Consider the following 115,343-nt stretch of genomic DNA (forward strand, 5'->3'; position numbering starts at 1 on the left):
CGATATGGCACCGTGGGGACACATGTATGTCAATCCTGGTCTAACAGAGCCATAGAAAATCAAGTTTTACTGTTGCCGAGCATCAAGGTCCAAGACTAGCAGCCCGCGACACCCAAATTAGCTACTTAACGCCAGGGGTCAGCTTCGAAGAGAGGTTCGCGCTCGGGGCGGCGATCGCTGTAGGGATCGTAGCCGTCGTCGTCCTCGTTCTCGGCACGGATGTAGGGGTCGCGCGGCTTGGGTGCCGGCTTAGGCGCAGGCTTGGGTGCGGCGGGTGCGGCATCGGTCGCCGGCGCGCTTGTCTTGATCTCGTCTTTCATCTGCATAGCTCCTTGCATCGCATCCGTTCAGCATCATCGATTGTCGCACGAAAAAGGGCGGCGGACCCCATTGGATCCGCCGCCCTTGGCGTTCGGCTCAAAAGGTAGATTATAAGGCATGCGCCAAAAACCTACTGCGCGTCGGGCACCTCGTAGGTAGCAGACGGCGTGTTATCGCACACGACGGTAAAGCCGCCGTCCTTGTCGGCATCGACCGTCACCTGATCGCCCTCGCGCACCGTACCGTCGATGATGGCGGCGGCGATGGCGTCCACGACCTCGCGCTGGACCAGGCGCTTGAGCGGACGGGCACCGAACACGGGGTCCAGGCCACCCACGGCGAGCATCTGCTTGGCCGCCGGGGTGATGGCAAGCGTCATGCGCTCCTTGGCAAGACGTGCGCGGACATCGGCAAGCTGGATATCGACGATCTTTTCGATTTGCGCCATGCCGAGCGGATGGAACACCACGATATCGTCGATGCGGTTGAGGAACTCGGGGCGGAAGGTCTGAGCCATGGCCGCATCGACCTGGTGGCGCATCTCTTCCTCGTCCTTGCCCGAAAGATCGGCGATGGCCTTAGAGCCCACGTTGCTCGTCATGATGATAATCGTGTTCTTGAAGGACACTTGGCGACCCTGGCCATCGGTTAGACGGCCATCGTCGAGCACCTGCAGCAGCACGTTAAAGACATCCGGGTGAGCTTTCTCCATCTCGTCGAGCAAGATCACGGAGTACGGACGACGGCGCACGGCCTCGGTGAGCTGGCCGCCCTCGTCGTAGCCCACGTATCCCGGAGGCGCACCGATCAGACGCTGGACGCTGAACTTCTCCATGTACTCGGACATGTCGATACGCACGAGCGCGCGCTCGTCATCGAACAGGCACTCGGCCAGCGCCTTGGCGAGCTCGGTCTTGCCCACGCCGGTGGGGCCCAGGAAGAAGAAGCTGCCGATGGGCTTGTCCGGATCGGAGAGGCCCGCACGGCTGCGGCGCACAGCTGCGGCGACGGCGGAGACGGCTTCGTCCTGGCCGATGACGCGCTTATGCAGCTCGCCCTCCAGACCTTTCAGCTTGTCGAGCTCGCCCTGCATCATCTTGGACACGGGCACGCCGGTCCAGGCGCTCACGACCTCGGCGATCTCATCGGAGGTCACCTGTTCGTTGAGGCCCTCGCCGTCCTGCTGCTTTTGCGCCTCGAGCGCGGCCTCGGAATCCTGAATCTGCTGCTGCAGGCCCGGAATCACGGAGTAGCGCAGCTCGGACGCACGGCCCAGGTCGCCGCTGCGCGTCGCGCGCTCCTCTTCGCTCTTGGCCTCGTCGAGCTGACCCTTGAGCTCCTGCACGTGGTCGATGGCGTTCTTCTGGTTGAGCCAGCCGGCCTTTTGCACGTTGAGCTTTTCTTGGACCTCGGCAATCTCCTGGCGCAGGGCTTCCAGACGCTCCTTGGAGGCGTCGTCGGTCTCCTTCATGAGCGCCTGCTCCTCGATCTGCAGCTGGGTGAGCTGGCGCGTGGTGGCGTCAATCTCGACCGGCATGCTGTCGAGCTCCATGCGCAGGCGACTTGCGGCCTCATCGACCAGGTCGATGGCCTTGTCGGGCAGGAAGCGGTCGGCGATGTAGCGATCGGAGAGGTCGGCGGCGGCCACGAGCGCGCTGTCGGTGATGTGCACGCCGTGGAAGATCTCGTACTTCTCCTTGAGGCCACGCAGGATCGAGATGGTGTCCTCGACGGTAGGCTCGCTCACCATAACGGTCTGGAAACGACGGGCGAGCGCCGCGTCCTTCTCGATGTACTTACGGTACTCGTCGAGCGTGGTCGCGCCGATCGCGTGCAGGTCGCCGCGGGCGAGCGCCGGCTTGAGGATGTTACCGGCGTCCATGGAGCCCTCGGTAGCGCCCGCGCCCACGATGGTGTGGAGCTCATCGATGAACAGGATGACCTTACCCTCGGACTTCTGCACCTCCTTGAGCACGGCCTTCAAGCGGTCCTCGAACTCGCCGCGGTACTTGGCGCCGGCGACCAGCGCGCTCATGTCGAGCTCGATGAGGTCGCGGTCGCGCAGGGTGCTCGGCACGTCGCCGGCCACGATACGCTGGGCGATGCCCTCGACGATGGCCGTCTTGCCGACGCCCGGCTCGCCGATGAGCACGGGGTTGTTCTTGGTGCGGCGGGACAGAACCTGGATGGTACGGCGAATCTCGTCGGTGCGACCGATGACCGGGTCGAGCTTGCCGGCACGGGCGAGGTCGCAGATGTTGCGGCCGTACTGCTCCAGCGCTTCAAACTGGGTCTTGTCCTCGGCAGACGTCACGCGGTCATCGCCGCGCAGCTCCTCGTAGACCTGCTCGATACGCTCCTTGGTAACGCCGGCGTCGCGCAGCACGCGGCCCGCCTCGCCCTTGTCCTCGGCAAGTGCCATCAGCAGATGCTCGGTCACCACAAAGCTGTCGCCCATCTTGGTGGCCTTCTTCTCGGCCTTTTCGATGACGCGGACGAGCTCGTTGGACAGGCCCATCTGCTGGCCTTCGCCCGAAACCTTGGGCGCGCGGTCGATGGCGTCCTGGGTGGAGCGCGCAAGCTGGGCCGGGTCGGCACCGATGCGTTCGATGATCACGGAGATATTGCGCTCGCCGGTACCGAGCAAGGCAGACAGCAGGTGAATCGGCTCCACCGCGCCGGCCTGCGCGTCGGCAGCCGTGCCCATGGCGGTCTGCAGCACCTCGCGCGACGTCATTGCTAGCTTATCGATTCTCATGGAATCACCTCTCTTGGGGCGGCCGCCCTACGGGGCGGCTTCACGTTGTTCGAGAAGTATTGTTGCCAGCTTTGCGCGATCTTATACATAAATCTAAGTCTCTATATATAAGATTTTCTGAGTGATTGAAAGATAGGGAGCAGGTGCGCTCACCCGCTGCGGCCTCATCCCCTTACTATCTCAATCTGTAGCATCTAGCGACTGTTTATGGCTCCAGATGTTACAGATCGAGATGAAATGACCAGCGGCACCCGTTTGTCTCAATCTGTAACATCTACTCGGCAAATAGAGCTCTACCTGTTACAGATTGAGACAAACAAAAGACACCCGAATCGAAAATCTAAATCTGTAACACCAGGCCCACTTTTAGCGGCCAAGATGTTACAGATCGAGACAAACAGAAACCACCACAAAGGTTCCCCAATGTGGTGGTTCTTGTGCGCTAGATTGCGCCGTACTCCTTGAGGAGTTTGGCGATGTCGGTTCCCTCGACCTTCTTGAGCACTTCTTTGAGAGCAATCCGCTCAACCATAGGCAGCTTCATGCTGGTGATGGGCTCACCGTCGCGTAGTTTAACGCTGCTCATAAGGAGGTCACGCACGTCAAAGACCGAACCCCAGACCTCGGGTACGCCGCGGTCGACATCGCAGAGCGTGTAGACGGCTTCCATACCGGTGCGCATGGAGTACTCAGTCGTAAAGATCGTGTCACGCGGCGTCTCGGCAAACTGGCCCAGGAACGCGAAGTTCACGGCGCCATCGGGCACCACGTCGGGGCGGTCGCCTGCTTCACGCGGCATAAAGAAGGCGGTGATGTAGGGCATCATGACGGGCACGGTGTTGGCGTGATTTGCCGCCAGCTCAACAATCTTATCCTCGGGAACGCCCAGGTGATACAGCCATTCCTGGCAAATCTCCTCGCCGGTGCAGTCGCGCATGGCCTTCTTGACGTAGTTGCCGGGCTTGTCGGTAAACAGGCCATACACCCACACGCAAAGCTGGTCTTTGGGCTGATCGCGGAACTGCTGTTGGCGGTTGATCGTCCAGCTCATAAGCCAGCCCGAATCCTCGCAGGTCACAATGCCACCGGTCACGACGTGCCCGGTAAAGGGATCGCGATGGCAGATCTTTTGGATATAGGGCACAATCTCGCCGTCGAGCGTGGTGACCGTGGCGCTCATCCAGTTGCTCTTCTCGGGGTCACCGCAGAACTTATCGGGATGACCAAAGCTCGGATCTTGCGCTGCGATACGACGCCACATGTCCCAACCGCCACCGGGGCGAATCGTCGGATCCCATGCGGCGGGCTTATCCTGCGCGCCGATCGTCGAGTTTTCCACACAGCCGCCGTTGGTGATAAAGACCAGGTCATCCTCAGTGAGGTCGATGTTCGAAATCTCGCCTGCATGCGTCACGGTGATGCGACGCGCGACCTTCTTGGTGCTCGTACTGTAGGGGTTGCGCGCAAAGGCGGCCTGCTGGATGCGCTGAATCGTGTCCTGGCCGGTGCCAGTGACGGCGCAGCGCGGACCCTCGCCGCCGCCCACCTCAAACACCACGTTTTCGACCTTGGTGTCAAAGTGGAACTGCACGCCGTGCGCCTCGAGATAGCGCTGCATGGGCAGAATCATCGACTCGTACTGGTTGTAGCGGGTGAAGCGCAGGGCGCTAAAGTCGGGCAGACCCGCGATGTGGTGGATGTAGCGGCGGATATAGAGCTTCATCTCGAGCGCCGAGTGCCAGTTCTCAAAGGCGAACATGGTGCGCCAGTACATCCAGAAATTCGAGTTGAGCACCTCGTCGTCAAAGAAATCGGTGATGGGACGGTTCGCCAGCTCCTCGTCGGGCGTAAAGAACAGATCCATGATCTCGGTCGCTGCCTTGTCCGACAGGCCGAACTTGCCATCGGTGCCGCCGTCTTGGCCACGGTTCTTAGTCGAGCGGCACAGCGAGTAGTTGGGATCCTCCTTATTGAGCCAGTAGTACTCGTCGAGCACGGAGATGTCCGGATCTTCAATCGAGGGAATGGAGCGGAAAAGATCCCACATGACCTCAAAGTGGTTGTCCATCTCGCGGCCGCCGCGCATGACATAGCCCACGCCGGGGATGTCGGCACCATCGCAGGCGCCGCCCGCAACGGGGTCCTTTTCGAGGATATGGATGTGGCTTCCGGGCATTTGCGCATCGCGCACCAGATAGCAGGCTGCGGTAAGCGCGCCCAGGCCGGTGCCGATGATGTAGGCGCTCTTGTGGTCGATGCCCGCAGGCTTCTTGGGACGAGCAAAGGCTTCGTAGTTTCCACTTGAATAGTACATGGTTCCTCCTTGCTAACGAAGTTCGTTAACAAGCTTTTGCCCTGATCAACGCAGCCTAGCCGATACAAGATCGTCACCTTGTACGATTTTTAATCAACGGGGGCGGATTGTACAAATCTGCTTGGCTTTGGTCTCCCAAGGTCATGCCGGGCCGGGTTTCGGTTTGGGAAGTGGGCTTCGCTAACTTCCCAAACCGAAACCCGGCCCGGCATGACGCACTTGGTCGCTTTGCGCTCCAACGTGAAATAGTCAAAATCTCGCCAGCGCTGCGTCAATCTGGCCTTCGCATATTTTGGAAACGCGCTCGGCTACTGTGCTCGGGTCCTCGGCCATGCCTGCGGCAATCCAGTCGAGCATTACACCTATAAATGCATGTGCGAAAAAGCGGGACAGAAAGTCCTTGTCGCCTTGTGAGATGTTCTTGCCCGCGGCGTGCTCTTCGACCACGCCTTCGATCAGGTCGAATGTCACGGGCTGCAGAAAACGCTGGATGCGCTCGGCGCTCACACAGTGATAGACGTTCATGATAAAGGGCTTGTTGTCGCGCACCGCGAGCATGATGTTTTCCAGGCCCACCTGCCAGGTATCGGCCGTCTTGTTGTTGGCGAGCGCGCGGCCGGCGTCTTCCTCACATGCCCATTCAACCAGGTCGTAGATGTCCTGAAAGTGATAGTAGAACGTCATGCGGCTGACCCCGCAGTCCTCAGTGAGGTCCGCGATGGTGATCTTAGTCAGTGGCTTTTGAAGCAGTAGTCGCTTAAGAGAATCTTCCAACGCGCGCTTTGTCAGTTGTCCAGCCATTGCTCTCCCGCCATCAAAGTTGAATCATGAAATATTCCCATGGTACCCCGCATGCAATCACCATCCACGAAGGGAACAGACACCTTTGTGGTGGTCGCGCTCTCTACTCTTTCGTCGAACCCGTGCTTCCCGATTCGGCGTTCCAGGGCATCTCATCCTCGAACAGCCATGTACGGGCAGATCCACTATCGCGTGCAGTCTGCGGGTCGGGTAAGCAGGTCTGTTTATAGGCATCTTGGATACACTTGCCCATAAAATCGTTGAGCTCGGTCTGGTCGCCCTCCATGACATAGGCGACATCGCCGTCCATGATGTAGATGCTCGGACCCTCATTGCCCTCGTAGCCCGGATCGTACGAAACATCACATAACTTGGCGCCATTCGTGGTGTCCAACTCGATGGACGAGCGGTATCCGCCAACCATGTCGTTCGCCTTTGCTCGATAGGACGCATATCCATACCAACGCTTGAAGGTTTTACCCTTGAGTAGCTCGGACGCCCTATCGATCAGGCTTGTATCCGTGGTATAGCGCATGGCCCCAAGCTGAATGCGCGGATAATTGCTAATTCCCAGCGCAGCCGGTTGCTCATCAAAATCAACAGTAATGGTCTCGGGCTTGTCGTCGCCGGTCAGAAGTTCGATAGATTGAATCACAGGCTTAACCACCGGTTCCGTCACCGCAGCAGGTAGCAATGCCATGCCGACAACGCCCGCGCCAACCACGGCAATCGCAAGCGCCAAAACAATCAATCCAATACGGGTTGAACGGCTCACGGCAAAACACCTCACAATACAAACCTGCGACGTGCGCTAATGATACCGCCAGCTAACACTATCACCAAAAGAAACCGTCCACTCCCCACCACCACGAAAGGGACAGGCCCTTTTGTGGTGGTTTTCGACTCTGGCGCTCAACTGTCTCGATCCATAACATCTAGCTGCCGTTTTGGACCTCAGATGTTACAGATTGAGATGAAATGTTCAGCAGCTCCCGTTTATCTAAATCTGTAACAACTACTCGGCAAATAGAGGTCCACCTGTTACAGATTGAGATAAACCTCGGACACCACCAAGGCGCCCGTCCCCAATGCGGTGCTTCGACAAAAAGAAGCCGCCCCGATAACAGGGGCGGCATCAAGCAAGTCTATTTATTAGCGTCCCTCAAGACCCAACGAGAGCGTCGCGGTAGCCCCGGACACACCTTTCCCTCGGGCGGCCCTCGCGAAGCGCGTGAGCACGAGGGAAAGGTGTGTCCGGGGCGCACAGCAACGTTACTCGGCAGCGGCCTTGAACTTGTTGTAGTTGATCAGACAGCCGGCCTTGACGATGGCACGCTCCTCCGTCGTCATATCGGCAATGTAGAGCTCAATCTGCTCGACCGCACCATCGGCGCGCACTACGTACGCGGCGATGTTCTTCAGGTCGCCATCGAGCGCGGCGCGGATACCCGGCACAAAGACGTAGTCGCCCACCTCAAAGTTGGGCTCCGTCTCCATCTGGAAGGGCACCATGCCCCAGTTCATCACGTTGGAGCGATAGCGCTTGGTGGCGTACTCGTGGACGATGTTGGCCAGACCGCCGATCACGCGCTGGCAGCTCGCGGCCTGCTCGCGGGCGCTGCCGTCGCCGGGCTTCTTGGCGTAAATCATGGAACCGAACTCGGTCGCCTTGGAATCGGCCGCGACACCCGCGCCGGCCAGCGCCTCAAACACACCGGCAAGCTCGACATCGAGCACCGACAGGTCACCCGCGGACTCGCCGGCAACGCGACGCTTCTCCACAGCGTCAACCTCCTTGGAGCGGCCCACGTAGGCAGGGTCGCGGCGGCTGAGCGTAAACTCGGCCAGGCCCAGCGGGTTGGAGCGGAAGGAGCTCGTCTCGCCCGAGGGAATGAGCTCGTCGGTCGTGGTGACCGGGTCCATGATCTTGGAGCACACCTTGAGCAGAATGTCGTCGCCGAGCGGCTCCATCGCAGGCCACGGCTTGATATTGGGACCTTCGACCAGCTCATCTGCAGGCTCGGCCTTGCCAAAGCCCCAGTATACGCGCTTCTTGTAGGGAGCGTCGTCGAAGGTGTACTCGCAAGCCTCGTCCCAGGTGTCCTCGGGCAGGTCGGTCGCCGGCGTCAGGATGCCGCCGTTGGCAGCCGTCGCCGCAATGGAACGGGCGTCCATCAGAGCCACGGCGCTCAGCTGGCCATTGCCCGGCTTGGAGCCCTCGCGGTTGGGGAAGTTGCGCGTAGTGTGGCGGATCGACAGGCCGTTGTTGGCGGGCGTGTCGCCGGCACCGAAGCACGGGCCGCAGAATGCCGTGCGCACGATCGCGCCGGCCTCCATAAGGTCGTAGATATAGCCGCGGCGTGTAAGCTCGAGTGCCACGGGCTGGCTCGTGGGATAGACCGACAGCGAGAACTCGCCGCAGCCGGTGTTGGCGCCCTTGAGCACGCGGGCAGCCTGGACCACGGAGTCGTAGTTGCCGCCCGAGCAGCCGGCGATAACGCCCTGCTGCACGTGCAGCTTGCCGTCGACGATCTTGTCGAGCAGGCTAAAGTGCGTCTTGCCCTCGCCGATCTTAGCGGCCTCGAGCTCCACCTCGTGAAGGATGTCCTCGAGGTTCTCGTTGAGCTCGTCAATCTCAAAGCCGTTGGAAGGATGGAACGGCAGCGCAATCATGGGCTTGATGCTCGACAGATCGACCTCGACGCAGCCGTCGTAGTAGGCAACATCGGCAGGCTTGAGCTCACGGTAGTCGTCGCCGCGGCCGTGCATGGCCAGGAATGCGTGCGTGTCCTCGTCGGTGGCCCAGATGCTCGACAGACAGGTGGTCTCGGTGGTCATGACGTCGACGCCGTTGCGGTAGTCGGTCGTCATGCTCGCGATGCCGGGGCCCACAAACTCCATGACCTTGTTCTTGACGTAGCCCTTGGCAAAGACAGCGCGGATGATGGCGAGCGCCACATCGTGCGGGCCGACGCCGGGGCGCGGGGCACCCGTGAGGTAGATGGCGACGACGCCGGGATAGGCGACGTCGTAGGTGTCGCGCAGCAGTTGCTTTGCCAGCTCGCCGCCGCCCTCGCCCACGGCCATAGTGCCCAGAGCGCCGTAGCGGGTGTGCGAGTCCGAACCCAGAATCATCTTGCCACAACCGGCGAAGTTCTCGCGCATAAAGGAGTGGATGACCGCGATGTGCGGCGGGACGAAGATGCCGCCGTACTTCTTGGCCGCAGAGAGGCCAAAGACGTGATCGTCCTCGTTGATGGTGCCGCCCACAGCGCACAGCGAGTTATGGCAGTTGGTAAGCACGTAGGGCAGCGGGAACTGCTCCATGCCCGAGGCACGCGCCGTCTGGATGATGCCGACGAAGGTGATGTCGTGGCTCGCCATGGCGTCGAAGCGAATCTTGAGCGCCTCGGGGTCGCCGGACGTATTGTGTGCCTGAAGAATCGAATACGCGATGGTGCCACGCTTGGCATCCTCGGGCGTCTGCGTAATACCGCGCTCAGCAGCCTCGGCCGCAGGCACAACCTCGCTGCCACGGCGCAGGTAGATGCCGTCCTCGTACAGCTTGACCATACTGTCTCCCACTCTGCCCAAAAGATTTGGGCGCATAGCATACATTCGTTCAATATCGTGCCATAGAACGGTTGCGAGTGGGTTACGAATCTGCGCGTTCACTTTATCTCAGTAAAGCATAAGGCGAGCCGGGGGCGGGAAGACGGGTTTGGCGCACGGAATGTCCCCAAGTGCCGGCAGAAAAGGAACGTCCCCAAGTGCCGAAATGACGAGAGTGGATAATCTCCCACTTTGAGCCTGCACATAGGCCAAAAACGGGAGATTATCCACTCTCATTCTGTGGGCACTCATTTAAGTACGTCCCCAATGAGTGCCCGGCGGCGCCGGCGGAACTACAGGTCGCCGCCCGTGCCCAGTAACTTGCGCATGACTTGCTCGGGGTTGACCGAGCCATCGCGCGGGGCCAGTGCGGTGATCTTCTTCTGCATCTTGTACTCGTGCAGCTCGTCCTCGAGCTGGCGCACGCGGGCGCGGAGCTTCTCGTTTTCGCGCTCGCGCTCCTCGGCACGCTCCTTCATATCGAGAATGCGCACCACGCCGGCAAGGTTGATGCCCTCATCGGTCAGCTGGTTGATGAGCTCCAGGCGCTCGATATCGGCACGCGAATACAGGCGCGTGTTGCCGCCCGAGCGCTGGGGGTTCACCAGGCCCTTGGACTCGTAGACGCGCAGAGTCTGCGGGTGCATGCCGGTCAGCTCAGCCGCCACGCTGATCATGTACAGCGGTTTGTTCCTATTGTCCTCGGCCATGCTACCTGACCCCTTTCCGTTTCGCACGTCTACATCATAAGCCCGCGGACGCGGGCGGGCACACAGGCGCCCTAGTACGTCGCCTTGTAACGGTTGACCTTCTCGCGATAGTCGCGCGTGTCGGCCTCGCGCAGTTTGGTCATCGCGTCGCGCTCGTCATCGGATAGGTTCGTGGGAACCTGCACCCTGATCTCGACGAGCAGCGCACCCGTGCGGCCGCGGTGCTTAACGTCGGGCGCGCCCATTTCCTTAAAGCGAAACTTCTTGCCCGTCTGGGTACCCGCGGGCACCTTCAGACGAACCGTCGCGCCACCGGGCGTGGGCACGTCCACCGTGCAGCCGAGTGCCGCCTCGTAGACCGAAATCGGCACCTCCATGGTCACATCGGCGCCCTTGCGCTTAAACAGCGGGTGCTCCTCCACGTGCGTGGTCACGACCAGGTCGCCGCGCTCGCCGCCGGCGACGCCGTACTCGCCGCGACGCTTGTAGCGCAGCTTGCCGCCATCCACGGCGCCCGCAGGCACCGAGACCGTGATGGTCTGCTGCTCGCCCGTCGAGGGAATGCGGTAGGTGACCTTGTGCGTCACGCCGCGGAATGCGTCCTCGGCCGTTACGTCGACAGTCAGCGACAGGTCGCCGCCCTTGCGCGCGCGACTGCGGCCCGCGCCGGCACCGGCATTACCCGCGGCCCCGGCAAAGCCCGAGCCCCAATCGCTGCCCCAGGCGCCGTTGCCGCTAAAGATGCTGTCGAAGATATCACCCCAGCCGCTCGCACCGGCGCCGGCACCGTAGCCGCCGCCGTACGCGCCGCCCGCGCCCGGCATGCCGCCGAACATGAGCATCTGGTCGTACTCTTTGCGCTTCTTCTCGTCCGAAAGCGTCTCGTAGGCCTCGCTGATCTCCTTGAACTTGGCCTCGTCGCCGCCGGCATCGGGGTGATATTTTTGCGCGAGCTTGCGAAACGCGCTCTTGATCTCTTTGTCGGAGGCGCTCTTGGATACGCCCAGGATGTCATAGAAGGTTTTGCCTGCAGCCATCGTAGCTCCTCTCCTGTTTCATCCACCGTCCAACGGGCGGCGGCTCATACTGTCATATGGCACTAGGCCAGAAAGGGCCCCGGGTGTTGCCCCGGGGCCCTTCTCAATTACTCCTCGGTGCTCTCGGCCGTGTCGGCCGCAGCATCCTCGGGCGCCGCTTCGGGCTCCGGTGCGGGGCGCTTCTCGCCACCGTAGGTCACCGTCACCATCGCGGAACGCAGGATGCGGTCCGCCATGCGGTAGCCCTTCTGGTACACGTCGTTGACGGTCTCGTCGTACTGCGACGCGTCCTCGACGCGACCCACGGCCTGGTGCTCGAGCGGATCGAACGCCTCGCCCTTGGGGTCGATGGGCTCAACGCCCTCGTGCGCAAACACATCGAGCAGCTTGGCATGCACCGCATCGACGCCGTCGACGAACTGCTTAAAGTCGTCGGCAAGCTCCTGGCTGCGGGCATGGTCGATCGCACGCTCGATATCGTCGACCACCGGCAGCAGCGCGGTGACGAGCTTCTCGGTCGCGCGCTCGCGCTCGGCGATGCGCTCGTTGGCGGTGCGACGACGGAAGTTCTCCCAGTCGGCCTGCAGACGGGCGGTGCGCTCGGTGGCGTCCTTTGCCTTGTCCTCGGCGGCCTTCTGAGCCTCTGCCGCAGCATCGAGCTCATGACGAACGTCGGCAAGCTCCTTCTGGGCCTGCTCGAACTTGAACTTAAAGTCGTTGTCGGCGGCTTCCTCACCGGCGCGGATAGCGGCTTCCACCATCTCGTCCTCGGTCATCGTCGCCTCCTTGTTGGAATCCTCTACCTGGTTCTCGGCAGCCTCGGCGGCCGGGGCCTCGTTGGCCTCGGTATCGTCTACGGCCTCTACGGGAATCTTCACGTCCTTCTCCTCAGAGTCAACGGGGGCGGCGCTGGGGGCAGCCGCCTCCGTGCGAGCTTTACAGTCGGACATGATTACTTGTCCTCGTCGTCTACAACCTCGTAGTCGGCGTCGACCACATCGTCGTCGGTCTGGGCGCCGGCGGCACCGTCGGTCTGCTGCTGAGCGTCGGCGTAGACAACCTGAGCCAGCTCGTAGGCCACGGACTGCAGGGACTCGCCAGCGGCCTTGATGGCCTCGACGTCAGAGCCCTCGAGCGCCTTCTTGGCGTCGGCGATAGCGGCCTCGGCCTTGGACTTCACATCGGCGGAAACCTTGTCGCCCAGCTCGTTGAGGGTCTGCTCGGTGGAGTAGCACAGGCTGTCGGTCTGGTTGCGGACCTCGACCTCTTCCTTCTGCTTCTTGTCCTCCTCGGCATGAGCCTCGGCGTCCTTGACCATACGATCGACTTCGTCGTCGGAAAGCGCGGTAGAGCCGGAGATGGTGATCTGCTGCTCCTTGCCGGTGCCCTTGTCCTTAGCGGAGACCTTGACGATGCCGTTGGCGTCGATGTCGAAGGTGACCTCGATCTGCGGCACGCCGCGGCGGGCGGCCGGGATACCGGTCAGCTGGAACTTACCAAGCGACTTGTTGTCGCGGGCAAGCTCGCGCTCGCCCTGGAGCACGTTGATCTCGACGCTGGTCTGGTTGTCGGCAGCGGTGGAGTAGACCTCGGTCTTGGAGGTCGGGATCGTGGTGTTGCGGTCGATCATCTTGGTCATGATGCCGCCCATGGTCTCGACACCCAGCGACAGCGGGGTAACGTCGAGCAGCAGGATGCCCTCGACGTCGCCGGTGAGCACGCCACCCTGGACGGCAGCGCCGTCGGCAACGACCTCGTCGGGGTTCACGGACATGTTGGGCTGCTTGCCGGTCATGGTCTTGACGAGCTCCTGGACGGCGGGCATACGGGTGGAGCCGCCGACGAGGATGACCTCGGTCAGATCAGAGAGCTTGAGCTTAGCGTCGCGCAGGGCGTTGGTGACAGGCTGCTTGCAGCGCTCGAGCAGGTCGCGGGTGATCTTCTCGAACTCGGCGCGGGTCAGCGTGTAGTTGAGGTGCAGCGGGCCGGACTGGTTCATGGTGATGAACGGCAGGTTGATGGTAGACTGCTGGGCGGCGGAGAGCTCCTTCTTGGCGTTCTCGGCGGCCTCCTTCAGACGCTGCAGGGCCATGGGGTCCTGACGCAGGTCGATACCGTTCTCCTGCTGGAACTTGTCGGCCATCCAGTCGATGACGCGCTGATCCCAGTCGTCGCCGCCCAGGTGGTTGTCACCCGAGGTGGACAGAACCTCAAACACGCCGTCGGCGAGGTCGAGGATGGAGACGTCGAAGGTGCCGCCGCCCAGGTCGAAGACCAGGATGCGCTGGTCGGAGCCCTGCTTGTCCAGGCCATAGGCCAGAGCGGCAGCAGTCGGCTCGTTAACGATACGCTTGACGTTGAGGCCGGCGATCTTACCGGCGTCCTTGGTGGCCTGACGCTGGGCGTCGTTGAAGTAGGCCGGGACGGTGATGACGGCGTCGGTGACGGTCTCGCCCAGATACTTCTCGGCGTCGGCCTTCATCTTTGCGAGCACCATGGCGCTCACCTGCTCGGCGGTGTAATCCTTGCCCTCGATGTCGACGACGGCACGGCCGCCCTGGCCCTCCTTAACCTCATACGGCACGGTCTTGAGCTCGGAGGTGCACTCGGAGTACTTACGGCCCATGAAGCGCTTGATGGAGAACACGGTGTTCTTGGGGTTGGTGACAGCCTGGTTCTTAGCGGCCTTACCCACGACGCGGTCGCCGTCGGCACGGAAGCCCACGACGGACGGGGTGGTGCGGTCGCCCTCGGCGTTCACGATGATGGTCGGAGAACCGCCCTCGAGGACGGCCATAGCGGAGTTAGTAGTACCAAGGTCGATACCAAGAATCTTGCCCATTAGAAATTCCCTCTCTCTTGTGCGTTTGCGCCGCCTCGGCGGTCTGTCGCGCGGTGCTTCGGCTTGTCTTTCAGGATGTAGTGTATCCCCTTATGGGCCGGAATATACAAAATCTAAGTCAATTCATATAAGATTTCTTATTGCTCAGAGTTTAGGTTCGCAAAATCGCAGGTAGAAGCGCTATTTGAGTTCTCGGCAAATCTATTGAGATCTATGTAGAGATGGCTGAGGTTTGGGTCCCGGAGCTCTGCATGTCATTTCTAGCCCGTCCACAAATGGCAGGATACTTGCTCAATCGCTCAATATTTTGAGTCACCTTTAGCTAACATTTGCGCAGCTCGGCGACCCCACCTGCGTGTTTTTTAGTAAGCCGCGGCATACTCGGCGAACGGTATGAAGATGCCGGCCAGAGGGTATTGCAAACGGTCGCTCCCGTGGTATGTTTTTGCCCGAATCAAACCGACGCGCATCGCCTGTAGCGTCGGTCAACAGAGAGGAAACTACCATGGCTCATCCCGTAATTGATGCCGACGAGTGCATCGCTTGTGGCGTTTGCGTCGACTCCTGCCCCGCTGGCGTTCTGGAGCTCCAGGACGTCGCTACCGTCGCTGACGAGGACTCCTGCGTCGCCTGTGGCGCTTGCCAGGACGCTTGCCCCGCTGGCGCGATCACCGAGATCGTCGAGGAGTAACAACTCCCCCACTTGCACACTCAAAAGTACACCGTGCACAAAAAGGAGGCCTCCGCATCGCCGCGGAGGCCTCCTTATTTTGTTTGTGCGGATAACTAATTTGGCACCGCCGCAGGTTGAGCATAAGTCAGCGAAAACGCCCCTAAGCGAGCAAGGTGACGTGAAAGAGGAGGGAAGCGTACTTCGGTACGCGACCGACGATTGAACGTCAGATTGCCGCTTAGGGGCGTTTGCAGCGTCGGCTACGATAGGTCGCCCTCGTAGGGCATAAGGTCTGCGAGGTAGCCTTTCTCCTTGAGCATAGTCTCGATCTCGTCGAGGGTCCGCTCGTCTTCCGCCGCGATGCGATGGAAGTGGTAGCCGCTCGTCACCGTCAGCAGCGGGAAACTCTTGCCGCTGGCAATACCCTCCAGATAGCGCTCGATATCGCGACGGTTGCGAATGTCCAGGTCGGCCGTGATCTTGCCATACACGCGGTGGTTGACAATCACGTTGAGCACGGCGCCGCCCGCGTCGACGATGCTCGTGAGCTCGTCACCCGCCTGCTCCACGCCATGGTGCACCTTGACCAGGCGCGTGGGCACCGCTGGGCTGCTCGGAGCCTCCTGCAGTACGTAGCCGCGATTGGTGGCAACGATGTCGTGCCCATCGGCACGCAGCAGGGCGATGTCCTGCACGACAACCTGGCGGCTCACACCCACCTCGCGAGCAAGCGCACCGCCCGAAACGGGACCTTTGGCTCCCTCGAGCACGCCCATAATGGCACGGCGACGCTCGCGGGCATCCATTATTTACCGTCCAGCAGACGCAGGTGCTTAAGCGAGAGGTCGAGGATCGGCGCAGAGTGCGTCAGCGCTCCCGAGCTAATAAAGTCGACGCCCAGGTCGGCAAGCGCGCGAATATTGCTCGCGTCCACGTTGCCCGAGCACTCGGTCTTGGCGCGGCCGGCGATAAGCTCGATGGCGGCAGCCATGTCATCGTGGGTCATGTTGTCGAGCATGATGATATCGGCACCGGCCTCCACGGCCTCACGTACCATGTCCAGGTTCTCGCACTCAATCTCGACCGTCGTGGTAAACGACGCATGGGCGCGCGCCATCTCGATCGCGCGTGCCACGCCGCCGGCGGCATCGATATGGTTGTCCTTGAGCATGACGGCCGTCGACAGGTTGTAGCGGTGGTTGCTGCCGCCGCCGATCTCAACCGCCGCCTTCTCAAACACGCGCATGCCCGGCGTGGTCTTGCGCGTGTCGACGAGCACGGTCTTGGTTCCCTCGAGCGCTGCGGCCATGCTGTGCGTGTAGGTAGCGATGCCGCTCATGCGCTGCAGGTAGTTGAGTGCCACGCGCTCGCCCGAAAGCAGCACGCGCGCGTCACCGCGCACTTGGCCCACGTGGTCGCCGGCATGCACCTCGTCACCGTCGGCAACATCAAACAGCACCGAGCTCTGCGAATCCAGCAGTTCAAAGGTACGAGCAAACACATCCAAGCCGGCGATGATGCCGTCGGCCTTGGCGATAAGCTCAACGGTAGCGGGACGCGCTGTGGGGCACACGCTCGCCGTGCTCACGTCCTCAAACGTAATGTCCTCGCGCAGAGCCTGCAGAATCAGATCATCGACGACGAGCTTCATGGTAATGGGATTCATGGTCTACTCCTCCACGGCCTGCGTGCCGGCGGCACGGGCCAAATCATCGATTGCCAGGGTGTCGGCGCTCAGAGCGCGATGGCGGCCATCGAGCGCGGGTTCGCCCGCCTGCTCCACGGCCAGCGACTTGCCGGTGCGCATGTACCACGCAGCGCGGCGACCCCAGACCAGCGCCTCGAGCAGGCTGTTGGAAGCCAGGCGATTCTTGCCGTGAACGCCGTTGCAGGCTGTCTCGCCCGCGGCATAGAGCTCGGGCATCGAGGTGCGGCCGTCCTTATCGACCCACACGCCGCCCATAAAGTAGTGCTGCGTGGGCGTGACGGGAATGGGCTCGTCCAAGATGTCGCGGCCGTCCTCCAGACAACGCGCGCGGATGTTGGCAAAGTGCCCGGTCACCACGTCGCGCTCGACGGGGGCAAAGCTCAGCCACTCGTGCTCGGTACCGTCGAGCTTCATCTGCTCGCGAATAGCGGCGGCGACCACATCGCGCGGCTGCAACTCGTCGGTAAAGCGCTCGCCGGCGGCGTTGAGCAAAATCGCGCCCTCGCCACGGCAGCTCTCGCTGATCAGGAAGGTGCGACCCGGCTGCGGCGAGAACAGCCCCGTGGGGTGGATCTGCACGTAGTCCAGGTGCTCCATCTTAATACCATGCTCCTGAGCGATATAGCAAGCATCGCCCGTGAGCTGTGGATAGTTGGTCGAGTGATCGTATACGCCGCCGATACCGCCCGTCGCCCACAGCGTATGGCGGGCATGGATCTTAAACGGCTCGCCGGCATGCGCGCCCTCGGCGGCATTTGTCAACTCGTCGGCGGGACGAACCGAATTGTCCTCGTCCACGGGAACGGCGATGACGCCGGTGCACACCGTGGCGCCGTCACGATCGGCAGTCAGGATGTCGGTCATGGCCACGTGTTCCAGAATCTGCACGTTGTCCAGCTTGCGAACGGCCTGAAGCAGCTTGGTCGTGATCTCCTTACCGGTGATATCGGCATGGAAGGCGATGCGCGGGCGGCTGTGCGCACCCTCGCGGGTAAAGTCGAGGCTGCCGTCGGCCTTGCGCTCAAAGTCCACGCCCATGGCCAGCAAATCGTTGATGACCGAGCGGCTCGAGCGGATCATGATGTCTACGCTCTCGCGGCGGTTCTCGTAGTGGCCGGCGTGCATGGTGTCCTCAAAGAAGGCATCGTAGTCCGAGCCTTCGGGCAGCACGCAGATGCCACCCTGCGCGAGCATCGAATCGCACTCGTCGACCGCGCCCTTGGAGAGCATGATCACGCGCGTGCTCATCGGCAGGTTGAGGGCCGCATACAGGCCCGCCACGCCACAGCCGGCAATAACGACGTCGCACTCCATATCGGGGTATTGCTTGGTTCCCACAGGAATCCTCTCCCTTGAATGTGACATAAGGGACCGTCCCTCATGCCGCATTGTTCTAGCGCGCTGCGTACTCGAGCATGCGGTCGAGCGTGAGCTTGGCCTGTTCGGCGGCCTCGTCCGACACGCCGATCTGCACCTCGCCCTCGCCCGTCTCCAGGCAGCGCACGAGCTTTTCGAGCGTGATGAGATCCATGTTGACGCAGGTGGGCTGCACCGCGGGGAAGTAGAACTTCTTGCCGGTGCCCTGGCAGCGGCGCTCGAGCTCGTAGAGCACGCCACGGACCGTCACGATAATGAATTCGCTCGCGTCCGACTCCTCGGCATACTTGATGATGCCGGCGGTGGAGCCAATGTAGTCGGCCTCGGCAAGGACATCGGCCTTGCACTCAGGGTGCGCCAGCACGAGCGCGTCGGGATGCGCCTCTTGCGCATCGACGATCTGCTCGACGGTGATGATATGGTGGCGCGGGCAGTAGCCATTGTTGAGGATGACGTGCTTTTGCGGCACCTGCTCGGCTACAAAGCGGCCCAGGTTTTGATCGGGGATAAACAGGACGTGCTGCTGCGGCAGCTCGGACACGATCTTGACGGCGTTGGAGCTGGTGACGCACACGTCGCTCCAGCTCTTGATCTCGACCGTCGAGTTGACGTAGCAGACCACGGCCAGGTCGTCGCCATACTCGGCGCGGGCGGCGTCGACCGTCTCGCGCTTGACCATGTGAGCCATGGGGCAGTCCGCGCCCGGCTCGGGCAGCAGCACGGTCTTGGTGGGGTTGAGCAGCTTGGCGCTCTCGCCCATAAACTCCACGCCGCACAGCACGATAGTCTGCTGCGGCAGGCTCTTGGCGAGCTTTGCCAGGTAGAAGCTGTCGCCGACGTAATCGGCAACGGCTTGGACCTCGGGCGCCACATAGTAGTGCGCCAGGATCACCGCGTCACGTTGGGTTTTTAGTTGCTGAATGGCCTCGACGAGCTCTGCGGGCACCAATGCCGCGCGCTCCGTTGCCGTCGTTGCCGATGCCAGGCCGGCCGCAATGTCGCGTGCAAGCTCCGACGCATCCATGTTCGCGCTCTGTGCCATCAAGGCCCCTCTCTTTTGGCGAATCTTGGGGCTTTAGTATGACACCTAGGTTTACAGCTGACAAGACAGCTGTAAACCTAGGTGTAAAGTTGAAATAATAATTCAATGATGGACGTACCCGTGTCGCCCGTAATCGGGACTATGGGCCAACTAGACCGTTACAGCGGCGCGGCCGCCGGAGTCAGCTGCTTGATGTAGGCCCACATGCGCTGCTTAGCGGCCTTGTCGGTGAGTGCCGCCTCAAAACCGTCGAGCGCGAGCACGCGGCGGCCCTGCACATGGGCGACCAGGCCGGGCTTGAGCATGGCGGTATCGAAGTCATCGATCGCCACGAGCATATCGGCGTAGGTCTCGCGCATGGCATCAGCCGCGTTGTTGTCGAGCAGTAGCACCGCCTCGGGGTCCAAGGCCTCAAGCGCCTCGCGGAACAGCTCGCACGGCAGAGTCTCGCCCACCGCGACCGCTCCGTCACCCACGCCGGCGACGCTTGCCAGCACGCAAAAATCCTCGGGCGCGTAGCCGATGGCCCCAAGCGCCTTGCGCAACGCCGCGCCATCCGGGCCGGCGGCAAGCTCGCCACCCAAACGTTCGGCCTCGTCCAAATCGCCTTTGACCAGTACGATCGGCGAGCACGCGTTGCCCGCGATACGCACGCCACGGATCGCAAGCGATGTGAGCTCCTGCTCAGCCGCCTGGGCGATGGCTTCTTTTTTCTGGCTTTGTGACGTGGACATGCGCTCTCCAATCGTTTGCGTGCCAACCATTATATAAAAGAGCCACCTGCGAGTGGTTGCTTTGCGGGCGGCTGGGTATAAGCACGGTCGTACTGAGTTTTACGCGGCTGAGCCGCATCACATTATGGAGGTCACCATGGCTGACATTAAGCAGATTACCCCCGAGAATTTCGATTCCGTCGTTAACGACAGCCTGCCCGTGCTGGTCGATTTTTGGGCACCGTGGTGCGGTCCCTGCCGCTCACTCTCGCCCATCGTTGACGAGGTTGCCGACGAGCTGGCGGGTAAGCTTGCCGTTGCCAAATGCAACGTCGACGACAACCAGGACCTGGCCATGAAGTATGGCGTCATGAGCATCCCCACGCTGATTGTGTTTAAGAACGGCGAGGAGATTGACCGCTCGGTCGGCGCGCTGCCCAAGGCGAGGCTGCAGGCGCTGCTGGAGAAGCACCTGTAATACGCTTGTTACATGTTGCCGTCTGTCTGCCGTCCATGAGCGCTTTTGCACCGCTCGCCGGAGATCCGGGTGCTGCGCCCGCGACCACGGATAGTATGGTAGTCACAAACAGCCCCCAGTGAACGGGTGCGGGCCGCACAGACTCGCACCCGTTTTCTTATGCAGCTGCACGCAGAGCGGGCGTAGTAAAATCTGAACCACTGAACTGCCCCATACAAAAGGAGATTTCCCATGCATGATGTTGGAATGAACATGAGCCAGCTTGCCATGAGCGTCAAGCAGGTCGACGACACCATCGAGCTCGCTCATGAGTGGAGCCATCAGTTGCTGCATGCGACCGAGAATTTTGACATGGAGCGCATCGGCACCAAGCTCGAGGCCGCCATGGCCGCGCTGCACGAGGCGCACGACGCACTCGAGGGCTACGAAGAGGCCATCGAGGCCGACCACAACTCCGTCGGCTCCGTGAAGCTGGTGTAAGGTGGCCGAACACGAGCACGGCTGCGGGTACGAGCACGTGCATCCGCACGGGGCGGACGGTGACGCGGGCTGCCACTGTAGTGGCTCCGGCTCCGAGCTGGTCCGCTTTTCGGTTACCGCACCCGACGACCTGCTGCGCCGTTTTGACGAGCAAATCGCACGCCGCGGCGACGTGGCCAACCGCTCCGAGGCGGTGCGCGACCTGATTCGCGCATCGATCGCCAAGGAGCAGATGCGCACGCCCAATGAGCATGTTATCGGGTCGCTCACCATGATCTACGACCATCACACCGGCGATCTGACGCGCCGTCTGGACGAGGTGCAGCACGACTACACCGACGAGATCGTATCGACCATGCACGTGCATCTGGATCACCACAACTGCTTGGAGATTCTGGCGCTTAAGGGTCGCGGCGAGCGCGTCTACGAGCTGGCCGACCGTCTGCTGGGCCTGCGCGGCGTTAAGCACGGCGAGCTCACGTGTGCCGCAACCAGGCAGAGCCTGGGGCTGTAGCGCACCTACCAAAAAGTGACAGGTTTGTTTTGGCAGATTTAGAAGTTTTACCTACCAAAATAAACCTGTCCCTTTTTGGTAGGTTTTGATGAGGGAAGGTCGCATGCGGCATGTGCATATTCATGTGACGGGCATTGTGCAGGGCGTTGGCATGCGGCCGTTTGTGTATCGCGAGGCCATGGCGCATGGCATTTGCGGATGGGTGCTCAATGCGGGCGACGGCGTGCATATCGAGGCGCACGCTCCGGTCGATGCGCTCGATGCTTTTGTTGCCGCGCTTTCTGAGCATGCGCCTGCGGCGGCTCGCGTGGAGCGTGTCTATATTGCGGATTTGGAGCCTGGCGACTGGAGCGCTGCCGATGAGCAGGGCTTTCGCATTGTGGCGTCGCAGAATCAGACCGCCCACACGACGCTCATCTCGCCCGACATCGCCACCTGCGACGACTGCCTGAGCGAGCTGTTTGACCCCGCCGACCGGCGCTTTCACTATCCTTTTATCAACTGCACCAACTGCGGGCCGCGCTTTACCATCATCCGCTCGCTGCCCTATGACCGAGCGGCCACGTCGATGGATCACTTTCCTATGTGCCCCACCTGCGCCGCAGAGTATGCTGACCCGCTCGACCGGCGCTTTCATGCGCAGCCCGATGCCTGCTTTGAGTGCGGGCCGCATATTACGTGGCGCGAGGCTGTGAACGGCGATGCGTGCGAGAATTCGTCCGCGACACCGGCCGTCGGTACCACACGCGAGGCCAGCGACGCTATCATCGAGCGCTGCGTTGAGCTGCTGGCCGACGGTGGCATCGTCGCCATCAAGGGCCTGGGCGGATTCCATCTATCCTGTGACGCTGCCAACGAGCAGGCGGTGGCCGAGCTGCGCCGTCGCAAGCGTCGCAGCAACAAGCCGCTTGCCGTCATGGTGCGCGGTCTTGCCGACGCCGAGTGTCTGTGTCATATCGATAGTGTTGAGCGCGACCTGCTGGCTGGCAGTGTTCGTCCCATTGTGCTGTTGCACCGCCGTGCAGCCGGCAACGACTCCCATGGCTCGCCCGACGCCATCGAGCTCGCGTCATCTGTCGCGCACGACTTGCCCGAGCTTGGCGTTATGCTCCCCTACACCCCGCTTCAGCATTTGCTGCTCGCCGCAACCGCGTCGCGCGGCATGCGCGCACTTGTCATGACCAGCGGAAACCTGAGCGAAGAGCCCATCGAGACCGACGACGATCTTGCCTGGGAACACCTCGTTGCCGCCGGCATCGCCGACGCGTTGCTCGGCAACGACCGCGCGATCCTCTCGCGCTACGACGACTCCGTGGTGCGCGTGGTCGACGGCGCCATTATGCCCGTGCGCCGTGCCCGCGGATACGCTCCGCAGCCGTTACCGCTGCCGGCGCTCGACGGCGCTCCGTCCTGCGTGCTCGCCTGCGGGCCACAACAAAAGGCTACGATTGCGCTTACACGTGAAGGGACGAACGGCGAGGCTACCTGTTTTGTATCGCAGCATATCGGCGATGTCGAAAACGGCAAGACCTTCGATGCCTGGAACGCCGCGCGCACGCGCCTGGAAGATCTCTTTGACTTGGCGCCCGCCGCCTTGGTCTGCGATTTACACCCCAGCTATCTATCGAGCCAGTGGGCGCGCGAGCAGGCACGAAAATGCAATCAGTCGCTCGTCGAGGTGCAGCACCATCATGCGCATATCGCAAGCGTAATGGTCGAGGCTATCGCCGCGGCCCAGCTTACAACCGACGCGCATGTCCTTGGCATCGCCTTTGACGGCACCGGCGCCGGCACCGATGGGACCATTTGGGGCGGCGAGTTTCTTGTCGCCGGCCTTGCTGACTTTGAGCGCGCAGCGCATCTGCGCACTTGGGCCCTACCCGGTGGCGTAGCGTCCGTACGCGACGCTCGACGCAACGCCTTTGCCCTGCTCAGCGAACTTTGCCTACTCGAGCACCCAGGCACCGCTCGGCTTTTGGACAGCCTCGACGAGCAAACGCGCAGCGTGACAGCCACCATGATCGAGCGCGGTATCAACAGCCCGCGTACCAGCAGCATGGGGCGTCTCTTTGATGCCGCGGCAGCGATTCTGGGCATCTGCGACAAGGCAACCTACGAGGGCGAACCCGCCATAGAACTCGAATCCGCCGCCTGGCGCGCGCTTGACGGCGAAATCAGCCGTTTCGCTGGCAATCAGGCGGGCGTATCGGCATCCGTCTCAACGTCGCTGGACAGTTTGTTCAGATACGTATTAACTAATAACCCCCTATCTGGCATTTTTGCCTCAGATTTTGCCAAAAAAGGCTCTCCGGACACCCTATTTGCGACAAGCGCACCCGGCACAGGCCCCAAATCGACCCATTTTGAGTCCTCACAGACGACTTTTGCCACCCAGAGCCGCTCTAAAAAATACGTATCTGAACTAACTGTCCAGGCTGTCTCGGACAGCCCTTTCGTTCTGGACCCCAAGCCACTTATTGAGGCACTTTTGAGCAGAATCGAGACCGGAGAATCCGCCGACCGGCTCGCGCTCGGGTTCCATATCGCCATCGCGCGCTCTTCGGCACGAATCGCACGCGAAATCTGCGCGCGCGAGGGCATCGATACCGTCGCGCTCTCGGGCGGCGTGTTCATGAACCGACTTTTGCTTCAGCTCCTTACCCACGAACTCAAAGACGTCGGTCTTGCCGTTTTGGTCCCCCACGCTGTACCCGTCAACGACGGCTGCATCGCCTACGGTCAGGCCGCCATCGCTCGCGCTCGCCTCGCGCAGACGGCGTTGCGATAGGCTGTTTTGCCAGCCTGCGCGCCGCCGTCTCACAGGTGTAACGCGTTTGCTCGTGACTCCCGCGAGCGCTACCATCATCTGATGGGTAATTAAGCGCCTATCCAGCGCAAAACGTATAAAAGGGGAACATTATGTGCCTTGCCGTTCCCGGTAAAGTAGTCAAACGCGACGACGACCTCAAGGCCACCGTCGACATGATGGGCATCGAGCGCCCCGTTTCGCTGCGCCTCGTGCCGATGGCACGGGTGGGCGACTATATTCTCGTACACGCCGGCTTTGGCATTCAGATTGTCGATGAGCAGGAAGCCCAAGAGACACTCGAGCTCGTCAATACCATGACCGAGCTGGCCGAAGAGGACCAGCTCGCCACCAACCCGGCCGAGGCATACTAGTGACGGCGGCGCAGCCGGTTCGCTCCGGTATCGACTTTTCGGCATTTCGCGACCCCAAGCTGGCTCGCGAGCTCATCGAGCGCATTCATGAGCTTGTCGGCGACCGCGCCATCAACCTTATGGAAGTCTGCGGCACGCATACCGTGAGCATCGGGCGCTATGGCTTTCGCTCCATTATGCCTGCCGGGCTCAAACTTCTGAGCGGTCCGGGTTGCCCCGTCTGCGTTACCGCCAACCGCAATATCGACCATGCAATCGCGCTCGCCAAGATGGACGGCGCCATCATCACCTCCTTTGGCGACATGATGCGCGTGCCCGGGTCGTCTACCTCGCTCGCCGCGCAAAAGGCGGCGGGGCGCGATATTCGCATTGTGTACTCCCCGCTCGACGCACTCGACATTGCCGAGCAAAATCCCGAACGCCCGGTCATCTTTATGGGTGTCGGTTTTGAGACCACGACGCCCACCATCGCCGCCGCCATTTTGGAGGCAGACGCGCGCGGGCTGCAGAACTTCTCGGTCTACTGCGCCCATAAGACCACGCCGCCGGCGCTGCGCGCCATCGCCAACGATCCCGAGACCACTATCGACGGCTTTATCCTGCCGGGACACGTCGCCACCATCACGGGCCTGGCTCCCTTTGACTTTTTGGTCGACGAGTTTAAGACCCCGGGCGTGGTTACCGGATTTGAGCCGGTCGACATCTTGCAGGGTATCTGCATGCTGGTCCAGATGATTGTCGAGAGCACGCCGGCGATCGACAACGCCTACCGCCGTGGCGTCAATGCAGACGGCAATCCCGTAGCGCGCCAGCTGGTCGAGCAGGTATTTGAACCGTGCGACACCACGTGGCGCGGGCTGGGGCCGATTGCCGGCTCGGGTCTTTCCATCCGCCCTGAGTTCTCGCGCTTTGATGCCGGCGCCCGCTTTGACGTGCCCGTTGAGACGACGGTTGAGCCGCGCGGATGCCGCTGCGGCGACGTGCTGCGCGGGGCCATTACGCCGAGCAGCTGTCCGCTCTTTGGCCGCACCTGCACGCCCGAGCACCCCGTCGGCCCGTGCATGGTGAGCTCCGAGGGCAGCTGCGCGGCGTACTACCGTTACCGCGACTATTAGGTTCCGCCGTCCCAACGAATGGCGGACCGGTCGACGCTGCGCCTCACCCATATAATTCCACCCACGATTGGAGTTTTCGATATGTCCCATAGCGTTACCGATAGCACCGTCCTGCTGGGCCACGGCTCTGGCGGCCAGATGATGAAGCGCATCATCGACGAGGTCTTTCTGGATGCCTTTGGGTCGCCCGAGCTGCTTGAGGGCAACGATGCCGGCGTCGCCGCACTGCCTGTGAGCGGGCGCATCGCCATGTCGACCGACAGCTTTGTGGTCTCGCCACAGTTCTTCCCCGGTGGCAACATCGGCCGACTCGCCGTGTGCGGAACCGTCAACGATGTCGCGACCTCGGGCGCCAACGTGCGCTACCTATCGTGCGGCTTTATCCTCGAAGAGGGCTATCCCATGGAGAAGCTCCGCCAGATCGTGCAGACCATGGCCGAGACCGCGCGTGAGGCGGGCGTGGCGATCATCACCGGCGACACCAAGGTGGTCGAGTGTGGCGGAGCCGACGGCGTCTACATCAATACCGCCGGCGTGGGCGAGGTGCCCGCGGGCGTGGCGCTCTCTGGCGCAAACTGTCAGCCCGGCGACGTCATCCTGGTGTCGGGTACACTCGGCGACCACGGCATCGCCATCATGAGCCAGCGCGAGGGTCTGGCGTTTTCGAGCACCATCGAAAGCGACGCCGCGCCGCTCAATCGCCTGATCGCCGACGTACTGGCCGCAGCACCCGACGCGCGCTGCTTCCGCGACCCCACGCGCGGCGGCCTGGCATCCACGCTCAACGAGTTTGCCCAGGCCAGCGGCGTTGCCATGGAGGTCGACGAGGATGCCGTGCCCGTGCGCCCCGACGTGCAGGCAGCCTGCGAGATGCTCGGCTACGATGTGCTGCAAGTGGCAAACGAGGGCAAGATGGTTGCCGTTGTGCCGGCCGAGCAAGCCGATGCCGCGCTGGCCGCCATGCGTGCTGCCCGCTACGGCGAGAACGCCGCCATCATCGGCCGTGTGCTGCCGCTTGCCGAGGGCACCCGTCCCGCCGTGCGCGTACGCACCGGCTGGGGCTCGACCCGTATCCTCGACATGCTCGTAGGAGAGCAGCTGCCGAGGATTTGCTAGCGGGAGAGCGTTGGCTGGCGCGGCTTCGCTCCGCCGCCAGGCCGTCGTCCCGCCCTGCCCGATCCGCTGCCACCCCAAGATTGAGCGAGCCAAATGTTCACCCTGGAAATGAGTGGAGCACACGTGCGGCAGAGAGCATGTAAATCGACGAATGCATTTCCCCCAAATATCAAATAGCCCCGCGACCGGGCTGAAATCGGTCGCGGGGCTTTGCATTTTCAAGCTTTGCTGTTGTCTACGATCTGAACTTTGGATACGTCAGCAGCATGAGCGCGACGCTCACGCCCAGCTGCATGAGAATCTGGCGCACGTCGCCGGCACCTCCTAACGCCGCGGCGCGAACCAGATTGGCGACGCCGAGTGGCATGCCGCCGCCAAACCAGAGCGAGAGACCTAGCAGCACCTTGTCGCCCATATCAGGCTCAAAGGGCACCGAGGCCACCACCGCCCGATACGCTCGCACCTCAAGGAAGATCAACGCCACGATGAGCAGCAAGGTAACGAGCATCGACGCGATCGATGCAGAGGACGCCGCAGAGCCCGTAAGCTCGCCCACAGTCGCATCCATAAGTAGAACGCCGACCGCATAAATCAGTGACATGACCCCCAGGGTCGTAAGCGCCGAACGCGCCCCAACGCGCCCCGCGCCCCTAGCGCCAACGTTTCTTGCCTTCATCGTTAACCTCCCTAAAGCAAAGGACCCGCCGGCGCGCACCGGCGGGCCAATCTTTCTGGAGCCAGCCCACCTTGGGTGGCCCAAAGCGCATCGGCGCGGCTTTTGCCCGCCTACTCCCCGCAGCCACTCTCGACAAGCGCCACGAGGGCATCGACGGCGGCCGCCTCGTCGGCGCCGTCGGCCGCAATCACAATCTCGCAACTGCAGGTCATCCCCAGGCTCATGACCATCAAGATAGACTTGGCGTCCTTGGCGTCTCCGCCCACCTTGCCAACGGTGATCGAGCTCTCGTACTTGCTTGCCTCCTGCACAAACAGCGACGCAGGACGCGCGTGGATACCGCTCGGATTCTTGACGACCGTCGTCTTGGAAACCATCTCTGCTCCTTACTCCACCACGATGTTGTCGGTTGCGGTATCGGCACCATTGCTAGCGATAAGTTTCTTATAGTAGAAGAAGCTCTTCTTCTTACCGCGTTTGCCGGTGCCGTTGCCGTGGTCGTCCTGGTCGACCGAGATCTGGCCGTAGCGCTTGGTCATCTCAGAGGTGCCGGAGCTGATCAGGTCGATAGGACCCCACCAGGCGTAACCAAAGACGTCGACACCGTCGAGAATCGCCTGGTGCATCTGCTCGACGTGCTCCTTCATATACTCGATGTGCGCGTCGTCGTCGCAGTAGCCGTTCTCATCGCGGTTCTCGGTCATGCCGTTGCCGTTCTCGGCGATAAAGATCGGCAGGTGGTAGCGATCGTAGATGTGGTTGAGCGTGATGCGGAATCCCACGGGGTCGATCGGCCAGCCCCACTCGGTCATCTCGAGGTATTGGTTCTTGATCTCGGTAAGTAGCTTGCCGCTCGGCTCGGGGGAGATCTTGCCCTTGTAGCGCATGATGTAGGTCATGTAATAGCTGATGGAGATGTAATCCACCACGCCGGCCTTGAGGGTTTCGAGGTCGCCGTCCTCCATCTTGATATCGACGCCGTAGTCGCGGAAGAAGCGCTTTACGTAGTAGGGGTACTCGCCCTTGGCCTGGATATCGGTGAAGAACCAGTTGAAGTGGTCCTCAAAAAGCACCTGGAGCTGATCCTCGGGCTTGGAGGTCTCGGCGTAGTTCTCAAGACGGCAGAGCATGTTGCCGATGTGAGCCTCGGGGTCAATCTCGCGCAGTTTGATAACCGCCTTGGCGGAAGCCACGAGCTGGTTGTGAGCGACCTGGAACTTCTCGGGCCAACGGCCGGCATAGGGGTTGGAGCCGTCTTCTTTCTCGTCCCAAATCACGCCGCAGCAGGTGCAGGGGTTGGCGTAGACGTGGTTGATTTCGTTGAAGGTCATCCAATACTTGACCTTGCCCTTGTAGCGGCGGAAAAGCGTCTCAGCATAGTGCTCAAAGGCGTCGACCACGTGACGGCTCGCAAAGCCGTTGTACTCCTCGGCCAGGTGAAGCGGCATATCAAAGTGGTTGAGGGTGACCATGGGCTCGATCCCGTGCTTATGGCACTCGTCAAAGACTTTATCGTAGAAGGCCAGACCCTCCTCGTTGGGCAGGGCGTCGTCGCCGTTGGGGAAGATACGGCTCCAGGAAATGCTCATGCGAAAGACGCCAAAGCCCATCTCGCCCAAAAGCGCAATGTCCTCCTTGTAGGCGTGGTAGAAGTCGATGCCGCGTCGTTTGGGAAAATCATAGGCCATCTCGTCTGCCTTGCGAGCTGCGAGTGACTGTCGCGTAACGGAGTTGAGCGGGCCGCCCTCGACGATGCCCTCGCGGGCGCAGGTCTCGCGGTCGAGCAGAATCACATAGTCGGAGACCGCAGGGCCGCGACCGCCCTCGTCCCATGCGCCCTCGATCTGGTTGGCAGCGGTAGCGCCGCCCCAGAGAAAGCCCTCGGGAAAAGTCTCACCAAAGTCATAGGTAGAAAGGTCGATCATGGCATGTCCTCATCTCTCTTGGTTGGGTTGGGGATGCGAGCCGCAGGACACGGCCCGCAATCGGAAGACGCGTTAGCGGGCGGTCAGCGCGCGCACTACGGGCATCATCTTCTTGGCCATGTGCAGCTCGGCGCTGATGGTCATAAGCGTATCCTGGGCGTGCACGAACAGCAGGGAGTACTCGACCTCCTCGCCGCCCGCCTGGCGCTGGATCATCTCGGTCTGCGCTTTGTGCGCCTCAAGGATCTTGGCATCAGCCTCGGCAAGGTGCGCGTCTGCCGCATCGAAATCGAACTCCGCCAGGGCGTCCATCGCCTTGTCGATGTAGGCGCGGCCGTCGCCAGCGTTGATGATGACGTTCATCGCGACTGCGGGAACGTTGATTTTCTCATCAGCCATCATGGCCTCCTATTCTTGGATACCGGCCGCGTCCACGGCCGGTACTGAAACATCTAGTAGCAACTAGGCGACGGACTCTGAGTCGCCCGTAGGGGTTTACTCGGCAGCAGCTACGGCAGCGGCCTTGGCGGCCTCCTTGGCAGCCTTCTTGGCCGCCTTCTTTGCAGCCCTCTCGGCAGCTTGCTCTTCCTCGATCTTGCACTGGTAGTCATCGGCAGCCTTGAAGAACGGGAACCACAGAATCGCGGCGATCAGCAGGTTGACGCAGACCAGTGCGATATTGCGCACGTCTCCGCCCGACATAAAGAACGCCGAGACCGCATTGGGCAGGAAGTTCATATCGAAATTCTCGACGTGCAGGCTCGCCCAGCCCATGCTCATCCAGAGGTAGGCGTTGGCAGACAGCAGGATAGACTGCAGCACCATGGGGATGAACATAAAGGGGTTGGCGACGATCGTGGAGAAGACCAGCGGCTCGTTAATGTTGAACAGCGACGGGATAATCGTTGCACGGCCGAGCGTCTTGTTCTTCTTGGACTTGGCAAAGAGCATGTAGAAGGCCAACGGAAGCGTTGCGCCCTCGCCGCCGATCATGATGTAGCGAGTAATGCCGTACGCGTTAATGTTAGTGGGAGCGAGGCCTGCGGCATAGGCGGCCATGTTCTCGGCAAGAGCAGACTTTTGGATGGACTGCTGGATCGGCGAGAACACCCAGCCGGAGATGCCAAAGAAGTAGAAGGTGTCCATGACAAGCGGGATGGCGATGGTGCCGGGCAACGTCTGGGCAAAGCCGGTAACGGGCGAAAGGATGATCGCGACCGCGCTAAAAACGTCGACCTGGAGCATGTTGGTAAAGAGCCAAGCCACAAAAAGCGACAGCAGCACCGCAATGATGTTATCGAACCAGTTCTTGACGAAGTCGGGCACGAGGCTGTCCTCGGAAAAGAACGTCATGCGCGCCATGCGCTTGTAGATAAAGCCAACGACAAATCCCACGACCATCGCGGTGAACATGCCACCCGCGCCAAACTTGGCCATCTGGAAGACATAGCCCTGATCGGTGATGGTGGGGTTCATGCACAGCATAAAAGCGCCTATACCGGTAAAACCGGCAATCATGCTGCGGTCTTTGCGATCTTCCTTGACCGCAACGTTATGCGGGATGATAAACGCCATGAACATGCCCACGAGGCCAAACGAGAACGTAGTGAGCGGCGACAGGTCGGGCAGGGCCGGGACAAAGCGACGGATAATGTTCCACAGGCTCGGGATGGCCGAGACCATGGAGAAGGGGACGATGTAGAGAACTGCGTCGGAGATAACGCCAAACCAGTAGGTTGAGGTAAGCTTGTTCATCACGGGGACGACATGCTCGGTGATCCACGCCTGGATCGCTTCCATGAACTTTTGCAGCATGTTGTCCCCTCCTAGTCTTCGTCAAGCAGGTCGTAGGCATCCTCGAGGATGCTCTCGCCGTCGAGTGCCGCGTAATAGTCGGGGTCGATGGCCATGACCTTCACGCCGTGAGATGCCACTTGAGACTGGATCTCGGGCACCTCGGAGGCGAAGTGCGGACCGAGCAGGAGGACGTCGATCTTGTCGGCGTAGTCCATAATCTCAGACTTACTGACTGCCTTGATGGTGCAGTCAAGACCCTTAGACTTTGCGACCTTGCGCATGCCTGCCGCCATAAAGCCGGTCGAGGCACCGATGCCGCAAGCGAGGAGAATGCGAACGGTGCCGTTCTCATCTGCCATGGGGTACTCCTTTCCCAATAAGCGGGCTCGAGGCAGCTCCGATGCCGCTGCGATCCCCGCTGTGTTCTTGGGCGCCCGTGTCGACCCGGCCGCCCTTGACCGTGACTGCACTATACGCTGCGGAGGGCTCTTGCCGCCAACCGACTTCTTGCCGCATAGCGGCAAGGCAGCAGATTTTCCGCCCGCACGGCAAGCCGGGCGATTTTCCGCTTGGGCGGCAAATTGGAAAAGACGCCCTTTCTTAACCTGAGATACCATGGGGCGGTACACCCTGTCTGCCGTTCATCTCCTGGAGGAAAGCCATGGCGAGCGCCAAGCAGAACCGCATTAACCGCATGATCGACGTGCTCGAAAACAGCAGCTCATGGGTGTCTTCCTCGATGCTTGCAGGCCTTTTGGGCGCGAGTGAACGAAGCATCCGCAACTATGTTGTAGAGGTCAACGAGGCCGGCTCGCGACATATCGAATCGTCTAAAGAGGGCTATCGCCTTGCCGTGGCAGCACCGGCTGCCACCAGCGCTGCCGCAAGTCCTCGCGAGAGCGTCGATGCCCTCCCCGCGAACGCGGACTCCAGGCGCGACTTTACTATCTCCCGCCTCGTCAACGCACGTGATGGACTCTCCGTCTTTGATATCGCCGATGAGCTCTTTATCAGCGAGAGCACGCTTCAGAGCTCCGTGATGCCGCAGGTGCGCGCGCTCGTGCGGCAGTTCGGCCTCAATGTCGAGACACACGACTACCGCATGACGCTCAGGGGGCGCGAGGCCGACAAGCGCAAGCTTCTCGGCCACATAGCCACCCACAACTCCTATGGCTACTTCACCTCGACCAAAACGCTCGAAAACATGTTTCCCGACTTTGACGTGCAGGCGACTCTCTCGAGCTTAGTCGAGATCTGCCAGCGCTCGGACCTGTTTATCAACGACTACGCGCTCTCCAACCTGCTCGTGCACCTGCTGGTGATCATCATCAGACTGACCTCGAACAACGAGCTCAGCGAGGTGGACGGCCCCATCGACGCAGACGGCCTAGTAGCACAGCTCAGGCAGCGCGAACAGATCGTACGCTGCGCCCAGCGCATTGCCGCCTACTTTGAGAAGGAGTTTGGTTGCGCCATCCCACGCGACGATTTTCAGCAGATTCTGCTGCTTTTGGCGCTTTCCGTCGAGCGTTGCGATTTTAACGAGCTCAGCCGCGAGAAGCTCTCAAGCATCATTGACCGCGAATTTGTAGACATGGTTCTGGGGATCCTCGACGAGTGCGGAAAGCGCTACGACCTGCCACGCTTTATCGACGAGCCCATGCGCCTACAACTCGTCCTACATATGTTTAACGCCTACCAGCGCGCCGTCTACCGCGTAAGCTACCCCAACCCGCTCGCCGCGCAGATCAAAAGCGAGTACGCACCGGTCTACGACATGGCGGTCTATATCGCCCACCGTTTCTCCACCGCCATGGATATTGAGGTGGGCGAAAACGAAATCGCGTTTATCGCCTTTCATATCGGCGCTTACTTTGAGAAGTTCTCCGCACCCGACGGCGCCGTCACCTGCACAGTGATTATCGAGGAGTACCACGACTTTGCACGAAGGCTCGTCGACGACCTCAAGACCGAGTTTGGCGATGACATAAGCGTTGTCGCCGTGATGAGCTGCGACAGTTACCTGGCCAATCCGCCCGAAAGCGATGCGGTAATCACCACAATCGACGTGCCGGTTTGTGGAGGCACCACCAAAGTCTTGATCGGACCCATCCTCACTAAGCAAAACGTGCGAAAGATTCGCGACCGGCTTTGCGCCATCCAGGAGCGGCGGCGGCGCCTCTATGCCCAGGGCCTTTTGGGGCGTCTGCTGCAGCCGGGACTGTTTATACGCAACATAGACGTAGTCGACGCCACAAGCTGCATCGACCAAATGGGGAAGCTTTTGGCTGTTCAGGGGCTCGCAACGCCTGAGTTTATCGCTGACGTGCATCTGCGTGAGAGCGTCTCATCGACGGCGTTTACCGACAGCCTCGCCATACCCCACGCGATCTCGGTATATCCCAAGCGCTCGTTTATCGCTGTGGCCCACAATGACACCCCGATTCCCTGGGGACGCCACGACGTGCGGTTTGTGCTGCTCATAGGCATCGCACAGGAAGATATGGGGCTCTTTAGAGATGTGCTCGACCTGATTATCGAAGTGTTCTCCTCGGTAGAGACCACGATGAGGCTCATGCAGACCGACACGTTCGAAGAGTTTCTGGCTGCGTTTACGCACGATATCGGATAAAAGGCTCGACCCGCATCCTCGACATGCTCGTAGGAGAGCAGCTTCCGAGAATTTGCTAGGGCGGAATTGCACGGCTGGCGCGATGTGGCTTGATATCCCTGGAGATGTTCAGATTCCAGCCACGCCAGACGCGTAAGCCCAGTATTATGAGGTGCGTTTTAAACTCAATGACGGGAGCTTTCATGGCAGCAGCTTTTACCCATGTGATCTTTGATCTGGACGGCACCATCCTCAACACGCTCGAGGACCTGGCAGCCGCCGGTAACCATACCTGTGAGATGCACGGCTGGCCCACGTTTGCCGTTGACGAATACCGCTATAAGGTGGGAAACGGCATGCTCAAGCTGGTTGAGCGCTTTATGCCCGCCGAGTATGCGGGCGACGGGCGTATGTTTGAGCAGACGCTTGCCGAGTTTAGGGCCTATTACGGCGAGCACAAGGAGGACCACACCGCGCCCTATGCCGGTACGATCGAAATGCTCGACCGCCTGCGCACCGCGGGCGTCACGCTCGCCGTGCTCACTAACAAGGACCACGTCTCGGCGGCACCGCTTATCGAGAAGTATTTTGGTTCCGAGCGCTTTGCGCTGGTGCAGGGCCGTGTTGATTCGTTTCCGCCCAAGCCCGAAGCACCCGTCACACTGCATGTGATGGAAGAGCTGGGCGCCGATCCGGCAACCACGCTCTATGTGGGCGATTCGAATGTCGATGTTCTGACCGGCCACAACGCCGGCCTTAAGAGCGCGGGCGTCAGCTGGGGCTTCCGCGGCCGCGCAGAGCTGGAAGCCGCCGGCGCCGACTGCGTGGTAGATACGCAGGACGAACTCGCGGCGCTGATCCTGGGCGAGTAACGAAGTCGCCACCTAACGCGGCCGTAGCGACTCTGCCACGCGGAAAGCGCGCCCCACTATTCGGCCAAAAACCGGGTCGCATTTTCCCGAGCCCTCGATGCAACGCTGGCGCAAGGAGTGTCCCCGGCTGCCGACAGAAAAGGAACGTCCCCATCTGCCGCCTTAAGCCAGCCAAGGGAGCGTCGTTGTTTTGGCAACGACAGCGAAAGCCCGCCAGAGCGAGCAAGGTGACGTGAAATGAAAGGGCGCTGACCTTCTGGTCGCGCCCTTGAAATTGAACGTCAGATTGCCGCTCTGGCGGGCTTGCAGCGTCGAGCCGTTACGCGGTTTGGCAAAACCGCGTAACAAACTACCACGTAACTCCCCTAGTTCATCATTGCATTCATCATCTCGGTGGTTGCGGAATCGTCGGCAGACCACTCGTTATCCTCGTTGGCGGAATACTTAAAGGTGACCTTGGTGTCCTTGGGCTTGGCGGCCTTGGTCACATCGACCATAACCTGACCGGCCATCTTGTACAGCTCGTCATCGGAAGGAACCGTGTCAAGCGCAGCGACCTTCTCCTGATACTGGGTGGAAAAGTCCTCGACGATCTGGTTCATGGACTTGCAGGTAATGGAGACCTCGGCAGTCGCGGTACCCTTGTCCTCGTCGACCGTCACGTCGCCGATCTCGTAGTCAAAGCCCTCGAGATAGGTCTTGGCATACTCCTTGGGATCGATACCCAGCTGCTCGAACTCGTCGCCCGAAGCCTCTTCCAGGCCGGCGAGGAAGTCGTCGCCACCGTTCTTGACCTCGTCAAACTGCGTCGTAAGATCCTCGGTGATGAGTTCCTCGATCGAAGGGCCTCCGCAACCAGAAAGCACGACCGCGCATGCAACCAAGACGGCCATGAGGGGCGCAAGCAGCAGCTTCTTTTTCATGTTGTTCCTCCCAATGAGCGGCACCGCGCTTCCCGGACGCGGCGCACGTTGTAATAAGTAAGCCCATACTATCCACTTATAAACACCCTCGACGGCACGAAGGCGCGGTCGGTTCGTTTTAGCGTCCGAACGGTTTGCGAGCCCGCCCAACGTGCAATAAAACGCTTCCCCGCGGTGCAATAAAAAAGGCGGCCGGATAACCCGACCACCCTTGCACACCCTTTGGATGCCGCAGCTTACTTGCGGACGACCTTGACGATGGCATCGCCGGCGGCGACAGCGGAGTCGGCCTCGACGGCGAGCTCGACGTCGGCGAACTCGGCGGTGTTGGACACGGCCACGACGACGCAGTCCTTGTAGCCGGCAGCGGCGATCTTGGCGCGGTCGATCTTGAGCATGGGCTGGCCAGCCTTCACGACGTCGTCAGCCTTGACGAAGCCCTCGAAGCCATCGCCGTTCATGTTGACGGTATCGACGCCAACGTGCACCAGAACCTCGATGCCATTATCGGACTGCAGACCCACGGCGTGACCCATGGTGACGGTCACCTTGCCGTCGCAGGGAGCGTAGACCAGGTCGTCCTCGGGCCACACGGCGCAGCCCTTGCCCAGAACCTCGCCACCAAAGACGGGATCGGGCACGTCGGCCATCTTGATGACCTTGCCCTTGACGGGCGAGCACAGCACATCGGCGCCGGCAGAAGCAGAGATAGAAGCCGGAGCAGCGGCAGCCGCGGGCTCAGCCTTCTTCTTGAACATGTCAAACAGACCCATACGTTTTCTCCTCTTGATTAAGCGCAACGTTATGCGCATGCCTATGGTGATTATAGTGCCAAATGGTTCAAATGCTAAGGTGGGGACTCGAATCGCGAGCCCATCCCGAGGCTTTTCCACGGTGGCACTCATCTTGTCGATTAAGCCAGGCCCTCGGTACCGTTGGACTTGATGATCTTCTGGTAGGCGAAGAAGCTGTCCTTGCGGCGGCGCTCGTAGGTGCCGGTGCCGTCATCGTACTTATCGACGTGGATAAAGCCGTAGCGCTTGCGCATCTCGCCGGTGCCGGCCGAGACCAGGTCGATGGGACCCCACCAGGTATAGGCGATCAGGTCGACGCCGTCCTCGATAGCCTCGCCCATGGCCTTGACATGGCTCTGGAGGTAAACGATACGGTACGGATCGTGGATGGAGCCGTCCTCCTCCACCTCGTCGTAGGCGCCCATGCCGTTCTCGACCACCATCAGCGGAATCTCGTAGCGGGCGTAGATCTCATTGAGGGCGATACGCAGGCCCGTCGGGTCAATCTGCCAGCCCCAGTCGGTGCTCTCGAGGTAGGGGTTTTTGCCGCCAAGGGTCATGTTGCCCTCGGTCATCTCGTGGTCCATATGGGTGCCCACGGTGCCCGACATGTAGTAGCTAAAGGTGTAGAAGTCGACCTTGCCGTCGGCGATGTCCTGCAGGTCGCCGTCGGCGATGTTAAGCTCGATACCGTTCTCGGCCCAGAAGCGCTTGGCGTAGAACGGGTACTTGCCGCGCACCTGCACGTCGGAGCAGTACCAGTTCATGGTGTTCATCTCCTGCTGGGTGGCAAGGACGTCGGCCGGGTCGCATGTGGCGGCATAGGACAGGATAAAGCAGTCCATGTTGCCCATCTTGAGTTTGGGGAAGTGCTCGTGCGCATAGCGGATGGCGCGACCGCTCGCCACAAACTGGTGGTGGAGGGCCTGGAAACGCTGCTGCGGGGTGGTGTGGGCGCCGGAGGCCGGGCCCTCGTAGCCGCGAATCATGCTGGTCTCAAAGAGGTTGCCCAGGTCCAGGGTGCCACAGTTGATCTCGTTGAAGGTGAGCCAGTAGGTCACCTTGTCGTGATAGCGCTCGAGCACGGTCTGGGCGTAGCGCTCAAAGAAGCCGATAAGCTCGCGGCTCTCCCAACCGTTGTACTTCTCGACCAAGGCATAGGGCATCTCGTAGTGGCTGAGCGTAACAAGCGGCTCGATGTTGTGTGCGCGCAGGCAGTCGAAGACACGGTCGTAGAAGGCGAGGCCGGCCTCGTTGGGCTCGGCATCGTCACCGTTGGGGAAGATGCGGCTCCAGGAAATGGACATGCGGAACATGTTGAAGCCCATCTCGGCAAAGAGCGCGATGTCTTCCTCGTAGTGATGGTAGAAGTCGATACCGTCGTGATTGGGGTAGAAGCGGTTGGGGTCGATGTCGAGCGTAATCTGACGTGGCTCCTTGTAGCTGCCGCCCAGGAAGTGGTCATCTACGCTGGGGCCGCGGCCGTCAACGTTCCATGCGCCCTCAAACTGGTTTGCGGCCGTGGCGCCGCCCCAAAAGAATCCCTCGGGAAATCCCATATGTGCCTCCTCGCAGCGGGTTTTATGTGCTGAGCTGAGTATCGCGCGCACTTGGGCGCCCAAGGCGCGGAGGCGCTGCATTGGACACTTCTTTTCGCCCCAACACGTCCGCCAGCTGACACTTTTTGATACCGAGGCCTAGACGAGGCAAAAATCAACCTGATGACCGCCCTCCAACCCGGGTGGATGAAACGAAACATGAGACACAGTATTTAGGTGTGGCATATCGATAGCTAAAAGCCCGTTCCGTCTTACTCATCCACGGTATGTTGCCGGGGTGCAGCCGTAGGCGGCGCGGAACTTGCGGTAGAAAAAGCTCATGTTCTCGTAGCCGACGGCACGCGCCGCCGTCTCGGCCGTAACGCCCGCGCGCAAGAGCTCCGCGGCACGCGCGAGTCTGCGCTCCTGGACCAGCTGCCGATAGGTCTTTCCCACATGCTGCTTGAGCAGCGCCGACGCGTAGTTGGGGCTCACATGAAAGCGTGCCGCCATCTCCTCGAGCGAGCAGGCGGCAAACGAACGCTCGATATAGCCGAGCATCCCTGCCACGAGCGAGGCCGCGCGCCCCGACTCATCGCGCCCCGCCGCCGCGCCGCGCACGAGCTCGCGCTCGTAGCAATCCATGAGCTCGGCCAACAGGAGCTGAAACAGGCGCAGAACGATCTCGGCGCTGTTGAGGCTCGGCTCGTAGTGTTCGCAGAGCATCTCCTGCATGTAGCGTCGCACGCGCCGACTCTCCCCGCAGCGAAAGCGCACGTGCCCGCGATGGTCGGTCTCGCTGTTGAGCGCGTTGAACAAAAACCGCGATACCGCGCTCTCGCGCGAGAGGCTCGCCTCGAGGCTGCGCTGTAAAAAGGTGCGTGAAACGGTCATACTTAGCATGATGTCTTCCTCGCCGAGCGCCGCCACCGCATGCGGGCAGGCGGCATCGAGCAGCAGCACCTCGTTGCGCTCGAGCACGAGTTCCTCCCCCGCAACCGTCTGCGGACAGCGCCCCCGGTACACATAGCTGATCTCAACGTAGTCGTGCACATGCTCGGGTACCGCGTTAAAGCGCGAGTTTCTCCTAATCATCAGGCCAGCTGGCATTCCGGCCTGAGCATATTCCGCCCCCATCTGTCCGATCTTTCGCACCGACCGCCCATCGACCTCAACGCGCTCGGTCATGATCGACCAGTCAAAGGGAGCCTCGTCCCTATATCGTCTCTCGCTGGTGCTCAGCTCGCTCAGCCGGCGCTCGAGCTCCAAGATCTCCATGGCCCCGCCAATCGTTGATTCGGTCATATTCTGCCGTGATTTGGATATTAGCACGCCGCCGCCCGCACGCCAGAATGGAGTCATGCAACATACGCTGCCCACCATCGGCTTGCAAGGAGGATCCATGACCGCGTACTACCAGCAGGTGCTCAACGGTACCTACGACAACCACGTGCTCCCGTTTTTGTGGATGAAGGGCGAGAGCCAACAGACCATTGCCGAGTATCTGGAGAAGATTGCCGGCGCCGATATCCACGAGGTCTGCCTCGAGAGTCGCCCGCATCCCGATTTTTGCGGTGAGGGCTGGTGGCGCGACCTGCGCTTTGTGATCGACACGTGTAAGCAGCTGGGCCTCAAGATCTGGATCTTGGACGACGCACACTTTCCCACCGGATACGCCAACGGCGCCGTCAAGAAGGCGGCGCCCGAGCTCCGCAAGGTCGTTCTCACCCACCGCACCATCGACGTGGTGGGCCCCACGCCGCAGGCGAGCATCGTGCTCACCAACATGTTCGACAAGACGGAGCGCTTCTATGGCGTTACGTTTATGCAGGAGGGGTGCGCCGTCGAGGTGGAGCACCGCGTAATCGAGGACGAGCACGGCATGCCCTGCCGCTTGGTCTTTGACGCACCGGCCGGCATTACGCAGGCGTGCGTGATGTTCACGAGCGGCAAGACCTCCTACAACGAGGACCACATCAACATGGTCGACCGTGCCTCGGTGGCGCAGCTCATCGATGCCGTGTACGAGCCGCACTTTGCGCATCTGGGCGATGAGTTTGGCGAGACCATCCTGGGCTTTTTCTCCGATGAACCCGGCTTTGCCAACGAGAAGGGCGTCACCGGCGCCGATGGTATCTCCGACACGCTCATCGGTAAGGCCACCGCGCCCCTGCCCTGGTCGGCTGAGCTCGAGCGCCGCCTGCGCGCGGCGCTGGGCGAGCGCTACCTGGACGAGCTCCCGCATCTGTGGGATCGCAAGGACGCCGGCGCGCACGTGCGCCACGTGTACATGGACATTGCGAGCACGCTCTACAAGGAGTGCTTCTGCGACCAGCTCGGCGACTGGTGCCGCGCGCACGGCGTGCAGTATATCGGCCACGTGATCGAGGACAAGGATTGCCACGCGCGCCTGGGTGTGGGCGCCGGCCACTACTTCCGCGCCGTGGGCGGCCAGGACATGGCGGGCGTGGACATCGTGATCAACCAGCTCATCCCCGGCATGGACCAAGGGCTCCACTCCTACGGCCGCGGCGTGTGGGACCTGGAGTTCTACAACTACGCGCTGCCCAAGCTGGGCTCCTCGGCAGCGCATCTCGACCCCAAAAAGCAGGGCCGCTGCATGGCCGAGGTGTTTGGCGCTTTTGGCTGGCACGAGGGCCTGCGCGAGATGAAATGGATCGCCGACCACTTTATGGTGCGCGGCGTCAACTGGTTTGTGCCGCATGCCTTTAGCATGGCAGCCTTCCCCGACTTCGACTGCCCGCCGCACTTCTACGCGCACGGTCAGAACCCCCAGTTTGCGCACTTTGGCAAGCTTATGAGCTACATGAACCGCACCTCGAGCCTGCTTTCGGGTGGACGAGCCGTCACACCGGTGGCGCTTCTGTACCACGCCGACGCCGAGTGGGCGGGCGAGGCCTCGTTTATGCAGCATGCCGCCGCCGAGCTTGTGCGTGCGCAGATCGATTTCGATATCGTGCCGGCCGAGGCGTTTGAAGATACCGAGCGCTACGTCGTGGAGTTCGCCGCAGACGGCAGCGGCTTTAGCGTGAACGGCCAGGCGTACCGCTGCCTGGTGATGCCCGGCGCCGAATATGCCGGCGGGGCCGTACTCAACTTTGCCGCGCGCGCTGCGGCCGCAGGCGTTGGCGTATATGCCCTGGATAAGCTGCCGAGCAAGCGCTATGACGGCGAAGCTGCCAGCCGCGCGGGCTTTGCCCCTGTGGAGGCCAACGAGCTTGCAGGCGTGCGCGTTGTTGCCACTTCTGAGCTTGCGAGCGTGCTCGCCGCAGCTGGCATGCAGACCGTGGCGTGCACCGATCCGCAGCCGTGGCTGCGCGCGCTTCGCTACGACCGCGCCGACGAGAGCTACCTCATGCTGGTAAACGAGCATCCCAAGCAGGGCATTCACACGCATGTTGAGCTCGCTGACGGCGCGCCCGTGCACGGCGTGCGCCTCGATTTGCTCAACGGCAGCGCACCCGTCGCCTTTGACGGCACGCTTGAGCTCGCGCCCTACGAGAGCTGCATTGTGGTGCTCGGGACCGAGGCGCCCGCTGCCGACGAGCGCGGAGGCTCCGATGCCGAGCGTGAGGTCACGCGCGTTGACGGCCCCTGGAACGTCTCCTTTGCCACGCCCGGCGCCGATACCACGCACCCGGCCTTTGGCGAGCCCGTCGAGCTTGACGACCTGCACGATCTTTCCTGCGCCGAATTCCCCGGCAAAGCGGGCATCTTCCGCTACCAGGCAAGCTTTGCCGTTACTGAGAACCTCGCCGGCGCCGCGCTCGACCTGGGCGAGGTCTTTGAGGCCGCCACGATCACGCTTGACGGCGCGGATCTGGGCTGCCGCATCTGTCCGCCCTACCGCTTTGAGCTCGGCACCCTTGCCGCCGGCGAACATGCGCTCACAATCGATGTGATCAACACCCTCGACCACGCCATCCCCGACATCTTCGCCCTCACCGAACCCTCCGAGCCCAGTGGCCTGCTCGGCCCCGTCCGCTTGCTCGGGTAACGGCCCCTTACGGGACGCCCGGCTTGCTCTCCCCAGCCAAGCCGGGCGTTTTGTTTACCGCTATGATTGATACATCGCGATACGAACGCATAGGAGTCATATGGACATCAAGCGCAAAATCACCCAAGGCAAGGAGCTCACCCCCACCGAGCAGCAGCTCGGGCAAATGGTTCTTGCCATGGGCGAGGACGTCCGCGGGCTCTCCATTAAGGAATTTGCGCGCCAGGCCAATGTCTCCGTTGCGAGCATCCACCGCTTTTGCAAAAAGCTCGGCCTCGAGGGCTTCAAAGAACTCAAGGTCGAGCTGATGCGCGCAGCCTCGCGCGCAGACTCCGCCCCCGAGGTGGATATCAACTTTCCCTTTGATGCGACCTCCAGCGCCCAGGAGATCTCCGAGCGCATGGCGCGACTGTACGAGACCACGCTTTCCGAGACGCGCGAAATCCTCGACCCGGCACAGCTCGACTACGCCGCCAAGCTCGTCTTACGCGCCGACACCGTGGACATCTACACGGGCTCGCATAACCTGTATCCGGCGGGAATGTTCCGCGATCGCCTGCTTTCCGCCGGTAAGAGCTCGACGTGCTACGACAATATCGAGGCCCAAGTGCGCACGGCGCTCGCCTCGGGCCCCGGCCATACGGCAATCGTCATCTCCTACAGCGGCCTTGCCCCCAACCTCAAGGAGATCTTGCCGATCCTCTGCAGTCGACATGTCCCGGTCATCGTCATCGGCACGCCATACTGTGCCCGCATTCACCCCGGCTTTGCCGCCTATCTCACCGTGAGCGATATCGAGAGCCTGAGCCACCGCATCACGCAGTTTGCCAGTCACATCGCCGTGCAATACGTGCTCGATTCGCTCTACAGCAGCTACTTTGCCAAAGATTACGCCCGCTGCTCCGAGTTCCTCGAGCAGTCCTTCCCCTTTACCAAGCTGCCCGGGCTCAAATAAAACGAGAGAGGATTTTTGGACACTTAAATGACGAGGGTGGATAATCTCCCACTTTGAGCCTGCGCACAGGCCAAAAACGGGAGATTATCCACCCTCATTCTGTAGTCGTTACTCGGGCCCTTTTGCCGCTGGTCGCGTTGGAACCGCGCGCTACTGAGCGGGCGAGACCACCAGGAGCGCGTCGTGCTCAAAGGGGTGCTGGGCCACGCGAACCTCGCCATCGGCATCCTTGACGGGCAGGTTTGCCACGCGCTTGTTCTCTAGGTCAAACGCCACAGCATTCCAGGCGGTGGTGCCGCCCTCGAGTTTGAGCTTGACGGCCGTGGTCCTCGGCAGATAGACCACCACGCGTTCGCCCACGCGCGCCACACGGATGGCTTCGCGTGCATCGTCGAGCAGCTCCTGCGCGGGTTCAACAGCTACCGCCCCATCCGCGCTCGTGGCACCCAGGCCGCGCAGCACGTGCTCGATCAGCCCAAAGTCCCACACGCCCGCAAACTGCAGGCACTCTTGCCAGCGGAACGGCATGTCAAAGCCCTCGCCAAGGACGCTGCCACGGCTCTGAGAGGTCTGCCAGTTCCACACGCCGTGCGCACCGTAGGTAATGCCGGCACTGGCACCGGCCAGAATGCTCGACCAAACACTCGCGCGACAATCCTGCGCGGTAAAACGCCAGTACACGTTGCGGCTCGCGCCCATTTGCTCGTAGCAGGGCTCGGAATTGACCATCGGCTTTTTGGGATACTGCGCGCGAAAATCCTCGGGCAGCTTCCAAGCTTCCTCCTGACCGCTATAGTTGTGGCCGGGCTGGAACATGTAGAAGTCCAAGCGATCGGCAAACTGCTCGGGCAGGGCGCGGTTGCCACGGTTGATATGCATGGTGTGCAAGGACTCGGGAGCCAGCTTGGTGACCTCGTCGAGTGCATCCCCGTAATAGGCGATAGCCTCGTCGGTCTTAAAGTCGGTGTCGCCTGTCACCACGTAGACGGGGTCGAACTCGCCCAGGTTCTCGACGACGCGGGCAACGTGGGCGCGAACCTCCTCGCGCGGCATGACCTCGGCACCCAGGCGCTCGGCGATCACGGAGCCCCAGGTACCGGGCACGTAGTTGCACCACATGAGCACGAGCGCCGGGCGAATGCCGTGCTCCACGGCTGCCTGGCACATGCGGCGGGCGCGGTCCCAGTACTCCTGGTTGGGTGCACTCCAATCAAAGTGCACGCCGTCCTCGCTCGCATAGGGCCAAATGCCCAGGTCGGGCAGGCAGCGGTCCCACTGCGGAAGGGTGTTGATCTGCAGTACGTTCATACCCTGCTCGGCACGGCGGGTGAGGTAGTAGTCCCAATCGTTCTCGGTGATGCTCGTAAAGGCACTCCAGCACGTATCGGCAAACCAAAAGAATGGTTTGCCGTCGCAGAGGAACCCGTCCTCACGGGTATTGACGGTCAGTTTTCCCAAGCTCATATGGCACCTTTCTCTTGGGGAGACTTGCTAGGAGGGAGGTAAAGAAGTCGCCTGCCGCATTATCACAGTAGGGTCTGCGGCTGCAGTTGCTCAGCTCAAATTGAACGCACGCGAAGCACAGGGCCCTTACGTCTCTCCTAAAAAGTCTACAGGAAGGCCCCGCCGGGCTTATGCCAAGCGGAGCCCTGTCGTGTAGGGGGTCTTATTTAGACCAAGGCTGGGGCGACTAGGCCTCCATCTCGGCGAGCTCCTCCTTGGAGAAGCCGGTGACAAAGACGACGGCAGCGGCAATAGCAAAGGAGATTGCCATACCGACGATAGCCCAGACGGTGTTCATCTGGCCACCTTGCAGATAGTTGGTGAAGACCAGGAAGTTGGAGGCACCGCCTGCGAGGTAATAGGTGACGCCCATGAGGCCCGAGAACACAGCGCCGATGGCACCGCCGATGAACATGCCGAGCATGGTGCGGCGGAAGCGCATGAGGATACCGAAGAGCGCGGGCTCGGTGACGCCGCCGGCGATGGCGGAGATGACGTAGCCCAGGGCAAGACTCTTCTCGTCAGCGTTCTTCATCTTGAGGAAGGCACCGAAGGCGCAGCCCCAGACAGCGGCCATAGCGCAGTTAGTGGAAACAAAGACGAAGGGATCGTAGCCAGCAGCGATGATCTGCACCTGAGCGAGCAGGATAACGGGCATGTGCATACCGCAGACCACGAAGAGCTGCCAGAAGGCGCCGAGGATGGCCATCACGATCAGGATACCGATGCCGCCAAGGTCAGCAAGCCCGAAAAGAATGTTGGCGATGAGGCTGCCGAGCTCGTTGCCGATCGGAGCGAGGACGATAAAAGCAATGGGAATCGTGACGATCATGGTGCAGAACGGCGTGAAGACCGTGGAGAGCACGTCGGGCATGACCTTCTTAAAGAACTTCTCGATGAAGTAGAGGACCGGCACCGAAAGGATGATCGGCAGGACGGACTGCTGATAGTTGGCAGCGGCGATCTGGATGCCGTAGACCGAGATGATTCCGCCGCCCTCCTGGGTGGCGACGCTCACCACGGACGGGGCCATAAGGGCACCGCCGAGAAGCATGCCGAGAACGGGGCTGGCGCCGAGCTTCTTAGCCGCAGCATAACCCAGGTAGATCGGGATAAACGTAAACGTGGCCTCATACAGTGTGGTGTAGAGGAACGTATAAGTCGGGTCCGTGTCCGAAAAAACGCCCAGCATGGTGGGGCCAAGGACAGCCGCGATGGTGCGGAACAGACCGCCGGCCATGAGCAGCGGGATCAGCTGGGTCATGGAGCCCGACAGATAGTCGAGGATGATGTTGGGCAGGTTCTTGAGCTCGAACTTCTCCTTGGGAGCATCGAGATTCTCGTCAACGGCGGCACCCTGCTTGACGCCGGAGATGGCGACGAACTCGGTGAGCACCTTGGGCACGTTCTGGCCGATGATGACCTGGAGCTGGCTGCCGGCGAACTGGCAACCCAGAACACCCTTGACCTTCTTGATCTTCTCCACGTCGGCCTTGCTGTTATCCTTGAGCGTCAGACGCAAGCGCGTCATGCAGTTGGTGGCGACGGTAACATTCTCCGCACCGCCCACGAGCTCGAGGACATCGGTGGCAATCTGCTTGTTATCTACTGCCATGGGACCCCTCCCCATATCTTCGTGTGCCTACTCGCTTGTGTAAGCACGCCTTTGGCTCGGCGACTATAACCCCTTACGGTTGCCGAACCCTTGGATACGCTGTCGTAAACAATTTGTTTACTGAACGTTTACGGGCTTTAGTTTACACGGAGTGCCTGATTTGTGGCAATTTTGCCGTCTGGAGTCCGGTGAACGGTAGGAAATCGGGGGTAAGCGTATTTAGACGGTAGAAGATCGTCTATTTGACCGATATTGATATATGGCTATTTACGTGGGCTTTTATTTTGATAAACACCTTTGTAACGAGCTAGCTCATCAACAATAGTCCTGCTAGTTAATAGTAAACATATGTTTAGTAGTTCATTGCGTGTTCAGTTTTACCGTTTACCGAGTTCATCTGCTCATCCTACAGTTCTGCATTAAACTAAACATGTTTAGTCTGTATTGCCGCCCTTGTTTAGTACTTGCGGCACAAAGGAGTAGCTCATGGAACTCAAATCGTGTACCTACGCAACCGTCACCACGCTGGGCGATTTTGGCCCCTGGATCAACAAAGTGGTGCTCGACCTGCCGTGCGTTGTGCGCGCCAACGACGTGAACGAGCACACGTTCAATATCTACTGTGCCCGCCATGAGCGCACGGGCGAGGTCCTGATGCGCAAGGAGCACGGGGCCGATCACGCGGCGCCCTCCGTGGGCTACGTGCCGGTGCTCGCCGCCTACCCCTGCGATGAGAACGGTCAGCGCCTGCCCAAGGGCACACACGTAGCGCTCGAGACGCCCGAGGTGCGTCTCACCAAAGAGATCGAGGGTGGCGTGCTGGGTTCGCGCTATATAGAGAACCACCTGCGCGTGACGCAGCTTGTGGCCCTCCCGGGCGAAGACGGCGATGACCCCACCGCGGGCCTCGTCTTCGATCGCAGCCGCGGCGACATCTGCCCCGCGCTCAAGGGCTGGCATAACGCCGTGCAGCAGACGCCCGTCGACGGCATCGCGCTCGAGTACGGCTATTTTGAGCCGAGCTTTGAGCCCGCTGACTCCGCGCTTTTCAACCCGTTTGCGCCCAAGGACACGCCCGCCGTCGAGAAGGCGCCGCTGATCGTGTACCTGCACGGCGCCGGCGAGGGCAAGGGCGCCACACAGGGCGAGGGCGCAACGCGTGCCTACACCGGCAACCGCGTGACAGCGCTCTCGCAAAAGCAGATTCAGCGCTACTTTGGCGGCTTTGCCTGGGTTCTTGTGCCGCAGTCGCCCACGTTTTGGATGGACAACGGCGTCGAGCAGCTCGGTCGCTCCAACCAGAGCATCTACTCCCCCGTGCTCAAGGCGCTCATCGACGAGTTTGTCGCCGAGCATGCCGACCGCATCGACACCGATCGCATCGTGGTCGCCGGCCTTTCCAACGGCGGCTTTATGACCCTGCGCCTGTGCGCCGACTACCCCGATTTCTTCGCCGCGGGCCTTCCCTGCTGCGCGCCGTGGTACAACGCCACGGACGAGGACGTGGCCGCACTCTCCAAGACGCCGCTGTGGTTTACGCACTCCAAGGGCGACGAGCTCGTGTGCCCGCAGCAGACGGTGCTGCCGCTCACGGCGCGCCTGCGTGATGCCGACGCCAACGTGCACCTCACCTACTTTAGCCATGTCGAGGACCTGACCGGCGTGTACCGTGAGGCCGACGGCTCGGCCAAGAAGACGTTCAATCACGGCGTGTGGATCCACCAGTTCAACGACCTGTGTTATCAAGACTTCGACGGGGGCAACGTACTCATCGACGGCGAGCCGGTGGGCTGCTGGGAGTGGTCGGCCAGGGTTTCGAGGTAACCATTCCATCGGGTGCCCCGCCCTTTAGTTTTGTGAACGTCCTCGCGCATGGGCCCGTTCACCCTGCTCCTTCGGAGCATCGGATAAACGGGCCCGCGCTGCGGAATGTTCACAAAACTAAAGGGCGGGGCACCCTGAGTTAACGTTGTTCGAAACGCTGGCCGGGCGCTTCCGGCGGACCACCGGGTTGGTGGCGATGGGGGCGTGCGTCCCGTCTTGCCTTGCGCGTAACTGGCTGAAAAAAAATCTTGGTTGGAGTTGTTCCTATGTCTCAGAATTTGACTCGGGTGATTGTTACCACCGATATGGAAGTCGATGATATGAACTCTCTGGTTCATTTGGCTCTGTATCTCAATATGCTCGATGTTCAGGCTGTGGTGTACACGGCTTCGCAATATCACTTTCTTGGCGATGGTGTCCATACGCTGGGCGAGGTGAATCCGCATTGGCGGACCAAAGGCGTGCGCTCCTATACCTGGGACGTCGTTCCGCACGAGCCCGACCCCGAAGCTGGCTCGCTCATGGAGTACCGCCCATTCCCCGAGGGTTGGATCGAAAGCCTGTGGAGCAACGAGTATGCCCAGGCCTGGCCGCAGCTGCAGGCCAATGCCGCTGCCGCCGGCGAGCCGTCCTTCCCCACGCCCGCTCAGATGATCGAGCGCACCTATATGGGCAACGCCGCCTTTGAGGGCGACGTACGCGAGGAAACGCCCGGTTCGCGCGTCATCGCCAACGCCATCATGGATGATGACCCCCGCGCGCTGTGGCTCCTTTCCTGGGGCGGTATGAACACTATCGTTCGCGCCCTCATGTCCATCGCCGAACAATGGCAGAACACACCCGAGTGGCCCGCCGTGCAGCAGAGGGTCCATCAGAAGGTGCGCGTGATGGGTGTTGCCGATGGCGTAGGACAGGACAACTCATGGCTCGACCATGGACGCGAAATCTTTCCCGAGCTCGTCTTTTGGCGCGTGCCCTATAGGTACGGCGGCTATATCGACGCCAAGACGGCTCAGCCCGATACGCTGCCGCTATTTAAGGCCCCTTGGCCCGAGCAGAATCTCACGCAGGGCAACGGCCCCCTCATGGCGCGCTATATGCTCTATGGCGATGGCAAGGTCTACGAAAACGAGCCCGAGCGCTTTCAGTTTGGCAAGCATGCCCGTCTGGATTGGGGCCTGGAGGGCATGCCCGCGATGCAGTTTGAGCGCGGCGACTTTATGGCCGAAGGCGACAGCATGACCTATATTCCGCTGCTGCCGTTTGGCCTGCGCGGTATCGACGACCCCGACTTCGATACGCTACTCGGCAGCATGTTTCATGATGGGCGCCCCCATGCAGGCGCACCCACCGATTTTGCCGCCATCAGCACGCCTGCAGACGACAACCCCAATCCCTACCTGCGCGCCTATCAGGAAGACTTTGCCGCCCGCGCGCAATGGTGCACCCATGATCCGGCAGCTTGCTCGCATCCGGCGCATGTTGTCGAAGCTGCGGCCGATCGCAGCGCTACAGCCGGCGAACGCGTCGCCCTTGCAGCGACCATCGTCGACCCCGACGACAAGGGCTTCGATGCGCATTGGGATGTCGCCGTGGACCCGTCGAGCTATGCGGGCGCCCAAGACCTGTCGCTGTGGCAAGAATGCACGCCGGACACCACTTTCGTCGTGCCCGCCGACGCACGGCCCGGCGATCGCTTCGTGCTCACCCTCACCGTGCAGACACGCGCCGAGCGCCCCTGCAGCCGCTACGCCCAGGTCGCCATCACCGTCGCGTAGCAACCGACGGCGCCCACATTCGGCAAGGAGTGTCCCCAGGCGCCGGCACAAAAGGAACGTCCCCAAGTGCCGCCTGTTCGCCGAGCGAGGATTTTTGGACACTCAAATGACGAGAGTGGATAATCTCCCACTTTGAGCCCGCAAACAGACCAAAAACGGGAGATTATCCACTCTCACTCTGCGGGCACTCATTTAAGTACGTCCCCAATGAGTACCCCCACGGCAACGGCACCGCCGATGTTTTGGCAACGACAGCGAAAACCCGCCAGAGCGAGCAAGGTGCCTTGAAACGAGGCGGCATTGACCTTCTGGTCATGCCGCCGAAGTTGAAAGGCAGATTGCCGCTCTGGCGGGTTTGCAGCGTCAAGTGGTTACGCGGGTTGGTAAACCCGCGTAACTAACGAACTCCGTACTGCTCGTAGTAGGCGTCGATGGCGGTCTTGAGCTCGTCGTCGATGACGACCTTACCGTCGATCTCGTGGTTGTAGAGGGTCTCGACGACCTCGGCCATGGAGACGATGCTCGCGACGGGGAAACCGTACTTGGCCTCGATCTCCTTCTGCGCGGTGGTCACGCCACCCTTGCCGACCTCCATGCGGTTGAGGGACACGATCAGGCCCTTGATCTCGACATCGGCAGCAGCCTTGACCTTGGGATAGGTCTCGTCGATGGACTTACCGCTGGTGGTGACGTCCTCGACCATGACCACGCGGTCGCCGTCCTGGGGCTCATAGCCCAGCAGGTTGCCCTTATCGGCGCCGTGGTCCTTGGCCTCCTTGCGGTCGCAGCAGTACTTGACCTCCTTGCCGTACAGCTCGTGGTAGGCAATCGCGGTCACGACGGCCAGCGGAATACCCTTGTAGGCCGGCCCAAACAGCACATCAAAGTCGTCGCCAAAGTTATCGTGGATAGCCTGGGCGTAATACTCGCCCAGCTTCTTGAGCTGGTAGCCCGTCACGTAAGCGCCGGCGTTCATAAAGAACGGGGATTGACGGCCGCTCTTGAGCGTAAAGCTGCCGAATTTAAGAACGTCGGACTCGACCATAAACTTGATGAACTCTTGCTTGTAAGCCTCCATGCGGGCTCCTCTCGTAATCGCGTACGTGCCTTCCAGTTTAGCGCAGGCGAAGCGTCGATGCGGGCGCGCTTTGAGGCCACGGCATTCTGTAAAGGCTTTGTCGGGGGCAACGGTTTTCCGAACAATGGGGGTTGACATGTCAAACCCCCTCATCAAGAATACGGGCGGATTAAAACGGGTACGAGATACCCAAAGCGCGCTGCGCCCGTCCATAAGGAGGTGTGCCATGGAAGGCAGTCATAGTCGAAAAACCTGCATGCCGCCCTCGGCACGCCGCGAGGACTCCGCACACGCATAAGCACCAATAGCCGATCGTCAAAACCACCACAAAGGTGCCTGTCCCCTTTGTGGTGGCTCGCAAGCATGACGTGAGCGACATCTAGGTTTTTTTGAAGCAAATACGACACGTACGCTAACTCCCTTCAACAAGAAGGACCCTATGCTGATGCTCAAAACCGCCACGGTACTCGAAGCCATCTCCAAGCGCCGCCGCACGGCGCGCCCTGCCGCTCACACCGGCCTTGCCAAGAACACCATATTCGCCGCCACCCATAGCGCCGATGACGCCCTCGTGCTGCTCGACGCCACGGCCGACGGGCTCACTGCCGAGCACGCCGCCGAGCGCCTGGACGCCGCCGGCCCCAACACCATCGAGGCGCCGACCAAGACGCTCGCCCGCCGCATCGCCGACGCATTCATCGATCCCTTCGCCGGCATCCTCGCCGCGCTCGCGCTGGTCTCGCTCTACATCGACGTGCTCGCCGTGCCCGAGCCGCAGCGCGATCCCTCCACGGTCATCGTCATCGGCATCATGCTGCTGGTATCGGGCGGCATGAAGTTTATCCAGGAAGCCCGCGGCGGCAATGCGGCCGAGGCCCTCAAGGACCTGGTCTCCAACACCTGCTGCGCCCTGCGCGGCGGCGAGCGCCTCGAGATCCCCTTTGACGAGCTCGTCCCCGGCGATGTGATTCGCCTCTCTGCCGGCGATATGGTGCCGGCCGACGCCCGCATCATCACCGCGCGCGACCTGTTTGTGATCGAGTCCGCGCTCACCGGCGAGAGCGAGGCCGTCGAGAAGACCGCTGCCACAACGATCGTCGAGGGCGCCGACAGCTCCGCACTGCCGCTCTCTGCCTGCAAGAACATCGTCTTTACCGGCACCTCCGTGCAAAACGGCACTGCCATGGCGCTTGTCGTTGCCACCGGCTCGGACACCTACCTGGGCGGCATCGCCAAGATGCTCAACGGGCGCGGCGAGAAGAGCGCGTTTGACCGCGGTGTCTCGAGCGTCTCTATGCTGCTCGTGCGCCTCATGCTCGTTATGGCGCCGGCCGTCTTTGCCATCAACGCCGCTACCAAGGGCAACGTCATCGACGCGCTGCTGTTCGCCACGAGCGTAGCCGTGGGCATCACGCCGCAGATGCTTCCCGTCATCGTGACCACGAGCCTGTCGCAGGGCGCCAAGGACCTCGCCCGTCGCCAAGTTATCGTCAAGGAGCTGCCGGCGATCCAAAACCTCGGCGCGATGGACGTCCTGTGCTGCGACAAGACCGGCACCCTCACCGAAGACCGCATCGTGCTCGAGCGCTATCTCAACATCGACGGCAACGAAGACGCACGCGTGCTGCGCCATGCGTTTTTGAACAGCTTTTTCCAGACCGGCCTCAAGAACCTTATCGACCTGGCCGTCATCGACCGTGCCGGCGTGACGCCCTCGAGCATGGAGCCCGATTCCATGCTGGGCCAGAGCCTGCGCGACCGCTATACCAAGGTCGACGAGGTGCCCTTCGATTTCTCACGCCGTCGCCTGAGCGTAGTCGTCGCCGACGCCCAGGGCAAAACCCAGATGGTTACCAAGGGAGCTGCCGAGGAAATGCTCGAGATTTGCTCCTTTGTCGAGGTTGACTGTGTCGCCCAGCCGCTCAGCGAGGATAAGCTCGCCCAGATTCGCAAGCAAGTCGCCGAACTCAATGCCGAGGGCCTGCGCGTGATCGCCGTGGCGCAAAAGACCAATCCGCGCTGCGTGGGCGAGTTTGGCATCGCCGACGAGTGCGACATGGTGCTGATGGGCTTTTTGGCCTTCCTCGATCCGCCCAAAGCAAGTGCCGCGGGCGCCGTCGCCACCCTCGAGGCCAAGGGCGTCGCCGTTAAGGTCCTGACCGGCGACAATGACCGTGTCGCCGCCACCGTCTGCGAGCAGATCGGCATCGACGCGAGCAACGTCTTGCTGGGCTCCGAGATCGATGCGCTCGACGACGCCGAGCTTGCCGAGCGCGCCGAGAACACCCACCTCTTCGCCAAGCTCTCGCCGCTGCAGAAGGCGCGCCTGGTGCGCGTCATGCGCGAGTTGCTCGGCCACACCGTGGGCTTTATGGGCGACGGCATCAACGACGCCGCCGCGATGCGTGCGAGCGACTGCGGCATCTCGGTCGACTCCGCCGTCGATATCGCCAAGGAATCCGCCGATATCATCTTGCTCCAAAAGGACCTGGGCGTGCTCGAGCGCGGCATCATCGAAGGCCGCCGCACCTACGGCAACCTGCTCAAGTACCTCAAGACCACGGTGAGCTCCAACTTTGGCAACGTGCTGTCCGTAACCGCTGCGAGCCTGTTCTTGCCGTTTTTGCCCATGAGCGCTCTGCAGCTGGTGCTGCTGTCGCTGGTCTACGAGATCGTGTGCATCGCACTGCCGTGGGACACCGTCGACAACGCCTGGACTGCCCGCCCGCGCGCTTGGGACGCTGCGTCCATCAAGGGCTTTATGCTCGAGCTGGGCCCCGTGAGCTCGCTGTTTGACATCGTGACCTTCGCCGCGCTCTTCTTTGTGGTGTGCCCCGCCGCCGTGGGCGCAAGCTGGTCCGAGCTTGCCGCCGCGGGCGACGTCGCGGGTATGGCGACCTTTGCGGCGCTCTTCCAGAGTGGCTGGTTCGTTGAGTCCATGTGGTCGCAGACGCTCGTGATCCACATGCTGCGCTCCCCGCGCCTGCCGAGCCCGCGCGACCACGCCGCGCCCGCGCTGTGCGTTCTCACCGTGCTGGGCCTGGCGCTCGTCACTTGGCTGCCGGCAAGCCCCATCGCCGATGCACTGGGGCTCATGCCGCTGCCAACGAGCTTCTTCGCGCTGCTCATCGGCATCGTCGGCTCCTACATCGCGCTCACCCAGCTGGCCAAGCGCCGCTACATCGCCCGCCACGGCGAGCTGCTGTAGCGTTGCCGGCACCATCGTCAAGAATGTCTGGGCCGTCGCGACCCACCCCTGCTGGCCGCAGCGGCCCAAAACAGCTAAAAAAGCCCCGTCCCAAATTAGCTAGTCTTGAGGCGTCCAGGACCAGAAGAAGTTAATGAGGGCCACGCGCGAGGCGGCACCGGTCTTTTTGTTGATTGAGGCGATATGACGGTAGAGCGTAGAGCGCGAAAGGAAGAGCGTTGCAGCGATATCCTGAACGCTCTCGTGCGATGCGACCAAGGCCTCCAAAATATCGCGCTCGCGCTCTGTAAGCTCAAAGGCGGCGACAAAGGCATGGAGACGTTCGTCGAGCGTGAGCTCCGGCACCTCCGCGGAAGCGGGCTCGCTCTGAGCAGACGCGCGATCCGCGCCAAGATCATCGGCAGCAAACGCCAGCTCGCCGGGCACCGCAGCGTCATCTGCCCGATGCCCAAACTGTCCCAGCAGCGAAATCGCAATGCCCACAAACAGTACGAGCACCGCACCCACCGCCAGCAGCACGTTCTGGCTCGAGATAATCGCCACCGCCGGCGCCGTCACGAGCATCGCGCAAATGTTGCTGATGACACGACCCATGCACGGCCACAGATACGACCAGTGCGCATAAACCGAAATGGCAGCAAATTTCGTCGTAAAAAACACCACGAAGAAGCCCGAACCCAGATAGAAAATCGCCATGGCCGCAAGCACATTGCCGCCATTGCCGTCGACGAGCAAGACAAAGAACGAAAGCGTGGACAACATGGCAGTGCAAGTCATGGTGATGTTCATATACGAACGACCGTGCAGGTCAAACAAGGCGCCGGCAGCTAGAGCGCTCGCCGCCATCAACAGGCGCGGCCAATCGCCCAAATCGATGGCCCCGGCGGCATGCGAGGTCGTGAGCCCTGCATTGAGGGCGGCAAACACACCGGTAAGGCAGGCGGTTGCGACCGTCAGACGCACCACGGCGCGCCGAAAAGCCGCCGTTGATTCAGAATCGTCTTGCCACTTGGCGCCAAATTCCGACGCATCCACCGAAAGCTCGGCGATATCGGACTCGCGCCCAACCTCAGGCTCACCGTGTAGCTTGGCGCGACGGACGTTGTGGAGCAGTACCACCTGCGCAACCGCACAGGCAACAAGAACAAACTGCTGCGGAATCCCCGCAGGCATCACCATATGGTTGAGCACCTGCAGCAAAACGCCCAAAGCATACGAAAGTGCCAACACGCGCGCCAAATACGGCGTCCGTGCAAAGCGTCGCGCAAAGTTGGCATGGGCGGTCGATCCGCAGTAGCCCAGTGTGCAGAACGTCAGCAACCCGCCGGCAATGAGCATCTCAAATTGAGCCGCCATCATCAACAGCAGCAACGCCGATGCCGGCAACACGCCCGCGATGTCGCTTGTCGTATCGATCGCACGGGGACGGCGGTAGTACAGAAGGGGACGCACAAGAAAGCCGATTGCGCTCGCGCCGACGATGAAGCTCTCGTAGACAACGACCTCGCTCGGCGGCACAAACTCGGCAACGCGCACGTCAAAAAGATACTCGCCAGCCAAATACGTAAAATAGAACAGCGCTAGGCATATAATCTCCCGAATGCCCCGACGTAAGTATGCGGCTGTGTCTCCCATGCCTCTCATGAATCCCCCCCCCCGCCGCTCAACTGTTTGGATTTCAATTTTAATAAAGAATCAGTCCCGATAACGAAGCCAAGCTCGAAATGCCGCGAATTTGACCCCAGTAGTCCACGGCGTGCAGCGTTTTTGAGCCGTCTGTCCCAGAAGGAGCACGACGTGGACTGCTTGCTCGGCAAAGAGTGTCCCCGGCGACCAGTCGTTTAAGAACGTCCCCAATGACTACCCTAGAGCTCTCAACCCTTCATCTATGGCATTTCTTTTAGCAGGCCCGCCATATATAGGGGCAAATACAATATCGCCTTTCCATCCACCACGTTGTCCCGGTGAAGCACGACCGCCCGAGCCAATCCATAGTTTTCAACGCTCATCAGGCGATCGAGGGCAACGTGCTTTGTGCTGTACCTACCCGATTTGACCTCGATAGGCAAAACGACGGGGCTCCGCTTATCCTCGATAATAAAATCGACTTCTCCAACCTTGGCCGCGTTAAAGTAGAACAACGAAGAGTAGCCGCATGCGCGCAGCTCCTGGGCGACCGCATTCTCAAAAGCCTGCCCAAAGTTGATCGATTCCCGCTGCGCAACAATGGCCTCGACATCAGCGGGAGAAAAAGTAGAGAACAGCAGCCCCACATCGCTCAGGTAGAACTTGAAAAAACTGTCTTCCCGCGAGAGACCCAAGGGGAACATGGGCTCGCTCACCCTCTTAACCGGGATCGCAACGCCCGCATTAACAAGCCAGTCAAAATCAGGCTGCAAATCCAAAAATCGTTTCCGCTTGTCTATCCCGGTAACGAGAAAGCGCTTGTTCTCTTTATTGAGCTGCGCGGGCATGGCATCGTAGATCGTCCTGATCCGTTGAGCATGCGCGGGGGCTTCGGCGTACCGTGCGATATCTGCGCGATATGCTTCGAGAATGCCCTGCTGACGAGCGCGCATCGCCTGTGTATCATGAGTTGAGACGAACAGCTGAACGGCCTCAGGCATGCCACCCACAAGGACATACCGATAATACGTCTCGATCAACCGTTCATGAATAAACGGAGGCACTTGTTCCCGTTTGCGATAACAGGCACGAACGACATCCCATAATGATTCGTCGACTCCCAGAGCCCAGGAGAATTCCTCGAAATCCATGGGAAACATCTCGAGGATATCGATAGTACCTACCGGCAACGACCGAAAATGGAACGCCTCAATCCCGAGCATGGAGCCGGAGTAAATGACATCGAAACGATCGTCTTGCGCAAGATAACGCATCCAGGTGATGGCGTCTCCGCAACGCTGCACCTCATCAAAAAACAGAAGCGTCTTTGTATCCGAAGCGATGGGCGATGAAGCCAGTGCGGTGATTCTCACAATGAGGTCATCGAGGCTCCTTGCCTCCCCTATGAGCTCGACCGCGTCGGGTCTCTCCACGAAGTCGATTTTCAGGAAGCTTCTATAGTTGTCACGGGCGAACTGCTCGACAGCGCTTGTTTTGCCAACTTGTCGAGCACCGGTAATAAGCAGTCCCTGCCCGGTTTTAGTCTGTTTCCAGCTTTCAATTTTCTCGATTATTTTACGCTTGAGCATAACTTGCCTCCCTTTTCCTATTTTAACTGGGATAACTGCAAAATTCCAATTGAGTATTTATATATTTCAACATAATCTCAATTGGAATTGACCTCTATTGAACATTTTTAGAAAGCGTTGATCGAATTTCCGACAGCGGGTGGGGCCATAACCAACCTGTCTCTCGAGAAGAGCCCCCCACAAGGAGTGTCCCCAGGTGCCGGCAGAAAGGAACGTCCCCAAGTGCCACCCTTTGGCAAAGAGTGTCCCCGGCGACTAGTCGTTTAAGAACGTCCCCGATGACTGCCCAAAATGGGCCATGTGTCCCAGTTGTGGAGACTTCTTGAGCCGCCTGGGTATCGTGAAAAGCCGCGCACTCACCCATCATCAAAAGTGACACACGCTACCAGTTGATGGGAGGCAGCCATGGGCTTCTTTGACAAGATGTTCGAGAAGAAAGAATGCGCGATTTGCGGTACCGAGCTGGGTCTTTTGGGAAAGACCAAGATCAACGAAGGCTACCTGTGCAAAGAGTGCGCCGGCAGGCTCTCCCCCTTCTTTAGCGGCTGGCGCTCCAGCACCGCAGACGACATCCGCGAGCAGCTCGCCTACCGCGAGGCCAATGCCGAACGCCTGGCGTCGTTCAACCCCACGCGCACGCTTTCTGCCGGACGCACCAACATCATGCTCGACGAGGACGCGGGCCAGCTGATCATTACCTCGCAGAGCCGCTGGCGCGACGCCAACCCCGACATCATCGAGTTCTCGCAGGTACTCGGCTGCGACATGGACATCGACGAGCATCGCACCGAGGTCTATCGCGAGACCAAGGACGGCGAGCGCAAGAGCTACGACCCGCCGCGCTACGACCTGGATTACGACTTTAACCTGACCATCCACGTCAACACGCCGTACTTTACCGAGATCGGCCTGCGCGTGAACGACTCCACCATCGAGCAGCGCGGATCCGTTGAGTACCGCGAGGCCAAGCGCCAGGCAACCGAAGTCCGCGACGCGCTGGTGCAGCTGCGCCAGGAGACGCGCGATAGCGTCGCGGCCGCCAAGGCTCCCAAGACTGCAGTCACCTGTCCCTTCTGTGGTGCAACCACGATTCCCGATGCCAGTGGGCGCTGCGAATACTGCGGCGGCGCCATCGGCGCATAGTCCCCGGCGCAGAAAGGACCGATCATGGCCTTCGAGAGCGTCAACTATCAGTGCCCTGCGTGTGGCGGCCCCCTTCACTTTGCCAGCGCCGAGCAAAAGCTCGTCTGCGACTACTGCGATTCGCGCTTTGAAGTCGAAGAGGTCGAGGCTCTCTATCGCGAGCGCCAGGGCAAGGCGGATGCCAAAGCCGACGCCGCGGCCACGGCGTCCAAGCCCGCTGTCGACGCCGCGGTACAGGAGCTTGCCCAAAACGCCGGCTATATCTGCTCGTCGTGCGGCGCCGAGCTGGTCTCGGACGGCACGGTCGCCGTTACCACCTGTCCCTACTGCGGCAACTCCGCCGTGGCACCCGGCCAGCTCTCGGGAGACTTCTCCCCCGACCTGGTGATTCCGTTTAAGCTCGAGCGCGACGACGCGCTGGCGGCGCTCAAGGAGCATTACAAGGGCAAGATCTTGCTACCCAAGAGCTTTGTCACCGGCAACCACATCGACGAGGTTCAAGGCGTCTACGTGCCGTTTTGGCTCTACGGCGCCCGCGTGGACGGCGAAGTGCGCTTTGATGCGACCAATGAGACCGTGCGCGAGGAATCCGACCGCACGGTGACGACCATCGACCACTACGACGCATACCGCAAGGGCAATATCTCGTTTGAGCGCGTGCCCGTTGACGGATCGACCAAGATGCCCGACGGCCATATGGATGCCATCGAGCCGTTTGATTACGAGGCTCTGCGTCCGTTCTCGGTCGCCTACATGCCCGGTTACATCGCCAACCGCTACGACGAGGATTGCGAGGCCTGTAAGGCGCGCGCCGAGCGCCGTATGGAAGAAAGCACGGTCTCGGCCCTGCGTGAGACTGTCGTCGACGAATATGACGACGCCACGGTCGAAAGCAAGCAGCTCGATTACACCTGGGAAGACAGTGACTACGCTCTGTTCCCCGTCTGGATGCTTTCCACCTCATGGAACGGCAAGCGCTACCTGTTTGCCATGAACGGCCAGACCGGCCGCATGGTCGGCGAGCTTCCCTGCTCCAAGCCCAAGCTCGCTGTTGCCTCGGTGCTGTTCTTTGTGATTGGATTTATCCTCTCCCAGATTCTCTTTATGGGTGAGAACGCCTTCGATCCGAATTACCTCACCTTTGACATCGAAGGCATCCTCATCAACATCATCGCGCCGCTGATCATCGTGATTATCGGAGACGTGCTACTGGTAGGCCAGCTCAAGACGGCCAACGAGGCCACCCACGCCGACGAGTACTGCGGCGAGCTCGACCTGACCGAGAAGCACGACACCTTCAGCCACACCGAGACCACCGTTGTCATGAAAGACGACAAGGACGACTAAGCAATCCAACCAATACCACCCGGCCTTTGACGAGAAAGGAAGATCACCATGGGACTCTTGAAAGCTGGATTGGGAGCTGCCGGCGGCGTCATGGCCGACCAGTGGAAGGAATTTATCTACTGCGAATCGATGCCTGCTGACGTCTTGGCCTGCAAGGGCAGCAAACGTACCGGTGGCCGCAGCTCCAACACGCGCGGCGAGGACAACGTCATCTCCAACGGCTCGGTCATCGCCGTCAACGACGGCCAGGGCATGCTCGTGGTGCAAAACGGCAAGATCATCGAAGTCGCGCTGGAGCCCGGTGAGTTCGTCTTCGACACCGGCAGCGAGCCGAGCGTCTTTAGCGGCAACCTGGGCGATTCCATCAAGGAGACCTTCGCCAATATCGGCAGCCGCTTTACCTTTGGCGGCGACGCGGGCAAGGACCAGCGCGTCTACTTCATCAACACCAAGGAGATCATCGGCAACAAGTACGGCACCGCCTCGCCCGTACCCTTCCGCGTGGTCGACAACAACATTGGCCTGGACGTCGACATCTCCGTGCGCTGCAACGGCGAGTATTCGTACCGCATCACCAACCCGCTGCTGTTCTACACCAACGTATGCGGCAACGTGACCGATAGTTACACGCGCGACAAGATCGACAGCCAGCTTAAGTCCGAGCTGCTCACCGCCTTGCAGCCCGCCTTTGCCAAGATCTCGGAGATGGGCATCCGCTACAGCGCCATCCCCGGCCACACCACCGAGCTCGCCCGCGCGCTCAACGAGGTTCTCTCTGCCGACTGGCGTGACCTGCGCGGCGTCGAGATCGTGAGCTTTGGCGTTAACTCCATCGCCGCCTCGCAAGAAGACGAGCAGATGATCAAGGATCTGCAGAAGGCAGCGGTCATGCGCGACCCCACCATGGCGGCCGCCAACATCGCCAGCGCCCAGAGCGACGCGATGCGTGCCGCGGCGGCCAACCCCAACGGCGCGATGGCAGGCTTTATGGGCATGGGCATGGCAGGTGGCATGGGCGGCATGAACGCCAGCCAGCTGTTCGCCGCCGGCCAGGCGCAGCAGCAGACCGCCCCGCAGCCGGCTCCGGCACCCGCTCCCGCACCGGCTCCCGCCGCACCTGCGGCCGGCACGTGGACCTGCAGCTGCGGCGCCACCAACACCGGCAAGTTCTGCTCCGAGTGCGGCAGTCCCGCACCCGCCCCGGCGCCGGCCAAGTGGTTCTGCCCCAACTGCGGTAGCGAAAACGGCGGCAAGTTCTGCAGCAACTGCGGAACGCCTAGGCCCTAACCCCTTTATCTGGTAATTGGCGGGGGATCCGCCACCCCCGCATTTGCTTCTATGGGTTTTCACACAAGAAGGAGGACACTATGAAGACAACGTTCAAAAAGTCCGCACTCGCATTTCTGACATGCGTCTTGGCGCTCGTCTTTGCCCTCACGGGCTGCAGCGGCGGCAAAGACCCCAAGGCCAACTTTGTCGGCAGCTGGAAGCTCTCGGGTGGAACCACGGAGGGCGAAGAGCTGACCGATGAGTATATGGATATGTTCGAGGAATGGGGCATCAGCTGCATCTTGGTCCTGGACGAAGACGGCACGGGCAGCCTCGATTTGTTCTCCGAAGTTTCCGACCTAAAGTGGGAGGCCAAGGACGCTACCACCGCGAGTATCACCGTCGACAAGGAGACGACCGACGTGAAGCTCGAGGACGGCAAGCTTGTCCTTGAGGACGGCGAGGACAAGCTCATCTTTAGCAAGTCCGATAAGGACCTGTCCGGTACCGTGAAGAAGGATCGCGAGGCCGCCGAGAAGGAAGAGGAAGTCGAGGAGGCCGTCGAAGACGGCGATGTCCAGCGCGTCGAAATCTACCCCGCCGTCACTGTCGCCGATGACGACCTGTGCACCATCACCATCACCGAGAAGTTCCAGGACGACTGGGGCGACATCGGCTTTGTCGTCAACATCGTCAACAAGAGCGACAAGGACCTGACCTTCTACGCCCCCACCGGCAAGACAAACGTCAACGGCACCATGAAGGAAGCCTGGTTCTCGGCCCACCTGATGCCCGGCACCAACGCCACCGAAGAGTTCACCTTCTCGAACGGCACGCTTGACAGCTTCGACAGCCTAGTCAACACGACCATCGGCATCGACGCCTACCTGACCGATTCCTACGAGGACGTCGCTTCCTACAGCGCAACCATCGCGTAGCGACAGACATCGACAGCCGCGGATTGGCGGACAAACCCGCGCGCGTACCAGACGGGGCCGCAGGAAATGATCCTGCGGCCCCGTCGCTTTGCGTCGCAACGATCTGCCCACGCAAACAGGCCGCCCGCCGATTCCAGGTGCGATGCGGCGGGCGGCCTGCTTTTTAGCGTCGAAGCGCGGTCGAGAGCATCGATTATGGACGCTCCATATTGGGGACGATGCTGCCCTCGGTCACCGCATGCACGGCCAGGCGCATGATATTGTCGTAGCCGGTCTTGCTCAGAATCTCCGAGATGCGGCGCTTGACGGTGCCCTCGCTCATAAACAGCTCGCCCGCAATCTCGCGACGGCTCTTGCCCTCGCAGGCAAGGCGCAAAATCGACAGCTCAACATCATCGAGGGCCGCCGTGCCCGAGAAAATGCTCTCGGGCGGTTTGGGAAACGTGCAGTAGCCCGCCAGCGTGGAGCGCATCACGCCAAACAGCTCGTCGATACCGACATTCTTGTACACAAAGCTATCGACGCCCGCCTCGCGCGCCTGATCGACAAAGGTGATCTCGGGCATACCCGTCATAATGATGACACGGCACTCGGGCAGTTCCTCTTTAATACGCGCTGCCGCCACGATGCCATTGGAATCGTGCTCGGTGCACACGTCCATCAGTATCATGTCCGGGCGCTCCTTGAGCACGACATCGAGGGCTTCGGAAGCATCGGCTATCGCGGCGACAACGGTCATATCGGACTGGTCGCCAACGGAGCGTGCGAGACTCTCGCGCAAGATGGCCTGGTCTTCGACGATGAGCACGCGGATCATGAGCTTCTCCTTTGGACCGTGGCGTTGGAGTGCAGCGGAATGGATACCGCAAGCGTAAAGGGCGGGGCGGGGCGGACTTCCAAGCTGCCGCCCAGATCTTGCGCGACACGCCTCATACCTGGGATACCCGTTCCTTCGCGATACGATACGGGGACTGGGGACCCGTCGTTAGAAATAGTCATGTGCGCGACGGCACCAGCATCCGTCCCCTCCTGCCACAGGCGCACGCGGACCTGATGTGCCTGCGCATGCTTGGTAGCATTGGTCGAGGCTTCGCGGATAATCTGCAAGAATGCTGCGGCGACACGTGCATCCTGGGGCAGTGCACCCTCGACATCGATCTGCACGCTCACCAGGCCGAAGGCGTGGACGATATCGCCCAGCTGCTCCGAAGGCTCGCCGGCACCGCCACGGCGCAGATCGGCGGCGATTGAGCGCAGCAACGGGTCAATCTGCTCGAGCGACTCGTCGTCCAAACGCCCCTCCTCCAGATAGCGATGGAGGATAGACAGGCGCTGGCCGATCACATCGTGAACGCGGGCACGCATGCGCAGATAAGCCGCGTTGTCGGCAACTTTTTTGACTTCTTCGATCTGAGCCTGGAGCTCTTTGCCCGCAAGCGCAAGCAGGTGGTTGGCCTGCGCCAGGCGGTCATGCGCATGCGCATACTCTGTCACATCCAGACCGATTATGCGCTCGAACGAACGGCCCGAGACCATAACGTCATCGCACACAAACAGGCGAATCTCGGCGGGAGAAACCTCGACCACAACGCGCGCCTCACCAAAGCGGTCTAAATTGATGCGCACGCGGCTCTGGCTGCTTTCGGGCATTTGCATACTGAGTTTGCGCAGGTCGTTCCATGTACCGCTCATATCGCCTAGGTCGGTGGGCATATGAAGCTCCACCAGGTTTTTGCGCATGCAGCGGTTCATGAGCAGCGGATGGCCCCTCGGGTCTAGATACAGAATGCCCACGGGAATCACGTTGATAGTTTCAATCGTCGAGAACGCGGTGATGTCCTCCTGGCGGTTACGGACGTCCATCAAAAGCGCCGCGATGGAGCGGAACAGGAAGAACGCTCCCTCTGCGATAAGGACAACGGCCCACGCCGAGCCCATGGCAAAAACCACCGGCGGTGTAACGGCGACAACAAGCAGCAGCTCGGCCAGCATGACAGGGCGACGATAGTGCACCATAAGGACCACGCCATAGGCAAAGATCGCGGCATTGAGCCACAGCACTCCGCCCATTGCCCTGGCGCAAACGTCAAGCGGCGCCACCAGATACGAGCCAGACGACGCGAATAAGATGAGCGCCGAAATCATCAGGTGAAGCACAAGGCTCGCCTCGTAGGCGCAAATCACCTTGCGGTTATAGGACGAGCGCCGCGACGCGATGAGCGGAACGTGAATGGTCTGCAGGCATGCCGCTAGGGCAAAGACGACGTCGAGCGCGACAATCTGAGGAAGGATAAGCGGAATCTGCATGGTCACTCACCCGTCCGCGGCATCAAGACGATCATGCGCAGCTGACCGGGCTCGCCCTCAAGACGATACGCCACGTTTCGCCCCTGCAGCGCGACCTCGAGCTCGTGGGCGGCGGGTGTTCGCGAAAGATCGTCCTCATCGTTGGAAAAGAGCGTGGCGCGCAGCTCGACACTGCACGAGTCGTGGTCGCCCAAGTGATACATAAGCGCCGGATGATCGGTGGTGTAGGCAAAAAACGCAAAGTCGTACACGCAGTCGTACAGCGCGCTTACCGTACTGGCGTGCAGTGGGCGGCGTATGGCGACAATCGAGGCGCAGTCGACATCGATGGCGCGCAGATCGCTTGCGAGCTCGTTGGCAATCAGCTGAATACGGTCGCGGTCAAAGCCGCTCTCCTCGTGTTGCGCCAACGTGAGCGACCCTTTGCGCTTGCAATAGGCAACGAGCATTTTGGCGCACTGCAGCATGCGGTAACGCTCATGCGAGGATGCCTCGTCGGTAAGCGGAGGCAGCGAGCTCAGCAGGCTGTACATCTCATCGAGCGCGCGGGCAAGCGCCCGGTCCACATCTTGAACCAGCAGCGCCTCGGCCTCCTGGTCTGCCAAATGCGCCTTAAGGTCATAGTCGGCCGCGAGCAGTTCGTTTTGACGTTGCAGTTCCATACGCCGATACGCCAGCTCGCGATTGAGCTCGTTGAGTTCCGAGACCTCCTGGGCAAGGAGAGCCGACCCGCCCAGCAGCGGAAAAGCTCGATACATCACATCGGGGGCAGACGCCACGGTAAAGGCGTGGGCACGCCCGTACTCCTGCGCACGAAGCTCTTCGCGCACATCTGGCGTGATTGGTCCCGACATCGGCGTGGCATATGCCACCTGCAAGTCGCGCGTCAGAACCTTGAGATCGAGCGGCAGGGTATCGAAGATGCCGGCGATATCGTGATACGACGGGATAACGCCACAATCGAGGCAAATCTCGAGTGTTACCACGCACAGCACGCAATAGACCAGCGAAAAGTTGAGTTTCCACGCCCAGGGCACACGCAGGGCATACGAAGCGGCAAAGAACGCGCCGCCCAGCAACACGAGTGCTGCCGTGCCTGAAAAGCGCTGGATTCTATAAGACGAGGACCGTCCCACCAGGACAAAAAAGGCAACGACGTTAAAAGCCGTCCACGCCAGAAAGACAAAGTAACCCCAGCCATACGTGTAGTCGTTGCTCCAGGTTTCGCTTGCGCGGTCAAAGTGGAATATCTGCCGGTGCCAATCGTTGGTGAGCACAAACGCGATAAGCAGGGCGGCCGTAATCCACAAGGCCGTGCGGTAGCGGCGGCCCGCGCGATGTTGCTCCACGCCCACGAGGCGCATGCCGCATAGCTGAAAGAGCAGCGGGATGAGCGTCATGGGCACGTAGTACAGGTACCAAAGCAGCGTGGCGTAGCTTGGCGTGAATGATTTGTACTTAAAGATGACCTCAATCATCCACAGGGCGCAGATGGCAGCGATGGCAACAAGGCGGCGGCGCAACACATAGTCCAGGCAGCGCAGGTAAGCGAGAACGCCCCAGATTGAAAACGTGACTGCGGCGACAAGTAGCGGAAAGGAGCTCGTATGAGCGAGCTCGTCCGCGACCTCTTTGGACACCTCACCATAGACGGGCACGGTGTTGGAAAGCTTGGGGTCCGAGGCGAACAGCGCCGGCAAGACCGCTAAAAGCATAAGGAACAGCGCGGTGATGGCGCCGGCGATAGCAAAGACGCGGCGGCGGTATACACGATGCGATATGCCAACAAGGAATCGCGGCATGGCAAAGAGCTTGCCGCCCCTGGGATCCGCCGCGGGTGCGGATCGGGCGGCCGCGTGACCGATATGTCGCTCGCGGGTACCCATAGTGCCTTTAGTGTACCGACAGATGGGCCCAAAAATCGGGCCGCATGTCCCAAAATCCGCAGACGGCAAGGCGCGCAAGGAGTGTCCCTGACGACTAGTCGTTTAAGAACGTCCCCAATGACTACCTCTCAGGAGTGTCCCCAGGTGCCGACAGAAAAGGAACGTCCCCAAGTGCCAACTCAAACAGTACATGTTTAATCTGTTTCGTTAATTGAAATGCGTAAATATGGTTAACCAAAGAATTGATATTTGGTTAATTGGTAACTGTAAATTCGGTTAAACGCGCTGGTAAACAATGGTGATAATTAGGCAAGTAGTCATTGGGGACGTTCTTAAACGACCAGTCAAACAAGAACGTCCCCCAATGACTAATCGACAGCGAGGGTCTCCTCTAGGTATTCCTTAAAATACGGAAGGTCAAAGCCAACCCTTCCTCGGCCGCGCTCACCAATAATCCCTTGCTCAATCAGGCGAGCGCGGTATTGCGACGCATAATTGCTCTTTACGCCCATTCGCTCTGCAACGTCCGCAATCTTGCTCTCGCCCCCGTCTGCAAGCATTGCCTCCAAGAACGCTTTATCGCCTTCGGACAGTTCGTAATACGTCGGCGCCAACACGCGCTGCTCCATGTCAGAACGCGCAAGCGCAATGCCCCTTGCAGCATCTTGGACGGTTATCTCTTCTGCCTGAGGCCGTATATCCCAAGAGCGGAAACCGACGAGCTGCATAAGAAACGGAAAACCGCCGATGGCATCTACCATCTTCTGAAGGCCGTCAGCACTCACGCGCCTGCCACCGCCCTCGATGGTCTCCTTCAATGCAACGGCAATTTCCTTGTCGCTAATATTCCCCAAGTGGTGCTGAACTGATCGACGCAAAAATGAAACGGACTGGTTGCGCAGCAGCATTGACACCTGATGCGGCAGCCCCGCCATCAGCACTCCCACACGTCGGCCTTCGCGCACAAACATCTGGTACGTAGAGGCAAAACTAATCATTTCATCGAACGAAGCCGACACCTCATCGATCGTGAACAGCAAACCGATGTCATATTTGTCCAAAGCTTTTATAAGGCGAGTCATCCGCGTGCGCCAGTTTGCCGAAGGTGCCTGCTCCGGCTCCCATTCCACGCTAAATAGCTGGCCCACACTCAAACCTCTGAGCCTAGGATTTAAGCCGCTATCGATATATTCAGCCGCAACTTCACGCGTTTGCTCGTAAATGTCTTCCAACATTCCAGGAGCAGCAGCCACGCCGACCGAAATCCAACCATGCCTTTGCGCCTCGGAGCTAAGGTATGAGAGCAGGGCCGTTTTACCTGTTCCTCGTGCGCCAACATAGATTGTTGCCAAGTTGGGATCGCCGGGTCCGCGGTCGAGCGCTCGCACAACATCATTAATAAGATACGTGCGGCCGGCCATAATTGGCGGGACGATGCCAAATGTCGGCGTAAACGGATTAATGGGCACATCCATGGAACACTCCCCCGTCAGCTCTATCCTGCTTTCACTAGTTTTGCAAGTTTTAACTTCTTTTGCAAGTTTTAACTTCTTTTGCTTTCTTTCACTTCTTTTAACAAAGCGCCCGGCGGGCATAAACTGCTCGCCGGGCGCCTTGGTTAGGAAGCTATAAAGCATAACTTTCGAAATGCGGCGGTCAGGTCCACCTCCTAAGGGCCTGAGGTGCTCAAGATTGGGAGCGACAAGCCCGACGAAGCGTACTTTAGGTACGCGAGGAGGGTTGGAGCCCCAAGGTTGAGTGCCTCAGTGCCCTTAGGCCAGGTCTTCGCCGTTGGTGGCGATTACCTTCTTATACCAATCAAAGCTCTTCTTCTTGGAACGCTTGAGGGTGCCGTTGCCCGCGTCGTCGCGGTCGACGTAGATAAAGCCGTAGCGCTTGGACATTTCGCCGGTGCCGGCAGAGACGAGGTCGATCGGGCCCCAGGTGGTGTAGCCCAAAAGGTCCACGCCGTCCTCGGTCACGGCATCGCGCATGGCGGCGATATGCTGGCGCAGGTAGTCGATACGGTAGTCGTCGTTGATGGAGCCATCCTCCTCGACAACATCCTTGGCGCCCAGGCCGTTCTCGACCACAAACAGCGGCTTCTGATAACGGTCGTACAGGTCGTTGAGGGTAATGCGGAAGCCCAGCGGATCGATGGCCCAGCCCCACTGGCTCTCCTGCAGATAGGGATTCTTGGCGCCGGCGAAGGCGTTGCCCTTGGTCTTCTCGACATCGGGGTTGTCGGCACCGGCAGAGCAGCGGGTGCTGTAGTAGCTAAAGCTGATGAAGTCGACGGTGTTTTCGGCCAGGATCTCGCGGTCCTCGTCAGTCATGCCGACGTCGATGCCCAGACGCTCGAGCTTCTTGACGGCATAGGCCGGGTAGTAGCCGCGGCTCTGGACGTCGACAAAGAAGTAGTTGTTCTGGTTGTCGAGCTGCGCCTGACGCACGTCGCCCGGACGGCAGCTGTAGGGATAGTAGGTGCCCGCGGCGAGCATGCAGCCGATCTTGACCTCGGGGTCGATCTCGTGGGCAATCTTGGTTGCCCAGGCGCTGGCGACGAGCTCGTTGTGGGCGGCCAGGTACTCGACGGCCTCCTTGTTCTCGCCCTCCTCAAAAACCAGGCCGGCACCCATAAACGGCAAGTGCAGGATCATGTTGATCTCGTTGAAGGTGAGCCAGTACTTCACCAGACCCTTGTAGCGGGTGAAGATCGTGGTCGCGAGGTTCTTGTAGAAGTCGATGAGCTTGCGGTTGCGCCAGCCGCCGTACTCCTTGATGAGGTGGATCGGGCAGTCGAAGTGCGTGATGGTCACGAGCGGCTCGATGCCGTGCGCTTGGCACTCGCGGAACACGTCCTCGTAGAAGGCCAGGCCGGCCTCGTTGGGCTCGACCTCGTCACCGTTGGGGAAGATACGGGTCCAGGCCAGGCTCATGCGGAAGGTCTTAAAGCCCATCTCGGCAAAGAGGGCAATGTCCTCCTTGTAGTGGTGGTAGAAATCGATGCCGGTCTGTGCGGGGTAGTAATAGCCGTCCTCGAAGTCGAGCATTTTGCGCTGGCCGGAGACCACCGCATAGCGCTCGGGGCCGTGCGGGGCCACGTCCACATTGGCCAGGCCGCGCCCGTCCACGTCGTAGGCACCCTCGCACTGGTTGGCAGCCGTCGCGCCGCCCCACAGGAAGTCTTTACGGAAAGCCATGCATCAATCCTTTCGCACGCTGTTTGTCGTGGTTTCAGTATCCCCGCAAGCAGCGCGCTACTCAACGGCAGCGGCGCAGGCCGACACTTCTTTTCGCGCGCAGACGCTCGGCAGCCGCCCACGTCTGACACTTTTTGATATCCGCCGGCCCAAACCGCCAACCACCACAAAGGGGACAGGCACCTTTGTGGTGGTTGGGGAAAGCCCCTAGTCGCAGGTGATGTCGAGGTTCTTGCCGACGAGGCCCACGTAGCCGCCTTCGGGTGACAGACCATTTGACTGAATAGGAAAGAAAGGAAAAAATAGGAAAAAAAGGAAAGGAGACTTATGACTGAACCCATCTTCTCCCCCTCATTTGGAAATCGCCCCTCTTATCTAGTCGGGCGCGAAACGGTAATTTCGACATTCATATCCGGCCTTGAGCAGGAGCCGGGCAATCGCGACCGAGCCATGCTCATGCTTGGTCAGCGAGGCAGTGGCAAGACAGTTCTTCTGTGGGAACTTGCCGATCGCGCACGCAAGCTCGGCTTCGTTGTCTCCACGCCTACCGTGGCCTCCGAGGATATGCTCGAGCGCATTGTTGAGAAAATCCAAGAGGCGGGCGAGCCTTACGTCAACAAACGCTGTCTTCCCAAATTCACGGGTGGCAGCCTGAGTGTTTTTGGGTTCTCGGCAGGCCTCGAGTTCACACGAGACGTGCAGGAGACCAAGAGCTTTCAGTTTAAACTCACGCAGCTTGCGCGCAAACTGACCGAGCAGGGCCATGGCATCCTCATCCTTATCGATGAGCTCCAGGCAAATTCACCCGAGATTAGGCAGCTCGTCACTGCCTATCAAGAGCTGGTCGGCGAGCGACTCAACGTCGCACTCGTCATGGCGGGCCTTCCCGGAGCCGTCTGCGCAACACTCAATGACCGCGTGCTGACGTTTCTCAACCGCGCTCGCAAGGTCACGCTCGAACCGCTTTCGGTCGGAGATGTCGACGCCTATTACCAGCGGGCTTTCGAAGAGCTCTGCCTTGATATTCCAAGCGACCTTCGTCTCCGCGCCGCTCACGCGACCCAAGGTTCGCCCTATATGCTGCAGTTGATCGGCTATAACATCGCCAATCGCTGCAAGGCTGGAGAACGCGCAGCGCAAGGGCAAATTGACGGAGCCATCGAAGCGTCGAAGGTCGATTTCGAAAACGATGTCTGCGAAACGACGCTCGCCGCGCTATCTGACCAAGACGTCGCGTTTCTCGCCGCAATGGCTGACGACGAAGACGCTGCGTCGCGTATTTCCGATGTAGCGGAGCGTATGTCGGTCACACCCGACTATGCGCAAAAGTATCGCCGGCGCCTTATTGACGCCGGCGTGATCGAACAGGCTCGCCGCGGCTACGTGCGCTTCGCCGTTCCATATATGGCTGACTACCTTCGCAGCCAGTTCTAGGCAGCCACCACAATGGGGACAGGCACCTTTGTGGTGGTTTGGGCCCGTTTTATCTCGATCTGTAACAGGTAGACCGCCAAAACCGGGCCTGGTGTTACAGATCGAGATTTTCGGGCGGCCTTCTACGGTATGTCTCAATCTGTAACAGGTAGTAACGATTTAGCCCGCTAGATGTTACAGATCGAGACGGAAGATTCTAGTCCACAGTGATGTCGAGGTTCTTGCCGACGAGGCCCACGTAGCCGCCCTCGGCAGCCTTGGGGCTATCGGCGTGGCAGAAGACCCACTTGTCGGCCTTCCAGTAGCAGTAGCTGTCACCGGCGGCAGGCATGTCGGCTGCAGCCTCGGGGCGCGGACCATTGGTGCCGGCGGGCAGCGCAACCATCACCTGGAAGCCACCGTCGTCGACCATGCACGGCGTGTAGTGGAGCGTGGTGTTGAAGACCTCGACAACCGTACCCGCCGGCACGCGGAACGCCTTGACGCATGCGGTGTCGAGCTTACCGCCCTCGATCTCCCAGCGATGCGCCACGAGCAGGATAAAGTCGCGGGCGCCCAGGTTAAACTCGCTGGCGCGGTGATACTCCAGGCAGTTGAGCTTCGTGTTGTGGCCGTTGCACCAGCCCAGCTGGAAGGGACGACCGCCAAACATGAGAAAGCCCAATTTGTCGGCATCCTTGACGCCCTCGAGCTCCGGCGCGCTCGCTACGTACTTGCTGCCCTCGGGGATGGGCGTAGCAGAGAGCGCCTCGAGTACGGGCGACGTGAGCTCGGACGGAACGTTATCCCAAACGCTGCCATAGGATTTGAACTCGGGATCGTTGACAGAGTAGATATGCATGTTCACTCCTGTTCGTTTATGTGACAGTACGAACATTCTAGAACAAATATAAGCGATTTTGAACGCCCATCCCGACCACTCAACAAAAAGGCGCCCCCGCATAAGCGAAGGCGCCCAATGCGCGCGTTTTGGGCGATAAATCCCTTATGCCTGCTGATAGTGCAGGTGCTTCTCGTCGATATCGGCCAGGTCACGGTCGAGATAACGGCGCGCAAGCCAGTTTGCCATGGGGAGGTTCTGATCCAGGTAGTTGCCGCACTCCTCGGGAGCGGCACCGGGGACATCGCCCTCAAAGCCCGCGACAAACTCGAACAGCTCGCGCACGAGCGGCAGGATCTCCTCGCTCGTCACTTCGCCAAATACGACGAGGTAAAAGCCCGTGCGGCAGCCCATGGGACCAAAGTAGACAATGCGGCTCGACCACTCGGCATGATTGCGGAGGAACGTCGCGCCCAGGTGCTCGATGGTATGGCACTCGGCCGCGTTCATGACCGGCTCTTTGTTGGGCGTGGTCAGGCGCAGGTCAAACGTGGTGACGGCAGCACCGGTCGCCGGATCGCGGTCGATGCGGCTCACATACACGCCGGGCTCAAGCAGCAGATGGTCAACGGAAAAGCTGGCGATGCGCTCCATGGCAGATCCTCTCGGTAGTCAATTTGGGACGGGGCTCTTTTAGCTGGTTCGAATGGTCGCACCAATCATACCAGTCAAAAAAGCCCCGTCCCAAATAAGCTGCCCGGGACGAGCGAGCTCATCGAGCATGAGATGGCGGTCCGGAAGGAATCCAAGCGCGCAAGGCTGTTCAGGAAGGCGAAATTCCCCTGCGTGAAGTCGTTCGAAGGGCACGACTTCACGCAGGCAGCCTTTCCCGACAGCTATGGCGCGAACCACCCGAAAACGCTGTCGTTCGTCGAGGCAGCGCAGGGCCTCACGTTCCATGGGCAGATGGGCCGAAGGGAAACCCACCTCGCGATAGCCGTCGGCCACGCATGCGTGATAGAAGGCAAGACGCGCGCCCCACTCGAGAGAGCGAGGCGCGGGCTATTTCAGGCTGCATCAATCATGGAGTTTCCCTCTAAAGGAGCAAGGGCTCAATGCTACTTGGCGTTTGCCTGATCGAGTTCCTTCTTGCTAAAGCCGAAGAGATACGTGCACACAGCTGCGACGACCAGGGAAATGAGGCTCGCGATAATACCCTGGATGAAATTGGCGTTGGTGCCGCCCACATAGCTCAGGACGGACAGGAAGTTCGCAGAGGTGATGACGTACTGGGTGAGATTGGCGATACCAGCATACGCACCGCCGACAAAGCTACCGACCATCAAGGCGCCGAAACAGCGCACGTGAGACAGGCAGATGCCATAGAGCACAGGCTCGGTAACGCCGCCCAAGATACCGGATACGAAGGCGCCGAAGGCGTTGCCGCGCTCCGCCTTACCTTTGAGTCGAAGAGCCGCACCGAGGGCGACGCCGAAGCATGCCCACGTGGCGAAGCTACCCGCGAGCATGACACCGGTCATCTCGCCAGTCTCGAAGAACGAGGCCATCATGGGCATCATAAGGGCCAGATGCATACCGCTCATGACGAGGAACTCCCAAAGGGCGGCGATCACGCCGACACCGAAGAATCCGGTATTCATACCGAACCAGGCAAGGCCGCCGCTGATGGCGTTGCCCACAATCGTACCGAAGGGGGCGAGCAGGCACAGGATGAACGGCGAGGTGACAAGGAGGCTCAAAATGGGCGTGAACACGGTTGAGAGCATGTCGGGCATGTGCTTACCGACAAACTTATAAACAACAGCGAACAGCGGAACGGACATCATGATGGGCAGGACAGTCTGGGCATAGGCGGCAGACGTGTTGCAGGGGATGCCGAAGACGGTAAACGCCTTACCCTCGGCGATGATTGCGGCGAAATCCGGCGACATGAGGATGCAGCCGATAAATCCGCCGAGCATACCGTTGATGCCAAGTTGCTTCGCCGCGTTGACGCCCGCGAGGATGGGCATGAAGTACAGGGCGGCATCGTAGATGAAGTCGAAGAGCACGTAGATGTCGCTCTCCGCGGGGTACAGGCCCAGGAGCTGCGGACCGCACAGGGCATTGATCGCATTTGCGAGACCGCCCGTGAGCAGCACCGGGATCATCGGGGTCATGCAGCCCGCCATGTAACCGACGACGTTCTTCAGGATCTGCATGGGCGTAAGCTTCTTCTTGCCGACAAGCTCGACGTCGGCGGCGGCAGCCTCGGCGTCCTCAACCGCCTCGAGCTCGTTGACGTTGGCAAGTGAGCAGAACTCCGCGTACACCCTGGGCACGTTCGTCCCCACGATGATCTGATACTGCTGGCCGCCGTGGACAATGCCCATCACGCCGTCAACGGCCTTGACTTCGTCATCGTCGATGCTGGACTCGTCCTTGAGCACAAGGCGGAGCCTCGTCATGCAGTGGGTCGCCGAAGTCACGTTCTTCGGGCCGCCCACCGCCTTGAGGATATCGTCGGCGATACGCTTGTTATCTGCCATGGTACTTCCTTTCCCGTTTCTTTCTATCCCCCATCGGCGACTTCGCGCCAACCGGAAAACCTGCGTTTATTCGGGCAGCTGATTGCCCGCGATGACCTTCTGATACCAATAGAAGCTGTCCTTGCGAATCCGGTCGCAAGTCCTGATGTCGTCATCGGTGCGATCCACGTATACAAGGCCATAGCGCTTGGCGAAGCCCTGATGACTGGAGACCACATCGACAAAGCTCCACGGACAATACCCAAAGATGGGATAACCCTGCTCGATAAGCTCGCCGACCTGGGCGATATGCGCGGAGAGATAGGCGATGCGCTGCTCGTCGTGAATCGCGCCGGACTCATCGGGCTCCTCGCTCAAAGCCATGCCGTTCTCGGTGATGATCATGGGCAGGCCGTAGCGGTCATGCACCTTGCGCATGCCGATCGACAGCCCGATGGGGTCGAGGCCGTTGGGCATCCACTCGGTCTTCTCGAGCCTCGGGTTGTCGCAGAGGACGAAGTCGCCCGCGCCCCAAGGCGGGAAGCCACCGAATACGATGGGCTCGGTGCGCTCCTTGACGCAGCTGCTGGAGTAATAGTTAATGCCGATGAAATCGGGCGTCGACCCGTGCAGGACCGCATCGTCCTCGGGCTCGACCGCGGGATAGAACCCCTCGCGCTTGAGATAGCTCGCCGCATACGGGGAATACGATCCACGCACGCTCATGTCGAGCATGTAGAACTGCTCCATCTCCTCGGCATTGAGCGCCGCCATCACATCTGCAGGCGAGCTGCTGAGCGGATAGGTCACCTGGATGGCACAGACCGGCCCGATCTTCGCCTCGGGATCGATTGAGTGCAAAAGCTCGAAAGCACGGTGCTCTGCGAGAGACATGTGGTAACTCATCTGATAGGTATTGCCCTGATGTCTCTTGGGGTCGGTCTCGGTATCCCCGGTGTTCACCGACGACGCCGTCGCGATAAGCTGCTCGTTGATAGTCGCCCACAGCTTTACACGGCCCTTAAAGTGCCTAAAGCAGACCTCTGCGTAGCGGGCGAAGGCATCGATCATCCTGCGATCTAACCATCCGCCGAACTCGTCGACGAGTGCTTGGGGGCACTCGAAGTGATACAGCGTCACAAAGGGCTCGATGCCCTTTTCCAGAAGGTAATCGATCAGACCGTCGTAGAACGCCAGGGCTTCGGGATTCGGCTCGCAAGTCGCACCGGGCATAATGCGACACCACGAGAAGCTCATGCGGTACGTCTTGAGTCCGAGTTCGGCCATGAGGTCGACATCCTCTTTCCAGCGATGGTAGTGGTCGGACGCCACGCTGCCATCTGTGATTCCGGGGATGCCGAAGCCGCGATCGGTCGTCGACTTGCCTCGGCCGCCCTCCCCCCAGGCGCCCTCTACCTGAAATGCGCTCGTCGACGCACCCCATAGGAATCCATCGGGAAACCTGTTTGCCATACTTGCCACCTTTCTCCTTAGCTCAGATCGTCGTATGTCACCAACGCGATGTCCTGACTCACCAGCCATTCACGGGTTGCGGGATCGCAAAGCATCGACGCCTCACGCGCCCGCGCCGTCATCATGCTCGAGTGGTCCATGAGATAGGCATCGATATAACCCGGATGGAACACCATGAGGGTGCACGCGTCGTCGTTCGCATTCTCGACGGCGCCGCGCACCGCCGAGAACGGATCCATCTCATAGGCGCGAAAATCTGTGGGCATGTACGCAGCGACACGCGTGCTCTTGAACGTGACCGCCTCCCCCGGCGCGCCCATCGGGAACAGCGGCAGTCCGTGGCGCTCCGCCACGATCTCCAACCCCTTATAAAACGCCGGGCTCGCCACCGCATGACCCTCAAAGTAGGAGGGTTCTCTATCCACAAGCGATACGAACTTTCGATACTGAGCCTCGATCTCCAAGACGACCTCATCGAGCACCACGAAGTCGATTCCCCGCTTCATGGCGTCCCGATACACCCCGCTCGGCCTGAACATGCCATCCGGTCCACAGAGACTCGGAATGAGCGCAGGGTCGGTAAGCGGCCTGCCGACGCAGATGTTCGTGTGCTGGCCAAGGCACACGTCGAGCCCGTCGAGCAATTCGAGGCCGTGGTCCACGGATTCCATGTTGGTCATGACCCCGACTGACCCGACGAGTCCGCCGCGGACCGAATCGACGATGCCGTAGTTGACGCCCCGAGAGTAGCCAAGGTCGTCGGCGCGTATCAGCAGGCGCTTCATCGGGCATCACCGATCTCGACGCAGGCACCGTTACAGCGCGCTATGCTTCCCAGGTGTGTAGCGCTTGGCTTTACGGTGCGGCGTTGTGTCTCGCGGTCGACGGAGATGATCCCGTACTTCGGGCCATACCCGAAAACCCACTCGAAATTGTCAAACGCGGACCAGCAGGTGTATCCCAAGACCGGGATACCGTCGCGGACGCAACGCCCCACACCGGCGACAGCTCGATCCAAAAAGCGCTCTCTCTGCTCGTCGTCCTCGGAAGCTATGCCGTTTTCGGTGACGAACAGAGGCGTGCCCGACTGGTCCCAAGCAGCTCGCAGGCTCTCCTCGATGGCCTCGGGATAAAACTCCTCATCGCGCTGGGTGAGCTCCACGCCGGCAGGCGGGTCAACCGGGCCATCCGCGCCGTACCACGAGCGCGAGTACGTCTGGATACCCACGAAATCATCGCCTGCGGAAGCACGGTAAAAGCGATCGCGAATCTCCTCGCGGGCAGCTGCGGCGCGCTCCTCGCCACCGGGAGCCGCCTTAAAGGGACTTCCCACGAGCGTCCAACCTGCCGGGAGATCGGGACGGATTGCATGCACGGCGTCAACGGCAGCCTTGTGAGCGGCGAGCTTCACATCGAACGCCCGCTCGGTGGCTGCGAACTGGAATTGGGCCAGGGATGCCGGCTCGACTCCCAACGCCTTGGCGACGCTGCGGAACATGGGGTCCTCAGCGCGATCGGAGGCGTTGCGCGACGTGGCCCCGACATCAGCCAAGAGCCATGCCAGGTTTGGCTCGTTCATGGTGCATGCGTAGTCCATCAAATCGCCCATCTCCTCGACCACACGCGCGCAGTACCGCGCGAAAAGGGAGGGAGTCTCGGGCGACTCCCAGCCGCCTTGGGCGAGCAGCCAGATCGGCGACGTGAAATGATGGAGTGTGACGATCGTCTTGAGACCGTTGTCACGGCAGCACTGGAGCACTTCGCGATAGTGCGCGAACTCTGCTTTGGAGAACAAGCCGCGCGCCGGCTCGATGCGCGACCACTCGACACTCAGACGATAGGAGGTGAGGCCAAGAGATGCGATAAGGGCGATATCCTCGCGGAAACGATGGTAGTGGTCCATCGCGTCGCCAGAAGGCTCCATGAACGCCGTGTCCTCAACATTCTCGAACAGCCACGTGTCGCTGTTCACGTTGTTGCCTTCAACCTGGTGCGCAGCGGTCGCGACGCCCCAGAGAAACGTCTCGGGAAATACCGAAGTCGACTGATGTGCCATGCAATCTCCCTTTCATGTATCCGCATCCGGGCTTAATCGCCCGGCTCCTGTTACCATTGAGTACAACACGAATGCACAGGGTTTTGCGTTCCATCCTGGACACCGATGTTACAGAATGGAGACATGAGTTTCACGATATGAAACCCGCTGGTATTTAATGGTTTTGAAACGTCTGATGGGAGTGGACTCTTGAATTGTGCCAACCCGATGGGCTCTGTTGGGGAAAAGCTCCTCAGCTATATAGACACCAGCATGCAGCGCGACAACAACTATCAGATAGCCGTCAAGATGTTGGAAAACTACGACGCGCTCAAGGACATGTCCATCGCGCAGATCGCCGATATGTGCTACGTCTCGAAGGCTTCCGTCTCGCGTTTTTGCCGATTCTTAGGCTACGAGAGCTTCAAAGAGATGCATGACGCGCTCGGGGTCGACTATCCCATCAGCTACGACTACTCCCAGCGCTTCTTTTGCAATCTCACCGCGAACCCGCACGCGACGTTTCTTGAATATGCGAGGGAAGCTCAGCAAAACATCGCCGCGACCATTTCCGAGAAAAACCTGGCCGAACTTCCAAAAATCGCCTATGCAATTCATAATTGCCGCCGAGTCGCGTTCTTTTCCCATCATTTTCTTTGGGATACTGGACGCTACCTTCAGAACAAGCTGTTTTCTATGGGAAAGGTCATGGACCTGTATCTGGATCAAGCCTCCCAGCTTGCATGTGCCCAATCCCTCCAGCCCGAGGACCTGGCGATCATCTGCAGCGTTGGGGGCAGCTATCCCATTCGATATGTCGATGTCTGCAACAGCATCAGGGATAGCAAGTGCTCCGTGCTGGCAATCACGCAAAACGCCTCGAACCCATATTGGAATCAGGCCGCCTTCATCATGCAGTGCGGCGAGTCGAATGCCAACGACACGGGCAAATACGGGGCGCTCGCGGCAATTGACCTCGTCGTTCAGCAGTATCTGCTCCAATATGGAAGCGATGCCTTCCCGAGCGCGCCCAATCGCCCGTACGATGACATGCCGGGGCGCTAGAGTCGCTCACAATTGAAGCAGCGTCCCTCCCGCGAGCCGCGAGCTTTTCGCCATGGAAAGGTATTGATCGAGGCGGTTGCCGCACTCCTACCGTGATTTTATAATCCCCGTCCCAGAAAGCCAGATGAGATTCAGGGAATAGCCGGCAGAAGGCGAGCGACGCCCAAGCGCCACAGGTTGCCGTGAAAGAGGAGCGCCGCGTACTTTGGTACGCAAGCGACGGCTTGAACGGCAAGATGCGGCGCTTGGGCGCCGCGCAGCCGCCTAGGCCGTGTACGCGATTGTAGCGTCGACGGCGTGGCGCCAGCCGGCGATCTTTTTGGCGCGCTCGTCGACGGACATGGTGGGCTCCACGATGCCGCGGGCGCCATAGACGTCAACGACATCGCGCGCGTACATGCCCAGCGCAATGCCGCAGGCCCAAGCTGCGCCCAGACCGCTCATCTCGTCATTGCTCGCAATGCGGATGGGCGAGCCGACCAAGTCGCTCTCAAACTGCATCAGGTACGCGTCACGCGTGGGGCCGCCGTCAACACGAAGCTCGGCCAGTGCGGCGCCCGAATCCTCGACCATCGCATCAATGACGTCGAAGATCTGATAGGCGATCGACTCGTCGGCGGCCTTTACGAACTCCGCGCGACCCGTGGTGCGCGTCATGCCAAAGACGCAGCCCTCGGCATCACTTGCCCAGTGCGGCGCGCCCAGGCCGGTAAACGCCGGCACAAAGTAGACGCGGCTCGCCGGATTGGCGGCGTAGCACAGGTCGGTGACCTCCTCGGGGTTGTTGATGAGCTCCAGGTCGTCGCGCAGCCAGGTCTTGACGGCGCCGGCGTAGCTCACGTTGCCCTCGAGCACATACTCGGTCACGCCATCCATACGCCATGCAAGCGAGCTCGAAAGCCCGTGCGAGCTGGCGACAAACTCGTCGCCGACGTTCATCATGACCGAGCTGCCGGTGCCATAGGTCGCCTTGGCCATGCCGCGGCTGTGGCAGCCTTGCGCAAACAGGGCCGCATGGCTGTCGCCCAGCACGCCGTGCACCGACACGGGGGCCGGCAAAAAGCCGCCCAGGTCCGTTGTGCCGAACAGGCCGTCGGAATCGGTCACCTGCGGCAAGCACGCCGGATCAATGCCAAAGGCCTCGCACACCGGCTCGCTCCAGCAGCCACGGCGCAGGTCGAAGAGCTGCGTGCGGCTGGCATTGGACCAGTCGCAGCGGAACTCCGCGCCGCCCGTGAGCGTCCAGACCACCCAAGCATCGATGGTGCCCAGACACAGCTCGCCCGCCGCCGCGGCCTCGGCAGCCGCCGGAACGTTCGCGAGGATCCAGGCCATCTTGCCCGCCGGATAGTAGGGCGAGAGCACCAGACCTGTCGTGTCGCACACCAGCTCGGCCACGCCTTCGCGCGCAGCAAACCCGTCGCACAGCTCACGGGCGCGGGCGCACTGCCACACCACGGCATCGCACAGCGGCTCGCCCGTCGTGCGACTCCAGGCAACGGTGGTCTCGCGCTGGTTGGAGATGCCAATGCCGGCGATATCTGCCGGATCGACCCCGGTCTCCTCCACCACGGCACGCGCCACGGCCAGCACGTTGGCGGCAATCTCGGTCGGATCATGGCTCACCCAGCCAACATCGTTGACAATCTGGCGATGCGAGCGATCGGCACGATGAATCAGGTGGCCGCCCTCGTCCACCAGCAGCGCCTTCGTGCCCTGCGTGGACTGATCGATTCCGATGATGTAGCGGCCCATGGCCACCCCTTTCAAAACGAATGTGACAAAGGGACTGTCCCTTTGTCACATTCCAATTACTCTGCGGGCAGGAACTCGGCGACCGTCTTGGCGATTCCGGCACCCGTCAGGCCGTAGTGCGCAAAGACCTCGGGGCTCGTACCGGTGATGACCGGCGCGTCGGGCAGGGAGAGACACTTGACCGGACGCGGGCAATGCTCGCCCACGACCTGCGCGACCATGGAACCCAGGCCGCCGAAGGGGCTGTGCTCCTCGACGGTCACGACGGCGCGCGTGGCACCGGCGGCCTCAATCACGGCCTCGGCGTCGAGCGGCTTGACGCAGTACATGTCGAGCACGGTAGCGGAGATACCCTGCTCGGCCAGCAGGTCGGCGGCGTCCACGGCATGGCGGACCATCTCGCCGGTGGCGACAATCGTCACATCGGTGCCGCGACGTACCCAGATGGCACGGTCCATCTGGAACGGGCACTCGTCCTCGGTATACACGTCCTCGACCGGGTTGCGGCCCACGCGGATATAGGCCGGCTTGTTGTCGGCAACCAGGGCGCGCACGAGCTCGGCGGTCTGGAAACGATCGCTCGGCAGATATACGCGCATGTTGGGAATCGCGCTCATGGCAGCGATATCCTGCGCGGAGTGATGGCTCATGCCCAAGGCGCCGTAGGACACGCCGCCCGAGATGCCGATGAGCTTGACGTTGGTGTTGGAGTACGAGACATCGACCTTGCACTGCTCATACGAGCGCGTGGTCACAAAGGACGCCGGCGAGGCGGCCCAGGCCTTCTTGCCGCACGAAGCCATGCCGGCGGCGATGCTCACCAGGTCCTGCTCGGCGATGCCGACCTCGACGGACTGCTGGGGATACTGATCGAAGAACGGCGTGAGCGATGCGGAGCCGCGGGAGTCGGAGCACAGGACGACGATGTCCTTATCGGTCTCGGCGGCCTCGAGCAGCGTGTCGCAGATAACCTTGCGGTTGGCGATCTTGTTAGCCATTGATAGCCTCCTTATGGGCAGCGAAATCGGCGATGATCTGGGCATATTCCTCATCGTTGGGCAGGTGATGATGCCAGGCGGCCTTGTCCTCCATAACGGGCGAGCCATAGCCCTTCACCGTGTTGAGGATGATGACCGTGGGCTTGCCCTTGGTCTCAGCGGCCAACGTCAGCGCGGCATCGATGGCCTGGATGTCGTTGCCCGGAATGGAGAGCACGTTCCAGCCGAAGGCGGCCCAGCGCTCCTCCTGCGAATCCTGCTTCATGACGTCCTCGGTGCTGCCACTGATCTGCAGGCGGTTGCGGTCCACGAGCGCGCACAGGTTATCGAGCTGGTAGTTGCCGCCGCTCATGGCGCCCTCCCAGACCGAGCCCTCGGCAAGCTCGCCGTCGCCCATGATGGTGTAGACGCGGTAGTCGCGACCGTCCATCTTGCCGGCGAGCGCCATACCCACCGCCACGGGCAGGCCGTGACCGAGCGAGCCGGAGTTCATCTCGATGCCCTTGAGTTTATTGTTGGGATGGCCGATGTAAGGACTGCCGAACTTGGAGAAGCGGGCCTTGACGTCGTCGAGGTCCAGGTAGCCCTCGTGGCACAGCACCGCGTAATAGGCCTCCATGGCGTGGCCCTTGGAGAGCACGAAGCGATCGCGGTTGGGATCGTCGACGGTCTCGGGCGAAATGTTCAAATGGTTGGCGTAGAGGGTCATGAGCGCGTCGATGACCGACATGTCGCCGCCGATGTGGCCGCCGGCGCCGGCCATGATGATGTCGACGCAATCGCGGCGAAGGTCCCAGCGCAGGGACTCAAGCTCTTCGATAGTTGCCATTTCTACTCTCCTCGCAGGTAGGCTTTGACGTCTTCTTCGATGGGGTCGTACAGGTCGGGCTGGATGCCGATGTACTTGCATGCCTCGTAGAGCACCGGCACCACGTTGGCGTGGATGGCCACGCAGTGGTGGATGTAGGGGCCCTCGACGATCTTGGCCTCGAGGCGCTTGAGGTTCTCGACCTCGACCCACAGGTAGGTGCCCATGCCGGCCGGGCCGTCGATGCCGCGGGCGTTGCCCAGCAGCAGCGAGTACTCGCCGTTGTCGCCGTCAAAGCGGGCAAGGGTGAGGTCGCCGTGCTTGGCCTCGGCCGTCAGCGCGCCGGGGTGATCGAAGGCCAGCGGGTAGGTGAGCTTGGGCTTGACGGCCGCGCAGCTGCAGGGCCAAGGGCCGCAGTGCTGCAGCAGCTCGCCGTTCTCGTTGTCAGGATGACGCACGGTCCAGTCGGCGAACATGCCGCGGTGACGGCCCAGGTCGGCGGCCTCGACCATCAGCGCTGTGATGGCGCCATGGATGTCGGTCTCGCAGACGACCGGGATGCCCATCTCGTTGAGGATGGCGTTGGCGGCGCAGGGCATAATGCCCAGCTCGTCCTGCAGGGCGTTCCAGCACTGGATGGCACCGGCGTTGCAGCCGTACTTCTCGACCAGGCGCTTCATGGCGATGGCAAGACCGGCGACCGCGGGGACCTTGTCCTCGGGGATGCAGATCTCAAAGCTGTCGCGAATGTGGGCAAGCATGGCGGCCATGGCCTGCTCGTCGGCCTGGGCGTCGCGCACGGCCTGGACAAGCTCGGTCATGGGGATGGGCGAAAGCTGGATGTTGAACTTCTCGAGCAGCTCGCCCTCGTTGCACATGGTCGACCAGAAGTCGAACGGACGGGTGGCCATCTGCAGAATGCGGGTGTGCTTGAAGGTCTTGACCACGTTGCACACGGCCAGGAAGTCCCAGACGCCGCGCTCGAACTCGGGGTCGGTCAGGCGGCAGTTGGTCATGTAGGTGAAGGGAACCTGGAAGCGGCGCAGAACCTTGCCGGTGGCGAACAGGCCGCACTGGCTATCGCGCAGGCGGGTGCCGTCGGGCTCGGGGCGCTCGTCGCGTGGGCCCCACAGCAGCACGGGTAGACCGAGCTCGCGGGCAAGGCGAGCGCAAACGTACTCGGTGCCAAAGTTGGCGTGGCACAGCATAATGCCGTCGATGCCCTCGGCGCGGAACTTCTTGACGATAGGCTCGATATGGCTGTCGTCAAACAGCAGGCCCTCGTCGTTGATGTCGTCGATGTCCACAATGTCGACGCCGATCTCGCGCAGGCGATCAGCCGTCAGGCCGCGATACTTGATCGCGTCCGGCGCGCTAAAAATGCTTCGGCGCGTGGGCACAAAGCCGAGTTTGATCTTATCCATGTACGTCCTCCCCTAGTCACATGTTCAGTAAACAGACGATTGTTTCGTTTTGTTCTGTTTACTAAATGTTTTACTATTCTGTTTAGAAGTTTAGCGCGAAATACCCGCAGGCGGTAGAGAAATCAGCCTAAACGGTATGTAAACAAACTGAACATACAAGGAGAACAAAAAAGGGTCGCGAAGGACCCCCTTTTGAACGGTGTTGCACTTACTGCCCTCGCGCGCTTTGACGCGCCGCGAGCGATGCTGCCTTCGCCTAGATTTCGCGCACGCTCTGGCGCTCGACAAAATACGTCGATACGGCCGTCTTGCAGGTATAGCTCTTGGGATTGCGGATGTTGCCCACCAGGCGGCGCACCGCGATCTCGCCCACCTCGTGCTTGGGAACATGCACCGTGGTGAGCGGCGGGTTGGAGAAGGCGCCCAAAGACAGATCGTCAAAGCCGATGATCGAGACATCCTCGGGCACGCGAATGCCGTGCTCGTTGAGCGCGCGCATGGCACCCACAGCGAGCACGTCGTTCTCGGCAAAGAAAGCCGTCGGCAGATCTTCGTGCGAGGCGTTGTCGAGCCACACACCCATGTCGCGATAGGCGCCTTCGAGTGTGGTGCCCAGCGTGACACGCCATGCCGGGTTGGCCTCGAGGTCCGCATCCTCAAGCGCTTGACGATAGCCGCGCTCGCGATCCTTAAAGTTGCGGATACGAAGGTCGCCCGCCAGATAGCCGATTTGCTTGTGGCCTTTCTCGATAAGGTAGTCCACGGCGCGCAGCACCGAATCGGTATTGGCAATGACCACGGCATCAAAGTACTGGCGGTCGCTCCAGCCATCGAGCACAATCAGGTGGGCAGCGGCGTTAGCGAACAGGGCGTAGTCTTCTTCGCCCAGCTCGGTGCCCATCAGCACGATGGCGGCAGACGGATCGGCAATCAGGCCCTCGACCTGCGGGCGCACGGCGTCCAGGTCGCTAAAGTCGAGCGAGACAAAGCTCGTGCTCATGCCGTGGCGACGCGCCTGGCGCTCCACGCCCTCGATGACTGCGGGATGAAAGGTGCTCTCGTCCAGAATGGCGCCCGTCTTGCGCGCGAGCACAAACTGGATGCTCTCGAGCTGCGTCGACTGCTGATAGCCGAGCGACTGCGCGCACTCCAGGATGACCTTGGCGGTCTCCTCGCTCACGCTGCGCTTGCGGTTGAGCGCGTTGGACACGGTCGCAGGCGAAAAACCGGTGATGCGGCTGATTTCGCGGACACTTGCTTTGGCCATTGTTCCCCCTAGTAACGGTCGCGGTCGAGCATCGTGGCCTGACCGCCCTGTGACTCGACAACTAAACGACCGCAAATTCAATCTAAACAGAATAGTAAATGTTTAATAGCTAGTTTAGCCTGTTGTCAAGCGAAGCGGCACAACTATTCCCCCAACGGGCGCATTTACTCGGTAGCTAATCTGGAACGGGGCACAGAAACCGTTTAGCCCAGGACGCGGGCCATGCGCGCCTTAAACTCCGCGAGGAAACGTGGGGCGTCCACGGTGAGCGCCACGAGCGCGCTCTTGTCGGGGTCGGCCACACGGCGCTCATCGCAGATGGTGCGGCCGCGGTACTCGCCCAGCAAGTCAACGCGCAGGTTACAGCCGAGCGCACCCACGAGCGTGGGATCAATCGCCACGGCAACCGCCAGCGGATCGTGCAGTGCGCAGCCGCCCAGGTAGGGTGCGTTCATCTCGTATGAGCCAATGTAGTGCTCGACCATGCCTGCAAACGCGCAGCCCGCCATGGTGCCCGAACCCGTCCAGCCGGCGATATCGCGGCGCGTCAGCACCACACGGTGCGTCACATCCAACCCCACCATGGTGAGCTTGCGGCCCGAGCGCAGCACGGCATCGGCGGCCTCGGGGTCGCTTGCCATGTTGGCCTCGGCGCCCGCGCTCACGTTGCCGGGCACGGTAAGGGCGCCGCCCATCACAACCACGCGGCCGATGGACATCATCGCCGCCGCATCGCGCTCCAGGGCAAGCGCCAGGTTGGTGAGCGGGCCGGTCGCCACGTAGATCAGGTCGGGGCCATAGGTACGCGCGGCATCGACCAGATAATCGACCGCAGCGTTGCCATCGGCCGACGTCGCCCCCACCGGCTCGTACGGCGAGGCGGGCACGCTCGCGCCGCCGATGCCGTTCTTGCCGTGGATAAGCGTGGTGGACGCCGGCGGCGTATAGGGCTCGGTCGCCTGCAGAGGACGGTCGGCACCCAGGTACACCGGCACCTCGGGACGACCCAACAGGTCGAGCACCGCCAGGCAGTTGTGCGCCGACTGCTCGACGCGCACGTTGCCAAAGCACGTGGTAATGCCCACGAGCTCCACCTCGGGGCTCGCGATGGCATAGGCGAGCGCCATCGCATCGTCCACACCCATATCCAGGTCAAGGATCAGCTTCTTAATCGCCATAGTTCTACTCCGCTTCTCCGTCTTGTACCAAATCGTCTAAATCAAACACGCGCTCAACTTCGGCACGCGTGGGAATCGACTGCTGTGCGCCCAGGCGCGACACCGTCACCGCCGAGGCGCGTGCGCCCGCCGCCATGCACTCAAAGAGCGGCAGGCCCTCCAGACGAGCCGCCGCAAGCGCGCCGATAAACGTATCGCCCGCAGCCGTGGTGTCGACCACCTCGCTCGAAAGCGCCGGCATGCGCAGCAGCTCACCGTCATCGCCAAGTGCAACTGAGCCGGCACCGCCTAGCGTGATGACCGCAGTCCCGGCGCCCTTGTCGAGCAGTGCATTGAGCGCGGCGACGCAACTCGCATCATCCGTGGGTAGAATGCCCGTCAGCACCTGGCACTCGGTCTCGTTGGGGCAGACCAGGTCGACCGCAGGCCACGCTCCTGCCGGCAGGTCGCAGGCGGGTGCCGGGTTAAAGATCGTATAGAATCCCAGCTCGTGAGCGCAAGAGAGCGCCGCGGCCGTTGCCATCAGGTCACATTCGCCCTGGGCGATAAAGACGCTTCCGGCAGCCGGGGCAATCTCGCTGGCGTCGCCGTCGAGCTCGTCGGCCACCAGGCGCCTCAGTGCGCGGGCAACGTCCTCGCCCGCAAGTGCATGGTTGGCGCCCGGCGACAGCACGATGCGGTTGTCGCTCTCGCAGCGAATGATAGTCGCGGTACCGGTCTCCACGCCATCGAGACGTGTCACAAACTCAACGCCCACGCCGGCATCCTGAAGCCCCGCCACGAGCACATCGCCAAAGGTATCGCGCCCAACAGCGCCAATCATGCACGTGTGCGCACCCATGCGCGCGGCGGCGACGGCCTGGTTGGCGCCCTTACCGCCGGCGTTGGTGATAAAACCGCTGCCACCGACTGTCTCGCCCGCGCGCGGCATGCGCTCGCACGCCACCGAAAGGTCCATGTTCATGCTGCCGAACACCGCAACGATGCTGTGATCCGCCATGGAAACCTCCTCGTCCGTGGGCTCTGCGCCCGCTGTCGGCCGTCAATTGTGTGCTCTCGCACCTCCATAACTTTAATTCACTTTGATGTGGACGCGCGCTTGAGCTTGCGCCAGCAGCAAGCATTCACAGGAGCAGGCAGCTACAATGAATACGTGCTGATTATTCTCGTCATTGGATGATGTTTTATGGAACAATTCTCGCAATCGGGCTCGCGCGGCCGACGCCGCACGGGCAACGAGCCAGCGCCGCACGAACGCGTGAAGGGCGAACGCCGTGCCAACGAGCCGCGACGCACCGCGAGCCCCCATCGCGCTTCCGCCAACAACGAGGGCCGCGCCAACACTCCCGCCGCGGAGCAGACGCCTGCTCGCCCCAAGTCCCGCTATATCCCTGCGCTCGACGGTTTGCGCACGCTTGCCGTCGTCGCGGTGGTGCTCTATCACCTCAACCTCACGTGGGCGCAGGGCGGTCTGCTCGGCGTCACGATCTTCTTTGTGCTTTCGGGCTATCTGATCACACGCCTGCTACTCAACGAAGTCGCTAAGACCGGCCGCATCGACCTCAAAAGCTTCTGGATCCGCCGTATCCGTCGCCTGGTCCCCGCCGTGGTAACGGTAGTGTTCGTGACCTGCGCGCTGTGCACCATCTTTAACCACGTGATGCTCACCAAGATGCGCCCCGACATCCTGCCGTCGCTGCTGTTCTTCAACAACTGGTGGCAGATTGCCCAAAACGTCTCGTACTTCAATGCTCTGGGCGACCCCTCGCCGCTCACGCACTTTTGGTCGCTTGCCATCGAGGAACAGTTCTACCTGATTTGGCCGCCACTGCTGTTTGCCATGGTATCCATGCATGTGAGCAAGCCCAACACGCGCCGCGTGGTTCTGGGCCTTGCCGCGGTATCTGCCCTCGCCATGATGCTGCTCTATAACCCTGCCGCCGACCCCAGCCGCGTATACTACGGCACCGACACCCGCGTGTTCTCGCTGCTGCTGGGTGCCTGGATGGCCTTTATCCCCGATCGCGACCTGGCGCCGGTGCGTCTCGCTCATCGTTTGGGGCTCAATCGCCTGGCTGGCGCCGCCAAGCACGGCAAGAACGCCGAGGGCAAGTCTGGCGAGAAGGCCGACGAAGCAGCCGAGACCGCCCCGGCACAGCCGAGCGCCCTCGTGCGCTTTTGGTCCTCGCCCGCATCCATCGATGTGTTGGGCGTCGTGGGTCTGGTTGGCCTTGCCGCCATGGTCGCGCTCACCAACGGCTACACCGCGTTCCAGTATCGCGGCGGCACGCTGCTATGTTCCATCCTCACGCTCATGGTCATCGCGGCCTGCGTGCAGCCCCAGGGAATGGTTGCCCGCGCGCTGTCCACCGAGCCGCTCGTGTGGGTTGGCAAGCGCTCGTACAGCATCTACCTGTGGCACTATCCGCTGCTGTTGCTCATGAACCCGGTCGCCAACATCAACGACACGCCCTGGTGGCAGTACATCTTGCAGGTACTTGTGGTGGTCGCCGTAGCCGAGTGCTCCTATCGCTTTATCGAAACGCCGTTTAGGAAGGGCGCCTTCGGCCGTACCGTCGCCGAGTTCCGCGACGGCACCACCACACCCGCCAACTGGGTGCGCGCGCATATTCCTGTGTGCGCCACTTGCGGGATCGTGCTTGTCATCGCGCTGGGCGGCCTGATCTTTGTGCCGGAGACCTCCGCGCTGAGCGGTGAGGGCGCCGAAGTCCTCAACAAGGAAGCCAAAAACACCGCGCCCACCGACCAGCAGGCGGCCGAGGACACCGACAAGGACAACGACGGCTTCCCCGATGGCTCCTACGACCTGTTGATGATCGGTGACTCCGTGTCGCTGCGCGCCGTTGATTCCTTTGACAGCGTGTTTCCTCACAGCCATATCGATGCCGAAAAGGGCCGCCAGTTTGATGCGGGCCGCGCGACATTTGAGGGCTATATCCAGCAGAATCTTGCCGGCAAGATCGTGGTCTTTGCGCTGGGCACAAACGGTTTGGTAACGGACGCCCAGGTCGACGCCATCATGGCCGATGCGGGAGATAAGCGTATTGTCGTGTTTGTAAACACGCGTAGCCCGCAGCCGTGGGTCGGGTCCACGAACCAGGCCATCGCCAACGCCGCCACGCGCTACAAGAATGTACGCGTTATCGACTGGTACGGGCACAGTGCCAACCGCAACGACCTGTTCGATGGCGACGGCACGCACCTGTCGACTACCGGCGTGACCGAGTACCTCAACCTGATCCACGATGCGGTCAAGAAGGACCTGCCCGTGCATCCCGAGGACCACGTCAACGATCCGCAGCCGGCAGCCGTCAAGTCCGCCGCCGACACACTCGTCAATGCCCTCGCTCTCAAGCCGCACAAGCTGGGCACCGACAAGTAACCTGCAGCGCAAACTCCCCCCTCCGGCAGTTAGGGACGTTCCTTATGTGCCGGCACCTAGGGACACTCCTGACACAGCCGAGGAACGCCCTCCTTGCGACCGAATTCTGGACGCCTCGCCACCCCGAGCGTTGTTTCCAAGCCCACACCCGCAGCAAACAACCCAAAATCACTCTTTTCGAGCCGGCTCCAAGAGGTCGTGGACAAAAAGAGGCAAATATGAGTACTGTTACAATTTTAATAGCAGGCAAAACCACCCAAAATGGCGCCCATGCGGTAGCGCGCGACCCTTCCAGTTGACCAGAATGGCCGGCTTAGGACTTGGAGCTCCGCTTTTAATGAACAGATTTTTAGATATGTTTATTATTTTCTTAGTTGTAAATGCTATCGGCCAGGCAACAGTACTCATATTTGGCATTTTTTGTCCACCCGCATATTACTAACCCCCTATAACAGGCAAAATACAGGCCGCAACCCATGGCGGCGGCCTGTTTGGAGTCCAAAAGAGGCGCTAAGCGCTGTAACCCATCGCCTGCAGGACAAACATGACAACCGTCAGCACCGTGATCACGCCGATAGTCGCCCACGTAAGCACATTCCACACGCGGCCGTTGCGGTTGGCGCCCATAATGTGACGATCGGCGGCAATAACCACCTGAAACACCAAAACCACGGGCAACAGCACGCCGTTGATGACCTGCGAGGTCATCATAATCTGGAACAGATCGACACCAGGCATAAGCACCAGTACGGCAGAGATACCGATGATGGCCGTAATGATGCCGCGATATACCGGAGCCTCGTCCCAGCTGCGATCGGCGCCGCGCTCCCAACCAAAAGCCTCGCAGATGGCACTCGACGTAACGCCCGGCAGCACGCAGGCAGCCAAAAAGCTCGCTGCGACCAGGCCCGAGGCAAACAGCACCGTGGACCACTGACCCGCGATGGGCTCCAGCGCGCGGGCGGCATCGGCGGCATCGCTAATCTGAATACCCGCCGGGAACAGCACCGTACCGGTCGTGATGATAATGAAGCCCGCAATGATATCAGCAGCGATCGAGCCGCTCACGGTATCAATACGCTGCAGCACGATATCGTCCTCGCCCGCATTCTTATCGACCACGTTATTCTGCGCCAAGAAAATCATCCACGGCGCGATGGTGGTACCGATCGTTGCGACCACGAGCGACACGTAGCTGGGATCGTTCTGAATATTGGGGACGACCAAGTCGACCGCGACCTCACCCCAGTTGGGACCGGCCATAAACGCGGCGACAATATAGGTCACGAAGACGCAGCTTACCAGCAGCAGAATCTTCTCGATGCGCTGGAAGCTACCCGACATGGTAAGCATCCACACCAGCAGCGCCACCAACGGCACCGAGATGCTCGCCGGCACGCCAAAGAGGGCAAGGCCGCTGGCGATACCCGCAAACTCCGAAATGGTCACAGCTGTGTTGGCGATCAACAGCGCCGCCATAGCAAGTACACTCTTGCGCACGCCAAAGCGCTCGCGAATGAGCGACGCCAGGCCCTTGCCCGTGACGCAGCCGCAGCGCGCCGCGGTCTCCTGCGTCACGATAAGCAGCACGGTCATGACGGGAAGCATCCAGAGCATCTTATAGCCATAGCTGGCGCCCGCGCTGGAATACGTGGCGATACCGCCGGCGTCGTTACCCGAAAGCGCCGCCAGCAGACCGGGGCCCATAGCGCCAAAGATGGCGGCGATGGTCAGCTTTTGCTTGGCGCTCGCCTTTTGTTTCGTGTTTTCCACGAGACCACCTAACCCATGACTGACATGGTGAGCAGCACCGCGGCGATGCAGTACGCCACACACGAGATCATGACGGCGATGACGTTCATAGCGGTACCCGACGTGTTGAGGTCGTGCTCATCGCGCCAAAACAGCACCATCAGATAAATCACGGCGCTCATGTTGCCCACCAGGCAGATGATGGCAGCAATGTTAAAGCAGCCGGTAAAGAGCTGCTCCTCAAACATAGGGGCATCGGGGAACGCGGCGGTGCGCACCAGCTGCGCACACAGGTAAGTAACAAGCGAAAGGATCAGGCCCATACCCGTGCTCTGGAAGAAGAACCCCAGATACGGCTTGGGCTCATCGTCATGGCCGTCGTACTCCAGAAAGTAGTTCTTGACGAACGACACCATGCGCGAGGCAGCCAGCAGCACGAGCGGCATGGCGCACATGGGGAACACCACCAGATACGCGGAGCCCAGCGCCGTCCCCAGCACCGTCGCCATGATGCAGGAGGCAATGCCCCACACGACGACCCAGTACTGGCGATGCACAAACCAGCTGAGCACGTTCGTCGAGTCGTCCGATGCGCTATCGCCCGAACCGACACCGGCGATCTGCAGGTCCTCCTGGTGCTCCTCGGCAATAACGTCCATGGCGTCGTCGAAGGTCACGATACCCAGGATGTGACGGTTCTCGTCACAGACGGGGATAGCTACCAGGTCATACTTGGTCATCTCATCCGTCACGTCTTCCTGGTCCTCGTCGGGCGACACATAGACCAGATCGCGATAGGCAAGCTGGCCTAGCGTGGCGTCGCGGTCGGCCACGATCAGCGTGCGCAGCGAAAGCACGCCCGTCAGCATGCCGCTCGGATCCTCGGTATAGACGTAATAGACACTCTCAAAATCCTCGTCGAGTTTGCGAATTGCCTCGATGGCATCGCCGACCGTCGCCGTGGCGGGCAGCGAGACAAACTCCGAGGTCATGATGCGGCCGGCGGTGTTGTCCTCGTAGCCCAACAGATTACGAATCGCCTTCTCCTCCTTGACGCCCATCAGGCGCAGGAGCTTCTCGGCCTTCTCATAATCGAGCTCGTCAATCAGGTCGGCAGCGTCGTCCGGGTCCATCATGGCCAGCATCGACGATGCGTCGGTATCGGACAGGCCCTCGAGCATCTCGGTCATGAGCTCGTCATCATCGAACTCCGAGATGGCCTCGGCAGCCTGTGCGGTATCGAGCTGCGCAAACACCTGCGCGCGAAGGCGCGGGTCGAGCTGCTCGATGATGTCAGCGATGTCGGCAGGATGCAGCTCGCCAAGCGTCTTGTGCGACACCGAGAGCTGGATGTTCTTAGTCGAGCGGTCGAGCAGGTCCATGTAAGACCAGGCGATAATGTCCTCGCTGAGCGGCTTGCCCAAGTGCTTCATAAAGCCCTCGACGACGTGCTCGAGCGCGGGACTGATTGCACGCAGCAGACCGCGGGCGCCGACCTCGGCACCCAGCAGACGCAGCTGATTTTCGCCCGACATGGAGAACTTGATGTCGTTGACACGCACGACCTTCATGCCTTGCGTATCGACGATCTGCTTGTTGAGCACGTCGCGCGCCAGCAGGAGCTCGGTCGGCTGCAGGTACGAAAAGCGAATGTTGGTGGCAGACGTATTGAGATACACGCCCGTCTCGTCGATACGGTCGACCCATTTGCGCCAGCTGATCATAAACGGCGTCTTGCCGGGACCACGGAACGCAAGCGACGTCACGCGCGGAAAAACTTCGCCGGTTGCAATGCCAAAATCGTTCACAACGCCGAGCTTTTCGCCGTCGACGTCCAAGACCGGCAATTTGAGCATCTCACTCAGATAATTCAATGGTGCTCCCCATCATTATCCCTGCGGACCGCGTGACCATGCCGGCACGCAATCCGTGGACTTTTAGATATGTATACGCATGCGCGGGCGGCACGCCGCTCAGCGCTCACACCCCGTGCACGCGCAGAAAGCACCTGCATGGGGTCATCGACTGTATGGTCGAGGTTTGGATTTCACCTGTAACCTTTCTCTTGACCCTTATTAACCGCAGTAACTATAGCATCAGCATCGCGCTGCGGCACCGAATTTATGCGCTGCACATTGCAGGCATACCAAACGCTGACGTATCCGTGACATAGCCATTGGACGTTCTTAAACGACTAGTCGTCGGGGACACTCTTTGCGAGCGACAGAAAAGGACTGTCCCAAACTGCCGGCAGAAAAGGAACGTCCCCAAGTGCCGGCCTTTGGGGACAGTCCCCAATGACTACTCTGTGGTGTCGTCGTCCTCGGCAAGTTGGGGGAACACAGCGTTTTTGGGCATGGAAACCTTGGTGAGCGAGGTGAGCTTTTTGCTCAGCGCTGTGTCCGTCTTGACCAGATCGCTGAGCGTCACGATCTTGTAGCCGTCGGCAATAAGCCCGTCGATAATCTGCGGCAGCGCCTCGAGCGTCTGCTCGGCGCATTCGTCTCTATCGGTGAGCAGCACGATATTGCCTGGCGTCACCGAATCGAGCACCGTCGAGACTTGCTCGTCGGCACCTTTGAGCAGCCAGTCACCCGAATCGATATTCCACGAGACCACGGCGGAGACCAGGTCCATCGAGTCGATCCAGTTTTGCTCGTCAAACGCGGCGTAGGGGGCACGCAGCATCATCGTCTTCACGCCGGTCGCCGACTTAATCGCATCGGCACCTTTCGTGATCTGTTCGCGTACTGTCTCGCGATCCTCGCCCTTGAGCGAATCATCGCTGTAGCTGTTGGAGCCGACCTCGCACCCGGCATCGACAATCGCCTTGGCCGTGGCAGGCGAGGCCTCGGCCGCATCGCCCGAAAGGAAGAACGTCGCCGTGACGCCCTTTTCCTTGAGCACCTGCACGATCTGCTTGGTCGCGCCGCTCGGACCCTCGTCAAATGTCAGGGCCACGTACTTTTCGTTGCCCTTGGGCGCCACGCTTGCGCACTCGACTACGCAGTCGGTGGCGGGCACGACCTCGCCACGGTCCTGCGTCTTGCCCGACTGCTCGCCAACCCATACCTCGGAGCGGCCCTGAACGCCCCAGGTTTTGACATACTCAATGGCACCCGCGCCTTCGACCTTGAGCTTTGGCTCGATAGTCGTGGCCTGGACCTCGTGCTTTTCATACGCGTTGCGGCCGTCCTTGACCGTCACCTTCTCGCCGCCCTCAAGTTCGCGGCTATCCCATTTGCCCTGCTTCACGCGCTTGCCGTCGACCTTCACCGACAGCTTTTCGCCCCCATGGCGCTTGAGCACGCTGTCATCGACGGCCAACAGGTCGCCTGCGTCGTAGGTGTCAGCCAACTCCTGGTCGTCGATAAGATTCTGCAACGTAGAGCCCACGCGCACCGCGGTCTTTTGCCCGTTGAGTTCCACGTCCACGCTGCGGTTTACGTAGCCCACGACGGCAGCGATAAACAGTACGAGCGCGCAACCCACGGCGATGAGCGCATAGGGCAGGCGGGACGGTCGGCGCGGTGAGCGCCCGTTGCCGATGCGCGCGCTGCGATCGCTAAACCCACGGCTATGGTTGAGGTACATCGCGCCGGGCTTACGGCGACGTCGACGCTGACCGCTGGGCAGCTGCCCCAGGTCGCGGCGTGCCGTCGGACGCGCACCCGAGCGCCCGTTTAAGTTAGATCCGTTTTGGCGCATGTGCCCTCCCCCATAAACACAGCGAGCCGGAGCAACAGGTCTCCGGCTCGCCTCCCATCATTTGGTACGTCGCTATTTGCTAGCTTTTGACGAGCCCCCGCTCGCCTTTTGATATTCGTCCTTAAACGCCTTGAACATACCGCGCGTCTTGCCGAGCTGCTTGCCCAGCGCGCGGCTGCCCTTGTCCACGGCGACCGATCCCTTGTCATCGAGCACCTTGGCGCCCTTCTTGACCTTGTCACCCACCACGACGCTGGCCTCAGCGGCCTTGGCAGCCGCACCGCCCGAATACCCGAGCGACTTGACCTCGTCCGAGACGACCATCGCGCCGTTCTCGTAGCCGCGCAGCATCGTCGGCGGCACCTGCGTGTCACCAACCAAAACACTCGAAGCAGCACCGGCGGTCACATAGAATGCTTGCACGATGCCCGAGCGTGGCTTGAACTCAACGTCCGAGCAATAGCCCACGACGTCGCCCGATTCCGTGCGCACGTCCATACCGACCCAGATGATGCAATCGTCCAGGTTGATGTCGAGGCGCTTGGCGGCGGCGGCATCGTACGTGTCCTTGACGTCATCGACCGCAATGGCGCCCTCGTAGACACCAATGGCGTCGAGCGCTACGAATCGATCGGGACGCTCGATCATGCCCGCGATATCGGACTGGCGGACCATAAAGCCGACCACGCGCGTACCGCCCGGGGTAAAAACCGGAAAGTGAATCTTTCCGAGCTTTTTAGGGCTGCGCGGCGTGCCGTCCTTTTTGATGCGCTTGTCCTCGGTAGGCTTGCGATAGATCTTGGCGCCGACAAAATCCCCGGCGCGCATTATGCCTCGGTCGAGGGCTCCGCAGCCTCGGTATCAGCCTCGACGGCGTTCTCGACCACGACGTCGGCGGCAGGCGTCACGTTGCCGCCCGAAATGGCGTCGTTGAGCTGCTCGCGCAGCTGGTCCATGCGCTCGCGGGCCAGGTCGACCTTGGCGCGCAGGTCGTCGGTCTTGGCGTCGACCATCGGGCCAAAATCGTTGACCGCAGCACGGGCCTCCTCGGCGCCGTGCTCGTAGGTGTCGCGCATATTGTCCCAGGCGTCGTTGGCGATATCGGCAGCCATGGCGCGGGTCTCGGCGCCCGAGCGCGGGGCCAGAGCAACGCCGATAATAGCGCCGGCAGCGGCACCAAAAAGTGCGCCGGAGACAAAGCTGAAAGTCTTACCCATGATCATTCCTCTCCTGCGGGCACGTCGGTGCCCACCGTTTGAATGCTGTCCATTATACCCGCAGCGCATCACTTGCCGCTCCGCTCATCTGCGTACGGCAAAGGCGCAGGTCCGTGATGGTAATAAACGCGTAGGCCTACTCCTGAGGCATAGCCGGCATGGCCACTGTGGCACCCGGGTCCTCGCCGGCGCCGTCCACGAGCGGCAGGCCGCCCTCATGCGCAGGTCCCGCCGGAACCGTCGCCGCACCGCCAAAGACGGCAGCGGAAGCCTCGTGGTTTTCGGCAACCGCGCCCTCGGTATCAATCGCCACCTGGGGCTCGTCGTCAAAGTTGGGGACGCCTTGGGGCTCGGTGGGAACGGGCTCGGCGGTCGCATCGGCAACAGGCTCGGCGTCGACCGGCACATCGCCCTCGTCAGCGCCCTCGTCCTCGGCAGCATCTTCGCCGTTCGCAGCGGCGACGGCCTCGTGAGGATCCTTGCCCTCGGCCTCGGCGCGCATGCCCAGCACCAGGTTGCGCAGGCCCGCGACCGTACCGTCCACATCGGGAGCCGGCTGGTCGGCGTGCAGATAGGCCCAATCCATCATAAAGGTGGCCGAAGACAGCGCGCCAATGGCCAGCGCGTCGTCGGGACACGAAAGCTCAACCTCAAAGACGCGCTCGTCGTGCTCGCTTACGCGCGTGCGACCGCACGAGATGCTGCCGGCAAGACCGGTCTCGTTCATGAGCTCGACCGTCACGTGCTCCAGCAGGTGGCAAAGCTCGGTCTGACCCATGCAATCCTGGAACTCGCGGCCGGAATCGCCCAGGCACAGGTGCTTGGCAATCGCCGGCACCAGGTAGTACACGCGCGCCGTGGCCTCGATATCCTCCGAGGTCATCAGCGGCATGCCGGGGTTCACCAGCACATGCGCGCAGATCTTGTCCTCGCTGACGGTGACCTTAAGGATGTTGAACAGGCCTGCCATAACTCTCCCCTACTCTTCCTTGTCCTACTCGTCGCCGTCGTGCGGATTCGCAGAACCCGCACCCGACGTCGTCGGCTCGTCTACCGAAGACTCGGAATCCTTCTTATCGGTTTCGGCCGGAGCGATCACGCGAATGAGCGAGATGCGCTGGCCACGCATCGACTGCACCTTAAACTTGTACCCCGCGACCTCAAACACCTCTCCGATGTCGGGCACCGAGTCGCAAAGCTCCAAAATCCAGCCGGCGATGGTCTCATAATCATCGCTTTCCTCGAGCGGCCAACCAAGCTCAATCGCGTCATCGCACGAAAAACGCCCATCGACAAGCCACTCGCGGCGCGAAAGGCGCGTGAGGTACTTGTTGTCGGGGTCGAACTCGTCTTCGATCTCGCCCACGATCTCCTCGACGATGTCCTCGATGGTGATAATGCCGGCCGTACCACCGTACTCGTCCACGACCACTACGATCTGGTCGTGCGAGGTCTGCATCTCGGACAGCAGCGGCAGGATGTCCTTGGTGTCGGGCACAAAGGTGGCGTCGCGCAAAAAGCCGGCGATGGGCTGGTCGCCCTTGCCGTCGAGCGCGGGCTGAATCAGGTCCTTGATATGCGCGATGCCCGCCACGCTGTCGGGGTCCTCGTGATAGACGGGGATGCGGCTAAAGCCGGTCTGGCGCATGGTGGACAGCACGTCGGCGACCGTCTCGTCGTCCTCGCACATGGTGGTGTCCACGCGCGGCACCATGACCTCGCGGGCAACGGTGTCGCCCAAGTCAAAGATCTCGTGGATCATACGCTTTTCCTCGTCGAGCAGGTCATCCTGCTCCGAGACCATGTACTTGATCTCTTCTTCCGAGACGTTCTGACGGTCGTCGGCACTCTTGATGCGCAGGATGCGGGCTAGGCCATCGGAACAAGCGCCAGTCAGCCACACGAGCGGACGGGCGATCTTTTGGAAAAACGACAACGGCCCCACGACCTGCTTGGACACGCCCTCGGCATTGGCCAGGCCGATGCGCTTGGGCACAAGCTCGCCAATCACGATGGACACGAAGGCGACCGCGACGGTGATGATGACCGGCGCCAGGCCGCGCGCGATGGCGGAGAGCGGCGCGATGCCAAAACTCATGAGCCACGTGGCGAGCGGGTCGGACAGACTCGTCGAGGCGACGGCGGACGAGGCGAATCCCACGAGCGTGATGGCGACCTGGATGGTGGCGAGCAGCTGGTCGGAGTCGGCAGCCAGCTTAATGGCACGCTCGGCGCGCCTGTCGCCTTCCTCGGCCTCGTGCTCCAGCACGGCGCGCTTGGCCGTGGTGAGCGCCATCTCCGACATGGAGAAGTAGCCGTTGATGAGGGTTAAAACGAGGGTGGTGATAAGGGAGATGGTTATGTCCATCGGGAGTTTCTCGAACCTCCAAGATTCGGGACGTCAGGTTAAAACGTTGGTGACGGATAGGGCAGTTGCGCCCGGTGGCCGCCTGGATGGGTCCGCGGGCACAGACGCGATCGCTAGATTACGAAGAGAATCACCGCCATGAACTGGAAGATGCTGCCGGCGAGCACCCACAGGTGAAACACGCTGTGCAGATAGCGCACGTTTTTGGCGATATAGAACGGCACGCCCACGGTGTAGCACACGCCGCCGACGGCGAGCAGGGCAAGCGCCACGGGATTCAGCAGCGCCACAAGCTCGGGCAACTTAAAGACGACGAGCCAGCCCATCAGCAGGTAGACCAGGCCGCATGCCCAGTGCGGTTGACGCTCGCGCATAAAGCACTCGAGGGCGATGCCGATAATGGCGATGGCCCACACGGCAAAGAACAGCGCGGGGCCGCCGTCGTTTGCGAGCGTGATGAGGCAAAACGGGGTGTAGCTGCCCGCGATGAGCACGTAGATACAGCTGTGGTCGATGATACGGAACACGCGCTTGGCGCGCGCGGGCTGAATCGCGTGGTAGAGCGTGGAGGCCAGGTATTCGAGGATGATGCTGACGCCGTAGACAATCGCCGCAGCCATGTGGGCCGGGCCGCCGCCACGCAGGGCAGCGAATACGATCAGGAGCACCAGGCCTGCGATGCCCAGCAGGCAGCCGACACCATGGGTGACGGAGTTCATGATCTCCTCGCCCACCGTGTACTGTGGAACGGCCGCGGTCTTGGGCCGCGGCTTGAAACTGTCGCTCGAATCGGACATGCCGGTTACATCCTCCAACATAATAGAGTTCTCAACACTATATCAAAGCGTCTTGGTACGTGCGAAATTTGCACCATACGCGACCTTTTGTTTACCCATTCTTTGCTTGTTGACGCATCAACGGCGAACATTCATAATGCGCTTCGTTTAATTGTTGACGTATTAACATCTTAGAGGAGAAGACCTTATGGCTCAAAGCGCACACCCCCATCGAAAGCTCAAGATAGCCGGCGTTGTTGCGCTGGTGCTCGTTGTCACGTTGCTCGGATTTGCCGGCAACTTTTTGTTTGACTTTGCCCTGAACCCCCAAGCGCCGTACACCATGAAGATGATGCAGGACGGCAAGGACGCTAAGAAAGACGAGCAGATGGATGCCGAGGATGTCGAGGCGCGGGCGTGGTTCAAAGAGCATCGCGAGAGCAGCAGCCTCACCGCAGATGACGGGACCGAGCTTGCCGCTTGGTATTTTGCCGGCCCGGAGAGCACGCACGATTACGCTATCTGCCTGCACGGATACACCGACGAGCCCATCGGTATGACACGATACGTCAAGCGCTTCCACGACCGCGGCATGAACGTACTCGCACCCGCCGCCCGCGCCCACGAGCGCTCCGGCGGCGACTATATCGGCATGGGCTGGCCCGAGCGGCTCGATGTCGTCGCATGGATCGGGCGAATCGTTCAGGCCGACCCCGAGGCACGCATCCTGGTCTTTGGCGAGTCGATGGGCGCGGCGACGGCCATGAATGTCGCAGGGGAATCGTTGCCCCCTAATGTTAGGTGCATCATCGAGGACTGCGGCTACACGAGCGTCTGGGACGAGTTTTCCCTGCAGCTCAAGGACGTGTTTGCCCTGCCCAGCTTTCCCTTGCTCGATGTGGCGAACCTGGTGTGCAACGTTCGCACAGGCTATGACTTCCATAAGGCAAGCAGCGTGGAGCAGCTTAAACACGCGACGGTCCCCATGCTCTTTATCCATGGCGACCAAGACACCTTTGTGCCGTACAGCATGCTCAAGCAAAACTACGACGCGTGCGCTAGCAAGGTCAAGCAAAAGCTCACCGTCCATGGCGCCACGCACGCCAAGAGCGCGCAGGTCGACCCCGAACTCTACTGGAACACGGTCAACGGCTTCCTCGACAAGAATTTCTAGGTGAATTTACGCATATTTTGCTTTATTTGACCCCCTATTTTCGGAAGTGCGGGGAAAATGTCGGAAGCCCCGACCAGACCGCCGTTTTACCAGGAATTTATCAGGGGTGTTGTTGCCAAAAAACGGTTTGTGGTCGGCGATATTCGATTTTTCCCCGCACTTTCGAAAAACCGCCCGCGAGCACTGCGCTCGCGGGCGGTTTTTTCTTACGTTACGCTACAAAGGCGCTTGATATGTCCAATATACAGGCGCTACTTGACCTCGATGAGCTCGTACTTGCTCGTGCCCAGGCCGATCTTCTCGGCGTGTGCGATGCAGGAGCGCCAGTCGGTGTCGGGATGCGTGATGCAGAAGGGGTCCTTGGCCTGCTCGCCCTCCAGATGCTCGTGGTTGTGCTCCATCTTGGCCGCGCTATCGGTGAGCTCGGTGTTGGGCAGCGGCTCGGACGCCATGACGGCGTCGGCGCAGGCCTGATCGATGGCGACCGGGTCGAAGCTCGCGAACATGCCGATGTCGTTGACGATCGGCGTATCGTTTTCGGGATGGCAATCGCAGTTGGGGCTGATGTCCATAGCAAGCGAGATATGGAAGCTCGGGCGGCCGTCGACGACAGCCTTCGTGTACTCGGCGATCTTGTAGTTGAGCACGTCGGCCGCAGCGTCATAGCCGGGCTTGATGCAGTCCTGGTTGCATGCCGCAATGCAGCGTCCGCAGCCCACGCAGCGATCGTGGTCGATGGCGGCCACGTGCACCGTGCGAGTAGCGCCGCTGGCAAGCTCGCGCTCGCGGGTATCGTCGAACGAGATAGCGTTGTGCGCGCAGATCTTTTCGCAGGCACGGCAGCCAATGCAGTGCTCGGTCGCGACGTTCGGTTTGCCGGCGGCATGCTGCTCCATCTTGCCGGCACGGCTGCCGCCTCCCATGCCCAGATTCTTCATGGCGCCGCCAAAGCCGGCCTGCTCATGGCCCTTAAAGTGCGTGAGGCTAATCACGATATCGGCATCCATGAGTGCCTGACCGATCTTGGCCTCGCGCACGTACTCGCCACCCTCGACCGGGACGAGCGCCTCGTCGGTGCCCTTGAGGCCGTCGGCGATGATGATCTGGCAGCCCGTGGCATACGGGGTAAAGCCGTTCTGATAGGCGGTATCGATGTGCTCGAGCGCGTTTTTGCGGCTACCCACATAGAGCGTATTGCAGTCGGTGAGGAAGGGCTTGCCACCCAGTTCCTTCACGACATCCGCGACGGCGCGGGCGTAGTTGGGGCGCAAAAAGCTCAGGTTGCCCAGCTCGCCAAAGTGAATCTTGATGGCGACGAACTTGTTCTCAAAGTCGATCTGCTCAATACCGGCGTGACGGATGAGGCGCTTGAGCTTGTCGAGCTGGCTCTCGCGAGCATGCGTGCGCAGGTTGGTAAAGTACACCTTAGCGGGTGCTGCGGGTACAGTTGCGGTCATAGATATATCCCCTCGGTCTATATGGCGTTACAGACATAGAGGATGGTACCCGTTAAAGCGGGGTTGAAGTCAAGCGCGGCGCCTAGCCGTTGGGTGTTCTTAAACGACTAGTCGCTGGGGGCACCCTTTCGCCACCCGGCAGTTGGGGACGCTCCTTTCCTGCCGACAGCTGGGGACAATCCTTGCCAGCCCGGCCGGCAAGCCGGCCAATCGGCAAAGACTGTCCCCCATGGCTAGTCGTTTAAGAACGTCCCCAATGGCTAGGCGGTTAGGCGCGGGATTTGTTGTGCGCGAGGGCTAGGCCTGCGGCGGCGATGGCGGCGGCAAAGAGCGCCGTGACGCCCAGGTCGCAGGCAATGTCGCCCAGCACGGCAGGCGTCAGGTCCGAGGCAAGTGCCTTGCCGATCGCGTCGTTCACCCAATACGTCGGCACAAAATGCGCCGCGGTCTGCACGGCCGAGCCCATGAGCGACAGCGGCATCCAGGCGCCGCCCAAAAACGTCATGAGCATGCCGAGTAAGTTGCCCACGCCGTTGAGCAGCTCCTCGCGCGCGCCCAAGCTCGACAGCGTAAAGCCAACGGCCAGCGGCGTGCACGCCAGGGCAAACGTTGCAGCCAGCGCTAGGCACACGCGATCCACGCCAACCTCGGCAACCGCTCCGGCAAAGCCCACGACGCCCATCATGCTCGACACAAACCAAATGCAGACGGTGAGCACGGCGGCGGCCGCGAACACGGCGAGCGAACGCTGGCGCTCGGAGACCGGGCCGGCATCCATGCGGCGCACGCGTTCGGGCTCGTTCATGCCCGAGAGCACCAATCCCACCGACACGATGACCGACGAGATGATCGCGTACGCGCCAAAGTTGAAGTACGACTCGAGCGTGGCGGCGGCAGTCGAGTCGACCTTGACCTGCTCGATCTGGACCTCCGCGCGCTTTGCGGCCGCGTGCTCGGCCGCCTTGGCAACGTCGCCGTTAGAAGCAGCGGGCTCAAGTGCCGCCGCAGCGCCCGCGAGCGAGATCCAGCGCGAGGCCTCGGCAGACGAAAGCGCCGCCGCCATGGTGCCGGCACCGTAGGTCACATCGAGCTTGGGCAGGGACTCCCCCACGCGGGCGGCTGCAACGAGGTCGTCCTCAAACCCCTCCGGGATAAAGAACACGCAGTCGGCGCTGCCCTTGGCGCTGTTGCTCTTGGAGAGCGCGTCCGCAAGGTCGTACGTGTCGTCGCCAACACCCGTAACCAGGTCAAAGCGCGAGCCCAAGTGCTTGGTGAGCGCGCGCGAAAGATCGCTGTCGTCGCGGTCGACCACAATCACATTGGCGTCGTAGGGCTTGTATTCGGTGAGCTGCGACGAGTTCCAGCTCACCGATGCCGCGATGAACACACCCATCAGCGATATGAACACCGTATAGATGAGCAGGTAGAACGGATGCGCGAGCGCCATGCGCAGCGCAGTCTTAAAGGTGCTCATAGCGGCTCCTTCCAAAAATCAGCGTGGCGGCGACAACAAACACCAGCGTCATGAGGACCAGCGCGCCCGCACGGATGACAAAGGGACCCAGGTCCTCAAAGAAATATAAGCGGTTGAACATGTCGCAGATGAGCTTGACAGGGTTGAGCCAGCACTCGGCCGGGCAGGCGCGGGCAACGTCGTCGGCAAGTGCCATCGCCGGCTCGCCGTAAAGCCCGGCGAACAGGGCGCACGTGGTAGCGAAACCCGTGAGGATGCCCGACTTGGATGCCTTGCCACCCTTAACGGGAAGCGTGCCCACAAAGAGCCCCAAGCCCGTGGCGGCAAGCGCGGAAGCAGCGCCGCCCACCAAACACAGTCCCTCGCGCCCGCCAAAGTCGACGCCCACGACCAGGCGCACGTAGCCGATCGCGATCGTCATCGAGGCGAAGGAGACCAGCCACGAGCCGACAAAAATGCCGGCCAGCGACGCCGTCTTGGAAAGGCCGCCCACGCAGCGGCGCGCGCCAAGGCCCGACAGATTGGGCTGCAGGTCAACGACGCTCAAGGCGGCAAACTCGGCAGACATCATCGCGACCAGGCCAAAAAGCGCGTAATAGTAGATGACTGTGCCATCGGGCGTGGTGCGTGTCAGGCTTACGCGGCGGACGCCGCCCTCGAGCGACAGGGCGCGCGCAACCGCCTCGGGGTCGGCGAGCGCCGCCGGGTTGTCCTGGGCAATCTGGGACATGAGCTCGGCATTTTGCGTATACGAGCTCGCCACCGTCTCAAGGATGCTGCGGTCGGTGAGCACCGACGAGGCGCGCGAGCTGTCATAACTCGAAAGCAGCGTGAGCTTGGGCGTGCCCGCGGCATCGACCGTGTAGATGCCCACGACCTCGCCGGACTTGAGCGCACGGTTCGCGGCGTCCACATCCTCGCACTCGCTCACATCGAGCAGCTGATCGTCGCCCTCCTTGGCAAGCGAAGTCGCCACGTCCTTAAAGGACGAAGCGCCCCAGGCTTCGTCAGCGACAACGGCTACCGGCACCGGGTCGATCTTGCCGTCGGAGCTGAGGTTCGCAAACATAAACATGAACATCGTTGAAAGCGCAATGGGAAAGATCGCGCCCCAGACCCATGTACTCGGCCGACGCAGCAGCGTCTTGACCGTGGTGATGATGGTGTTGAACATGGCCGCCCCCTAGTCGCGCAGCTCGCGGCCGGTGATCTCGAGGAACACGTCGTTGAGGGTCGGCGGCTCGCTCCACACGCGGCCGAGCGCCACGTCGGCGACGCGCAGCGTGTCGAGGATGTCGACCAGATTGTGCGGGCTCGCCTCGCAGGTGCAGACGAGTTCGCCGCCGGAAAGCTCAACGCTGAGCACGTGCTCGAGGGCACGCAGGCGCTCGACCGTGGCGACCTCGACGGTGCCGACCTCGACGGTCACGCGCTCGCCCATCTGAATCATGCGCTTGAGCTCGTCGTTGGTGCCCTGCGCCAGCACGCGCCCGCCGTCCATGATCATGATGCGGCTGCAAATCTGCTCGACTTCCTCCATGTAATGGCTGGTATACACCACCGTGGCTCCCTCGTCGCGCAGACGGCAGATGCCCTGCAGGATGGCGCTGCGGCTCTGCGGATCGACCGCCACCGTGGGCTCGTCAAAAAAGATCAGCTCGGGCTTGTGCGCGATGCCGCAGGCGATGTTGAGGCGACGCGCCAGGCCGCCCGAGAGCTTGCCGGGGCGAAACTTGGTAAAGTCGCCCAAACCGACAAAGTCGATCGCCTCATCCACCAGCGCGCGGCGACGTTTGCGGTCGTTAACGTAGAGACTGCAGAAATAGTCGATGTTCTCACGCACCGTAAGCTCGTCAAACACCGCAACTTGCTGTGGGACCACGCCGATGCGGCGTTTGAGGTCGTAACGCGTGGGCGTCATGGGCTCGCCGAACAGCTCGATGGTGCCCTTGTCGTAAGCGAGCAGCTGCAGGATGCAGTTGATGGACGTGGTCTTGCCCGAGCCGTTGGGGCCCAGCAGGCCAAAGATCTCGCCAGGGGCAATACTCAGGTTAAAGTGGTCGAGCGCAATAAGATCGTCATAGCGCTTGACGAGGTTTTCGACGTGGACGATGTCTGTCATAAGGCGGCCCTTCTGTTGCTTGCGGCCCGGTACGATTGCATCATCGCAGGAGCGGACGGCGCGCACCAGTGAGCTTTGTCACGAGTGCGAGGGGGCGGAGGCGAAATCCCCGCTCGCGCAAGCGATCGACGCCGCTTTGCCGCGCGGGAGGAATGTCACGGTTGCCCCGGGCGGCGCCTTCCCCGTGCGCGGCATCGCGTACAATACCCGTATGAATAGGCTATTCGACAAATCGATCGTGCTGGCGTGCTGTATTGCGGCCGCTCTGGGCCTTGCTGTGGATGCTCGCTTGGTCGCGGCGTTTTGCCTTGGCGTTATAGCCACCTCGGCGTCGGAAGTCGCACGAGAAGAACACGCCCATCGCGCGAGCGAGGCCGCGAGCTACGCCTACATCATCGCTGCCGTCTTCGTGCCGCCATTTATGCCGTTCGCACCCCTTGCCTTCTATGACATCGCGCGACGCGTGCGCCGTGAACGCATCTGGCCCGCGCCGGCGATTAGCGCCGTGTTTGTCTGCGCGCTTGTCGCGGACCTTCGCGGCGGCGCGCTCACCACCCGAACGCTGCTGCTAACCGCCATCCTTTCGGTCGCTGCCACGTTGCTGTCGCTGCGCACCGCGCAGCTGGAGCGCGAACAGGAACGCATGCGTCGCACCCGCGACAAGCTGCAAGAACGCGCCCTGGCACTCGAGGCACGCAACCGCGACCTCGCCGACCGCCAGGACTACGAAGTCGAGCTCGCGACGCTCGCCGAACGCGCCCGCATCGCGCGCGAGATCCACGATAACGTGGGCCACCAGCTCACGCGCGCTTCGCTTCAAACCGAAGCTCTGCGCGTGGTCCACGCCAACGAGCCCAGCGTCGCCGCCGATTTCGCCGACGTCAAATACACCGTTGACGAGGCGCTTCAGCTCGTGCGCGCCAGCGTCCACGCGCTCAACGACAATGCGACCAACCTCTCCGTGCAGCTCGAGCGCATCGTTGAAGGCGCACGCTCGGACAGCGGTCCGCAGATTGAGCTTGAGGTTTTGGCCGAGCATGCACCCGCCAACGTCGCCAACTGCTTTGCGGCGGTACTGCGCGAGGCGCTTTCCAACGCCATGCGCCACGCCCATGCCAAAACCATTACCGTGCGGTGCATGGAGCATCCGTCGTTTTACCAGCTCGTCGTTACCGACGATGGAACGGGCGGGGTTCGGACAGGCGCCCACAGCGCCACAGGGGGTATGGGGCTCGTCTCCATGCGCGAGCGCGTCGAGGCGCTTGGCGGAACCTTCACCGCCGGCCTGCGCGCCGGCGCCCCCGGCTGGCGCGTGTTTGCCACCATCCCCAAACAGCAAGGAGATGAGGGCCGATGAGGCTCATAGTTGTCGACGACGACCGCCTAGTGGTCGATTCGCTCAAGATTATCCTGGGCGCTCAGCCGCAGATAGAGGTGGTGGGCACCGGTGCCGACGGCGACGACGCGGTGGCGCTCTGCGCCGAGCACGCACCCGACGTCGCGCTGCTCGACATTCAAATGCCAGGGCGCGACGGCCTTTCGGCGGCGCGCGAAATCCTTGAGCACGACCCCGCGGCACGCGTGGTGTTTCTGACGACATTCTCGGATGACGAGTACATCGTGTCAGCGCTCAAGCTGGGCGCCCGCGGCTACCTGATTAAAACCGATATCGCCGCCATTCCTCCGGCGTTGGCGCAGGTCATGGACGGCAAACGCGTGCTCGAGGGCAAGGCGATCGAGGATATCGATTTTGATGGGGCGGGCATCGCGGCGGGCACGCCCCGCCGGCCCGCGGCCTTTGCCGGCCTGACCGACCGCGAGTTCGAAGTCGCAGAGCTCATCGCCCGCGGTCTCGACAACAAGGAGATTGCCGCCACGGCATACATGGGCGAAGGCACCGTGCGCAACCACATCAGCTCGATCCTTGCCAAAATGGGCCTGCGCAACCGCACGCAGATCGCCATCGCCTACCTGCGAGGGTAATTACCCAACGGCCAACCGCCCCGGCATAGCAAAATGGCTGTCACCGATTTAATGCCATTTCAAAACTATGCCGGTTTACGGGGCTAAACTCAGGACCCCCATCCATACCCGCGTTTTCTGCAAAATGACGGCTCGTCTACCTGCGGTTTCATTTTCACGAATATCGCCATGGTTGAGGACTCGTGACTCAGCCCCGTAATCCGGCATAGTTTTGTTCGCGGCGGCATAACCGCGCGTTCAAGCGCGGGGCCGGCGGGGCATTTTTGCCCCGCCGGCCCCTATTCCAGCTCTATTCCGGCTTGGTTTCTACCGTGAGAATCTTGTCCGCCGCAACCGGAGTACGGGCGGTGTCCATAGTCAGGCAGTGCTTGGGGCAGCTCTCGATGCACTCGCCGCACACCACGCAGGCGTACGGGTCGATCGACCACGTTCCGCCTTTGCGATCGACCGCAAGCGCGCCCGCCGGGCAACGGCGCGCGCACATGCCGCAGCAAATGCACACGTCCATGTCGTTGACGATGTGCCCACGCAGGCGCTCGGGTGCCGCGAGCTTCTCCTGCGGATAGCACACCGTTACCGGCTGCTTGATCATAGAGCCCAAGGCCGTCTTGGCAAATGTCAGCAAACTCATGCCGCGCCTACCTTTCCGTGCAGCTAATGCAGGGGTCGATGGTCAGGATAATCATAGGCACGTTAGCAATGAGCACGCCCTGCAGCGCATGCGTCAGACCCGCCAGGTTTTGCGACGTCGGCGTGCGCACGCGGAAACGGTCAAGGTTCTTGGTGCCGTTGCCGCGCACATAGTAATACGCCTCGCCGCGCGGCTGCTCAATCACAACCTCGCCGAGCGCGCCGTCGGCCGGCGTAAGCTTGGTGCGCCCACCGATACCGTCGTGCGGAATCTTGCCCACAAGCTCCTTAATGATGTCCATGGCCTGCGTGACCTCGGCACAACGCACTTGGCAGCGGGCATAGCAGTCGCCATCGGTAGCAACGATGGGCTCAAACGCAGCCAGATCCGCATAGGCGCCGTCGCCAAACATGCGCACGTCGTAGTCCACGCCCGAGGCGCGCCCAAACGGACCGACCATCGAAAGGTCCAGCGCGTCCTTCTTGCTGATCACGCCCACGCCATGCAGGCGCTCGCCGCAGCTGTCGTCGTCCAAAAACGTATGCACCAGGGCCTCGTAGTCGGGGCGCATGGCGTCGAGCGTTTGGACAATACCCGCCAGCTCAGAATCCTCAATATCATGCTTAAGGCCGCCGACCTCATTAATCGAAAGGATCACGCGGCCGCCGCACGTGCTCTCAAAGATCTTGAGAATCTGCTCGCGCAGGGTCCACGAACGATAGAACAGCGCCTCGAAGCCAAAGGCATCGGCGAGCAGGCCCAGCCACAGCAGGTGCGAGTGGATGCGCGAAAGCTCATGCAAAATGGTGCGGATATACTGCACGCGCCCGGGCACCTCGATATCGAGCATGCGCTCGCAGGCGCTGGCATAACCGTAGCTGTGACCCACGGCGCAAATGCCGCAGATGCGCTCGGCGATGTAGCCAAACTGGTGCATATCGCGCTTTTCGGTGAGCTTCTCAAGGCCGCGGTGCACAAAGCCAATCTGCGGAATTGCCTCGATAACGCGGTCGTCCTCGATCACCAGGTCCAGGTGAAGCGGCTCGGGCAGCACAGGGTGCTGCGGGCCAAACGGAATAACGGAGCGGTGTGCCATGGACCTTACGCCTCCTTTTTCTGCTTGTCGCGGGCGGCCTTGGCGGCAAGCGCCGCGCGGACCTTGGCCGCTTTCTCGGGATCCATGGCGGCGAGCTTTGCCTCCATCTCGGCAGCCTTGAGCGCGGCCTTGGCGGCAGCCTCATCGTGCTGAGCATCGGAGCCGGCAGCCGCAGCGGGTTGAGCGACGACAGCGCCCGCGGCACCGCCAGCGCCCGCAGCGCCCTCCCCCGCAGCAGCCGCAGCCGCCTTTTCGGCCGCGGCCTTGCGCGCCTTGGCCTCGGCGGCGGCACGGACCTTCATGGCCTTCTCGCGCGCGGCCTTCACCTCGGGCGTGATAACGCTCATGGGCTCGGCAGTCGAAACCTGGTAGAAAAAGCCCTTAAAGTCGATCTGCATATCGGTGATGGCAAGACCAAATAAGTCGTGCGCTTCGTTTTCAAACGGGAACACCGCCGGATAGTACGAGCTGATGGACGGAATCTCCTGGTACTGGTCGATGCCCTCGACTACCAGGTTCTCAATCGCATAGCTGCCGTCCTGCGCAATATGCTCCTGAGCAGCACGAACGTTGATAAACGTATAGACTAGGCGATACGTGCCGTCGTCGACGTTGCGCTCGGCGTGCATTTGCACAAAGCGCGCGCCGACGCCCTTGAGCGCCTGGACATGCGACAGGAGCTCGTCGATCCCAACGGTGGTATAGATAGCCTTTTGCATTACTCGGCCTCCTTTGCAGCGACGGGCGCGGCGGGCGTCCCAGCGGGCGTGTCGCCGGCCCCCGCAACTGCCACAAACCCGTCCTCGCCCAACTCAACGCCACCGTCCCAGGTAGCGGCACCTCCCACGGTGAGCGGGTCGCCACCGGCACGCATCACGGCCTCCTTCTGGTCCAGAATGCCGCACGCCTCCACGATGGCATCGATCACGGTCTCGGGGCGGATGGCGCATCCGGGCGCGTACACGTCCACGGGAATCGCGCGGTCCACGCCGCCGATCACGTTATAGGCATCGCGGAATACGCCGCCCGAGCACGCGCAAATGCCGCAGGCCACCACGCACTTGGGCTCGAGCATCTGGTTGTAAATCTGGCGCACGACGGGCAGGTTCTGGGCATTGACCGACCCCGTCACCAAAAAGATGTCCGCATGCTTGGGGTTGCCGGTATTGACCACGCCAAAGCGCTCCGCATCGAACAGCGGCGTGAGCGAGGCCAGCACCTCGATATCGCATCCGTTGCAGCTCGAGCCGTCGTAATGAATAACCCACGGCGAGCGCGACATTTTATGATCCATGGATGCCGCCTCCTAAATAAACACGTCAACGAGGATGGGCATAAGGTTGAGCAGACCAAACACCAGCGCCACGCCCCAGCCGAGCTTAAAGCAACTGCGCCAGGTGCTGCGCGCGAAGGTGTTGTCGATCAGCACCTCGACAAAATACGTCGCAACCATCACGACCAGGGCTACGACCCAGCTCACCGGGTTGTCCCAGACAAAGAACATGCCCACCCACATCAAAAACAGCACGGTCTCACACCAGTGCATAAGGGTCATCTTGGCCAGCGTACCGCCGCTCATCTCGGTGGCGACACCCTGGACAATCTCTTGATGCGCGTGATGCGAGTACGAAAGGTCAAACGGCGACTTGCGCAGTTTGATGGTGAGCACCGCAAGCAGCGCCAAGAAAATGGGCGCACTGTACGCGATGATGGGCGCCGACTGCCCGGTTACGGCGATGGAGTCGAAGCTATCGGTGGCGAGATACAGACCCACGCTCATCAGCAGAACGGCGGGCTCGTAGCTCATAACCTGCAACAACTCACGATCGGCGCCAACCTGGGCAAACGGGCTTTGCGTCGAGGCGGACGCCAACACCACAAAGATCGCGGCGAGCGTCACCATAAAAGCGCACAACAGCGTGTTGGAACCCGACACAAAGATGCCGCCGCCCACCACGGTAAAGATGAGCGCGCACGCCATGTAGGTATCATCCATGGTGTTTACGCTGGCAGGGGCCTTGCGCAGGAGCTTGGCCACATCGTAGAACGGTTGCAGCAGGCGCGGGCCCACGCGGCCCTGCATGCGGGCCGAAAGCTTGCGGTCAACGCCGTCGATCAAACCGCCCACAAGCGGCGCCAGCAAGGCGAACGCCACGGTACCAATAAATATGCCCACGACACCCGAACCTTCAAAATACTTACCGCGCAGCACCGAGGGCGCGCTCATGGCAAGTCTCTCGGGCCCGATCCACGCGCAGCACAGCAGCGCAAACAAGATAATGCTGCAGCACACGACGCTGCCCGCGGGGCCGATACGCTTCTCGCCAAGGGCGTCCTCCGAGTACCAATTGCGCTTTTCGGCCTTCACCTCGTGACCCATCGAGCCACGGAAATGGCGGTAATTGTCGGTCCCCACGCCCGAAAGATATACGTTTACGTGCGGCTTGTTGCTCACACGGAATGAAGTCAGCAGCACCACGGCAATAAACGCCACGATAACCACCATCAGATACATGGCATCCTTGCCAATAACGTACGGCACGCGGCCAAACACCATGGCCAAGTAAGGCGACACCAGACCGCTCGAGATAACCGGGAACGCCACGCAACACAAAATCAGCAGCGCGGCGATGGTGTTGAGCGCCATCCATTCGGTCTTATGGACATTGACCTCAACGTTTTGAGCCGTGGGGTCGACGCCCGAAAGCTTGGCAAGCCACTTGCCCCAGAAGAAGAACGTCGCGGCCGAGCCAAAAGCAAGCACCATGATCATGAGCACGTTGCCGGTCTGCGCAAACGCCACCAGGGCGCCCCACTTGGAAACGAGCATGCCAAACGGCGCCACAAACATACCCATGATGCCCAGCATCATCAGACGCGTCAGGTGCGGCATGCGGCTGAACATACCGTCCATGTCCTCAATGTTACGGCTGCCGATATGATGCTCGGCGGTGCCCACGCACAGGAACAGCAGCGACTTGGCCACCGCATGGAACAGGATCAGGAAGATGGCCGCCCATACGGCCTCGGGCGCGCCGACACCCAAGCAGGCACTGATGAGGCCCAAGTTGGAAATGGTGGAGTACGCGAGCACGCGTTTGGCGTTGCTCTGCGAGATGGCCATGAGGGCAGCAAGCAAAAACGTGATGGCGCCCACACTCGTGACCATAAAGCCGGTCACGGGATAGATGGCATAGAGCGGGCTCAGCTTGACCATCAGGAACACGCCGGCTTTGACCATGGTGGACGAGTGCAGCAGGGCGCTCGTGGGCGTGGGGGCAACCATGGCGCCGAGCAGCCAGGTGTGGAACGGCATCTGCGCGGCCTTGGTGAGTGCGGCGAGCGACAGCAGAACGACCGGCATCACCAGCAGCGCGGATTGTGCGGTACCAGCGCCGGCAAGATCGATCATGCCCGAGATGGTCAGCGGCATGCCGTTAACGCGCAGGTACATGAGTCCGGCCAAAAACGCGATACCGCCCAGCATGTTGAGGATGATCTGGGTGAAGGCGTTTTTAATGGCCTCGGGCGTGCGCGTGTAGCCAATCATAAGGAACGAGCACACGGTGGTGATTTCCCAACCGCAGAACAGCCACTCAAGGTTGTCGCTCGTCACGATGACGAACATGGCCGAGAGGAACAGGAACATGAGCGCCAGGAACTGCGGGCGACGGTCGGGCGCAGTCTGCCCGCGCAGTGCGGCCTCGTGCTCGTCGTGGGCCTGGAAGTCCTTCATGTAGCCCAAGGCGTACACGCAGATCAGGCTGCCGACGATGCCAACGGCGAGGACCATGATCACGCTCATGTAATCCAGGTAGAGCGGCGTGGCCGTAACGGCTTCGACCGCGGGCAGCGTCATGGCCGCAAAGGCGACCGAACCCACCAGCTGGACGATGCCGAGCACACCGGTAAGCACACTCTTATATTTATGCGCGTTGTACAGGATGACGGCGCACAGGATCACGTCGATGACGGAGCTGATGATCGAGAGCACGTGCGAGGTGCCGGGGGCAACCTCAAAGCTCTGCGGACCCGTGCCAAAAAATAAGACGGCAACTACAACCGTTGTCGCCATAATGACGCCGGAGCCTACAAGCCCTACCGCATCGCGAGCACGGTCACCGCGCGCAAGCAGCATGCCCAGCGCCGGTACCAGCGGAAACAGGGTAAGGAAATACAGTAGCGTCATACCATCACTCCCCCATGCAAAAACGCTATACATGCATTACGTTATAACGCTAATTTGAGCACCTGAAGGCGGGCTTTCGGCCAACTGTGGAACTTTAGACGTGCGAGGTAAGAAGCCTGTCCGTATTGAAGCAATATGGCGGGCCCCGTCGCGGCAGTGCAGGGCGCGCCCCATTAAATGACAACCTCCTCTGCTCCGAAAGAGCCTTTAGAGGGGCATCGCGATAGAAAAAATGCACCCCGTAGGCGCACGTTTTCGCTACTCCGCTTTCTTGGCGCGTGGTTTACGACCGCGCGGCTTATCAACCAGCGCTGCCTCGCCGCCGTCGCGATACTGGCGGCACCAGGCCTTAACCGAAGACTCGCTGGGAATCTGGTGTTTGATCATGGCCTCGCGAACCGTCAGGCCGTTTTCCAGGCGATCCTTAACTACGGCGAGCTTAACCTCGTACGAATACGTGTGATGGTGAGTGCCCGCGTTGAGCACGGCATCGGCACCGCCCACGGCATATGCGCGGGCCCACTGACGAGCCGTTGCCTGGGGAATGCCAAGCTCCGCGGCGAGGGCGCGATGACCGACCCCCTCTTGGAGGACCTCGACGGCGCGCTGCCTAACCTCGGGCGCATGCGTACGAGTCCTAGTTGCTTCTGACATACCTGCCACTTCTTAGCCTTAACCGTTAATCTGCTTTCTTACGTGCATGTTAGATAGTAGCATTTTGCTGTTCGCGCGTAGCAGTTAATTGAAAATAGCAACGGCGGCATCTGGGCATTTGCCATTTATTTGCGACATTTCTTTACGTTCTATTTACGCAGCTAGTTAGCTCGCAGCTCATTGAGCGTGTTTTACCAACCAGATTGGTATCTTTTTGTTTCGCTTGGTATGGTTTGCGTAATTATTAACCCCTCCTAGCCCCTAAGTTAACGCGGCAGGCCTTCCGTTTACTCTCCAGCTTTCCACTTAACTTTCCAGCTTTCCACCCTAGGTGTTAAGTTAAGTGGAAAGTTGGAAAGATGGTGGGAAGTCGGCAAAGCTAAAACGCCTTTCTCCAGCGGCGGCTGGACAGTTAGTTCAGATTCGTATTTTTTGACAGCGCCGAAACTCTATTCTGGCCCCCTGAGAAGCCCCGTTGGCAGCTCACTAAATGCAAATAGAGCTCATATCGGCCAGCTAACCATAGTTCTGGACTGTTTTTTGCCCCAAAACGAGCGCCGGATGCGCCTGCTGCGGTCTGGAATTATACGTATCTGAACTAACTGTCCAGCGGAGTCCAAGACTGGGATCGCGCAGACTAGGGGGGCGGCAACTGGGTGGTTGCCGCCCCCCTTGCGAAGCTAGTCGGCTTCGGAATCAGTGATCGATGCCGTTGAGGTTCACCCTCGTGAGCGTATAGGTCACATAGTCGGGCGATTGAGGCGTTGCGCTCGCCATGTCACCCTTAACCAGGCTCGCTGTCATCACCAAGCGATAGTTCGCGTAGAACCGACTCGGCTCAACCTGCGTTTTGACCGTAACAGTAAAGGGCAGGCTAAACGTAGTACCAGCGTTCTGCGTTTTGAATTTGCCATTCTCCTTCGTGTCGGTGAAGGTAATCGCATTGCCCTCAGCTTTAACCTCGGCAAGTTCACTCGCCCCCGTTACATAGTTGGAAATGCCATCCGTTACGTTCTCATACAAACCATCGGTCCCGCTGCGGACGCACCCGATCACGCCGCCAAAAAACGCGCCCGGCACGCCAGAGGCGTCTTTATTCTTATGTGCAATAGAGGCCGCCTTGCCCGAGTATTCAATGTTCAGATTACTCACAACGCTACCGTAGCTATACGGGATCAACCCAGAAAGCGCACCTGTGTCCTTGGAGTTGCGGATCTTGATAGCCGCCTGCGTAGCTACCTGCGACGAGCCCCTCAGATTACCAACGATAACGCCACGGACCGGGTAACCTTTATTACCCAAGCCCTGAAAAACGGCGGCGTCCAGCTCAAGCGTGTCAA

General features: G+C 61.0%; 93 protein-coding genes (1 of these 93 running past the window's edge). 26 read left to right on the forward strand and 67 right to left on the reverse strand.

Translation table 11 applies throughout. From position 1 onward, the window contains the following. Positions 1-125: 125 nt before the first annotated feature. The 10 genes from DW123_RS07255 to dnaK form a co-directional block, all read right to left on the reverse strand. The gene (locus DW123_RS07255) at positions 126-320 is read right to left on the reverse strand and encodes a hypothetical protein (RefSeq protein ID WP_233505209.1); all 195 of its coding nucleotides are present in this window, start codon (positions 318-320) and stop codon (positions 126-128) included. Positions 321-451: 131 nt separating this feature from the next. Next, a complete protein-coding gene (clpB, locus tag DW123_RS07260) occupies positions 452-3,079 on the reverse strand; it encodes an ATP-dependent chaperone ClpB (RefSeq protein WP_118273222.1) in 2,628 nt (875 codons plus the stop codon). Between the two features lie 442 nt (positions 3,080-3,521). Beyond that, positions 3,522-5,393 carry an oleate hydratase gene (locus DW123_RS07265; RefSeq protein ID WP_118273223.1) on the reverse strand — a complete coding sequence of 624 codons (1,872 nt, stop codon included), beginning with the start codon at positions 5,391-5,393 and terminating at the stop codon, positions 3,522-3,524. Positions 5,394-5,642: 249 nt separating this feature from the next. Further along, positions 5,643-6,194 (reverse strand): TetR/AcrR family transcriptional regulator, encoded by a 552-nt coding sequence (locus DW123_RS07270; RefSeq protein ID WP_117735386.1) that lies wholly within the window; start codon positions 6,192-6,194, stop codon positions 5,643-5,645. A 103-nt stretch (positions 6,195-6,297) separates the two neighbouring features. Beyond that, the gene (locus tag DW123_RS07275) at positions 6,298-6,969 is read right to left on the reverse strand and encodes a hypothetical protein (protein ID WP_147351605.1); all 672 of its coding nucleotides are present in this window, start codon (positions 6,967-6,969) and stop codon (positions 6,298-6,300) included. Between the two features lie 497 nt (positions 6,970-7,466). After that, on the reverse strand, positions 7,467-9,767 hold the full coding sequence (locus DW123_RS07280; RefSeq protein WP_118273225.1) for a hydratase: 2,301 nt from the start codon (positions 9,765-9,767) through the stop codon (positions 7,467-7,469). A gap of 332 nt (positions 9,768-10,099) precedes the next feature. Continuing rightward, a complete protein-coding gene (locus DW123_RS07285) occupies positions 10,100-10,516 on the reverse strand; it encodes a heat shock protein transcriptional repressor HspR (protein ID WP_055250809.1) in 417 nt (138 codons plus the stop codon). Positions 10,517-10,587: 71 nt separating this feature from the next. Then, positions 10,588-11,553 (reverse strand): DnaJ C-terminal domain-containing protein, encoded by a 966-nt coding sequence (locus DW123_RS07290; protein ID WP_118273226.1) that lies wholly within the window; start codon positions 11,551-11,553, stop codon positions 10,588-10,590. Between the two features lie 107 nt (positions 11,554-11,660). Next, positions 11,661-12,503, reverse strand: a complete 843-nt coding sequence (locus tag DW123_RS07295) for a nucleotide exchange factor GrpE (RefSeq protein WP_117742900.1) — start codon at positions 12,501-12,503, stop codon at positions 11,661-11,663. Positions 12,504-12,505: 2 nt separating this feature from the next. After that, entirely contained in the window at positions 12,506-14,395 is a 1,890-nt protein-coding gene (gene dnaK, locus DW123_RS07300) for a molecular chaperone DnaK (protein WP_117742901.1), read from the reverse strand. A 505-nt stretch (positions 14,396-14,900) separates the two neighbouring features. Here dnaK and DW123_RS07305 point away from each other — a divergent pair. Beyond that, positions 14,901-15,086 carry a DUF362 domain-containing protein gene (locus DW123_RS07305; protein ID WP_006235216.1) on the forward strand — a complete coding sequence of 62 codons (186 nt, stop codon included), beginning with the start codon at positions 14,901-14,903 and terminating at the stop codon, positions 15,084-15,086. A 242-nt stretch (positions 15,087-15,328) separates the two neighbouring features. Here DW123_RS07305 and DW123_RS07310 read toward each other — a convergent pair whose 3' ends face one another. The 5 genes from DW123_RS07310 to DW123_RS07330 form a co-directional block, all read right to left on the reverse strand. Continuing rightward, entirely contained in the window at positions 15,329-15,874 is a 546-nt protein-coding gene (locus tag DW123_RS07310; protein ID WP_117742902.1) for a transcription repressor NadR, read from the reverse strand. After that, positions 15,874-16,734: a carboxylating nicotinate-nucleotide diphosphorylase gene (nadC, locus tag DW123_RS07315; protein WP_117742903.1), complete on the reverse strand. Its 861-nt coding sequence runs from the start codon at positions 16,732-16,734 to the stop codon at positions 15,874-15,876. Before nadC ends, DW123_RS07310 begins: the two co-directional genes overlap by 1 nt. A 3-nt stretch (positions 16,735-16,737) precedes the next feature. Continuing rightward, positions 16,738-18,141 carry an FAD-binding protein gene (locus tag DW123_RS07320; RefSeq protein ID WP_199570205.1) on the reverse strand — a complete coding sequence of 468 codons (1,404 nt, stop codon included), beginning with the start codon at positions 18,139-18,141 and terminating at the stop codon, positions 16,738-16,740. A gap of 28 nt (positions 18,142-18,169) precedes the next feature. Beyond that, positions 18,170-19,195 (reverse strand): quinolinate synthase NadA, encoded by a 1,026-nt coding sequence (gene nadA / locus DW123_RS07325; protein WP_118273228.1) that lies wholly within the window; start codon positions 19,193-19,195, stop codon positions 18,170-18,172. A 158-nt stretch (positions 19,196-19,353) separates the two neighbouring features. Continuing rightward, entirely contained in the window at positions 19,354-19,929 is a 576-nt protein-coding gene (locus DW123_RS07330) for a hypothetical protein (RefSeq protein WP_118273229.1), read from the reverse strand. 136 nt (positions 19,930-20,065) lie between these two features. Here DW123_RS07330 and trxA point away from each other — a divergent pair, with 136 nt between their 5' ends. The 7 genes from trxA (at position 20,066) to hypE (ending at position 26,791) form a co-directional block, all read left to right on the forward strand. Further along, the gene (gene trxA, locus DW123_RS07335) at positions 20,066-20,386 is read left to right on the forward strand and encodes a thioredoxin (protein ID WP_117735375.1); all 321 of its coding nucleotides are present in this window, start codon (positions 20,066-20,068) and stop codon (positions 20,384-20,386) included. 231 nt (positions 20,387-20,617) lie between these two features. Beyond that, entirely contained in the window at positions 20,618-20,866 is a 249-nt protein-coding gene (locus tag DW123_RS07340) for a hypothetical protein (RefSeq protein ID WP_118098164.1), read from the forward strand. Between the two features lies 1 nt (position 20,867). Further along, complete coding sequence (nikR, locus tag DW123_RS07345; protein ID WP_233539312.1) at positions 20,868-21,380, forward strand: nickel-responsive transcriptional regulator NikR; 513 nt, start codon at positions 20,868-20,870, stop codon at positions 21,378-21,380. Between the two features lie 103 nt (positions 21,381-21,483). Beyond that, the gene (hypF, locus tag DW123_RS07350; RefSeq protein WP_118273230.1) at positions 21,484-24,168 is read left to right on the forward strand and encodes a carbamoyltransferase HypF; all 2,685 of its coding nucleotides are present in this window, start codon (positions 21,484-21,486) and stop codon (positions 24,166-24,168) included. Between the two features lie 131 nt (positions 24,169-24,299). Further along, complete coding sequence (locus DW123_RS07355; protein WP_118273231.1) at positions 24,300-24,560, forward strand: HypC/HybG/HupF family hydrogenase formation chaperone; 261 nt, start codon at positions 24,300-24,302, stop codon at positions 24,558-24,560. Beyond that, positions 24,560-25,675, forward strand: coding sequence for a hydrogenase formation protein HypD (gene hypD, locus DW123_RS07360; protein WP_118273232.1), 1,116 nt, complete (start codon positions 24,560-24,562; stop codon positions 25,673-25,675). Before DW123_RS07355 ends, hypD begins: the two co-directional genes overlap by 1 nt. Before the next feature lie 81 nt (positions 25,676-25,756). Then, on the forward strand, positions 25,757-26,791 hold the full coding sequence (gene hypE, locus DW123_RS07365) for a hydrogenase expression/formation protein HypE (protein WP_118273233.1): 1,035 nt from the start codon (positions 25,757-25,759) through the stop codon (positions 26,789-26,791). Positions 26,792-27,026: 235 nt separating this feature from the next. On the opposite strand, the gene DW123_RS07370 is transcribed toward hypE, so the two are convergent. From DW123_RS07370 to DW123_RS07395, 6 genes are all read right to left on the reverse strand, one after another. Then, on the reverse strand, positions 27,027-27,392 hold the full coding sequence (locus DW123_RS07370) for a hypothetical protein (RefSeq protein ID WP_147351604.1): 366 nt from the start codon (positions 27,390-27,392) through the stop codon (positions 27,027-27,029). 185 nt (positions 27,393-27,577) lie between these two features. Then, entirely contained in the window at positions 27,578-27,844 is a 267-nt protein-coding gene (locus DW123_RS07375) for an HPr family phosphocarrier protein (protein WP_118273235.1), read from the reverse strand. A 9-nt stretch (positions 27,845-27,853) separates the two neighbouring features. Next, entirely contained in the window at positions 27,854-29,392 is a 1,539-nt protein-coding gene (locus DW123_RS07380) for a glycoside hydrolase family 1 protein (RefSeq protein WP_118273236.1), read from the reverse strand. A gap of 72 nt (positions 29,393-29,464) precedes the next feature. After that, on the reverse strand, positions 29,465-29,791 hold the full coding sequence (locus tag DW123_RS07385) for a PTS lactose/cellobiose transporter subunit IIA (RefSeq protein WP_118273237.1): 327 nt from the start codon (positions 29,789-29,791) through the stop codon (positions 29,465-29,467). Positions 29,792-29,887: 96 nt separating this feature from the next. Beyond that, the gene (locus tag DW123_RS07390) at positions 29,888-31,207 is read right to left on the reverse strand and encodes a PTS sugar transporter subunit IIC (protein WP_118273238.1); all 1,320 of its coding nucleotides are present in this window, start codon (positions 31,205-31,207) and stop codon (positions 29,888-29,890) included. An 11-nt stretch (positions 31,208-31,218) separates the two neighbouring features. Continuing rightward, on the reverse strand, positions 31,219-31,548 hold the full coding sequence (locus tag DW123_RS07395; protein ID WP_117803548.1) for a PTS sugar transporter subunit IIB: 330 nt from the start codon (positions 31,546-31,548) through the stop codon (positions 31,219-31,221). 302 nt (positions 31,549-31,850) lie between these two features. Between DW123_RS07395 and DW123_RS07400 the strand changes: the two genes are divergently transcribed. Further along, complete coding sequence (locus DW123_RS07400; protein ID WP_118273239.1) at positions 31,851-33,821, forward strand: PTS sugar transporter subunit IIA; 1,971 nt, start codon at positions 31,851-31,853, stop codon at positions 33,819-33,821. Positions 33,822-34,003: 182 nt separating this feature from the next. After that, positions 34,004-34,672: an HAD family hydrolase gene (locus DW123_RS07405; RefSeq protein WP_233540155.1), complete on the forward strand. Its 669-nt coding sequence runs from the start codon at positions 34,004-34,006 to the stop codon at positions 34,670-34,672. Positions 34,673-35,037: 365 nt separating this feature from the next. Here the strand turns inward: DW123_RS07405 and DW123_RS07410 are convergent, their stop codons facing one another. The 4 genes from DW123_RS07410 to DW123_RS09500 all read right to left on the reverse strand — a co-directional run bounded on the left by DW123_RS07410 (position 35,038) and on the right by DW123_RS09500 (position 39,232). Further along, positions 35,038-35,595 (reverse strand): hypothetical protein, encoded by a 558-nt coding sequence (locus tag DW123_RS07410; protein WP_118273241.1) that lies wholly within the window; start codon positions 35,593-35,595, stop codon positions 35,038-35,040. 236 nt (positions 35,596-35,831) lie between these two features. After that, positions 35,832-36,368: a PTS glucose transporter subunit IIA gene (locus DW123_RS07415; protein WP_117735368.1), complete on the reverse strand. Its 537-nt coding sequence runs from the start codon at positions 36,366-36,368 to the stop codon at positions 35,832-35,834. A 140-nt stretch (positions 36,369-36,508) separates the two neighbouring features. Further along, positions 36,509-37,948 (reverse strand): glycoside hydrolase family 1 protein, encoded by a 1,440-nt coding sequence (locus tag DW123_RS07420; RefSeq protein ID WP_118273242.1) that lies wholly within the window; start codon positions 37,946-37,948, stop codon positions 36,509-36,511. A 255-nt stretch (positions 37,949-38,203) separates the two neighbouring features. Further along, positions 38,204-39,232, reverse strand: a complete 1,029-nt coding sequence (locus DW123_RS09500; RefSeq protein WP_158570719.1) for an AraC family transcriptional regulator — start codon at positions 39,230-39,232, stop codon at positions 38,204-38,206. A 97-nt stretch (positions 39,233-39,329) separates the two neighbouring features. Between DW123_RS09500 and DW123_RS07435 the strand changes: the two genes are divergently transcribed. Further along, positions 39,330-41,945 (forward strand): glycosyl hydrolase, encoded by a 2,616-nt coding sequence (locus tag DW123_RS07435; RefSeq protein ID WP_158570720.1) that lies wholly within the window; start codon positions 39,330-39,332, stop codon positions 41,943-41,945. A 100-nt stretch (positions 41,946-42,045) separates the two neighbouring features. Beyond that, positions 42,046-42,900 carry a MurR/RpiR family transcriptional regulator gene (locus DW123_RS07440; protein ID WP_118273245.1) on the forward strand — a complete coding sequence of 285 codons (855 nt, stop codon included), beginning with the start codon at positions 42,046-42,048 and terminating at the stop codon, positions 42,898-42,900. A 150-nt stretch (positions 42,901-43,050) separates the two neighbouring features. Here the strand turns inward: DW123_RS07440 and DW123_RS07445 are convergent, their stop codons facing one another. Continuing rightward, complete coding sequence (locus DW123_RS07445; protein WP_118273246.1) at positions 43,051-44,364, reverse strand: DUF4038 domain-containing protein; 1,314 nt, start codon at positions 44,362-44,364, stop codon at positions 43,051-43,053. 226 nt (positions 44,365-44,590) lie between these two features. Beyond that, positions 44,591-46,018, reverse strand: a complete 1,428-nt coding sequence (locus DW123_RS07450) for a PTS transporter subunit EIIC (protein WP_118273247.1) — start codon at positions 46,016-46,018, stop codon at positions 44,591-44,593. Positions 46,019-46,504: 486 nt separating this feature from the next. Here DW123_RS07450 and DW123_RS07455 point away from each other — a divergent pair, with 486 nt between their 5' ends. Together DW123_RS07455 and DW123_RS07460 are read left to right on the forward strand one after the other, a co-directional pair. Beyond that, positions 46,505-47,842: a prolyl oligopeptidase family serine peptidase gene (locus DW123_RS07455; RefSeq protein ID WP_118273248.1), complete on the forward strand. Its 1,338-nt coding sequence runs from the start codon at positions 46,505-46,507 to the stop codon at positions 47,840-47,842. A 266-nt stretch (positions 47,843-48,108) separates the two neighbouring features. After that, a complete protein-coding gene (locus DW123_RS07460) occupies positions 48,109-49,620 on the forward strand; it encodes a nucleoside hydrolase-like domain-containing protein (RefSeq protein WP_118273249.1) in 1,512 nt (503 codons plus the stop codon). Positions 49,621-50,017: 397 nt separating this feature from the next. On the opposite strand, the gene pyrE is transcribed toward DW123_RS07460, so the two are convergent. Further along, a complete protein-coding gene (gene pyrE, locus DW123_RS07465; protein ID WP_117640525.1) occupies positions 50,018-50,698 on the reverse strand; it encodes an orotate phosphoribosyltransferase in 681 nt (226 codons plus the stop codon). A 439-nt stretch (positions 50,699-51,137) separates the two neighbouring features. Between pyrE and mgtA the strand changes: the two genes are divergently transcribed. Further along, the gene (gene mgtA / locus DW123_RS07470; protein WP_118273250.1) at positions 51,138-53,906 is read left to right on the forward strand and encodes a magnesium-translocating P-type ATPase; all 2,769 of its coding nucleotides are present in this window, start codon (positions 51,138-51,140) and stop codon (positions 53,904-53,906) included. A gap of 99 nt (positions 53,907-54,005) precedes the next feature. Here mgtA and DW123_RS07475 read toward each other — a convergent pair whose 3' ends face one another. Then, the gene (locus DW123_RS07475; protein ID WP_118273251.1) at positions 54,006-55,550 is read right to left on the reverse strand and encodes a helix-turn-helix domain-containing protein; all 1,545 of its coding nucleotides are present in this window, start codon (positions 55,548-55,550) and stop codon (positions 54,006-54,008) included. Between the two features lie 242 nt (positions 55,551-55,792). Next, positions 55,793-57,121: an ATP-binding protein gene (locus DW123_RS07480; protein WP_117735655.1), complete on the reverse strand. Its 1,329-nt coding sequence runs from the start codon at positions 57,119-57,121 to the stop codon at positions 55,793-55,795. Between the two features lie 405 nt (positions 57,122-57,526). On the opposite strand from DW123_RS07480, the gene DW123_RS07485 reads away from it, so the two are divergent. From DW123_RS07485 to DW123_RS07500, 4 genes are all read left to right on the forward strand, one after another. Continuing rightward, a complete protein-coding gene (locus tag DW123_RS07485; protein WP_118273252.1) occupies positions 57,527-58,264 on the forward strand; it encodes a DUF4428 domain-containing protein in 738 nt (245 codons plus the stop codon). A 24-nt stretch (positions 58,265-58,288) separates the two neighbouring features. Next, entirely contained in the window at positions 58,289-59,611 is a 1,323-nt protein-coding gene (locus DW123_RS07490) for a hypothetical protein (RefSeq protein ID WP_118273253.1), read from the forward strand. A 48-nt stretch (positions 59,612-59,659) separates the two neighbouring features. Then, entirely contained in the window at positions 59,660-60,898 is a 1,239-nt protein-coding gene (locus tag DW123_RS07495; protein ID WP_117793912.1) for an SPFH domain-containing protein, read from the forward strand. 80 nt (positions 60,899-60,978) lie between these two features. Beyond that, positions 60,979-61,818 carry a hypothetical protein gene (locus DW123_RS07500; RefSeq protein ID WP_118273254.1) on the forward strand — a complete coding sequence of 280 codons (840 nt, stop codon included), beginning with the start codon at positions 60,979-60,981 and terminating at the stop codon, positions 61,816-61,818. A 193-nt stretch (positions 61,819-62,011) separates the two neighbouring features. Here the strand turns inward: DW123_RS07500 and DW123_RS07505 are convergent, their stop codons facing one another. The 5 genes from DW123_RS07505 to DW123_RS07525 all read right to left on the reverse strand — a co-directional run bounded on the left by DW123_RS07505 (position 62,012) and on the right by DW123_RS07525 (position 69,214). Beyond that, the gene (locus DW123_RS07505; RefSeq protein WP_118273255.1) at positions 62,012-62,635 is read right to left on the reverse strand and encodes a response regulator transcription factor; all 624 of its coding nucleotides are present in this window, start codon (positions 62,633-62,635) and stop codon (positions 62,012-62,014) included. Next, on the reverse strand, positions 62,632-64,125 hold the full coding sequence (locus DW123_RS07510) for a sensor histidine kinase (protein WP_118273256.1): 1,494 nt from the start codon (positions 64,123-64,125) through the stop codon (positions 62,632-62,634). The genes DW123_RS07505 and DW123_RS07510 overlap by 4 nt, the downstream gene beginning before the upstream one ends. A gap of 2 nt (positions 64,126-64,127) precedes the next feature. Further along, positions 64,128-66,011, reverse strand: a complete 1,884-nt coding sequence (locus DW123_RS07515; protein WP_117742941.1) for a histidine kinase N-terminal 7TM domain-containing protein — start codon at positions 66,009-66,011, stop codon at positions 64,128-64,130. Between the two features lie 368 nt (positions 66,012-66,379). Next, positions 66,380-67,648, reverse strand: a complete 1,269-nt coding sequence (locus DW123_RS07520) for an ATP-binding protein (protein ID WP_233540154.1) — start codon at positions 67,646-67,648, stop codon at positions 66,380-66,382. 135 nt (positions 67,649-67,783) lie between these two features. Next, positions 67,784-69,214: a 6-phospho-beta-glucosidase gene (locus DW123_RS07525; protein ID WP_118273257.1), complete on the reverse strand. Its 1,431-nt coding sequence runs from the start codon at positions 69,212-69,214 to the stop codon at positions 67,784-67,786. Positions 69,215-69,541: 327 nt separating this feature from the next. On the opposite strand from DW123_RS07525, the gene DW123_RS07530 reads away from it, so the two are divergent. Continuing rightward, on the forward strand, positions 69,542-70,648 hold the full coding sequence (locus tag DW123_RS07530; RefSeq protein ID WP_118273258.1) for an ATP-binding protein: 1,107 nt from the start codon (positions 69,542-69,544) through the stop codon (positions 70,646-70,648). A gap of 196 nt (positions 70,649-70,844) precedes the next feature. Here DW123_RS07530 and DW123_RS07535 read toward each other — a convergent pair whose 3' ends face one another. After that, on the reverse strand, positions 70,845-71,489 hold the full coding sequence (locus tag DW123_RS07535; RefSeq protein WP_118273259.1) for a DUF4867 family protein: 645 nt from the start codon (positions 71,487-71,489) through the stop codon (positions 70,845-70,847). Between the two features lie 144 nt (positions 71,490-71,633). After that, positions 71,634-72,122: an S-ribosylhomocysteine lyase gene (locus tag DW123_RS07540; protein ID WP_118273260.1), complete on the reverse strand. Its 489-nt coding sequence runs from the start codon at positions 72,120-72,122 to the stop codon at positions 71,634-71,636. 120 nt (positions 72,123-72,242) lie between these two features. Between DW123_RS07540 and DW123_RS07545 the strand changes: the two genes are divergently transcribed. Then, entirely contained in the window at positions 72,243-72,605 is a 363-nt protein-coding gene (locus DW123_RS07545) for an ATP-binding protein (RefSeq protein WP_255413585.1), read from the forward strand. On the opposite strand, the gene DW123_RS07550 is transcribed toward DW123_RS07545, so the two are convergent. From DW123_RS07550 to DW123_RS07565, 4 genes are all read right to left on the reverse strand, one after another. Then, on the reverse strand, positions 72,587-74,017 hold the full coding sequence (locus DW123_RS07550) for a PTS transporter subunit EIIC (RefSeq protein WP_118273262.1): 1,431 nt from the start codon (positions 74,015-74,017) through the stop codon (positions 72,587-72,589). The genes DW123_RS07545 and DW123_RS07550 overlap by 19 nt on opposite strands. A gap of 66 nt (positions 74,018-74,083) precedes the next feature. Next, the gene (locus tag DW123_RS07555; protein WP_117798870.1) at positions 74,084-75,469 is read right to left on the reverse strand and encodes a glycoside hydrolase family 1 protein; all 1,386 of its coding nucleotides are present in this window, start codon (positions 75,467-75,469) and stop codon (positions 74,084-74,086) included. Between the two features lie 17 nt (positions 75,470-75,486). Then, complete coding sequence (locus DW123_RS07560) at positions 75,487-76,254, reverse strand: ChbG/HpnK family deacetylase (protein WP_118273263.1); 768 nt, start codon at positions 76,252-76,254, stop codon at positions 75,487-75,489. Next, positions 76,251-77,525, reverse strand: a complete 1,275-nt coding sequence (locus tag DW123_RS07565) for a glycoside hydrolase family 1 protein (protein ID WP_118273264.1) — start codon at positions 77,523-77,525, stop codon at positions 76,251-76,253. The genes DW123_RS07560 and DW123_RS07565 overlap by 4 nt, the downstream gene beginning before the upstream one ends. A 252-nt stretch (positions 77,526-77,777) precedes the next feature. On the opposite strand from DW123_RS07565, the gene DW123_RS07570 reads away from it, so the two are divergent. Next, the gene (locus DW123_RS07570; protein WP_158570721.1) at positions 77,778-78,569 is read left to right on the forward strand and encodes a MurR/RpiR family transcriptional regulator; all 792 of its coding nucleotides are present in this window, start codon (positions 77,778-77,780) and stop codon (positions 78,567-78,569) included. A gap of 264 nt (positions 78,570-78,833) precedes the next feature. On the opposite strand, the gene DW123_RS07575 is transcribed toward DW123_RS07570, so the two are convergent. The 7 genes from DW123_RS07575 to DW123_RS07605 form a co-directional block, all read right to left on the reverse strand. Further along, positions 78,834-80,324 (reverse strand): glycerol kinase GlpK, encoded by a 1,491-nt coding sequence (locus DW123_RS07575; RefSeq protein ID WP_118273265.1) that lies wholly within the window; start codon positions 80,322-80,324, stop codon positions 78,834-78,836. Positions 80,325-80,380: 56 nt separating this feature from the next. Further along, positions 80,381-81,322, reverse strand: coding sequence for a transketolase family protein (locus DW123_RS07580; protein ID WP_118273266.1), 942 nt, complete (start codon positions 81,320-81,322; stop codon positions 80,381-80,383). After that, on the reverse strand, positions 81,315-82,151 hold the full coding sequence (locus tag DW123_RS07585; RefSeq protein ID WP_192934535.1) for a transketolase: 837 nt from the start codon (positions 82,149-82,151) through the stop codon (positions 81,315-81,317). The genes DW123_RS07580 and DW123_RS07585 overlap by 8 nt, the downstream gene beginning before the upstream one ends. A gap of 2 nt (positions 82,152-82,153) precedes the next feature. Beyond that, positions 82,154-83,554, reverse strand: a complete 1,401-nt coding sequence (locus DW123_RS07590; protein ID WP_117742946.1) for an L-fucose/L-arabinose isomerase family protein — start codon at positions 83,552-83,554, stop codon at positions 82,154-82,156. A gap of 256 nt (positions 83,555-83,810) precedes the next feature. Beyond that, positions 83,811-84,821, reverse strand: coding sequence for a LacI family DNA-binding transcriptional regulator (locus DW123_RS07595; protein WP_117735641.1), 1,011 nt, complete (start codon positions 84,819-84,821; stop codon positions 83,811-83,813). A 203-nt stretch (positions 84,822-85,024) separates the two neighbouring features. Continuing rightward, complete coding sequence (locus DW123_RS07600; protein ID WP_118273267.1) at positions 85,025-85,999, reverse strand: nucleoside hydrolase; 975 nt, start codon at positions 85,997-85,999, stop codon at positions 85,025-85,027. Positions 86,000-86,003: 4 nt separating this feature from the next. Continuing rightward, the gene (locus DW123_RS07605; RefSeq protein ID WP_118273268.1) at positions 86,004-86,999 is read right to left on the reverse strand and encodes a ribokinase; all 996 of its coding nucleotides are present in this window, start codon (positions 86,997-86,999) and stop codon (positions 86,004-86,006) included. Between the two features lie 186 nt (positions 87,000-87,185). Here DW123_RS07605 and DW123_RS07610 point away from each other — a divergent pair, with 186 nt between their 5' ends. Continuing rightward, positions 87,186-89,402, forward strand: coding sequence for an acyltransferase family protein (locus DW123_RS07610; protein ID WP_118273269.1), 2,217 nt, complete (start codon positions 87,186-87,188; stop codon positions 89,400-89,402). Positions 89,403-89,912: 510 nt separating this feature from the next. Here DW123_RS07610 and DW123_RS07615 read toward each other — a convergent pair. The 8 genes from DW123_RS07615 to DW123_RS07650 form a co-directional block, all read right to left on the reverse strand. Next, positions 89,913-91,109: an Nramp family divalent metal transporter gene (locus DW123_RS07615; protein WP_055252163.1), complete on the reverse strand. Its 1,197-nt coding sequence runs from the start codon at positions 91,107-91,109 to the stop codon at positions 89,913-89,915. 74 nt (positions 91,110-91,183) lie between these two features. Further along, the gene (locus DW123_RS07620; RefSeq protein ID WP_118273270.1) at positions 91,184-93,028 is read right to left on the reverse strand and encodes a magnesium transporter; all 1,845 of its coding nucleotides are present in this window, start codon (positions 93,026-93,028) and stop codon (positions 91,184-91,186) included. Between the two features lie 427 nt (positions 93,029-93,455). Further along, positions 93,456-94,862: a polysaccharide deacetylase family protein gene (locus tag DW123_RS07625; RefSeq protein WP_233540153.1), complete on the reverse strand. Its 1,407-nt coding sequence runs from the start codon at positions 94,860-94,862 to the stop codon at positions 93,456-93,458. Positions 94,863-94,934: 72 nt separating this feature from the next. Continuing rightward, positions 94,935-95,690 carry a PRC-barrel domain containing protein gene (locus tag DW123_RS07630; RefSeq protein WP_117735636.1) on the reverse strand — a complete coding sequence of 252 codons (756 nt, stop codon included), beginning with the start codon at positions 95,688-95,690 and terminating at the stop codon, positions 94,935-94,937. Continuing rightward, positions 95,690-96,079 carry a YtxH domain-containing protein gene (locus DW123_RS07635; RefSeq protein ID WP_117742967.1) on the reverse strand — a complete coding sequence of 130 codons (390 nt, stop codon included), beginning with the start codon at positions 96,077-96,079 and terminating at the stop codon, positions 95,690-95,692. Before DW123_RS07635 ends, DW123_RS07630 begins: the two co-directional genes overlap by 1 nt. Positions 96,080-96,215: 136 nt before the next feature. After that, positions 96,216-97,049, reverse strand: coding sequence for a hypothetical protein (locus DW123_RS09770; RefSeq protein WP_233502267.1), 834 nt, complete (start codon positions 97,047-97,049; stop codon positions 96,216-96,218). A gap of 24 nt (positions 97,050-97,073) precedes the next feature. Then, positions 97,074-98,447, reverse strand: a complete 1,374-nt coding sequence (locus tag DW123_RS07645) for a hemolysin family protein (RefSeq protein WP_118273271.1) — start codon at positions 98,445-98,447, stop codon at positions 97,074-97,076. A 113-nt stretch (positions 98,448-98,560) separates the two neighbouring features. Next, complete coding sequence (locus tag DW123_RS07650) at positions 98,561-99,244, reverse strand: hemolysin III family protein (protein WP_199570206.1); 684 nt, start codon at positions 99,242-99,244, stop codon at positions 98,561-98,563. 187 nt (positions 99,245-99,431) lie between these two features. Between DW123_RS07650 and DW123_RS07655 the strand changes: the two genes are divergently transcribed. Beyond that, positions 99,432-100,397: an alpha/beta hydrolase gene (locus DW123_RS07655; protein WP_118273272.1), complete on the forward strand. Its 966-nt coding sequence runs from the start codon at positions 99,432-99,434 to the stop codon at positions 100,395-100,397. 251 nt (positions 100,398-100,648) lie between these two features. On the opposite strand, the gene DW123_RS07660 is transcribed toward DW123_RS07655, so the two are convergent. From DW123_RS07660 to DW123_RS07675, 4 genes are all read right to left on the reverse strand, one after another. Beyond that, positions 100,649-101,854 (reverse strand): DUF362 domain-containing protein, encoded by a 1,206-nt coding sequence (locus tag DW123_RS07660; protein WP_118273273.1) that lies wholly within the window; start codon positions 101,852-101,854, stop codon positions 100,649-100,651. Positions 101,855-102,122: 268 nt separating this feature from the next. Then, positions 102,123-103,328 carry an ABC transporter permease gene (locus DW123_RS07665; RefSeq protein WP_117734744.1) on the reverse strand — a complete coding sequence of 402 codons (1,206 nt, stop codon included), beginning with the start codon at positions 103,326-103,328 and terminating at the stop codon, positions 102,123-102,125. Then, positions 103,315-104,502, reverse strand: coding sequence for an ABC transporter permease (locus tag DW123_RS07670; RefSeq protein ID WP_118273274.1), 1,188 nt, complete (start codon positions 104,500-104,502; stop codon positions 103,315-103,317). The genes DW123_RS07665 and DW123_RS07670 overlap by 14 nt, the downstream gene beginning before the upstream one ends. 9 nt (positions 104,503-104,511) lie before the next feature. Further along, entirely contained in the window at positions 104,512-105,450 is a 939-nt protein-coding gene (locus DW123_RS07675) for an ABC transporter ATP-binding protein (RefSeq protein WP_118273275.1), read from the reverse strand. Positions 105,451-105,661: 211 nt separating this feature from the next. Here DW123_RS07675 and DW123_RS07680 point away from each other — a divergent pair, with 211 nt between their 5' ends. Then, the gene (locus DW123_RS07680) at positions 105,662-106,807 is read left to right on the forward strand and encodes a sensor histidine kinase (protein WP_158570722.1); all 1,146 of its coding nucleotides are present in this window, start codon (positions 105,662-105,664) and stop codon (positions 106,805-106,807) included. Further along, on the forward strand, positions 106,804-107,433 hold the full coding sequence (locus tag DW123_RS07685; protein WP_117734748.1) for a response regulator transcription factor: 630 nt from the start codon (positions 106,804-106,806) through the stop codon (positions 107,431-107,433). Before DW123_RS07680 ends, DW123_RS07685 begins: the two co-directional genes overlap by 4 nt. 289 nt (positions 107,434-107,722) lie before the next feature. Here the strand turns inward: DW123_RS07685 and DW123_RS07690 are convergent, their stop codons facing one another. The 7 genes from DW123_RS07690 to DW123_RS07720 all read right to left on the reverse strand — a co-directional run. Then, positions 107,723-108,064 carry a 4Fe-4S dicluster domain-containing protein gene (locus tag DW123_RS07690; RefSeq protein ID WP_117734749.1) on the reverse strand — a complete coding sequence of 114 codons (342 nt, stop codon included), beginning with the start codon at positions 108,062-108,064 and terminating at the stop codon, positions 107,723-107,725. A 7-nt stretch (positions 108,065-108,071) separates the two neighbouring features. Then, positions 108,072-109,160, reverse strand: coding sequence for a nickel-dependent hydrogenase large subunit (locus DW123_RS07695; RefSeq protein ID WP_117742959.1), 1,089 nt, complete (start codon positions 109,158-109,160; stop codon positions 108,072-108,074). A 5-nt stretch (positions 109,161-109,165) separates the two neighbouring features. Continuing rightward, on the reverse strand, positions 109,166-109,879 hold the full coding sequence (locus DW123_RS07700) for an NADH-quinone oxidoreductase subunit C (protein ID WP_118273277.1): 714 nt from the start codon (positions 109,877-109,879) through the stop codon (positions 109,166-109,168). Continuing rightward, a complete protein-coding gene (locus DW123_RS07705; protein ID WP_117734751.1) occupies positions 109,879-110,454 on the reverse strand; it encodes an NADH-quinone oxidoreductase subunit B family protein in 576 nt (191 codons plus the stop codon). The genes DW123_RS07700 and DW123_RS07705 overlap by 1 nt, the downstream gene beginning before the upstream one ends. 12 nt (positions 110,455-110,466) lie before the next feature. Continuing rightward, a complete protein-coding gene (locus tag DW123_RS07710) occupies positions 110,467-113,349 on the reverse strand; it encodes a proton-conducting transporter membrane subunit (RefSeq protein ID WP_118273278.1) in 2,883 nt (960 codons plus the stop codon). A 258-nt stretch (positions 113,350-113,607) separates the two neighbouring features. Next, positions 113,608-114,003, reverse strand: a complete 396-nt coding sequence (locus tag DW123_RS07715; RefSeq protein WP_117734753.1) for a helix-turn-helix domain-containing protein — start codon at positions 114,001-114,003, stop codon at positions 113,608-113,610. Between the two features lie 696 nt (positions 114,004-114,699). Beyond that, positions 114,700-115,343, reverse strand: partial view of a hypothetical protein gene (locus tag DW123_RS07720; protein ID WP_118273279.1) — the 3' portion only. Its footprint extends 64 nt past the window's final position; the window shows 644 of its 708 coding nt (coding positions 65-708); its start codon lies beyond the right edge, outside the window — the gene reads right to left on this strand; it ends in the stop codon at positions 114,700-114,702.

The organism is Collinsella sp. AM10-26 (assembly GCF_003472525.1).
Taxonomy (GTDB): Bacteria; Actinomycetota; Coriobacteriia; order Coriobacteriales; family Coriobacteriaceae; genus Collinsella.

Bases quoted from the DNA above. Each gene is read 5' to 3' on its own strand.
- DW123_RS07585 (WP_192934535.1), bottom strand. From the start codon at position 82,151: ATGGCAACTATCGAAGAGCTTGAGTCCCTGCGCTGGGACCTTCGCCGC.
- DW123_RS07390 (WP_118273238.1), bottom strand. From the start codon at position 31,207: ATGCTGCAAAAGTTCATGGAAGCGATCCAGGCGTGGATCACCGAGCAT.
- DW123_RS07600 (WP_118273267.1), bottom strand. From the start codon at position 85,999: ATGGCGATTAAGAAGCTGATCCTTGACCTGGATATGGGTGTGGACGAT.
- DW123_RS07290 (WP_118273226.1), bottom strand. From the start codon at position 11,553: ATGGCTGCAGGCAAAACCTTCTATGACATCCTGGGCGTATCCAAGAGC.
- DW123_RS07665 (WP_117734744.1), bottom strand. From the start codon at position 103,328: ATGAGCACCTTTAAGACTGCGCTGCGCATGGCGCTCGCGCATCCGTTC.
- DW123_RS09500 (WP_158570719.1), bottom strand. From the start codon at position 39,232: ATGACCGAATCAACGATTGGCGGGGCCATGGAGATCTTGGAGCTCGAG.
- dnaK (WP_117742901.1), bottom strand. From the start codon at position 14,395: ATGGGCAAGATTCTTGGTATCGACCTTGGTACTACTAACTCCGCTATG.
- DW123_RS07565 (WP_118273264.1), bottom strand. From the start codon at position 77,525: ATGGCACATCAGTCGACTTCGGTATTTCCCGAGACGTTTCTCTGGGGC.
- DW123_RS07555 (WP_117798870.1), bottom strand. From the start codon at position 75,469: ATGGCAAACAGGTTTCCCGATGGATTCCTATGGGGTGCGTCGACGAGC.
- DW123_RS07575 (WP_118273265.1), bottom strand. From the start codon at position 80,324: ATGGGCCGCTACATCATCGGAATCGATCAGTCCACGCAGGGCACGAAG.
- DW123_RS07355 (WP_118273231.1), top strand. From the start codon at position 24,300: ATGTGCCTTGCCGTTCCCGGTAAAGTAGTCAAACGCGACGACGACCTC.
- DW123_RS07650 (WP_199570206.1), bottom strand. From the start codon at position 99,244: ATGTCCGATTCGAGCGACAGTTTCAAGCCGCGGCCCAAGACCGCGGCC.
- DW123_RS07400 (WP_118273239.1), top strand. From the start codon at position 31,851: ATGGCGAGCGCCAAGCAGAACCGCATTAACCGCATGATCGACGTGCTC.
- trxA (WP_117735375.1), top strand. From the start codon at position 20,066: ATGGCTGACATTAAGCAGATTACCCCCGAGAATTTCGATTCCGTCGTT.
- DW123_RS07480 (WP_117735655.1), bottom strand. From the start codon at position 57,121: ATGCTCAAGCGTAAAATAATCGAGAAAATTGAAAGCTGGAAACAGACT.
- DW123_RS07330 (WP_118273229.1), bottom strand. From the start codon at position 19,929: ATGTCCACGTCACAAAGCCAGAAAAAAGAAGCCATCGCCCAGGCGGCT.
- DW123_RS07320 (WP_199570205.1), bottom strand. From the start codon at position 18,141: ATGTCACATTCAAGGGAGAGGATTCCTGTGGGAACCAAGCAATACCCC.
- hypE (WP_118273233.1), top strand. From the start codon at position 25,757: ATGTCCCATAGCGTTACCGATAGCACCGTCCTGCTGGGCCACGGCTCT.
- DW123_RS07375 (WP_118273235.1), bottom strand. From the start codon at position 27,844: ATGGTTTCCAAGACGACGGTCGTCAAGAATCCGAGCGGTATCCACGCG.
- DW123_RS07570 (WP_158570721.1), top strand. From the start codon at position 77,778: ATGCAGCGCGACAACAACTATCAGATAGCCGTCAAGATGTTGGAAAAC.
- DW123_RS07540 (WP_118273260.1), bottom strand. From the start codon at position 72,122: ATGGAGCGCATCGCCAGCTTTTCCGTTGACCATCTGCTGCTTGAGCCC.
- DW123_RS07455 (WP_118273248.1), top strand. From the start codon at position 46,505: ATGGAACTCAAATCGTGTACCTACGCAACCGTCACCACGCTGGGCGAT.
- DW123_RS07550 (WP_118273262.1), bottom strand. From the start codon at position 74,017: ATGGCAGATAACAAGCGTATCGCCGACGATATCCTCAAGGCGGTGGGC.
- DW123_RS07595 (WP_117735641.1), bottom strand. From the start codon at position 84,821: ATGGCCAAAGCAAGTGTCCGCGAAATCAGCCGCATCACCGGTTTTTCG.
- DW123_RS07305 (WP_006235216.1), top strand. From the start codon at position 14,901: ATGGCTCATCCCGTAATTGATGCCGACGAGTGCATCGCTTGTGGCGTT.
- DW123_RS09770 (WP_233502267.1), bottom strand. From the start codon at position 97,049: ATGGCAGGCCTGTTCAACATCCTTAAGGTCACCGTCAGCGAGGACAAG.
- DW123_RS07285 (WP_055250809.1), bottom strand. From the start codon at position 10,516: ATGGCCGAGGACAATAGGAACAAACCGCTGTACATGATCAGCGTGGCG.
- DW123_RS07660 (WP_118273273.1), bottom strand. From the start codon at position 101,854: ATGACCGCAACTGTACCCGCAGCACCCGCTAAGGTGTACTTTACCAAC.
- DW123_RS07715 (WP_117734753.1), bottom strand. From the start codon at position 114,003: ATGTCAGAAGCAACTAGGACTCGTACGCATGCGCCCGAGGTTAGGCAG.
- DW123_RS07450 (WP_118273247.1), bottom strand. From the start codon at position 46,018: ATGGCAGTAGATAACAAGCAGATTGCCACCGATGTCCTCGAGCTCGTG.
- DW123_RS07525 (WP_118273257.1), bottom strand. From the start codon at position 69,214: ATGGCTTTCCGTAAAGACTTCCTGTGGGGCGGCGCGACGGCTGCCAAC.
- DW123_RS07510 (WP_118273256.1), bottom strand. From the start codon at position 64,125: ATGCAGATTCCGCTTATCCTTCCTCAGATTGTCGCGCTCGACGTCGTC.
- DW123_RS07675 (WP_118273275.1), bottom strand. From the start codon at position 105,450: ATGACAGACATCGTCCACGTCGAAAACCTCGTCAAGCGCTATGACGAT.
- DW123_RS07280 (WP_118273225.1), bottom strand. From the start codon at position 9,767: ATGGTCAAGCTGTACGAGGACGGCATCTACCTGCGCCGTGGCAGCGAG.
- nadC (WP_117742903.1), bottom strand. From the start codon at position 16,734: ATGAATCCCATTACCATGAAGCTCGTCGTCGATGATCTGATTCTGCAG.
- DW123_RS07500 (WP_118273254.1), top strand. From the start codon at position 60,979: ATGAAGACAACGTTCAAAAAGTCCGCACTCGCATTTCTGACATGCGTC.
- DW123_RS07415 (WP_117735368.1), bottom strand. From the start codon at position 36,368: ATGGGTCTGTTTGACATGTTCAAGAAGAAGGCTGAGCCCGCGGCTGCC.
- DW123_RS07605 (WP_118273268.1), bottom strand. From the start codon at position 86,999: ATGGCGGATCACAGCATCGTTGCGGTGTTCGGCAGCATGAACATGGAC.
- DW123_RS07685 (WP_117734748.1), top strand. From the start codon at position 106,804: ATGAGGCTCATAGTTGTCGACGACGACCGCCTAGTGGTCGATTCGCTC.
- DW123_RS07700 (WP_118273277.1), bottom strand. From the start codon at position 109,879: ATGCAAAAGGCTATCTATACCACCGTTGGGATCGACGAGCTCCTGTCG.
- DW123_RS07535 (WP_118273259.1), bottom strand. From the start codon at position 71,489: ATGCATATCTACTCTGTCAACGATCCCGAGTTCAAATCCTATGGCAGC.
- DW123_RS07265 (WP_118273223.1), bottom strand. From the start codon at position 5,393: ATGTACTATTCAAGTGGAAACTACGAAGCCTTTGCTCGTCCCAAGAAG.
- DW123_RS07505 (WP_118273255.1), bottom strand. From the start codon at position 62,635: ATGATCCGCGTGCTCATCGTCGAAGACCAGGCCATCTTGCGCGAGAGT.
- DW123_RS07635 (WP_117742967.1), bottom strand. From the start codon at position 96,079: ATGGGTAAGACTTTCAGCTTTGTCTCCGGCGCACTTTTTGGTGCCGCT.
- DW123_RS07560 (WP_118273263.1), bottom strand. From the start codon at position 76,254: ATGAAGCGCCTGCTGATACGCGCCGACGACCTTGGCTACTCTCGGGGC.
- DW123_RS07615 (WP_055252163.1), bottom strand. From the start codon at position 91,109: ATGGGCCCCGGTCTGCTGGCGGCGCTTTCGGGTAACGACGCCGGCGGT.
- pyrE (WP_117640525.1), bottom strand. From the start codon at position 50,698: ATGGAGGCTTACAAGCAAGAGTTCATCAAGTTTATGGTCGAGTCCGAC.
- DW123_RS07410 (WP_118273241.1), bottom strand. From the start codon at position 35,595: ATGAAAAAGAAGCTGCTGCTTGCGCCCCTCATGGCCGTCTTGGTTGCA.
- DW123_RS07490 (WP_118273253.1), top strand. From the start codon at position 58,289: ATGGCCTTCGAGAGCGTCAACTATCAGTGCCCTGCGTGTGGCGGCCCC.
- DW123_RS07530 (WP_118273258.1), top strand. From the start codon at position 69,542: ATGACTGAACCCATCTTCTCCCCCTCATTTGGAAATCGCCCCTCTTAT.
- nadA (WP_118273228.1), bottom strand. From the start codon at position 19,195: ATGGCACAGAGCGCGAACATGGATGCGTCGGAGCTTGCACGCGACATT.
- DW123_RS07695 (WP_117742959.1), bottom strand. From the start codon at position 109,160: ATGGCACACCGCTCCGTTATTCCGTTTGGCCCGCAGCACCCTGTGCTG.
- DW123_RS07380 (WP_118273236.1), bottom strand. From the start codon at position 29,392: ATGATCGACCTTTCTACCTATGACTTTGGTGAGACTTTTCCCGAGGGC.
- DW123_RS07515 (WP_117742941.1), bottom strand. From the start codon at position 66,011: ATGGGTACCCGCGAGCGACATATCGGTCACGCGGCCGCCCGATCCGCA.
- DW123_RS07520 (WP_233540154.1), bottom strand. From the start codon at position 67,648: ATGCTTTATAGCTTCCTAACCAAGGCGCCCGGCGAGCAGTTTATGCCC.
- DW123_RS07420 (WP_118273242.1), bottom strand. From the start codon at position 37,948: ATGGGATTTCCCGAGGGATTCTTTTGGGGCGGCGCCACGGCCGCAAAC.
- DW123_RS07485 (WP_118273252.1), top strand. From the start codon at position 57,527: ATGGGCTTCTTTGACAAGATGTTCGAGAAGAAAGAATGCGCGATTTGC.
- clpB (WP_118273222.1), bottom strand. From the start codon at position 3,079: ATGAGAATCGATAAGCTAGCAATGACGTCGCGCGAGGTGCTGCAGACC.
- DW123_RS07475 (WP_118273251.1), bottom strand. From the start codon at position 55,550: ATGAGAGGCATGGGAGACACAGCCGCATACTTACGTCGGGGCATTCGG.
- DW123_RS07295 (WP_117742900.1), bottom strand. From the start codon at position 12,503: ATGTCCGACTGTAAAGCTCGCACGGAGGCGGCTGCCCCCAGCGCCGCC.
- DW123_RS07445 (WP_118273246.1), bottom strand. From the start codon at position 44,364: ATGAGCTTGGGAAAACTGACCGTCAATACCCGTGAGGACGGGTTCCTC.
- DW123_RS07710 (WP_118273278.1), bottom strand. From the start codon at position 113,349: ATGACGCTACTGTATTTCCTTACCCTGTTTCCGCTGGTACCGGCGCTG.
- DW123_RS07690 (WP_117734749.1), bottom strand. From the start codon at position 108,064: ATGAGTTTGCTGACATTTGCCAAGACGGCCTTGGGCTCTATGATCAAG.
- hypF (WP_118273230.1), top strand. From the start codon at position 21,484: ATGCGGCATGTGCATATTCATGTGACGGGCATTGTGCAGGGCGTTGGC.
- DW123_RS07495 (WP_117793912.1), top strand. From the start codon at position 59,660: ATGGGACTCTTGAAAGCTGGATTGGGAGCTGCCGGCGGCGTCATGGCC.
- DW123_RS07405 (WP_233540155.1), top strand. From the start codon at position 34,004: ATGGCAGCAGCTTTTACCCATGTGATCTTTGATCTGGACGGCACCATC.
- DW123_RS07680 (WP_158570722.1), top strand. From the start codon at position 105,662: ATGAATAGGCTATTCGACAAATCGATCGTGCTGGCGTGCTGTATTGCG.
- DW123_RS07645 (WP_118273271.1), bottom strand. From the start codon at position 98,447: ATGGACATAACCATCTCCCTTATCACCACCCTCGTTTTAACCCTCATC.
- DW123_RS07340 (WP_118098164.1), top strand. From the start codon at position 20,618: ATGCATGATGTTGGAATGAACATGAGCCAGCTTGCCATGAGCGTCAAG.
- DW123_RS07310 (WP_117742902.1), bottom strand. From the start codon at position 15,874: ATGGATGCCCGCGAGCGTCGCCGTGCCATTATGGGCGTGCTCGAGGGA.
- DW123_RS07630 (WP_117735636.1), bottom strand. From the start codon at position 95,690: ATGCGCGCCGGGGATTTTGTCGGCGCCAAGATCTATCGCAAGCCTACC.
- DW123_RS07625 (WP_233540153.1), bottom strand. From the start codon at position 94,862: ATGCGCCAAAACGGATCTAACTTAAACGGGCGCTCGGGTGCGCGTCCG.
- DW123_RS07705 (WP_117734751.1), bottom strand. From the start codon at position 110,454: ATGGATCATAAAATGTCGCGCTCGCCGTGGGTTATTCATTACGACGGC.
- DW123_RS07385 (WP_118273237.1), bottom strand. From the start codon at position 29,791: ATGGCTGATGAGAAAATCAACGTTCCCGCAGTCGCGATGAACGTCATC.
- DW123_RS07255 (WP_233505209.1), bottom strand. From the start codon at position 320: ATGAAAGACGAGATCAAGACAAGCGCGCCGGCGACCGATGCCGCACCC.
- DW123_RS07590 (WP_117742946.1), bottom strand. From the start codon at position 83,554: ATGGATAAGATCAAACTCGGCTTTGTGCCCACGCGCCGAAGCATTTTT.
- DW123_RS07395 (WP_117803548.1), bottom strand. From the start codon at position 31,548: ATGGCAGATGAGAACGGCACCGTTCGCATTCTCCTCGCTTGCGGCATC.
- DW123_RS07655 (WP_118273272.1), top strand. From the start codon at position 99,432: ATGGCTCAAAGCGCACACCCCCATCGAAAGCTCAAGATAGCCGGCGTT.
- DW123_RS07580 (WP_118273266.1), bottom strand. From the start codon at position 81,322: ATGGCTAACAAGATCGCCAACCGCAAGGTTATCTGCGACACGCTGCTC.
- DW123_RS07440 (WP_118273245.1), top strand. From the start codon at position 42,046: ATGGACATCAAGCGCAAAATCACCCAAGGCAAGGAGCTCACCCCCACC.
- DW123_RS07670 (WP_118273274.1), bottom strand. From the start codon at position 104,502: ATGTTCAACACCATCATCACCACGGTCAAGACGCTGCTGCGTCGGCCG.
- DW123_RS07270 (WP_117735386.1), bottom strand. From the start codon at position 6,194: ATGGCTGGACAACTGACAAAGCGCGCGTTGGAAGATTCTCTTAAGCGA.
- DW123_RS07370 (WP_147351604.1), bottom strand. From the start codon at position 27,392: ATGTCACTGATTTATGCGGTCGGCGTTCTACTTATGGATGCGACTGTG.
- DW123_RS07460 (WP_118273249.1), top strand. From the start codon at position 48,109: ATGTCTCAGAATTTGACTCGGGTGATTGTTACCACCGATATGGAAGTC.
- mgtA (WP_118273250.1), top strand. From the start codon at position 51,138: ATGCTGATGCTCAAAACCGCCACGGTACTCGAAGCCATCTCCAAGCGC.
- DW123_RS07610 (WP_118273269.1), top strand. From the start codon at position 87,186: ATGGAACAATTCTCGCAATCGGGCTCGCGCGGCCGACGCCGCACGGGC.
- DW123_RS07435 (WP_158570720.1), top strand. From the start codon at position 39,330: ATGACCGCGTACTACCAGCAGGTGCTCAACGGTACCTACGACAACCAC.